Annotated in this window: 100 protein-coding genes, 1 tRNA gene, 2 rRNA genes, 1 riboswitch and 1 other annotated feature (2 of these 105 running past the window's edge); of the genes, 18 read left to right on the forward strand and 85 right to left on the reverse strand. The window is 37.7% G+C overall.

The window, feature by feature from the left end:
* The 15 genes from IGJ32_RS12370 to pth all read right to left on the reverse strand — a co-directional run.
* Positions 1–962 (reverse strand): 23S ribosomal RNA (locus IGJ32_RS12370); it reaches 1,952 nt to the left of the window's first position.
* A gap of 179 nt (positions 963–1,141) precedes the next feature.
* Positions 1,142–1,214: transfer RNA gene (locus IGJ32_RS12375), tRNA-Ala, on the reverse strand.
* Positions 1,215–1,292: 78 nt separating this feature from the next.
* Positions 1,293–2,852: ribosomal RNA gene (locus IGJ32_RS12380) — 16S ribosomal RNA — on the reverse strand.
* The 16S and 23S rRNA genes sit together here with 1 tRNA gene alongside, the layout of an rRNA operon.
* 884 nt (positions 2,853–3,736) lie before the next feature.
* Entirely contained in the window at positions 3,737–5,233 is a 1,497-nt protein-coding gene (gene lysS, locus IGJ32_RS12385) for a lysine--tRNA ligase (RefSeq protein ID WP_010720573.1), read from the reverse strand.
* Positions 5,234–5,351: 118 nt separating this feature from the next.
* Positions 5,352–6,347, reverse strand: a complete 996-nt coding sequence (gene dusB, locus IGJ32_RS12390; protein WP_034700012.1) for a tRNA dihydrouridine synthase DusB — start codon at positions 6,345–6,347, stop codon at positions 5,352–5,354.
* Positions 6,348–7,235 carry an Hsp33 family molecular chaperone HslO gene (gene hslO, locus IGJ32_RS12395; RefSeq protein WP_010720575.1) on the reverse strand — a complete coding sequence of 296 codons (888 nt, stop codon included), beginning with the start codon at positions 7,233–7,235 and terminating at the stop codon, positions 6,348–6,350. It lies immediately after the preceding gene.
* A gap of 175 nt (positions 7,236–7,410) precedes the next feature.
* Complete coding sequence (ftsH, locus tag IGJ32_RS12400; protein WP_010720576.1) at positions 7,411–9,522, reverse strand: ATP-dependent zinc metalloprotease FtsH; 2,112 nt, start codon at positions 9,520–9,522, stop codon at positions 7,411–7,413.
* Positions 9,523–9,612: 90 nt separating this feature from the next.
* Positions 9,613–10,158, reverse strand: a complete 546-nt coding sequence (gene hpt / locus IGJ32_RS12405) for a hypoxanthine phosphoribosyltransferase (RefSeq protein WP_010737292.1) — start codon at positions 10,156–10,158, stop codon at positions 9,613–9,615.
* Positions 10,158–11,600: a tRNA lysidine(34) synthetase TilS gene (gene tilS, locus IGJ32_RS12410; protein WP_342081956.1), complete on the reverse strand. Its 1,443-nt coding sequence runs from the start codon at positions 11,598–11,600 to the stop codon at positions 10,158–10,160. Before tilS ends, hpt begins: the two co-directional genes overlap by 1 nt.
* Before the next feature lie 110 nt (positions 11,601–11,710).
* Positions 11,711–12,193 carry a S1 domain-containing RNA-binding protein gene (locus IGJ32_RS12415; RefSeq protein WP_342081957.1) on the reverse strand — a complete coding sequence of 161 codons (483 nt, stop codon included), beginning with the start codon at positions 12,191–12,193 and terminating at the stop codon, positions 11,711–11,713.
* A gap of 44 nt (positions 12,194–12,237) precedes the next feature.
* A complete protein-coding gene (locus IGJ32_RS12420) occupies positions 12,238–12,651 on the reverse strand; it encodes an FtsB family cell division protein (RefSeq protein ID WP_010737290.1) in 414 nt (137 codons plus the stop codon).
* Positions 12,652–12,713: 62 nt separating this feature from the next.
* The gene (locus IGJ32_RS12425; RefSeq protein WP_010720581.1) at positions 12,714–12,989 is read right to left on the reverse strand and encodes an RNA-binding S4 domain-containing protein; all 276 of its coding nucleotides are present in this window, start codon (positions 12,987–12,989) and stop codon (positions 12,714–12,716) included.
* Positions 12,989–14,599 (reverse strand): putative polysaccharide biosynthesis protein, encoded by a 1,611-nt coding sequence (locus IGJ32_RS12430; RefSeq protein WP_010720582.1) that lies wholly within the window; start codon positions 14,597–14,599, stop codon positions 12,989–12,991. Before IGJ32_RS12430 ends, IGJ32_RS12425 begins: the two co-directional genes overlap by 1 nt.
* A 15-nt stretch (positions 14,600–14,614) precedes the next feature.
* Positions 14,615–18,136: a transcription-repair coupling factor gene (mfd, locus tag IGJ32_RS12435; RefSeq protein ID WP_010720583.1), complete on the reverse strand. Its 3,522-nt coding sequence runs from the start codon at positions 18,134–18,136 to the stop codon at positions 14,615–14,617.
* Positions 18,137–18,151: 15 nt separating this feature from the next.
* Complete coding sequence (gene pth, locus IGJ32_RS12440) at positions 18,152–18,712, reverse strand: aminoacyl-tRNA hydrolase (RefSeq protein ID WP_010720584.1); 561 nt, start codon at positions 18,710–18,712, stop codon at positions 18,152–18,154.
* Between the two features lie 353 nt (positions 18,713–19,065).
* Between pth and IGJ32_RS12445 the strand changes: the two genes are divergently transcribed.
* The 3 genes from IGJ32_RS12445 to IGJ32_RS12455 all read left to right on the forward strand — a co-directional run bounded on the left by IGJ32_RS12445 (position 19,066) and on the right by IGJ32_RS12455 (position 22,174).
* Positions 19,066–20,040: an L-lactate dehydrogenase gene (locus tag IGJ32_RS12445; RefSeq protein WP_005875171.1), complete on the forward strand. Its 975-nt coding sequence runs from the start codon at positions 19,066–19,068 to the stop codon at positions 20,038–20,040.
* 170 nt (positions 20,041–20,210) lie between these two features.
* Complete coding sequence (locus IGJ32_RS12450; RefSeq protein ID WP_126342916.1) at positions 20,211–21,617, forward strand: L,D-transpeptidase family protein; 1,407 nt, start codon at positions 20,211–20,213, stop codon at positions 21,615–21,617.
* A 113-nt stretch (positions 21,618–21,730) separates the two neighbouring features.
* Positions 21,731–22,174, forward strand: a complete 444-nt coding sequence (locus IGJ32_RS12455) for a hypothetical protein (RefSeq protein WP_342081958.1) — start codon at positions 21,731–21,733, stop codon at positions 22,172–22,174.
* A 238-nt stretch (positions 22,175–22,412) separates the two neighbouring features.
* On the opposite strand, the gene IGJ32_RS12460 is transcribed toward IGJ32_RS12455, so the two are convergent.
* Complete coding sequence (locus IGJ32_RS12460) at positions 22,413–22,919, reverse strand: VanZ family protein (protein ID WP_010720587.1); 507 nt, start codon at positions 22,917–22,919, stop codon at positions 22,413–22,415.
* Positions 22,920–23,037: 118 nt separating this feature from the next.
* On the opposite strand from IGJ32_RS12460, the gene IGJ32_RS12465 reads away from it, so the two are divergent.
* Positions 23,038–24,840 (forward strand): M3 family oligoendopeptidase, encoded by a 1,803-nt coding sequence (locus IGJ32_RS12465; RefSeq protein ID WP_063627633.1) that lies wholly within the window; start codon positions 23,038–23,040, stop codon positions 24,838–24,840.
* A gap of 465 nt (positions 24,841–25,305) precedes the next feature.
* On the opposite strand, the gene IGJ32_RS12470 is transcribed toward IGJ32_RS12465, so the two are convergent.
* The 18 genes from IGJ32_RS12470 to IGJ32_RS12555 all read right to left on the reverse strand — a co-directional run bounded on the left by IGJ32_RS12470 (position 25,306) and on the right by IGJ32_RS12555 (position 43,511).
* Positions 25,306–26,868, reverse strand: a complete 1,563-nt coding sequence (locus IGJ32_RS12470; protein WP_034700024.1) for an NlpC/P60 family protein — start codon at positions 26,866–26,868, stop codon at positions 25,306–25,308.
* 217 nt (positions 26,869–27,085) lie between these two features.
* Positions 27,086–27,595 (reverse strand): rod shape-determining protein MreD, encoded by a 510-nt coding sequence (gene mreD, locus IGJ32_RS12475; protein ID WP_010737284.1) that lies wholly within the window; start codon positions 27,593–27,595, stop codon positions 27,086–27,088.
* Positions 27,596–27,598: 3 nt separating this feature from the next.
* Positions 27,599–28,453, reverse strand: a complete 855-nt coding sequence (gene mreC, locus IGJ32_RS12480; protein ID WP_010720591.1) for a rod shape-determining protein MreC — start codon at positions 28,451–28,453, stop codon at positions 27,599–27,601.
* Positions 28,454–28,608: 155 nt separating this feature from the next.
* Positions 28,609–29,244 carry a thiamine diphosphokinase gene (locus IGJ32_RS12485; protein ID WP_010720592.1) on the reverse strand — a complete coding sequence of 212 codons (636 nt, stop codon included), beginning with the start codon at positions 29,242–29,244 and terminating at the stop codon, positions 28,609–28,611.
* Positions 29,245–29,895: a ribulose-phosphate 3-epimerase gene (gene rpe / locus IGJ32_RS12490; RefSeq protein ID WP_010720593.1), complete on the reverse strand. Its 651-nt coding sequence runs from the start codon at positions 29,893–29,895 to the stop codon at positions 29,245–29,247. It abuts the gene before it with no gap.
* A 12-nt stretch (positions 29,896–29,907) separates the two neighbouring features.
* Positions 29,908–30,807, reverse strand: coding sequence for a ribosome small subunit-dependent GTPase A (rsgA, locus tag IGJ32_RS12495; protein ID WP_010720594.1), 900 nt, complete (start codon positions 30,805–30,807; stop codon positions 29,908–29,910).
* 128 nt (positions 30,808–30,935) lie between these two features.
* A complete protein-coding gene (gene pknB, locus IGJ32_RS12500) occupies positions 30,936–32,969 on the reverse strand; it encodes a Stk1 family PASTA domain-containing Ser/Thr kinase (protein ID WP_096708658.1) in 2,034 nt (677 codons plus the stop codon).
* Complete coding sequence (locus IGJ32_RS12505) at positions 32,966–33,706, reverse strand: Stp1/IreP family PP2C-type Ser/Thr phosphatase (RefSeq protein ID WP_010720596.1); 741 nt, start codon at positions 33,704–33,706, stop codon at positions 32,966–32,968. The genes pknB and IGJ32_RS12505 overlap by 4 nt, the downstream gene beginning before the upstream one ends.
* A gap of 12 nt (positions 33,707–33,718) precedes the next feature.
* Entirely contained in the window at positions 33,719–35,077 is a 1,359-nt protein-coding gene (gene rsmB, locus IGJ32_RS12510; RefSeq protein ID WP_010720597.1) for a 16S rRNA (cytosine(967)-C(5))-methyltransferase RsmB, read from the reverse strand.
* Positions 35,077–36,018 carry a methionyl-tRNA formyltransferase gene (gene fmt, locus IGJ32_RS12515; protein ID WP_034700030.1) on the reverse strand — a complete coding sequence of 314 codons (942 nt, stop codon included), beginning with the start codon at positions 36,016–36,018 and terminating at the stop codon, positions 35,077–35,079. Before fmt ends, rsmB begins: the two co-directional genes overlap by 1 nt.
* On the reverse strand, positions 36,011–36,502 hold the full coding sequence (def, locus tag IGJ32_RS12520) for a peptide deformylase (RefSeq protein ID WP_010720599.1): 492 nt from the start codon (positions 36,500–36,502) through the stop codon (positions 36,011–36,013). The genes fmt and def overlap by 8 nt, the downstream gene beginning before the upstream one ends.
* 13 nt (positions 36,503–36,515) lie before the next feature.
* Positions 36,516–38,924, reverse strand: coding sequence for a primosomal protein N' (gene priA, locus IGJ32_RS12525; RefSeq protein ID WP_342081959.1), 2,409 nt, complete (start codon positions 38,922–38,924; stop codon positions 36,516–36,518).
* 245 nt (positions 38,925–39,169) lie between these two features.
* Entirely contained in the window at positions 39,170–39,475 is a 306-nt protein-coding gene (gene rpoZ, locus IGJ32_RS12530) for a DNA-directed RNA polymerase subunit omega (RefSeq protein WP_010720601.1), read from the reverse strand.
* 4 nt (positions 39,476–39,479) lie between these two features.
* Complete coding sequence (gene gmk, locus IGJ32_RS12535) at positions 39,480–40,094, reverse strand: guanylate kinase (protein ID WP_010720602.1); 615 nt, start codon at positions 40,092–40,094, stop codon at positions 39,480–39,482.
* Between the two features lie 303 nt (positions 40,095–40,397).
* Positions 40,398–40,682, reverse strand: coding sequence for a hypothetical protein (locus tag IGJ32_RS12540; RefSeq protein ID WP_010720603.1), 285 nt, complete (start codon positions 40,680–40,682; stop codon positions 40,398–40,400).
* A gap of 16 nt (positions 40,683–40,698) precedes the next feature.
* Positions 40,699–41,589 (reverse strand): YicC/YloC family endoribonuclease, encoded by an 891-nt coding sequence (locus IGJ32_RS12545; protein WP_063627638.1) that lies wholly within the window; start codon positions 41,587–41,589, stop codon positions 40,699–40,701.
* A gap of 18 nt (positions 41,590–41,607) precedes the next feature.
* A complete protein-coding gene (locus IGJ32_RS12550) occupies positions 41,608–41,826 on the reverse strand; it encodes a YdbC family protein (RefSeq protein ID WP_010720605.1) in 219 nt (72 codons plus the stop codon).
* Positions 41,796–43,511 carry a patatin-like phospholipase family protein gene (locus tag IGJ32_RS12555; protein ID WP_096708657.1) on the reverse strand — a complete coding sequence of 572 codons (1,716 nt, stop codon included), beginning with the start codon at positions 43,509–43,511 and terminating at the stop codon, positions 41,796–41,798. Before IGJ32_RS12555 ends, IGJ32_RS12550 begins: the two co-directional genes overlap by 31 nt.
* A gap of 261 nt (positions 43,512–43,772) precedes the next feature.
* On the opposite strand from IGJ32_RS12555, the gene IGJ32_RS12560 reads away from it, so the two are divergent.
* Positions 43,773–44,549 carry a hypothetical protein gene (locus tag IGJ32_RS12560; RefSeq protein WP_010720607.1) on the forward strand — a complete coding sequence of 259 codons (777 nt, stop codon included), beginning with the start codon at positions 43,773–43,775 and terminating at the stop codon, positions 44,547–44,549.
* A 76-nt stretch (positions 44,550–44,625) separates the two neighbouring features.
* Here IGJ32_RS12560 and thiT read toward each other — a convergent pair whose 3' ends face one another.
* The 9 genes from thiT to mprF all read right to left on the reverse strand — a co-directional run bounded on the left by thiT (position 44,626) and on the right by mprF (position 55,549).
* Positions 44,626–45,186 (reverse strand): energy-coupled thiamine transporter ThiT, encoded by a 561-nt coding sequence (thiT, locus tag IGJ32_RS12565; RefSeq protein WP_010720608.1) that lies wholly within the window; start codon positions 45,184–45,186, stop codon positions 44,626–44,628.
* Between the two features lie 84 nt (positions 45,187–45,270).
* Positions 45,271–45,372: riboswitch (TPP riboswitch) on the reverse strand.
* A gap of 17 nt (positions 45,373–45,389) precedes the next feature.
* A complete protein-coding gene (locus IGJ32_RS12570; protein WP_010737274.1) occupies positions 45,390–46,358 on the reverse strand; it encodes a ribose-phosphate diphosphokinase in 969 nt (322 codons plus the stop codon).
* A 93-nt stretch (positions 46,359–46,451) separates the two neighbouring features.
* The gene (glmU, locus tag IGJ32_RS12575) at positions 46,452–47,825 is read right to left on the reverse strand and encodes a bifunctional UDP-N-acetylglucosamine diphosphorylase/glucosamine-1-phosphate N-acetyltransferase GlmU (protein ID WP_010737273.1); all 1,374 of its coding nucleotides are present in this window, start codon (positions 47,823–47,825) and stop codon (positions 46,452–46,454) included.
* A 366-nt stretch (positions 47,826–48,191) separates the two neighbouring features.
* Positions 48,192–49,010, reverse strand: coding sequence for a pur operon repressor (gene purR / locus IGJ32_RS12580; protein WP_010720611.1), 819 nt, complete (start codon positions 49,008–49,010; stop codon positions 48,192–48,194).
* 165 nt (positions 49,011–49,175) lie between these two features.
* Positions 49,176–50,000 (reverse strand): metal ABC transporter permease, encoded by an 825-nt coding sequence (locus IGJ32_RS12585; RefSeq protein WP_010720612.1) that lies wholly within the window; start codon positions 49,998–50,000, stop codon positions 49,176–49,178.
* Positions 49,973–50,653: a metal ABC transporter ATP-binding protein gene (locus IGJ32_RS12590; protein WP_010737272.1), complete on the reverse strand. Its 681-nt coding sequence runs from the start codon at positions 50,651–50,653 to the stop codon at positions 49,973–49,975. The genes IGJ32_RS12585 and IGJ32_RS12590 overlap by 28 nt, the downstream gene beginning before the upstream one ends.
* Before the next feature lie 17 nt (positions 50,654–50,670).
* Positions 50,671–51,621, reverse strand: a complete 951-nt coding sequence (locus IGJ32_RS12595) for a metal ABC transporter substrate-binding protein (RefSeq protein WP_010720614.1) — start codon at positions 51,619–51,621, stop codon at positions 50,671–50,673.
* A gap of 324 nt (positions 51,622–51,945) precedes the next feature.
* Positions 51,946–52,794, reverse strand: coding sequence for a 4-(cytidine 5'-diphospho)-2-C-methyl-D-erythritol kinase (gene ispE / locus IGJ32_RS12600; protein WP_014834412.1), 849 nt, complete (start codon positions 52,792–52,794; stop codon positions 51,946–51,948).
* Between the two features lie 241 nt (positions 52,795–53,035).
* Complete coding sequence (mprF, locus tag IGJ32_RS12605; RefSeq protein WP_373169219.1) at positions 53,036–55,549, reverse strand: bifunctional lysylphosphatidylglycerol flippase/synthetase MprF; 2,514 nt, start codon at positions 55,547–55,549, stop codon at positions 53,036–53,038.
* Positions 55,550–55,783: 234 nt separating this feature from the next.
* Between mprF and proC the strand changes: the two genes are divergently transcribed.
* Complete coding sequence (gene proC / locus IGJ32_RS12610) at positions 55,784–56,590, forward strand: pyrroline-5-carboxylate reductase (protein ID WP_010720617.1); 807 nt, start codon at positions 55,784–55,786, stop codon at positions 56,588–56,590.
* A gap of 153 nt (positions 56,591–56,743) precedes the next feature.
* On the opposite strand, the gene IGJ32_RS12615 is transcribed toward proC, so the two are convergent.
* The 9 genes from IGJ32_RS12615 to yfmF all read right to left on the reverse strand — a co-directional run bounded on the left by IGJ32_RS12615 (position 56,744) and on the right by yfmF (position 69,671).
* On the reverse strand, positions 56,744–56,905 hold the full coding sequence (locus IGJ32_RS12615) for a hypothetical protein (protein WP_010720618.1): 162 nt from the start codon (positions 56,903–56,905) through the stop codon (positions 56,744–56,746).
* Between the two features lie 124 nt (positions 56,906–57,029).
* Entirely contained in the window at positions 57,030–59,933 is a 2,904-nt protein-coding gene (gene lanM / locus IGJ32_RS12620; RefSeq protein WP_161298821.1) for a type 2 lanthipeptide synthetase LanM, read from the reverse strand.
* 474 nt (positions 59,934–60,407) lie between these two features.
* Positions 60,408–61,964 carry a ribonuclease Y gene (gene rny / locus IGJ32_RS12625; RefSeq protein ID WP_010720620.1) on the reverse strand — a complete coding sequence of 519 codons (1,557 nt, stop codon included), beginning with the start codon at positions 61,962–61,964 and terminating at the stop codon, positions 60,408–60,410.
* 569 nt (positions 61,965–62,533) lie between these two features.
* Positions 62,534–63,574 carry a recombinase RecA gene (recA, locus tag IGJ32_RS12630; protein WP_010720621.1) on the reverse strand — a complete coding sequence of 347 codons (1,041 nt, stop codon included), beginning with the start codon at positions 63,572–63,574 and terminating at the stop codon, positions 62,534–62,536.
* Between the two features lie 105 nt (positions 63,575–63,679).
* Positions 63,680–64,927: a competence/damage-inducible protein A gene (locus IGJ32_RS12635; protein ID WP_161652228.1), complete on the reverse strand. Its 1,248-nt coding sequence runs from the start codon at positions 64,925–64,927 to the stop codon at positions 63,680–63,682.
* Positions 64,928–65,242: 315 nt separating this feature from the next.
* Positions 65,243–65,821, reverse strand: a complete 579-nt coding sequence (gene pgsA, locus IGJ32_RS12640; protein ID WP_010720623.1) for a CDP-diacylglycerol--glycerol-3-phosphate 3-phosphatidyltransferase — start codon at positions 65,819–65,821, stop codon at positions 65,243–65,245.
* A gap of 178 nt (positions 65,822–65,999) precedes the next feature.
* Positions 66,000–66,890, reverse strand: coding sequence for a RodZ domain-containing protein (locus tag IGJ32_RS12645; RefSeq protein ID WP_010720624.1), 891 nt, complete (start codon positions 66,888–66,890; stop codon positions 66,000–66,002).
* Between the two features lie 230 nt (positions 66,891–67,120).
* Positions 67,121–68,410, reverse strand: a complete 1,290-nt coding sequence (gene yfmH, locus IGJ32_RS12650) for an EF-P 5-aminopentanol modification-associated protein YfmH (protein WP_034867280.1) — start codon at positions 68,408–68,410, stop codon at positions 67,121–67,123.
* A complete protein-coding gene (gene yfmF / locus IGJ32_RS12655; protein WP_342081964.1) occupies positions 68,403–69,671 on the reverse strand; it encodes an EF-P 5-aminopentanol modification-associated protein YfmF in 1,269 nt (422 codons plus the stop codon). The genes yfmH and yfmF overlap by 8 nt, the downstream gene beginning before the upstream one ends.
* Positions 69,672–69,906: 235 nt before the next feature.
* Between yfmF and mscL the strand changes: the two genes are divergently transcribed.
* Positions 69,907–70,371: a large conductance mechanosensitive channel protein MscL gene (gene mscL / locus IGJ32_RS12660; RefSeq protein WP_010720627.1), complete on the forward strand. Its 465-nt coding sequence runs from the start codon at positions 69,907–69,909 to the stop codon at positions 70,369–70,371.
* A gap of 90 nt (positions 70,372–70,461) precedes the next feature.
* Here the strand turns inward: mscL and IGJ32_RS12665 are convergent, their stop codons facing one another.
* The 12 genes from IGJ32_RS12665 to IGJ32_RS12720 form a co-directional block, all read right to left on the reverse strand.
* Positions 70,462–70,899 carry a GNAT family N-acetyltransferase gene (locus IGJ32_RS12665; protein ID WP_010720628.1) on the reverse strand — a complete coding sequence of 146 codons (438 nt, stop codon included), beginning with the start codon at positions 70,897–70,899 and terminating at the stop codon, positions 70,462–70,464.
* 92 nt (positions 70,900–70,991) lie between these two features.
* Complete coding sequence (locus IGJ32_RS12670; protein ID WP_005875105.1) at positions 70,992–71,237, reverse strand: Veg family protein; 246 nt, start codon at positions 71,235–71,237, stop codon at positions 70,992–70,994.
* Positions 71,238–71,350: 113 nt separating this feature from the next.
* Positions 71,351–71,929: a sigma-70 family RNA polymerase sigma factor gene (locus tag IGJ32_RS12675; RefSeq protein ID WP_207426777.1), complete on the reverse strand. Its 579-nt coding sequence runs from the start codon at positions 71,927–71,929 to the stop codon at positions 71,351–71,353.
* Positions 71,930–72,006: 77 nt separating this feature from the next.
* Positions 72,007–72,537 (reverse strand): NYN domain-containing protein, encoded by a 531-nt coding sequence (locus tag IGJ32_RS12680; RefSeq protein WP_034700055.1) that lies wholly within the window; start codon positions 72,535–72,537, stop codon positions 72,007–72,009.
* Between the two features lie 4 nt (positions 72,538–72,541).
* The gene (gene rlmB, locus IGJ32_RS12685; protein WP_010720632.1) at positions 72,542–73,429 is read right to left on the reverse strand and encodes a 23S rRNA (guanosine(2251)-2'-O)-methyltransferase RlmB; all 888 of its coding nucleotides are present in this window, start codon (positions 73,427–73,429) and stop codon (positions 72,542–72,544) included.
* Positions 73,422–73,817, reverse strand: a complete 396-nt coding sequence (locus tag IGJ32_RS12690) for a Mini-ribonuclease 3 (protein ID WP_010720633.1) — start codon at positions 73,815–73,817, stop codon at positions 73,422–73,424. Before IGJ32_RS12690 ends, rlmB begins: the two co-directional genes overlap by 8 nt.
* Complete coding sequence (cysS, locus tag IGJ32_RS12695) at positions 73,814–75,226, reverse strand: cysteine--tRNA ligase (protein ID WP_053765951.1); 1,413 nt, start codon at positions 75,224–75,226, stop codon at positions 73,814–73,816. The genes IGJ32_RS12690 and cysS overlap by 4 nt, the downstream gene beginning before the upstream one ends.
* Positions 75,223–75,759 carry a serine O-acetyltransferase EpsC gene (gene epsC / locus IGJ32_RS12700; RefSeq protein ID WP_010720635.1) on the reverse strand — a complete coding sequence of 179 codons (537 nt, stop codon included), beginning with the start codon at positions 75,757–75,759 and terminating at the stop codon, positions 75,223–75,225. Before epsC ends, cysS begins: the two co-directional genes overlap by 4 nt.
* Positions 75,760–75,834: 75 nt before the next feature.
* Positions 75,835–76,075: a binding site (T-box leader), on the reverse strand.
* Positions 76,072–77,532, reverse strand: a complete 1,461-nt coding sequence (gene gltX, locus IGJ32_RS12705; protein WP_010720636.1) for a glutamate--tRNA ligase — start codon at positions 77,530–77,532, stop codon at positions 76,072–76,074. It overlaps the preceding feature by 4 nt.
* 216 nt (positions 77,533–77,748) lie before the next feature.
* On the reverse strand, positions 77,749–78,909 hold the full coding sequence (locus IGJ32_RS12710; RefSeq protein ID WP_010720637.1) for a PIN/TRAM domain-containing protein: 1,161 nt from the start codon (positions 78,907–78,909) through the stop codon (positions 77,749–77,751).
* Positions 78,910–78,942: 33 nt separating this feature from the next.
* Entirely contained in the window at positions 78,943–80,313 is a 1,371-nt protein-coding gene (gene radA / locus IGJ32_RS12715) for a DNA repair protein RadA (protein ID WP_010720638.1), read from the reverse strand.
* A 51-nt stretch (positions 80,314–80,364) separates the two neighbouring features.
* Positions 80,365–80,895, reverse strand: coding sequence for a dUTP diphosphatase (locus IGJ32_RS12720; RefSeq protein ID WP_010720639.1), 531 nt, complete (start codon positions 80,893–80,895; stop codon positions 80,365–80,367).
* A 201-nt stretch (positions 80,896–81,096) separates the two neighbouring features.
* Between IGJ32_RS12720 and proB the strand changes: the two genes are divergently transcribed.
* The 3 genes from proB to IGJ32_RS12735 all read left to right on the forward strand — a co-directional run bounded on the left by proB (position 81,097) and on the right by IGJ32_RS12735 (position 83,592).
* The gene (gene proB, locus IGJ32_RS12725; protein ID WP_342081965.1) at positions 81,097–81,903 is read left to right on the forward strand and encodes a glutamate 5-kinase; all 807 of its coding nucleotides are present in this window, start codon (positions 81,097–81,099) and stop codon (positions 81,901–81,903) included.
* The gene (locus IGJ32_RS12730) at positions 81,900–83,144 is read left to right on the forward strand and encodes a glutamate-5-semialdehyde dehydrogenase (RefSeq protein WP_430610569.1); all 1,245 of its coding nucleotides are present in this window, start codon (positions 81,900–81,902) and stop codon (positions 83,142–83,144) included. The genes proB and IGJ32_RS12730 overlap by 4 nt, the downstream gene beginning before the upstream one ends.
* Positions 83,145–83,247: 103 nt before the next feature.
* Entirely contained in the window at positions 83,248–83,592 is a 345-nt protein-coding gene (locus IGJ32_RS12735; RefSeq protein ID WP_010720642.1) for a hypothetical protein, read from the forward strand.
* An 88-nt stretch (positions 83,593–83,680) separates the two neighbouring features.
* Here the strand turns inward: IGJ32_RS12735 and IGJ32_RS12740 are convergent, their stop codons facing one another.
* Positions 83,681–83,998 (reverse strand): hypothetical protein, encoded by a 318-nt coding sequence (locus IGJ32_RS12740; RefSeq protein WP_010720643.1) that lies wholly within the window; start codon positions 83,996–83,998, stop codon positions 83,681–83,683.
* 262 nt (positions 83,999–84,260) lie between these two features.
* Positions 84,261–85,475, reverse strand: coding sequence for an MFS transporter (locus tag IGJ32_RS12745; protein WP_342081967.1), 1,215 nt, complete (start codon positions 85,473–85,475; stop codon positions 84,261–84,263).
* Positions 85,476–85,587: 112 nt separating this feature from the next.
* Between IGJ32_RS12745 and IGJ32_RS12750 the strand changes: the two genes are divergently transcribed.
* Positions 85,588–86,103, forward strand: a complete 516-nt coding sequence (locus IGJ32_RS12750; RefSeq protein ID WP_081128956.1) for a PadR family transcriptional regulator — start codon at positions 85,588–85,590, stop codon at positions 86,101–86,103.
* Positions 86,104–86,256: 153 nt separating this feature from the next.
* On the opposite strand, the gene IGJ32_RS12755 is transcribed toward IGJ32_RS12750, so the two are convergent.
* Both IGJ32_RS12755 and IGJ32_RS12760 read right to left on the reverse strand, forming a co-directional pair.
* Positions 86,257–86,697, reverse strand: coding sequence for a DUF2798 domain-containing protein (locus tag IGJ32_RS12755; protein WP_010720646.1), 441 nt, complete (start codon positions 86,695–86,697; stop codon positions 86,257–86,259).
* A gap of 442 nt (positions 86,698–87,139) precedes the next feature.
* Positions 87,140–87,988: an SDR family oxidoreductase gene (locus IGJ32_RS12760; protein ID WP_010737256.1), complete on the reverse strand. Its 849-nt coding sequence runs from the start codon at positions 87,986–87,988 to the stop codon at positions 87,140–87,142.
* A gap of 127 nt (positions 87,989–88,115) precedes the next feature.
* Here IGJ32_RS12760 and IGJ32_RS12765 point away from each other — a divergent pair, with 127 nt between their 5' ends.
* Together IGJ32_RS12765 and IGJ32_RS12770 are read left to right on the forward strand one after the other, a co-directional pair.
* Entirely contained in the window at positions 88,116–88,583 is a 468-nt protein-coding gene (locus IGJ32_RS12765; RefSeq protein WP_010737255.1) for an Rrf2 family transcriptional regulator, read from the forward strand.
* Positions 88,584–88,739: 156 nt separating this feature from the next.
* Positions 88,740–89,972 carry an SWIM zinc finger family protein gene (locus IGJ32_RS12770; RefSeq protein ID WP_010720649.1) on the forward strand — a complete coding sequence of 411 codons (1,233 nt, stop codon included), beginning with the start codon at positions 88,740–88,742 and terminating at the stop codon, positions 89,970–89,972.
* A gap of 347 nt (positions 89,973–90,319) precedes the next feature.
* On the opposite strand, the gene essC is transcribed toward IGJ32_RS12770, so the two are convergent.
* From essC to IGJ32_RS12825, 11 genes are all read right to left on the reverse strand, one after another.
* Entirely contained in the window at positions 90,320–94,681 is a 4,362-nt protein-coding gene (gene essC / locus IGJ32_RS12775; RefSeq protein ID WP_342081968.1) for a type VII secretion protein EssC, read from the reverse strand.
* A 22-nt stretch (positions 94,682–94,703) separates the two neighbouring features.
* Positions 94,704–95,876 (reverse strand): type VII secretion protein EssB, encoded by a 1,173-nt coding sequence (gene essB / locus IGJ32_RS12780; protein WP_342081969.1) that lies wholly within the window; start codon positions 95,874–95,876, stop codon positions 94,704–94,706.
* Positions 95,877–96,152: an EsaB/YukD family protein gene (locus tag IGJ32_RS12785; protein WP_010720653.1), complete on the reverse strand. Its 276-nt coding sequence runs from the start codon at positions 96,150–96,152 to the stop codon at positions 95,877–95,879.
* 150 nt (positions 96,153–96,302) lie between these two features.
* Complete coding sequence (locus IGJ32_RS12790; RefSeq protein ID WP_010720654.1) at positions 96,303–96,596, reverse strand: WXG100 family type VII secretion target; 294 nt, start codon at positions 96,594–96,596, stop codon at positions 96,303–96,305.
* Positions 96,597–96,856: 260 nt separating this feature from the next.
* The gene (locus IGJ32_RS12795; RefSeq protein WP_342081970.1) at positions 96,857–97,726 is read right to left on the reverse strand and encodes a phytoene/squalene synthase family protein; all 870 of its coding nucleotides are present in this window, start codon (positions 97,724–97,726) and stop codon (positions 96,857–96,859) included.
* On the reverse strand, positions 97,713–99,203 hold the full coding sequence (locus IGJ32_RS12800; RefSeq protein WP_063627654.1) for a phytoene desaturase family protein: 1,491 nt from the start codon (positions 99,201–99,203) through the stop codon (positions 97,713–97,715). The genes IGJ32_RS12795 and IGJ32_RS12800 overlap by 14 nt, the downstream gene beginning before the upstream one ends.
* An 863-nt stretch (positions 99,204–100,066) precedes the next feature.
* A complete protein-coding gene (locus tag IGJ32_RS12805) occupies positions 100,067–101,029 on the reverse strand; it encodes a tRNA dihydrouridine synthase (protein WP_010720657.1) in 963 nt (320 codons plus the stop codon).
* 116 nt (positions 101,030–101,145) lie between these two features.
* A complete protein-coding gene (locus tag IGJ32_RS12810; protein WP_081128962.1) occupies positions 101,146–101,664 on the reverse strand; it encodes a GNAT family N-acetyltransferase in 519 nt (172 codons plus the stop codon).
* A 260-nt stretch (positions 101,665–101,924) separates the two neighbouring features.
* Entirely contained in the window at positions 101,925–102,695 is a 771-nt protein-coding gene (locus tag IGJ32_RS12815; RefSeq protein ID WP_010720659.1) for an ABC transporter permease, read from the reverse strand.
* Positions 102,688–103,623, reverse strand: a complete 936-nt coding sequence (locus IGJ32_RS12820) for an ABC transporter ATP-binding protein (protein WP_010720660.1) — start codon at positions 103,621–103,623, stop codon at positions 102,688–102,690. Before IGJ32_RS12820 ends, IGJ32_RS12815 begins: the two co-directional genes overlap by 8 nt.
* A 302-nt stretch (positions 103,624–103,925) precedes the next feature.
* Positions 103,926–105,575, reverse strand: coding sequence for a MutS-related protein (locus IGJ32_RS12825; protein ID WP_096709812.1), 1,650 nt, complete (start codon positions 105,573–105,575; stop codon positions 103,926–103,928).
* Between the two features lie 251 nt (positions 105,576–105,826).
* Between IGJ32_RS12825 and IGJ32_RS12830 the strand changes: the two genes are divergently transcribed.
* The gene (locus tag IGJ32_RS12830; protein ID WP_010737245.1) at positions 105,827–106,195 is read left to right on the forward strand and encodes a hypothetical protein; all 369 of its coding nucleotides are present in this window, start codon (positions 105,827–105,829) and stop codon (positions 106,193–106,195) included.
* Between the two features lie 122 nt (positions 106,196–106,317).
* Here the strand turns inward: IGJ32_RS12830 and IGJ32_RS12835 are convergent, their stop codons facing one another.
* Positions 106,318–107,751: a 6-phospho-beta-glucosidase gene (locus tag IGJ32_RS12835; RefSeq protein ID WP_342081971.1), complete on the reverse strand. Its 1,434-nt coding sequence runs from the start codon at positions 107,749–107,751 to the stop codon at positions 106,318–106,320.
* Between the two features lie 585 nt (positions 107,752–108,336).
* Between IGJ32_RS12835 and IGJ32_RS12840 the strand changes: the two genes are divergently transcribed.
* Genes IGJ32_RS12840 through IGJ32_RS12855 form a run of 4 tightly spaced genes read left to right on the forward strand, consistent with a single transcriptional unit; the run spans position 108,337 to position 111,680 of the window.
* Positions 108,337–109,221, forward strand: coding sequence for an ABC transporter ATP-binding protein (locus IGJ32_RS12840; protein ID WP_373169216.1), 885 nt, complete (start codon positions 108,337–108,339; stop codon positions 109,219–109,221).
* On the forward strand, positions 109,218–109,970 hold the full coding sequence (locus IGJ32_RS12845) for an ABC transporter permease (RefSeq protein ID WP_063627659.1): 753 nt from the start codon (positions 109,218–109,220) through the stop codon (positions 109,968–109,970). Before IGJ32_RS12840 ends, IGJ32_RS12845 begins: the two co-directional genes overlap by 4 nt.
* Positions 109,967–111,082 (forward strand): sensor histidine kinase, encoded by a 1,116-nt coding sequence (locus IGJ32_RS12850; RefSeq protein ID WP_094940713.1) that lies wholly within the window; start codon positions 109,967–109,969, stop codon positions 111,080–111,082. The genes IGJ32_RS12845 and IGJ32_RS12850 overlap by 4 nt, the downstream gene beginning before the upstream one ends.
* A complete protein-coding gene (locus tag IGJ32_RS12855) occupies positions 111,075–111,680 on the forward strand; it encodes a response regulator transcription factor (protein WP_010737241.1) in 606 nt (201 codons plus the stop codon). The genes IGJ32_RS12850 and IGJ32_RS12855 overlap by 8 nt, the downstream gene beginning before the upstream one ends.
* Before the next feature lie 250 nt (positions 111,681–111,930).
* Here IGJ32_RS12855 and IGJ32_RS12860 read toward each other — a convergent pair whose 3' ends face one another.
* The 5 genes in view from IGJ32_RS12860 to IGJ32_RS12880 are tightly spaced (at most 26 nt apart) and all read right to left on the reverse strand, a layout consistent with a single transcriptional unit that may run on beyond the window.
* Complete coding sequence (locus IGJ32_RS12860) at positions 111,931–112,446, reverse strand: YjbQ family protein (protein ID WP_034700170.1); 516 nt, start codon at positions 112,444–112,446, stop codon at positions 111,931–111,933.
* Positions 112,443–113,138: a triose-phosphate isomerase gene (locus tag IGJ32_RS12865; protein ID WP_342081973.1), complete on the reverse strand. Its 696-nt coding sequence runs from the start codon at positions 113,136–113,138 to the stop codon at positions 112,443–112,445. The genes IGJ32_RS12860 and IGJ32_RS12865 overlap by 4 nt, the downstream gene beginning before the upstream one ends.
* A gap of 12 nt (positions 113,139–113,150) precedes the next feature.
* Positions 113,151–113,978 (reverse strand): class II fructose-bisphosphate aldolase, encoded by an 828-nt coding sequence (locus tag IGJ32_RS12870; RefSeq protein ID WP_081128970.1) that lies wholly within the window; start codon positions 113,976–113,978, stop codon positions 113,151–113,153.
* Positions 113,979–114,004: 26 nt separating this feature from the next.
* Positions 114,005–114,289 (reverse strand): PTS sugar transporter subunit IIB, encoded by a 285-nt coding sequence (locus tag IGJ32_RS12875; protein ID WP_010720673.1) that lies wholly within the window; start codon positions 114,287–114,289, stop codon positions 114,005–114,007.
* Between the two features lie 22 nt (positions 114,290–114,311).
* Positions 114,312–115,343: the 3' portion of a PTS galactitol transporter subunit IIC gene (locus IGJ32_RS12880; RefSeq protein WP_342081975.1), read on the reverse strand. Its footprint extends 315 nt past the window's final position; only the last 1,032 of its 1,347 coding nucleotides appear in the window; its start codon lies beyond the right edge, outside the window — the gene reads right to left on this strand; the stop codon is at positions 114,312–114,314.

Here is a 115,343-nt window from a genome sequence, read left to right on the forward strand (position 1 = left end):
GGCATTCGGAGTTTATCTGAATTCGGTAACCCGAGATGGGCCCCTAGTCCAAACAGTGCTCTACCTCCATCATTCTCAATTCCGAGGCTAGCCCTAAAGCTATTTCGGAGAGAACCAGCTATCTCCAAGTTCGTTTGGAATTTCTCCGCTACCCACACCTCATCCCCGCACTTTTCAACGTACGTGGGTTCGGTCCTCCAGTGCGTTTTACCGCACCTTCAACCTGGACATGGGTAGATCACATGGTTTCGGGTCTACGACTACATACTCAAACGCCCTATTCAGACTCGCTTTCGCTGCGGCTCCGTCTCTTCAACTTAACCTCGCATGCAATCGTAACTCGCCGGTTCATTCTACAAAAGGCACGCCATCACCCATTAACGGGCTTTGACTTGTTGTAGGCACACGGTTTCAGGTTCTATTTCACTCCCCTTCCGGGGTGCTTTTCACCTTTCCCTCACGGTACTGGTTCACTATCGGTCACTAGGGAGTATTTAGCCTTGGGAGATGGTCCTCCCGGATTCCGACGGAATTCCTCGTGTTCCGCCGTACTCAGGATCCTCCTAGGTGCCTTCCAAATTTCATCTACGGGGTTTTTACCCTCTTTGACTGACTTTTCCAAGTCATTCGACTATCTGAAAGAACTACCATATTGGAGTCCTACAACCCCAATGAGCAAGCTCATTGGTTTGGGCTTTTCCCGTTTCGCTCGCCGCTACTCAGGGAATCGAATTTTCTTTCTCTTCCTGCAGGTACTTAGATGTTTCAGTTCTCTGCGTCTACCTCGAATGCGCTATGTATTCACGCAAACGTAACATCCTATAAAAGATGCTGGGTTCCCCCATTCGGAAATCTCTGGATCATAGCTTACGTACAGCTCCCCAAAGCATATCGGTGTTAGTCCCGTCCTTCATCGGCTCCTAGTGCCAAGGCATCCACCGTGCGCCCTTATTCACTTAACCTTATCAACCTTGCGGTTGGGTTTTGATCTTTCTTCTAGCGATAGAAGTCCGATCAAGAAAATAAGCAATTGAACTTATTAAAAAACTCATTCAACGCGGTGTTCTCGGTTTGTATTACTAATTTACTTCAAATATCCAGTTTTCAATGAACAAAATGTTTTAACAACTAATGTTGTTAATGGAGCCTAGCGGGATCGAACCGCTGACCTCCTGCGTGCAAAGCAGGCGCTCTCCCAGCTGAGCTAAGGCCCCGATTTATTTTTGAGAGTAGACCTCTCAAAACTGAACAAAGTATAAAACAAACAGTGTAGTCTCCGTAATATTCCTTAGAAAGGAGGTGATCCAGCCGCACCTTCCGATACGGCTACCTTGTTACGACTTCACCCCAATCATCTATCCCACCTTAGGCGGCTGGCTCCAAAAGGTTACCTCACCGACTTCGGGTGTTACAAACTCTCGTGGTGTGACGGGCGGTGTGTACAAGGCCCGGGAACGTATTCACCGCGGCGTGCTGATCCGCGATTACTAGCGATTCCGGCTTCATGTAGGCGAGTTGCAGCCTACAATCCGAACTGAGAGAAGCTTTAAGAGATTAGCTTAGCCTCGCGACTTTGCGACTCGTTGTACTTCCCATTGTAGCACGTGTGTAGCCCAGGTCATAAGGGGCATGATGATTTGACGTCATCCCCACCTTCCTCCGGTTTGTCACCGGCAGTCTTGCTAGAGTGCCCAACTAAATGATGGCAACTAACAATAAGGGTTGCGCTCGTTGCGGGACTTAACCCAACATCTCACGACACGAGCTGACGACAACCATGCACCACCTGTCACTTTGCCCCCGAAGGGGAAGCTCTATCTCTAGAGTGGTCAAAGGATGTCAAGACCTGGTAAGGTTCTTCGCGTTGCTTCGAATTAAACCACATGCTCCACCGCTTGTGCGGGCCCCCGTCAATTCCTTTGAGTTTCAACCTTGCGGTCGTACTCCCCAGGCGGAGTGCTTAATGCGTTAGCTGCAGCACTGAAGGGCGGAAACCCTCCAACACTTAGCACTCATCGTTTACGGCGTGGACTACCAGGGTATCTAATCCTGTTTGCTCCCCACGCTTTCGAGCCTCAGCGTCAGTTACAGACCAGAGAGCCGCCTTCGCCACTGGTGTTCCTCCATATATCTACGCATTTCACCGCTACACATGGAATTCCACTCTCCTCTTCTGCACTCAAGTCTCCCAGTTTCCAATGACCCTCCCCGGTTGAGCCGGGGGCTTTCACATCAGACTTAAGAAACCGCCTGCGCTCGCTTTACGCCCAATAAATCCGGACAACGCTTGCCACCTACGTATTACCGCGGCTGCTGGCACGTAGTTAGCCGTGGCTTTCTGGTTAGATACCGTCAAGGGATGAACAGTTACTCTCATCCTTGTTCTTCTCTAACAACAGAGTTTTACGATCCGAAAACCTTCTTCACTCACGCGGCGTTGCTCGGTCAGACTTTCGTCCATTGCCGAAGATTCCCTACTGCTGCCTCCCGTAGGAGTTTGGGCCGTGTCTCAGTCCCAATGTGGCCGATCACCCTCTCAGGTCGGCTATGCATCGTCGCCTTGGTGAGCCGTTACCTCACCAACTAGCTAATGCACCGCGGGTCCATCCATCAGCGACACCCGAAAGCGCCTTTCAAATCAAAACCATGCGGTTTCGATTGTTATACGGTATTAGCACCTGTTTCCAAGTGTTATCCCCTTCTGATGGGCAGGTTACCCACGTGTTACTCACCCGTTCGCCACTCCTCTTTTTCCGGTGGAGCAAGCTCCGGTGGAAAAAGAAGCGTTCGACTTGCATGTATTAGGCACGCCGCCAGCGTTCGTCCTGAGCCAGGATCAAACTCTCATAAAAAGTTCGAACAATCTTACGATTGTTAAGCTCAATTGTTTGCTAGCATATTGCTTGCTTGTTAAAAATGTTTGTTGTCTTGAATCAATCAAGACGCCCTACACATTTGGTTTGTCTTTGCTTTGTTCAGTTTTCAAAGGTCTACTTGATTAAAAGCTAATCATTTGAGATTGCCGTAGCAACTTTTATATCATATCAGAGTGTCGTTTGTTTGTCAACTCTTTTTTAAAAGTTTTTTAACTTCATTTTTCAGAAGTGTTTCAGCAACTCATTTATCATAACTCATCGTTTGTTATTTGTCAACAACTTTTTTGAAGTTTTTTTCGATAGAATCAAGCTTCGTAAGCTGTTGTTTTTTAAACGACTCAGTTATCTTATCATGTGATCTCTCACACGTCAAGAACTTTTTGAAGTTATTTTTCATTTTTGTCAGAAGTTATTTAGTGATAACTTTTGAACAAATAATAATATACCAACTAAACCTTTAACGGTCAACGAATTTTTTGTATTTTTTCAAGTTTTTTTCATTGGACGATCATTTCTGTAATTTTAAAAATAATCATTCGTATTTTAATAGTTTTCCTGCGATATTACTCCTCCCTTATTCTTTAATATTCGTTATAAATAAGAAGATCGTTTAATCAATCCACTCAAATACAAGCAAGCAATTCCTTTATCTATGCCTCCACATAATAAATTTCTCGATTATCCTCGCCTTGCATTTTTTTACCGTACCTCATTATTTCAAAAAAGAAACTGACAAAAAGTGGTGTAAGTTTTACGCTATCTATTAAAAATAGAGTGATCCTTTAACTTCTCTCTTTTACTAGATTATAAAAAAAGAAGCCAACAGTTCTTGGCTTCTTTTTTATTCATATTCACCATATCTAACGCATCGTTGGGAATAGTAAAACATCACGGATCGACTGTGCATCCGTCAATAACATAACTAAACGGTCAATTCCGATACCTAGACCGCCAGTTGGTGGCATACCATATTCTAAAGCTTCCAAGAAGTCTTCATCGACACCGTGTGCTTCATCGTTTCCTAGCTCACGTTCTTTTTCTTGGGCTTCAAAACGTTCTCTTTGATCAATTGGATCATTTAATTCGGTAAAGGCATTCGCAAATTCCCGACCAACGATAAACAATTCAAAACGATCGGTAAAGCGTGGATCTTCTGGATTCTTTTTCGCCAATGGAGATACTTCTACTGGATGTCCGTAAACAAAAGTTGGTTGTGTCAATGTTTCTTCCACAAAAGTTTCAAAGAACTCATTGATGACATGACCTACGCCCATTGCTTCGGTCACTTCTACGTGATGCTCTTCAGCAAGTGCTAATGCTTCTTCTAATGTCATTTCTTTCCAGAAATCGACACCTGTTTGCTCTTTGATCGCATCTACCATATGGATACGTTTAAAGTCACTTTCCAAATCAACTGCTTGGCCATCATAAGTGATTTCTGCTGTACCAAGAACTTTTTGGGCTGCATTACGAATGATTCCTTCAGTCAAGTTCATGACATCCTGGAAATCTGTATAAGCGGTGTAAGCTTCTAACATCGTAAATTCTGGATTATGAGTTGTATCGATCCCTTCATTACGGAAAACGCGACCGATTTCGTAAACTTTTTCCATTCCACCCACAATTAGGCGTTTTAAATGAAGTTCTAACGCAATACGTAAGTATAAATCAATATCTAGTGCGTTATGGTGTGTAATAAATGGACGAGCTGCAGCACCACCGGCTTCATTGTGTAAGACTGGTGTTTCTACTTCAATATAGCCATTACCATCTAAGTAACGACGGATTTCGCTAATAATTTGGCTACGTTTCATGAAGCGATCAAAACTTTCACGGTTACTGATCAAATCAAGATAACGTTGACGATAACGTTGTTCGATATTAGTCAATCCATGGTATTTATCTGGTAGCGGACGTAAAGCTTTTGATAAAATAGTGATTTCTGATGCCTTGATTGAAACTTCGCCCGTATCAGTCTTCATGATTTCACCTGTTACGCCAAAGAAGTCTCCTAAATCAGCATGTTTGAATACATCATAGGCTTCATCACCTACTTGATCTTTACGTACATAAATTTGGATTTGGCCTTCACGATCTTGTAAGTGAGCAAATCCAGCTTTTCCTTTACCACGACGAGTGATCATTCGACCGGCTACACTTGCAGTTAGCCCCATCTCTGCTAATTCTTCTTTTGTTCTTGGATCAAACAATTCATGTAATTCTTCTGAATTGTGCGTACGTTCAAATCGTTTACCAAAAGGATCAATCCCATTTTCTCTTAATTGCTCCATTTTTTGACGGCGAACAAGCATTTGATCGTTTAAATCTTCTACTTGATGTTGTTGTTCCTGTGTCACAAAAGTTCCTCCATTCTCATGTTATTCTCTTTCCTATAATGCCAATGAAACACAAAAAAAGCAAGCCGAACTTAAAGTTCGACTTGAAAATTCACGAAAAACTTAGAAAATCACTAGATTATTTCACAGATACTTTTTCTGTTTTCTCTAAAAAGCGGTCAAGCAATTCATTGATTTCTACTTGTTTTTCTGCTTGATTGATTGCAACTTTTACTTTTGCTGCTCGAGAGATTCCTTTTAAATAATAGGAAGCATGTGTCCGAAATTCTCGGCACGCAACAACCTCCCCTTTTAAATCGACTAAACGTTTCAAATGTAATTTAGCGGTCTCGATTTTTTCTCTTGGTGTTGGTTCAGGGATTAACTCGCCGGTTTCTAAGTAATGCTGGGTGCGATGGATCATCCAAGGATTGCCTAACGCTGCACGCCCAATCATCACACCATCCGCTCCTACGTATTCTAACATTCTTTTAGCATCTTCCGGAGTTTTGACATCTCCATTGCCCATAAATGGGATCTTGAGCTGACTTTTAACTTCTTTCAATACTTCCCAGTTTGCTTTACCTTCATACATTTGTACTCTCGTACGTCCGTGCATGGCGATTGCACTGGCGCCAGCTGCTTCAGCCGCTAAAGCATTTTGCACAGCAAAAACATGTTGTTCATCCCAACCGATTCTCATTTTCACAGTAACTGGTACATCAACAGCAGAAGAGACAGCTTGTACCATCTCATAAACTTTATCTGGATCCAATAACCATTTAGCACCTGCTTCTGCTTTGATGATTTTGTTCACTGGGCAACCCATATTGATATCAATGATGTCAGCCGCTGTATTTTCTTGAACGAATTGGGCAGCCTCGACCAAAGTATCTTTGTTTCCACCAAAAATTTGCAAGCTTAGTGGATGTTCTGTTTCTTCGATATGCAGCATCTCTAATGTTTTCTTGTTTCTAAAATGGATTCCTTGGTCACTGATCATCTCACAGACGACTAATCCAGCACCGAACTCTTTGACGGTCACACGAAAAGCTGAATTAGTGATTCCAGCCATCGGTGCGACAACTACTCGATTGGGAATTTCAACATGTCCGATTTTCCATGTATGTTCCACTTATTTTCCTCCCAGCGCTTCTGCTTTTAGCTCGGATAATTCTGCTTCACTGTATTCATACTTGTTGTTGCAGAATGAACAAACGGCTTCTGCTCCGTGATCTTCATCAATCATCGCTTGGATTTCTTCTGCCCCTAAAGCAATAATTGCTTCCCCAAATTTTTCTTTTGAGCAATCACATTTGAATTGTACCGGCATTTTCTCTAAAATATTCAACTCACTAGTTCCTAGTAAACCTTCAAGAATTTTTTCAGGTGTTAATCCTTCGTCTAATAAAGTAGAAATACGTGGTGTCGTTTTTAATTGTTCTTCGATTTTACTGATAGTTTCTTCATCTGCACCAGGCATGATTTGGATCATAAATCCACCAGCTGTTTTGATACTGTCATCCGTGTTAACTAAAACGCTCAATCCAACTGCTGAAGGAATCTGTTCTGAGATTGCAAGATAATAGGTAAAGTCTTCCGCAATTTCTCCAGAAACAATAGGTGTTTGTCCCGAAAATGGTTCTTTCAAACCGAGGTCTTTAGTAACACTGAACATCCCTTGCGTTCCCACAGCACCACGCACATCAATTTTTCCTGCTTCATTCAAAGGTAGGCTCAAATGAGGGTTTTGGATATAGCCTTTGACTTCTCCTTTGCCATTCGCATCTACCACAATCCCATTAGCCGGACCATTCCCTTGAATCCGCACAGTTAACTTGTCTTCGCCTTTTAGCGTCGAACCTAGTAAAAGTCCGCCAACAAGCGTACGACCTAATGCAGCCGATGATGTATGCCAAGTGTCGTGTCGCTTTTGGGCTTCTGCAACAGTGTTTGTTGCTTGAACTGCATAAGCACGTACATAGCCATCATAGGCCAGTGCCTTGATCAAATAATCTTCCATTTATTTATGTACCTCTTTTCCGATTTTTAAATTCATAGTGAATCATACTAGTTACGCTGATAATTTTCAACTTATGAATGTTATCTTTTCTTTTATTTGCCTATTCTATAATAAAAAATAAAACAACTACTAAAAAAGAGCCACGACTTTTGTCGTAGCTCTCATTTTTTAGCGATTATTTCGGTTGATCATCCGAATCATCTGTTGAAGAAGTTTGATGTTCTTCTTCATTTAATTCTTTTTTCTCTTCTTCAAATTCTTTCTTATCGTGCTCAAAATCTTGTTTTTCTTCCGCTTGTTTTTCTGCGTCTTTTTCTTCCAAAGCACGTTTTGCTTCTTCAAAAGTTTGCGCTTCTTTTTCACTAGGATAGTTAGCAGATTCTGAACCTTCAGGCATAACACCTTTTTCAAATAAAGATTTGATTGCTTTCGCATCGAGTGTTTCAAATTCTAACAGTTTTTCAGCGATCAATTTATGTTGTGCTCGATGTGCTTCGATGATCTCATGCGCTTTTTGATGAGCTTCCATCAAAATCTTACGCACTTCTTGGTCAATTTCAAAGGCCACTTGTTCAGAGTAAGCTTTCGTTTGACCATAGTCACGACCAACGAATACTTGATGATTTCCTTCATATTGAACTGGACCTAAACGATCACTCATTCCATATTCAGTTACCATGCTTCGTGCTAAAGCTGTTGCTTGTTCAAAGTCATTAGAAGCCCCAGTTGATTGAACGTTGAAGATGATTTCTTCTGCTGTTCGACCACCAAGCAAACCAACGATTTGTTCAAACATATCTTCTTTTGTCATTAAGAATTGATCTTCTTTTGGTAAGGCGATCATATAACCACCTGCACGTCCACGTGGAATAATGGTTACTTTATGAACCACACGTGCCCGACTCAAGACTAAACCAACGATCGTATGACCTGCTTCGTGATAAGCCACCATTTCTCGTTCTTTTTTGCTGATTACGCGATCTTTCTTAGCTGGACCTGCAATCACGCGATCTTCTGCTTCATCAATATCTGAAGCATCGATTTTCTTCTTGTTACGACGAGCCGCAACTAAAGCTGCTTCGTTTAAGACATTTTCTAAATCTGCACCAGCAAAACCTGGTGTTTGTTGTGCCACGACTTTCAAATCAACGTCATCTGCCATCGGTTTGTTTCGTGCGTGAACACGTAAGATTGCTTCACGGCCTTTTACATCTGGACGACCAACTAAAATTTGACGGTCAAAACGTCCTGGACGTAAAAGTGCAGGGTCAAGTACATCTGAACGGTTTGTTGCAGCAATGACGATAACACCTTCATTCCCATCAAATCCGTCCATTTCAACTAGCAATTGGTTCAGTGTTTGTTCACGTTCATCATGTCCACCGCCCATGCCTGCGCCACGTTGACGACCAACAGCATCAATTTCATCGATGAAGATGATTGCTGGAGCATTTTTCTTCGCTGTTTCAAATAAGTCACGAACACGACTTGCCCCAACACCCACAAACATTTCTACAAAGTCAGAACCTGAAATAGAGTAAAACGGTACACCCGCTTCTCCAGCTACAGCTTTTGCTAACAATGTTTTACCAGTTCCTGGAGGTCCTTCTAAAAGAACACCAGCTGGGATACGTGCGCCTAACTCAACAAAACGTCGCGGATCTCTTAAGAATTCAACAACTTCAACCAACTCTTGTTTCTCTTCTTCTGCACCAGCGACATCTGAGAAGCGTACACGGTTCGCTTTTTTGTCGGCTTCTTTGGCTTTTGATTTACCAAAGTTCATGACACGGCCACCGCCGCCTCCGCCACCACCTTGTTGCCCCATCATCATATAGAAGAAGAACACAAGGATGATAATTGGTAAGAAGCTTAGCAATAAGGATACCCATACGCCACTGCTTGATTCTTCTTTGACTGTTGTAGCTACGTTATGTTCTTTCGCTAAATCAGTCACTTGGCTAAGTGTGGTATCGTTTGGCAAAATAATCGTTGTAAAGTGTGTCGTTTTTGTATCTGTCGATCCTAAGATAGCAAGTCCACCACTGTTAGAGACGGTTTGCTGTTCTTTATACTCTCCAGAAATTTTATATACACCATTTGCAGGTTGCACTTCAAATTCTTTGATTTTACCTGCTTGTAATTGTTCTGTAAATTTTGTGTACTCGATATCTGACGATCGTTGGCCGTTATTACCAAAGATAAAATATACGACCATAACCATCGCTAAGATTACGAGGACATAATACAAGGCATTTTTCATCATGCCATTGTTTTTTTTGTTCATAGTTGCCCTCCCTATGCGTTATTTTAATTTAGCATTTTTTTTATCAATCCTGACCATTCTATTGTAACACAATTTATAGTAGATACAGCACTAATTTGATTGATAAACGCTAGGCTTCAATACACCGATGTATGGTAAATTACGGTAAGCTTCTGCATAATCTAATCCGTAACCCACTACAAATTCATTAGGAACATTGAATCCAACATAGTCTGCTTCAATATCAACTACTCTACCTTCTGGTTTATCAAGCAATGTGACAATTTTCACTGATTTTGCTTTACGGTATTTAAATAGATCAACCAAATAAGCGAGTGTTCTTCCACTATCGATGATATCTTCAACGATCAGTAAGTCACGGCCTTCAACATTGGTATCTAAATCTTTGACGATTTTGACTTCTCCTGATGAAACCGTTGCATTTCCATAACTTGAAACATCCATAAAGTCTATTTCCAAGTGAGCATCAATCGAACGTATGATATCTGCCATGAATGGAACAGCGCCTTTTAGAACACCAACAACGAGTGGATTATTATGCTTATAAGTTTCTGCCAATTCTTTGCCTAGTTCTTCACAACGAACTTGTATTTCTTCTCTTGTAATCAAAACTTTTTCAATATCCTTTTCTAACATCAGGTTCTCCTTCCAATTGCTTCTTTGTGATATTTGTAAAGAAGTATGTAGTGTATTTTATCAGTTTCTACACCAATACTCAAATAGGAATAGGTAAATGGGACCAAACTATAAATATTTTCATTTTGATCCCTCACGACCCATGCCTCTTTTCTTTGTGAATCAGGTACTTTGTTATCAATCAAATATCTGGATATTTTCTTTTTTAGTTTGCTATTTAGCTGGATACGCTCTCCTGCTTGTCTCTTTCCTACAAACAGTTCTTGATGTGAAGATAGCCAAAGATCATGAGAAAACTCGTCCCAATCATCTGCTTTTTTAGCTTCTTCGGCTGCTTCAGGTGTAAACAAGCCGATCCAGCAGCTTTCATCCAACCTGATGCGTTGATTCAACTCCAACTTATACGCCTCTGTTCGTTCTTGTATTGTTTTTGAGGGATCAGCTTTCTCTTGGATAAGATAGATTTTTTCATAGCTACGTTGCAGAACCCACCCTCGTTCAAGAGTAATTTTCCATTGGCCTTTTTTCTGTTGACACTGTTGTAAAATCAGTTGGATTTGTTTTTCTTTGATCACGATCGCTGTTTTTTCAAAAAAATGATCAAAGAATGCGTATAAGAAATAATAGCTTTCTTCTTCTGGCATCTCCGCTAATAGTTTCCAAGGAAAATGCACCCGTTCGTTTTCTTCTACGACATTTTCCATCAAGACTTTCTTCATGTGTGTTTGAATCAATCGATCTGCCCATTGGATCTGCTGCGAAAAACGTTGAAAATGAACCATTGCTTGTGGATTTTCTTGTTTTAGTTGAGGCAGAACCAAATGACGAAGGCGATTACGTTGAACATCCAACTCTTGATTCGTATGGTCTTCAAAATAAACCAGCTCTCGCTCTGAAGCATATTGATATAATTGCGCCTTACTAAATCCTAGTAACGGACGAATCAATCGACCATTGGAGAAGGGTTGGGCTTCTTTGATCCCAGCATAGGTACTAAGTTGCCCCCCACGCAACAACTTCATTAAAACCGTTTCCATTTGGTCATCCCCATGATGTGCCGTCATTAGGCAGTCATAGCTGCCGCTTTGCATCTGCTTCGCAAACACTTGATAACGAAACTCTCGAGCCGCTGTTTCAATGCCCTTTTTTGTTGGCTTTTCCCAAACTTCCACTTGTAACGGGAGTTGATGTTGTTGACAATACTTCTTTAAATACGCAACTTCATGAACAGATTCTTCTCTTAATTGATGATTGATATGGGTCACTGCCAAAAAGAAACCCCATTTTTTTTGCGCTTCCATCATTAAATCCAGAAGAACCATAGAATCTACTCCCCCAGAAACCGCCAGTAGCGCTCTTGTTTTTTCATTCAAATAACCATTGATTTCACAATTTGTCAAAAAACGTTGTCTGATCTTCCTTGCGTCTTGTTCTTCTTCCATCGAATCACTTCCTTGTTCCTTCTCGGCTTCGATCAACCTACCATCAAAGATTCCAATGAAAAAAAGAGCGGACAAAAGTCTGCGACAATTGCCTGCTCTTAAGTTTTTGGTTAGCTGCGACGTCCGCCGCGTCCGCCACGTTTACCTTCTGTATTGCGCTTCAAGGAAGTCAATCGATCATCACTATCCTTTAAAAATGAACTCATTAATGAATCGAAGTCTTCTTTATGGTTATTAGAAGATTGACTGCGAGAAAAAGGTTTTTTCTGTGTTGAACGACCTCGATTATCGCGAGGATCTCTTTGTTGGTATTTTTTTGGACGCTTATCATCATCTGATTCTGTTGATTCCGTTGGTTTTGGTTGTGTTTGACGGATTGATAATCCAATTTTACCATCATCATTAACTGAGATAACTTTAACAGTTACTTCATCACTGACACTTAAAACATCATGAATATCTTTGATATAGCCATTTGAGACTTCACTGATATGAACTAGACCAGTTTTTCCAGCTCCTAAATCAATAAACGCGCCAAAATTTGTAATTCCTGATACTTTCCCTTGCAGTTTTGCTCCTACCTCGATTGACATAAAAAAAATGTTCCTCCTAATTATTAACCTATTTATAATACTGCTTATTTTGCAGTTGTTGAACTAGTTGTTTGGTCTGTGTCATCCGTATTTGATTCTAATACTGGATAAACCTGCTCGCCTTCTTTTGAATAAAAGTATTTGCTTCTCGCAAGTTTCGCCACATAGTCATCATCTTTCAATAATGAGACATCCTGTGTTAGCTGATCCACATCAGCATTGACTTGGCTTAATTCCGTATTTGCTTCAACTTTCAATTCGTTTAATTGATTCATTCTTTGCATATCACGAAAAATTTGAAAACCTAAAATTGCGAAAATGACCAAAGCACCTATAAAAATAACTGCTAATCGACGTCTACGAAAAATCAACTGGCGTTGTTGTTCTTGAAATTCGACATATTTTTTCTTTGCATACTCTGTATCTAAAGCAGCAATTTTGTTGCTTTTTTTTGTCACTTCTCTTCGCTCCAATCTTTTTTGATTGTCGTTTTCATTATACCAATATCATTGAGGGTTGTCTAATCTATTTCGTCAGTGTTTTGCTTGCGAATCTCCGAAATGATCTCATACATTTTTTGAGCATCTTCTTTTTTCGTTGACTCATGTAATTCATTGACTTTTACTTCCATTGTTTTGTTTCCAAATTGGATCTTCAATTGATCGCCTACCTTGACATCACTAGAAGATTTAGCCAATTTTCCGTTGATTTGAATTCTTCCTTTATCTGCCACTTCTTTTGCTACAGAGCGGCGTTTGATAATTCGAGAAATTTTAAGAAATTTATCTAATCGCATTAGGATTCCTCACTTTTATTTTTTATAAGTTTATTAAATCGTAAAATCTTTTTTCCAAACGGTAACATCAACCATTCTCTAACCGTAAATAATTTTGTCCAGATCACAGCATTCACAAAGACGAACGCTCCGATTCCTACACCTGCTAAACTGGCAAAGAATGCAGAAGACCGATGAGCAACCGGGCCAAAAATCATCGTCAGTCCGCCATAATAAATCAGTAAGGCTAAGATCATCCATCCCAAACATTGAAGCAATTTACTTCCAAAGCGACGTTCTTTCCAGAACTGATTGATTTCACTAGTCTCCGTGTGGACAAAATACCATAGAGTGACAGCCAATCCTAGCAAGGTCGACAAACTAGCTCCTACTGTCCCTAGATAACCAGTTAGAAACGGGGTTGCCAAAGCTTTGGCTAACAGCCCCCAGCCTGCACCTTTCAAAGAGGGACGAAAAGAATTTTTACTTTGGGCAATACTTTGATAGGTTTGGATGATTGCTGTTAAAGCAATTGCAAAGACGAATAGCACCAACGCTGCATTCCCAGCGTAATCTTTAAATAGCGCATAGTTGATATACGGTAAAAGCATAGCTAGACCTACAGAAGCAGCTAATGCTAAAGTCGTTGTTAACCGTAAATAGATTTTGGCAGTCTTTAGAAATTGACTATGCACAGCCGTCATCAAGTACTTCGTCAATGCAGGTAAGAAAGTCGCACTTAATGCAGTTGCAATCACTAGTCCTAATTGAACTAACGGTTGCCCACGATCATAGACCCCTTTTGCAATTTTTGCACTTTGTTCAGATAGTCCATAAACTTGAAGCGCATTTTTTACAAAAAATGAGTCGATCAGCTGAAAGAAAATCAGCAGACCACTATAGATTGACACTAAGCCCCCTTCAACTAAAAAACGCCGGATCAATCGTTTGTCAGGTCGTTTCGTGACCGAAAAATGTCGAAAACTTAACGCTCCACCATGGATTTTTTGTTCATAATAGCGCAACACACCATAGGCACAAAGTCCCCCGATGACTGCACCACTCATAGCAGCAGTTCCTGTTTGGTAAACTGACCAGCCAAATAGTCGAAAAGCAAAGGCACTGAAAACGATGATCGCCACTCTCACAAATTGTTCAACGACTTGTGAAACAGCTGTCGGTTCCATCAAAAATCTGCCTTGGAAATTTCCTCGATAAAAAGATAGTCCTGGCATCAGTAAGAAAGTAAATGAAACGATTTGGATCAGCGGTCGTAATTGCTGATCCCCCATCATCCAAGCAATCCAACGGCTAAAGAGAAAAGTAAACAGCCACAGAACAATCCCTGTCCAAAAAACTAATGGATAAAGCCGTTGCAGTGCTTCTTTTCGCTGAATTGGATCTTTTCGTTCAGCGACATATTTTGAAATGAATTGCGGTAAACCAGACAACGCTAAAGTCATGGCAATCCCATAGATTGGGTATACTTGTTGGTATACATAAAATCCTTCATCACCAACTAAGTTTTGGAGCGGAATGCGGTACAGCGCACTTAGGACTTTTGCTATGAAAGAAGCAATCGTCAATATAAATGCGCCATGCATCACGCGACGCATCTCTTTATGGTCCAAAGTATTCGCTCCTTCCTAAGCAGACAGATATTTTTGTTCACGTAAAGCTTTGACAAAACGTTGGATTTCTTGCAACCAAACTGCTTCATCGGTCTTGTTAGGAACCGTTAGTCGAATCACCATTTTTTCTTTTTCTACACCTAAACTTGCTTTTAGTTTTGTTGCAGTCAAAGCTTCAAATAACTGTTCTACAGTATAGCGTTTTGTTCCTGCTTTACTTAGATTAAAGACGATAGTCTGCTGTTGCTTGCGAATTGTTTCAATCAAGGCGCGATCGCCATCCATTTTGATTTGGCCAATCGTTAAGAGATGTGCCACCTCTTCAGGGTATTCCCCAAAACGGTCTAAAAGATCATCTTCTAATTCATCAAGCATTTCTTGTGAATCAAGTTCCCTGATCCGTTTATAAATTTCAATTTTCTGTCTTTGGTCCGAAACATATTCTTCTGGCAAGTAAGCATCGACCCCAAGATCGATTTCAACTGCTGTTTTTTCCACTTGGTTGTTCTTTCCTTGTTTACGTAAAACAGCATCACTTAACATTTGCGAATACATGTCAAATCCGACAGCATCAATAAAGCCGTGCTGCTGCGCACCTAGCAGATTTCCTGCTCCTCGGATCGATAAATCCCGCATAGCGATTTTAAAACCAGAGCCTAGTTCGGTGAAATCTTTAATGGCTTGAAGACGTTTTTCGCTGACTTCATTCAAGATTTTTTGTTGTTCATACATGAAGTAGGCGTACGCCACTCGGTTGCTTCGTCCCACACGACCTCGTAATTGATAAAGAGTCGATAGCCCCATGTAATCAGCATTTTCAACGAAGAGCGTATTCGCATTTGGAATATCGACACCCGTTTCAATGATCGTCGTTGTGACTAACACATCATATTGTCCTTCAATAAAATCAAACAATGTATTTTCTAATTGTGCTTCAGTCATTTGACCATGCGCATAACCGATCCGTGCTTCTGGTACAAGTTCTTGGATTTCTTCCACTTTTTGTTCGATCGTCTCTACTCGATTATAGAGATAGAACACTTGACCGCCACGCCCCATTTCTCGATGGATAGCTTCACGAATCGCTCCAGGATTTTTTTCCATCACGTAAGTTTGAATCGGATAACGATTGGCAGGCGGTGTTTCGATCACTGATAAATCACGAACCCCGAGCATTGACATGTGGAGTGTCCGTGGGATCGGTGTCGCTGTCAACGTCAAGACATCCACTTGGGCACGTAGTTGTTTCAAACGTTCTTTATGTTTTACACCAAAACGCTGTTCTTCGTCAACGATCAATAACCCTAAGTCACTAAATTCAATGTCTTTAGATAAGATACGATGCGTTCCGACTACGATATCGATTTGTCCAGTACGTAATTGTTCAATCGTTTCTTTTTGTTGTTTTTTCGTTCGGAAACGACTCAATAGACCTACATTTACTGGAAATCCTTCAAAACGTTCCAACATCGTTTCATAGTGTTGTTGGGCGAGAATGGTCGTAGGAACTAAAAAGGCAACTTGTTTACTTTCCTTGACGGCTTTAAAAGCAGCTCGTAAAGCCACTTCCGTTTTACCGTAGCCAACATCACCAACGAGCAAACGATCCATCGGTTTTTCTTTTTCCATATCTCGTTTGATCTCTGCGGCACTCCGTAATTGGTCATCCGTTTCAGAGTATGGGAAGGCATTTTCAAATTCTTTTTGATACCCATCATCCGGTCCAAACGCATACCCTTTTTCTGATTCTCTGGCAGCATATAGTTTGATCAGATCATCTGCGATATCTTCAATTTTAGACGAAACCTTTCTTTTGGTTTTCGTCCATTCACTACTGCCTAATTTATTGATACGAGGTGCTTTTGATTCAGAAGCAACATATTTTTGGATCAAATTCAGCTGGGTAACCGGAATAAATAATTTATCGTCATTTTGATAAAGGATCGTCATGTAGTCTTGATGGACACCATCCACTTCTAACGTTTCCATCCCAATATATTTACCGATCCCGTGATTTGCGTGAACGACATAGTCGCCTGCTTTTAGTTCATTATAGCTTTTTAAACGTTCCGCATTAGTTACGGTTTGTCGCCGTGTTTGTTTCTTCGTCGTTTTTTGGAAAATTTCTTTTTCCGTAATTGCGACTATTTTCTCTTGAGGAAGTTCGAAACCTGTTTGCAGCGCCCCTTCCACTAGTTGCACTTGTCCTCTGATCAGTTTTTCTTTTTCGGTTTCCACGACTAGGATCTCTTCATCACGTAACATCTGCTCCGCTTTTCTAATCCGTTCTTTCGTAGGAATAAAGATGACTACTGTTTGTTCTTGCTTACGCCATCGGTCCATTTCTGTTTTCAATAATGGCATTTGACCGAAAAATTGTTGCATCGTACGATATTGAAAATTGTGAATCGCTTGAAAACGTAAATTCCCCATACCCTTTTGAAAAAGCGCAAAAAAAGTCGTCACAAATTTTTCTTTTTGAACTAATTTATGCACATCATTGACAAAGACTTGCTCTGAGAAGACACGTAATTCACTAATTTTTTGTGTTTGCCATTCAGCTGCTTCTCTTTCGATCTCCCGATTTGTTTCCATGATTCGTTGATAATCATCCACAATGAATAAACTACTTGTTGGAAAATAATCAAGGATCGTCGTTTCTTCTTGATAAAGAAGATCAGCATAAAGTTTCGCGTCTTCTGTCGGATTTCCTGCTTGCCATTGCGCGATCACTTGTCCAAAATAATCCTGCACGAATTGGCGGTCTGTTTCTTCTGAAATCGTCGCTAGTTTCTTTTCTAACAACTTTTCCAGTCGGTCGATCCCATGAAGTAAATCAGCTTGGTCGTAGACCTGTTCACTTGTCGGTGCGATCCAAATTTCTGTTACTTTTTCGATCGAGCGTTGAGTTTCTACTTCAAAATATCGCATGGAGTCAATCTCTACATCAAATAATTCGATACGTACGGGATGTTCGAGATTGATCGGATAGATATCAATGATGCTGCCACGAATACTATACTCTCCCGTTTTTGCCACCATCTCAACTCGTTCGTAGCCTAATAAAGTCAATAGACGAGGCAGATCGTCAACGGCTATTTCCTCTCCCGTTCGCCAAGTCAATTGGGCTTGTTTCCAAACTTTTGGACTGGGTAATCGTTTATGCAATGCTGCTACTGGTAATAAATAGACCCCTGGTTGTTTTTGTTGCAGGGCATTTAGTGTAGCAACTCTTTCTCTTCTTGCTTCTGGGGAAGAAAAAGCCATTTCCGCAGAAAGAACTTCATCTACTGGAAAAGAATGTATTTGTTCTGCTGGCAAAACATGTTGCAAATCTTCTGCTAGTTGATTCGCATAATACAGATTAGGCATTAATACGACTAAGTTTTTCTTTGTTTTTTTGAACGCTCGAGCAAAGAGAAGAGTTTTGGCTGAACCAGCTAAACCAGTGATCAATTGTCTTGGTGATTTTTCTTCTATCTGGTTGAGCCATTCCTTTACCTGTGGATCTTTACCAATTAATTGAACGATATCCATTTTTTTCCTCCTTCGCTAATTGAATTTGTTCATCGTATCGATAAACGAATGACCATCCAGCATAAACTCGAGTGCTGCCACTGACTGATCGATACTTGCTTCAATCAATGGTTGAACTTCTTTACTAAATGGGCTTAGCACGTGTTGAACAACAGTTTTGTTTCCTTCTGGTCGACCAATGCCTACTTTGATACGGTCAAATACATTCGTATTCAAGTGAGAAATGATACTTTTTATTCCATTATGCCCTCCAGCACTCCCTTTTTGGCGCAAGCGGATCTTGCCAGTTACAAGATCTAAATCATCATAAACAACAACTAATTCTTCCGGATAAATACCGAAATAAGTCATTAATGGTCCTACAGCACGACCAGATTCGTTCATAAAAGTTTGCGGCTTCACTAATAAGATTTTTTCTCCTTGATAGAAAAACTCTGCAACTTCCGCTTCAAATGTATTTTTTTTAAACACAGCTTGTTGCTTTTCAGCCATGCGATCAACGACCATAAAGCCGATATTATGTTTGGTTTGTGCATATTTGGTTCCTGGGTTTCCAAGCCCTACGATCATTTTCATTTGTTCTACCACCTAATTGAAAAAAGCAGCACAAAAGGCTGGAGCGCCCTAAAGCAATCCAGTCTTTGACTCATTTTTTCATTTTTTTACTTTCTACTATTAAGTATAACACACAAGTACCTGTTTCAACAAAAAGAGAATGTTTAACAAATGATAAAGAAATTAAAATTTTCTTCAAAGTCTAATAAATTAATAACCTTTTAAAAATAGTGAAATCACGCACATGTAAGCTTTTACATATAATACAACCTTGTTATCTGTTATATTTTATAGCCAAATAGCGTGACAGCGGGCTTGATAAATGTTAGCATAGGCATGGGAAAAAACAAAATCAATGGAAGGATTGATATATAATGACTGCAGCTGCAGAAAAAAAAGATCATCAAAAAGTAATTCTTGTTGGAGATGGCGCCGTAGGTTCTAGCTATGCCTTTGCTCTAGTTACTCAAAACATTGCACAAGAAGTAGGTATCGTAGATATCAACACAGCAAAAACTGAAGGAGATGCTATTGATTTATCACATGCTCTAGCATTTACTTCACCTAAAAAAATCTACTCTGCTACTTATGCAGATGCACATGATGCTGACTTAGTAGTTATCACTGCTGGTGCACCACAAAAACCAGGTGAAACTCGTTTAGACTTAGTAAATAAAAACTTAAAAATCAACCGCGATGTAGTAACACAAATTGTTGAATCAGGATTCAATGGTATTTTCTTAGTTGCTGCTAACCCAGTAGATATTTTAACTTACTCAACTTGGAAATTCTCAGGCTTCCCTAAAGAACGCGTAATCGGTTCAGGTACTTCACTTGACTCAGCTCGCTTCCGTCAAGCACTTGCAGAATTAGTTGATGTTGATGCACGTAACGTCCATGCTTATATCTTAGGTGAACACGGTGACTCAGAATTTCCTGTTTGGTCACATGCTAACGTTGCTGGTTTACAAATTTATGAATGGGTTAAAAACAATCCAGACGTTGATGAAGAAGCAATGGTTAACTTATTCTTTGGTGTACGTGATGCTGCTTACACAATCATTGAAAAGAAAGGCGCTACTTTCTATGGTATCGCTGTAGCCTTAGCACGTATCACTCGTGCCATCTTAGATGATGAAAATGCTGTACTTCCACTATCTGTATTTATGAATGGTGAATACGGCTTGAACGATATCTACATTGGTGCCCCTGCAGTAATCAACCGTCAAGGTATCCAAAAAGTTATCGAAATCCCTCTAAGTGACAGCGAACAAGATCGTATGGCTGCTTCAGCTAAACAATTAAAAGAAATCTTAGATGAAGCTTTTTCTAAATTAGACGCTGAATAATTAGAATAAATTTAACCACTTAATCAAGCAGAATGTCAGCATTCTGCTTGATTTTTTTACTTAACGATCGTTAAATTTTTGCTAAATCATTTGTCCCCTTCGTCTTTTTTCTCAAAATATGCTATGATTAGTTCGTTATACGCTAAACTATCAAATAAGGAGCTGCCCGCATGACAAGATCTTCTCATCATAAAAAATCGAAATCGCTACACATTGGTCTATTAACTACGCTAGGCGTATTCCTTGCATTAATCGGCTTTTACGCTTACCGCAGTACATATTACACCAATCATTTTTTACCTAACACGGAAATTAATTCCATCAATGTAAGTAACCTGACCGTGCAACAGGCAAATGACAAACTAAAAGACACCTTTTCCAATAAAAAGCTGACGATTGAAGAAAATGGGAAAGTTTGGGAAGAGATCGCAAAATCTGAGCTTGGTTATAAAGATGACTTTTCAGCAGATTTATCTCGATTGTTAAACCAACAAAATGCTTGGTCATGGGGCATGAACTATGTTTCCGCTAGTGAAAAACAAGAAATTGATCCACAAGATACTGATCATCAAAAACTAGATGAAACGCTGGCTTCCACGACGAATAAGCTAACCGAATTAAATAAAGACCGGACACAGACACAAGATGCGACGATTGAAAAATCTGGTGACTCTTTCAAAATAAAACCAGAAATAACTGGCGATACGATTGATGTGACAGCAGCTATCAACGCGCTGAAAACCAGTGTGAAGGATGGCAAAAACAAAATTGATTTAACTAAATTTCAAACAAAACCAAAAGTGACAGCGACCGATAAAAATTTAACAAAACAAGTCGATGAAATGAATGCCATTGCTAATATCAAAGGAACCTATAGTATCAACGGCAATACTTTCCAGATACCTCGTTCTGAAATTGCTAACTGGCTAACTTACACAGATGGTAAAGTTGATTTAGATACAACACAAGTTAAAAACTATGTAACAGGTTTAGGAGAAAAATATAACACAAGTACGAATGACACAAAATTTAAAAGTACAAAACGTGGTGAAGTAACGGTTCCTGTGGGTACCTATAGTTGGTCAATCAAAACTGATGCAGAAACAGAAGCTTTAAAGTCAGCCATTTTGGCAGGTAAAGACTTTACCCGATCACCAATTGTTCAAGGTGCCACAACAGCTGATCATCCTTTAATAGAAGATACCTATATCGAAGTTGATTTAAAAAACCAGCATATGTGGTATTACAAAGATGGTAAAGTTGCGCTAGAAACTGACATCGTGTCTGGAAAACCTAAGACCCCTACTCCAGCTGGTGTTTTCTATGTTTGGAACAAAGAGGAAAATGCTACATTAAAAGGAACGAATGATGATGGAACCCCTTATGCAAGTCCTGTAAACTACTGGATGCCAGTTGACTGGACAGGCGTTGGTATCCATGATTCCGACTGGCAACCTGAATATGGTGGCGATCTTTGGAAAACTCGTGGATCTCATGGATGTGTCAATACGCCGCCAAGTGTCATGAAAGAATTGTTTGGTATGGTAGAAAAAGGTACACCAGTAATCATTTTCTGATAGCTTCAATAAAAAATGAATTCATAAAAAAACTGGTTTCTCAACAAAGTTTATCTTAAACTTTAGAGAGACCAGTTTTTTTTTACGTCTATCACTATCAAAGGGGGAATAAAATGGACGATAAGTTACAAGCTAAAAAAATTTATTATCAAAAGTTTCTTGGTTACACTGAGCAACAGATCTTAGAATTATCCACCAGTATCGCAGACCAGCAAAAACTACTCGTCAAACCAGAGAATAATGAATTTGAACAAAAGATTTTAGTCAAAAAACTAGCTAGTGACAAGAGAAAAATGCAATCATTTTTAAATGGTGAGGGCCTCCTCCGTTCAATCCTTCAGCAACTGGATAATATTCATACTACGATCGCGAATCAAGATCAAAATAATTCGCTATGGAATAGGTTTTTTCGCTCATCATCCAATGAGTTGGCTAATCACCAGAAATTATTACATACATATGAACTTCTGTTTGAAGAAATAATGAAAGGATTATACAGCGATACACAAAAGGCGTCACCGTATAAAAAACTAGTGCCCAAAGAGAGGTACAGATAATGATTCAAGGATAAAATCAACCACTCTTAAAATAAATTCCAATCCAATCTATCCATAAATAAACAACAGTTGGCTTTGATCCACAAGTTCTATTCTATAAAAATGAATCACAAGTATACTACGAAATGAAGCCAAAAAATCCTAAAATAGAAAACTATTTTAGGATTTTTCGGCTTCATACTCAATTTTAATTACTTCTATAATTCATTTTTTCATGTACACTAATTGATACTTCTACCTAAAATTTTTTTCTCACAAAACCAACGATCAAGCATAAGACAATCGCTGTCAATGCCCCCATTGAATCGAGCATGACATCTTGGAAAGACGGTGTTCGATCCCCTGTAAGCATCTGATGAAATTCATCTAACCCAGCATAACCGGTCGCCGATAACCAAGCTAAGACACTTGTTAACCACCAGATTTTCATTTTAGGAAAGACCCCTAAAAACAAACTACCACCTAAAATAAAATAAGACCCAAAATGAGCACCTTTTCGTAAGAAAAATTCAACGAATTTACCATAACCTAAATGATCTACACTCACTACACCATCGCCATAAGTAAAACGAATATTATCAAATACTTGTTTAAACGGATGATTGGGAAACCACTCTTCGATCCTGGAGACTTGGGATTGTTGTCCGTAAGTTTGCGATGAACTGTAAAATAAGAGAGCCATGATGAGTACTGCAATAACTAAATAAAAGTTGCCATTTTTCATTTGTTTTTTTATTGAATTCATAAGTCACCTCTGCCATTTATAATAGCTCTTTTTTTACGAAACAACAAACTTTTCTTAGAGACTTAAATAAGAAAATAATGCTATACTAATTGTATTATAAATTGAAGGGAGCTTTTTCATGACATATTCACTAAATTGGGATCTTGATTCAATTTTTTCAGGTGGAAGTGATTCCCCAGCCTTAAATGAACGCTTAGAACAATTAGAAAAACAAATCAATACCTATTATCAATCCGTTAATCAATGGGATCATTCAGTCAGTACAAATGATGAACTTACGACACTGATCAAACAACAAGAAACAATTACAGAAGGTTTTTCTCAATGTAATAGTTATATTACGGCTTTGTTATCTGCGAATGTCAAAGATACCCAAGCAAAGCTTTTATCAGGAAAATTATATGCACTATTACCACGTTGGCAATCAGCCGATACGATTTTATCGAAAAAATTTGCAGAAATATCTGACAATAATTGGCAAACATTGCTCCAAACAGATGAATTTTCTTTGATTGCTTTTCGTATGAATGAGATTCGCAGAGACGGTCATCGTTTATTGTCCGAAGCAGAAGAAAACATCATCAATACACTCTCATTAGACGGGCTGAATGCGTGGAGCAGTCATTACGACACAATTGTGGGAACAATCGTGATTCCATTTGAAGAAAATGGCAAGGTAACTGACTTGTCAGCAGGTCAAGCCTTCAATAAAATGATGGGTGATCCAGATCCACTCGTACGTGAAAAGTTATTTATTGCCTGGGAAAAAGCTTGGCAAGAAAAAACGTCTTTACTATCGGACACATTAAATCACTTAGATGGTTTCCGTTTATCAACCTATAAACTACATGGTATGAACGACTATTTACAAAAACCATTAGAATACAATCGTTTGAAAAAAGAAACACTTGATGTGATGTGGGCAACTATCCAAAAAAATAAACAACCGTTAGTTGATTACTTAACAAGAAAAGCCAATCTTTTCGGTAAAGAAAAAATGGAGTGGCAAGATCAAGATGCACCAATTATTTTAGGAGATCTAAAGGAAAAGACGTTTACCTTTGACGAAGCTGCCTCTTTTATCATTGAGAATTTCCAAAAATTCAGTCCCAAAATGGCAACCTTTGCACAATCTGCATTTGAAAAAAGTTGGATTGAAGCAGAGGATCGTCCGGGAAAACGACCTGGCGGGTATTGTACTGAGCTGCCAGAAACCCAAGAATCCAGAATTTTTATGACCTATAGTAACTCAGTCAATGAAGTAGCTACGCTAGCCCACGAATTAGGTCATGCCTTTCATAGTAGTGTCATGTGGGATCTGCCAGCATTGAACCGTGATTACGCAATGAATGTTGCAGAAACTGCTAGCACGTTTGCTGAATTGATTGTCGCTGATGCTACCTTAAAAGCAGCCAAAACGAAAGAAGAAAAAATCAATTTATTAGATACTAAATTACAAAATGCTTTGGCCATGTTTATGAATATCCATTCTCGTTTCATTTTCGAAAATCGTTTCTATTCTGCGCGACAAGAAGGACTTGTTTCAGAAGAAGAAATCACTCAAATGATGGTTGAAGCTCAAAAAGAAGGTTATCATGATGCCTTAGCTACTTACCACCCACACTTCTGGGCAGCTAAATTGCATTTCTTTATTGATGATGTTCCTTTTTATAACTTCCCTTACACGTTTGGCTATTTATTTAGTTTAGGTATTTATGCTTATGCAAACAAAAAAGGAACAAGTTTTGAGCAAGAATACATTGAGTTATTAAGAGATACAGCTTCAATGACAACCGAAGAACTTGCTCAAAAACATTTAGGTGTTGACTTAACGAAACCAGATTTCTGGCAAGCTGGCATCGATATGGTTTTAGAGGATATCAATAGTTTCATGACACTTTCTGAAGAATATGTACATTAATTGATCAAGCTAAATCATTACTAGATAAAATGATCGATTCATAAACAGTAAAAATAGCAGTTTTTTCATTCATTGGAAATCCTATTTTGACTAATAAGTCCAAATGAGCTAGAGAGAATAGTGATTGGTTTACACCAACCTTCTTCACTCTAGCTCATTTATTTTGGTTGCTTCGTCTCTCATTCCAAACATCCATGATCATTTTTTGTGAAAATCACCAATGTCCCCTACTATTTTATAGCTACATATAAACTTCATTCTTTACTCACTGATTGCATTACAGACTAAAAAAAACACGTTGTCAAAGGATATTGGTAAAAAGAAACCTTAGAATCATAGGGTATCATTTTTATACTTTTTAAACCATAAAAAAGATGTTGGTGAATTTCACCAACATCAAAAAGAATAGAGCCACAAAAAAAAAATGAACAGGAAGATTTCTCCTCCTGTTCATTCTATTTATTATTACATACTTACTGCAAAATCAGGTGTGTACCATTGAACTGAACCAACTTTAACATTTTCACCTGGTTGTGGTGCATGGATATATTGTCCGCCACCTAATGAAATAGCTACGTGATAAGTTCCGCCAGCAGAACCCCAGAATAATAAGTCTCCAGCTTTTGCTTGAGAAACTGAAATTTTTGTTCCAGCTGATTCTTGAGGTACTGTCCAACCACCGATGTCACGGCCAGTTACTTGTAAATATACATAGCGTGTAAATCCAGAACAGTCAAAGCCACTTGGATCTTTACCACCCCATACATATGGAGTACCAATATATTTGTAAGCTTCTGCTACAATCGCAGCGCCGTTCACACTACCAGAAGGATTTGGTGCTGGTGCTGGAGCAGGCGTTGGTGTAGGTGTTGGAGCTGGTGTTACAGTATTATTGTTATTGTTGTTATTTGTTGTACTGTTATTAGTGCTATTATTAGTGCTGTTATTAGTACTATTGTTTGTATTATTATTTACATTTGTATTAGAGCTGCTTGAACTGCTTTCTGTATTCGCAGGTGTTGACTCTTGTGTAGAAGATTCAGGAACTGTTGATTCTTCTGTTGAAGATGATTCAGTAGAAGAAGAGCCAGTTGATGAATTTTCTGTTGTTGTAGAAGATTCAGTAGATGTTGATTCTTCTGTTGTTGAAGACTCAGGAGCTTTTGATTCTTCACTTGAAGATTGTGCAGCTGATGAGCTTTCTGTTGTAGTTGATGCTGATGATGAAGCTTGTGTTTGTGCAGCTTGTGCAGCAGCTTGTTCACGTGCTTCTTTTTCAGCTTTTTCTTGAGCTGCTTGTTGACGAGCTTGTTCTGCTAAGCGAGCTTGTTCACGGATACGTGCTTGCTCTGCTTCAGCTTCAGCTTTCTTACGGTTCAAGTCAGCTTTCTTATCTTCTGCTGTTGCTTGTTCAGCAGCCAATGAAGTTTTCAAGACATTTAAGTCAGCTTGTTTTGCTAATAAATCGCCTTTTTGTGACTCTAAAGCAGCTTGGTTGTCAGCAAGTTCTTTTTGTTTTGCTTCATTTTCAGCTTTTTTCGCTTCTACTGCTTGTTTGTCTTCTTTTTGTTGTTGTACTAAGTCTTGGTTTGCTTTAACGATTGTAGACATTGCTTGGATACGACCAACAGCATCTGCTAATGAATCTGCATTTAACACAGCGTCAATATAGTTTGAACTAGTATTTTTTACTTGTGTTTCACGTGCTTGTTTTTGGATTGTTGCTTCACGTTTTTCAATACGTTCTTGTAAATCTTTGATTTCTTGTTTTAATTGAGCAGATTCTTTACGCAATGTATCTTGTTTAGTTAATAAATCTTGCGCTTTTGTGTTAATAGCAGAAACTTGACCTTCTAATGCTTCAATTTGTGATTGTGCACTTGCTTGTTGGTTTTGTAAGTCTGCAATTTTTTTGTCTTGTTGTTGTATCTGAGAATCAAAATCGTCCGCCGCGGCAGCGATCGGTGATCCTACGGCAGTTAAAGCGATTGAACTTAGCATTACCGCTGATAATAAACTCTTTTTCACTCTTCATTCCTCCGACTGGCTTAATTTAATAAATATCTAAATATATTTAAGTCTTTCTTAACGATATAAAAATTGTACCATAGCAGTATGTCAACGATATAATAGTTATGTTACAAAAACATTTCAAAATAAAATCTTAAAATGACAAACATGTAAGTTTCAATGATTATTCACAAAATATGACATTTATTTCAGAAATCAGTACAAAAAAAAGAAATTATTCATCACTGAATAATTTCTTGAATGGAAAAACAAAAACTGCGAATAGAATCATCGTTAATAATAAAGTTGGCCCAAGATATCTAGTAATAAAGTAAGTGTTATTTACAGATACTAATTTGAAAATCAATTGTACAGCTAAAGTGAACAACTCATACCCCGTAACAAAAATAATCATACTAAAAAATTCTGTAAAGATATTAAAGTGGATATAAGAACTCATCGAATACATAATAAAGACCATCAGTGGTAATGCCACCGCATAGATCCCGATTACACCGATATAGTAGGTATCAAAGATTGCTCCAAGGACGACCGTTGTAATCAATAAATACCTTTTAGGAAATTTCATACTGCAAAACAGCAAAGCCAAAATGAGAAAATGGGCACTAGCCATGTATTGCCCATTTGACCACTCGACAAACATTCTAGTCAAATGCCCATCGATCAACATCAATAAGAACAATACAACTGGCAAGTAATATTTCATTGTATCTTTTTTCAGCATAGGTTAATCCTCCACCAGTCGTTGCACGATCGTCACAACTGGCAGATCATACATTCCAGCGTAAGGCTTAACATATACTTCACGATCCAAGCCATAACTATCTGGTTTGGTCTTGATGACTGTTCCGATCGGCAGATCTGCTGGTGAGTTCCCACCTAAGCCAGAAGTTTGAACGACGTCGCCTTCTTTGATATTCGTATCTCCAGTTAATTGTGTCACGACTAACGCTTGCAGTTTTTCGTCATAGTTTTTCAATAATCCAAACGCTTCTCCACTAGAAGAAGATACCCGAACTGGGAAATGATTCGAACTTTCATTTGACGAAGTCAGCAGCTCGATCTTAGAAGAAGTACGATTGACTTCAACTACTCGACCAATTAATCCTTTTTGTGCCATTACCGCCATGTTCACTTCAATGCCATCTTTTGATCCTTTATCAACGATCAACATATCTTGCCAAGTATCTGGTGAGCGTGTAATCACATTCGCCGTTACTTTTTCATAGTTAGTCAATGTTTGATTTAAGTTAAGTTCTTTTTTTAATGCTTCGATTTCTTTTTGGTCATTTTTATTTTTTAATGCTAATTCATCATAACTATCGATTTTCTCTTTTAATCGCTCATTTTCAGAATAAGTCGTGAAAAGATTATGGACTGAATCCACTCCATTTTCGACCCATCTTACGGGCGCAGAGATTGCACGGTCAACAAATGAAACACTGTCATTGACAAAAGACTGGAAGAAATTAGGTTTTCCTTCATTCGCTCGTTGCGCGGCAGTCACACTTAAGATTGTCACCACAATGATAACAATGATTAAGGTAATAATAATATTTTTATTAGGATTGAACTTCTTCACAAAGACACCTCGAATTAATTAGACTCTTATGGTCAATTTTATCACTAATTGAGGCGAAACAAAAGGTATGACACCTCTCTTAAGCTTTTTTTTAGTAAATAATTTGACTTGTCATTTTTAACTATTTCTGTTGTATTTACTCGGTTAGAGCAAACTTAATCTTTACTTTGAATCACTGCGACCATCCCAGTTGAAAAAGAAAAATCAGCCGTATCTGAAACAAATTCATTGCTTGCATAAGAAGTTGCTTGGCTCACATCAGTTGTTTCCAGTTCATACTTGCTCTTTTGGATGGACAGCTCTGTTACAGGCGTCAAACAACAATAGGCCAAATAACGCATCTTATCCATTTTGGTAATCACATGTTTGCCAGGTAAATAGTAGGTGACATGATTTTGACGATCCCAAATAATGATCTTTTGAGCATGTGGTTTAAATCTTGGTTCTAACGGCAGCCAAAGGTTAGCAAGCAGGTGATCCAATCGACCACCAGTTGCGCCAATGATCGTGATTGTTGCTTCTGGATATCGTTCAATGGCTTGACACAACCCCAACTGCGTATCTGTATCATCTTTTTCTGCTGGTGCTTGGATCAGTTCATTCGTTGCTTGTTCAACTTGTTTTTTTTCATCTACCGATAACGAATCAAAGTCACCGATTGCTAAATCCAAGGGGAAATTGTTTTGAAGAAGATACCATGCACCACGATCAATGCCTACATAACAGTCATAACTGTTTTGTAGTTCTGGCCAATTTTCAGGAGAACCTCCTGCCACTAATAAAACCTGCATTTATTTCAATGCCTCTTTTAACTGGTTGATTTGTCCCACTGGATCTTCTGAGTTATAGATATAAGAACCGGCAACGAAAACATCTGCTCCAGCTTTTTGACAAATTTGTGCGGTTTCAGGAACGATACCGCCATCTACTTCAATGGAATAATGCCAATTATTTTGCTCGCGTAATTCTGATAATTCAGCAATTTTCTCTACCGTTTCTTCAATGAAACTTTGTCCACCAAATCCTGGGTTAACAGTCATCACTAAGACCTGATCTGCTATCGGCAAAACATGTTTGATCATCGTTATAGGTGTGCCTGGATTAATCACGACTCCTGATTTCACGCCTAGATCTTTCATCATTTGCAATGCTCGATGAATGTGTGGAGTGGCTTCCACATGCACCGTGATGATATCTGCTCCAGCCTTCGCAAACGCCGGAATATATTTTTCCGGGTCAACAATCATCAAATGCACGTCTAGTGGTAACTTAGTAATTGGTCGAATAGCTTGTACGATATTGGGACCAAATGTAATATTTGGAACAAATTGTCCATCCATTACATCTACATGGATGTAATCTGCCCCTCCTTTTTCTACTAGTTCGATGTCTCTTTGTAAATTAGAAAAATCTGCGCTTAAGATAGATGGTGCTATTTTCATTAATGCTTCCTCCTATTTTCGTTTACCTTCTTTTTTAGAATAGATTGGTTTTCGATTTTCGACTTCCTGTAAAAATTGCAAATAGTTCTCATAACGTGTTTGGGCAATCTCACCTGTTTCGACCTGGCGTTTCACCTCGCACCCAGGCTCTTTAGCATGCATGCATTCTCTAAAACGGCAATGGTTCGATGCACTGACAAATTCAGGAAATTGTTTTGGTAATTCAGTCGTTTCGATCGTCAAAAAATCGATCGAGCTGAATCCTGGTGTATCTGCTACTAAACCATCATACAATGGGAGTAATTCCACATGTCTCGTTGTATGTCTCCCACGTCCTAAAGAATCAGAGATTTCCCCCGTTTCTAAGTTTAGATCTGGCGAAATTTGGTTTAAGAGTGTAGATTTTCCAGCACCAGATTGGCCCATAAAAACGGTCAATCGTTCTGGGAAGTAACGAATTAATTCTGCAGTATCTCCAGGATATTTCGGAACAATCACTGGATAACCGATCGTTTCATACGTTTGCTTGATCTCATCGATTTGCTGTTCGTTTGAAGCAAGATCTGTTTTTGTCAAAAATATGACAGGTTCAATGGATTCATATTCTAAAGTCACTAGAAAGCGATCCAATAAATTATAAGAAAAATTTGGTTCTACCAAGCTTGTAACTACGACACCTAAATCGACATTTGCTACCGGTGGACGCACCAGTTGATTTTTACGAGGCATCACTTCTAACAAATAACCGTCCGTCTTGTTTTCGCTTTCAAATAGTACTTGGTCACCCACTAACGGAGTGATTTTTCGATTACGAAAGTTTCCTCGTCCTCTCGTTTGATAGGTCTCACCGTCTGAGTGTACATAATAAAACCCACTAATTGCTTTTCTGATTTGTCCTTTGATGTATGCCACCTCCAGTTTTCCTTATTTTACCACAGGAAAGAAAAATCATGTGGCGTTCCTGACAAGAAACTTAGCGAAACTCAATAAAAAATAGCAGAGCACGTTTAGAAACGCTCTGCTATTTTTTATTGTTATTACTATTTGGATGAAGACGACGTGCTTTCTTCTTTAGACGTAGTAGTACTTGAACTTTCTTTGCTGCTTGACGATTCTTTGGTTGAACTTGATGATTCTTTTGATTCTTTGGTTGGTTCTGGTCCTTTTGAATAAATGACATTGACGATCGTTCCTGGAGTGATCGATGCCCCCACGCCAGGAGCTGTTCGGATTACTTTATCTTTTTCTACGGTATCAGAATATTCATAAGACTCATGTCCGATGTATTCTGCGCCAATACTTGATAAATAACTTTGTGCATCACTTTTCGTATAGCCTGAAATATCATTTAATGTTTTCGCATTTGGTCCTTGACTAACGACAAAACTGATATAGCTATTTTCAGTCAATGGTTCACCGTAACTAGGTAATTGGCTAATGATTGAACCAGCTGGAACCGTATCGCTGTAATCATATGTCTCACTGATCCTTTTATAACCATTTGAGCTCAATATCCCACGAACGGTGTCATAATTTTGACCAGTATAATCCCCCATCGTTGGTTGCGCGCCTTGGCTCACAACAAATGTGATCTTATCTGTCGTTGGATCGACTTCCGTTCCTTCTTCATCCGACTGGGAAATGATTCGTCCATTTTCTACTTCATCACTGAACTCGTCTTTTTTCTCGATACTATCAGCTGGAAAACCAAGCTTCTTCAATCGGCTACTTACTTCGTCAAAATTCATCCCAGTATAATCATCTAACTTGACTTTTTTCTTACCTGTGCTGACGTAAAGGGTAACTTCACGGTTTTGTTTCACTGTAGTTCCCGCTGCTGGGTCCGTTTTGACAACGTCTCCTTCTTCGATTTGTTCATCAGGGATCTCTTCGGTTTTTGTTGCTACTTCTAATTTAGCTTTTGCTAAAGTATCTCTGGCAGACGCTTCTGATAATCCCGAAACGTCAGGAATTTCGACTTCTCCACGACCTCCAGAAGCAAAAAAGACGGCTGTTCCGATTCCTAATAAGGCTAAGATCACCAATAAAATAATCCACCATTTTTTATGCTTTTTACTCTTTGGATCAGGAAGTGTCTCTTCTGCCATCACAGGAGTTTCTTCTGATTTTTCTTTAGGTAATGGCATGGATTTAAATGACTCTGGCATTGGTGTATCTTCTTCTAATGGTGTGATCACTTGAGTTTCTTTGGTCATTGCTTGCGGCACCCATTTGGCTTCATTTGCCCGAGCAGGAGACAGCGCTGTTGCTAAGTCTTCTGACATTTCTTCTGCTGTTTTATATCGATCTGCCGGTTCTTTTGCAGTAGCTTTCAATACCACATTTTCTAAAGCTTGCGGCGTTGTTGGGTCTAGATCCTTGATTGAAGGTAACTCATCTTGGAAATGCTTCAAGGCAATCGTCACTGCAGACTCACCATCAAAAGGAACACTGCCAGTTAATAATTCGTAAAGAATGATCCCTAAGGCATAGATATCTGATTGTTTCGTAGCCATACTTCCTCTAGCTTGTTCAGGAGATAAATAATGGACAGAGCCTAACATCGTATTCGTTTGTGTGATCGATGTTTCAGATAATGCGATTGCTATACCAAAATCAGTGATTTTGACCACGCCCTCATTATCGATCAAGACATTTTGTGGTTTCAAATCACGATGAATGATTTGGTGCGTATGTGCTAAAGAAATAGCTGATAAAATTTGTTGCATAATATTGACTGCTGTATCGTAAGGAACAGGATAATGGGTTTGAATATAGCGTTTCAGGTCCATTCCTTTTACATATTCCATCACGAGATACTGCATGTTGTCTTCTTCTCCAACATCATACACACTAACAATATTAGGATGAACTAGTTCAGTCGCAGCTAGTGCTTCTCGTTGGAATCGTCTAATTGCCGTTTGATCATTTTGGAAATCGAATCGTAACACTTTGACTGCGACATCACGATCTAAAATAAGGTCATGGGCTAGAAAAACATTTGCCATGCCCCCACTACCAATATTTCCAGTGATTTGATAACGACCATTCAACTTTTTGCCTAACTCAATCATGCTACGTCCTCCTTGTATTCGATCAGAAGAACGGTAATATTATCTGCTCCGCCTGCTTCATTTGCACGTTCGATTAATTCTGTTACCTTGTCGAACAAAGCCCCTTCTTGATTGATAATCGTTCCAATCGTTTCTTCAGATAACATGTTCGTTAACCCATCCGAACACAACAACAAACGATCTTTTAATTGCCAAATATAAGTCGATACATCGACTTCTACAGATCCTGGCATTCCTACAGAACGAGTTAAAATATTTTTTCGTGGGTGGTTCGCTGCCATTTCTTCACTGATTTCTCCAGATTTTACTAGTTCATTCACTAAAGAATGATCTTCTGTCAGTTGAATGATTTTATCTTCACGGATCAAGTAGGCACGGCTATCCCCCACATGAGCAATAGTAAACTGATCTTCTGATAAAGCTGCTGCTACGATCGTCGTTCCCATCCCATTGTATTCTGGTTGCTCTTGGCCACGTTGATAAATACGAGTATTTTCTTCTTGGATCGTTTGGATGAACCATTGCGCTACTTTTTCGTCATCACTTAAACTTAGATTTTCCCAAGCAGTTCCTAAGTTTGTCACTGCCATCTGGCTCGCGATATCACCTGCACGATGACCGCCCATTCCATCTGCCAATACTGCTAGTTTAATTCCAGCTTGATTCGTAAAAACACTCGCATAGTCTTGATTTGTATTACGTCGTCTTCCTACATCTGATTGATATTCAATCTGCATTCTTTCACCTCATTACTTTTTACGCAAACAACAAATGAAAAACCCATCTGTATAGAACTGATGTGGGTATAAAGTCAACATTTTATCTTCGATTGATGATTGTAGCACAGGATCAACTAAAACATCAATCCTTTCAAAATCAGTATGTCGCTGTAAAAATGTTTCAATGACTTCTTGGTTTTCCTCTTTAAGAATCGTACAAGTACTATAAGTTAATATTCCAGAAGATTTTAACACAGATGCACAACTTTCCAAAATCGCCAATTGGATCGCTGGTAAATTAGCTAACTCGCTGGCATTTTTCTTATAACGAATATCCGGTTTTCTTCTCAATAGTCCTAATCCTGAGCATGGGGCATCAACTAAGATGCGATCAAATGTTTCAGCTGAAAATTCCTCTTTCACTTCACGTGCATCCATTTTTTGTGCATAAACAGTTGTAAAAACACCTAAGCGTTCCGCATTTTCTTCGATGAGTTTTACTTTATGTTCATGAACATCCAGTGCTGTAACTTCGCCACCACATGTTGGATCTAAAAACGTGGCAATATGCGTTGTTTTTCCTCCTGGTGCCGCACAAGCATCTAAAACATGATGTTCTGGCTCGATTTGCATAGCGGGTGCGACCAGCATCGAACTTTCATCTTGGATCGTCATGACCCCGTCATGGAATAAGGAACTAGATGCTAAATGTCCTTTTTCAGCAATTACCCCATAAGGACTAAGTTTACTTGCTGTCGCTGAAATTTCTTCTGCTTGGAGTGTCTCGATTGCTTGTTCTCTAGGGTATTTTCTGATATCTACTCGACCACTGACGTGACTTGGCTGGTAGAGGGAAAGTCCTAATTTTTCCGTTTCTTCATAACCGATTTGATCAGTCAATCGCTTGGTTAACCAGATCGGTAAACTGATTTTTACGGATAAGCGTTCAATCGGATCACTGATTTGTTCAACATCCGGTTTACCTTGTCGTTGATAATTTCTTAAAACACCATTTACAAATTTCCCAGTACCAGGATTTCCCTTGATCTTAGCAATTTCGACCGCTTCATTTAAAATCGCATGAGCTGGAACTTTATCTAGAAATTCCAACTGATAAACTGACAAATAAAGTAATGTTTTAACCCAATCATCCACTTTTTTTGCTTTTGCTATCAATGGAGCGACATAAAATTCCAGTAAAAGTTGACGACTGATCGTTCCATAGACCAATTCAGTAAACAAGCCAACATCTTTTTGATTTAAATCCCCTTGATTGATCATTTCGTTCAATAATAAATTAGAATAAGCACCGCCCTTGTTTACTCTTTCAAGGGTGATCAGTGCCATATAACGAACAGATTTTTTCATTTTTTTTGGTATTTTTGCCATTATTTCACCTGCTGCCCAATCATTACCTGTTGTCCACTACCATTCAAAAACTCATTGACTGCTTGTTTTCCTTTACCTGCTGGCTGTAGTTCTTTGATTGCCAACACCGTTTGTTTACCACAAGCAATCCACAGATTTTTCTTATCTTTTTTGATGATGGTTCCTGGCTCCGCCGTAGTTTTCTCAGCTAACGCTTCTACATTTAAAAGTTTCCAACGGGTTTGTTCGTATGTCGTAAATGCAATCGGCCATGGTCGCATCCCACGGACTTGGTTGTCGATCTCTTCTGCTGTCTTGTTCCAATCAATTGCTTCTTGCTCCCGTGTGATATTTGGCGAAAAAGTTACCTTTGATTCATCTTGTGGACGTGGACTCAAATTTCCATTCAAAATATCAGGTAATGTTTTAAGTAATAGTTGTTTCCCTAATGCACTTAACTTTTCAAACATGGTTCCCACATCGTCTTGTTTAGTGATTGGTAAACTTTCTTGAGCATAAATGCCCCCTGCATCCATCTTTTTGATCATTTCCATGATCGTTACACCGGTTTCTTTTTCCCCGTTGATAATCGAGTAATGAACTGGCGCCCCTCCTCGATATTTTGGCAATAAAGATGCATGTACATTTATAGCTCCGTGAACAGGTGCCTGTAATAATTTTTCTGGTAAAAATTGACCAAATGCAGCTGTGATAATCACATCTGGTTGTAGGGCAATGATTTTTTCCATTTCTTCTGAACCAGAGATTTTTTCAGGTTGTAAAACCAATAAACCGTGTTTCACGGCTGCTTCTTTTACTGGGGTAGGGGTGATGATTTTTTTACGTCCCACAGGGCGATCAGGTTGTGTCACGACTGCGACTACTTCATACCCTTCTTCTAATAAGCCTTCAAGGATCGGTACTGAAAAAGCTGGCGTTCCCATAAATACTAATTTAGTCATCAAGATGTTCCTCCATATACTCTTCTAATTCGGCTTCTGGAATTTGCTCGATCATTTTTTCAACGAATAATATACCATCTAAATGGTCGATCTCATGCTGAAAGGCACGAGCTAAGTAACCAAAGGCTACTACTTCGATTTCTTCGCCTTCACGATCATAATAGCGAACCGTTACTTCGTCAAACCGTTTGACGGTCCCATAAACATGAGGGATGCTTAAGCAACCTTCTACATCAATGCTTTCTCCCTTTGCATCAATAATTTCTGGATTGATTAATTCAAACTTTTCACCTTCATCTACTTCTACGATTGCAACTCGCTTGTTTTGACCAACTTGTGGAGCGGCAATGCCAATACCATCGTTAGCAACCATCGTTTCATATAGGTTATCTAGTAAAGTAATTGTTTCATCTGTGATCACATCGATTGGTTGTGCGACACGTTTCAATTTATCATTGGGGTGGATCAATATAGGATAGCGCATGTAAATTCCCTTCTTAAATAAAGTGTAATGGTTCATTATCAATCGCGACAAATAATCCTTGTCGTTGTTCTTTTTGGCTCTGGTCTAAAATATTTTTTAAGATATTCGCTAAATTAGGCTCATGTTTATATTTAATGATCAACTGGTAATAGTACCGATTTTTTACCCGATTCACTGTACTAGGGGTCGGTCCTAATAACAAGCTTTGATTTCCTAACACTTGCCGTAACTGATTCGCAACCTCAAAAATCTTCTTAGCAGCAACTTGTTCTTCCTCATGGCTGGTCGTGATTTTGACAGTAAAATAATAAGGTGGGTATCCACTACGATGTCGGACGGCCATTTCTTGTTGATAGAATCGCTCATAATTTTGTTCTTTTGCTAATTCAATTGCATAATGTTGCGGATTAAAGGTTTGGATAATCACTTCGCCTGCTTTTTCGGCTCGGCCTGCCCTTCCCGAAACTTGCGTAAGCAATTGGAACGTATGCTCGCTTGAACGAAAATCAGGCAAGTTAAGGGAAGTATCAGCATTCAAAACGCCGACCAACGTCACATCAGGAAAATCCAACCCTTTGGCAATCATTTGGGTCCCCAGTAAGATATTCGCCTTTTTTTGACCGAATTGTTGCAAGATACGTTCATGCGCACCTTTCTTTCTGGTCGTATCAACATCCATACGTAAAACACCAGCTTCTGGGAAAAGGGTCTTTAATTCTTCTTCGACTTTTTGGGTCCCTGTTCCATAGTAACGAATTTTATTCCCTCCACAGTTAGGACAACGGTGTGGGATTGGTTCTTCATGTCCACAGTAATGACAACGCATGGAGTGGGTGTCCATATGAAGGGTCAGAGAAATATCACAATTGGGACAAGGTAAAACAAAACCACAATCCCGACACATCACAAAGGAAGAATATCCTCGCCGATTTAGTAACAGCACAATCTGTTCTTTTTTCGCCAAACGGTCTTGGATTTTTGCTTGTAACTGTTTGGAAAATGTGGACGTATTATGTTGTTGCAATTCTTGTCGCATGTCAACAACTTCAATTGTTGGAAGTTGAGCAGACAAGTTGGCTCTTTGACTCAAATGGAGTAATTCATACAGCCCTTTTTGTGCTCGAGCACGTGATTCAAGAGATGGTGTCGCACTTCCTAGTACTACTGGACAATGATGATAATTTCCACGCCAAATCGCTAGATCTCTGGCATGATAACGTGGCGTTTCATCTTGTTTATAGCTTGATTCATGTTCTTCATCAATGATGATCAATCCGATATTTTCTAAAGGGGCAAAAATTGCCGAGCGGGCGCCAACAACAACCTGGGCTTCATTTCTTTCGATTTTACGCCACTCATCGTATTTTTCTCCCTGAGATAGCCCGCTATGTAAGACAGCTACCGCCTCTCCAAAACGCCCTTTAAAACGCTCTACCATTTGTGGTGTCAAAGCAATTTCAGGAACAAGCATAATCGCTGTTCTATTTTGAGCTAATACCTCAGCAATGGCCTGTAGATAAACTTCTGTTTTTCCACTTCCAGTAATTCCTTCTAATAAAAAAGTGTGACTCTTCTCTTGTTGCCCTGCTTCAACGATACGTTCTACTGCATGTTGTTGTTCTTTATTTAGCTGGAATGCTTGTGTTTGTTCAAACGTGCGATTTTTATAAGGATCACGATAACTTTCTACTTCTTCAAAAGTTAACCAGCCTTTGTCTTTTCCTTGATTCAAAGTTGCCGTGCTGATACCTTTTTCTTTGTAATAACTAATTGGTTCAGCCTTTTTTTGCTCAGATAAGCAAAGCAGAAGTTCTTTTTGTTTCTTCGCATTCGCTCTTAACTTTCCCCACTCTTCCTCAAGCTGGACACTATTCAAATTTGAGCGGATCAAACGAATCGTTTTGACTTTGTTCTTAGTGTGTACTTCATATCTGATATCTACTAACTTGTCCTGACGCCAACGGATCAATTGGGATAAAATGCCCTCTTCTTGCGCTTCTTTCCAGGAGATTTCTGTTCGTCCTTTAAAGAATGCCTGGACGTCCGCCGCTTCACTTACAGGATAGATTTGTTTGTCATAGGATGCTTTCATGACAGCAGGAAGCATCGTTTGTAAGCAAGTGATCTTAAACGCATAAGTGATCGTCTTCATATAATCAGCCAATTGAAGTAGTTCTTGATTAACCACAGGTGCTAAATCTAATACTTGGACAATCGCTTTTAAATTTTTTTGTTCGATGCTATCTTGTACTCGCAAACCTACAACGAACCCTTGAACATGACGGTTGCCGTTACCAAAAGGAACTTCTACCCGCATCCCGACTTGAATCGCCGTTTCTACTTCAGAAGGAACCAGATAGGTGAAAGGCTGATCGGTTTGCATAGTGGGTACATCGACGATAACATCAGCTGTGATTGGCATGGTTTCCTTCCTCCTTTAGTTACTCTATCAAATAGACAAAATCGTTCTTGCCTATTTTACTAGAGATTGCTTGGTTTGTCTTATTTTCTGATGAATCCTTACAAAAAATTAACGGCGCAGCAGCATTCCGCAGAAAAGTCATTCTTATATGCTAAAACGTGATCCTAAAAAGAAGCCGAAATTCCACAAAAATTTGAGAATACAAATTTCGGAAATTTCGGCTTATCCAAAGAATCTAGCACTTTTTATTGGTTTTGCTCTTCACGGATACGTGACTCTAACTCTTGTTGTTCACGATCTTTTTTGGCTTTACGCTCTTCATCTTCCATTCTCAAGCGTTCCCGTTTTAATTCAGGATGAGGATCATTGATCACATTTCCTGCTTCGATTTCTTCTAATGCCTGTCCAACACTTTTTACTGATTCAAATGAATCCATCGTAGGTTGTGCTTTTGCATCTAGCTCGTGTGCACGTTTGCTTGCTAAGATAACTAGAGAATATTTTGAATTTACGCGATCTAACAATGAGTCGATTGAAGGTTTTAACATCATAAGACTACATCTCCTTTAACATTTTGATATATTTGCCGATCACACGGTCGACACGAAAGTGTTCACTGGCAATGATATTTTTGATTCGTTCTACCGCCAGGGGTACCTGGTCATTGACTACGGCATAATCATATAGTGCCATCATTTCAATTTCTTCTTTGGCAACTTTCATTCGTTCTTCGATTACTTCATCTGCATCTGTCCCACGGCCAACGATTCTTGATTTTAATTCGGCTAAATCGGGAGGAGTTAGGAAGATAAATACGCCATCTGGTACTTTTTCTTTGACTTGTTGAGCACCTTGGACTTCGATTTCTAAAAATACATCTTTTCCTTCGTCCAATGTTTTATTGACATAAGACAAAGGTGTTCCATAATAATTCCCTACATATTCAGCATATTCCAGCATTTCTCCGGCTTCGATCATTGCTTCGAATTCTTCTTTGCTTCTAAAGTAGTAATCGACTCCTTCGACTTCTCCTTCACGCATCTTACGAGTAGTCATTGAAATCGAATATTGGAAATCATTATCCTCACTCTCAAAAATTGCTTTTCGCACTGTGCCTTTTCCTACACCTGATGGTCCAGACAACACGATTAATAATCCACGCTCTGACATGACGACGTCCTTTCAACTAGTCTTTTTATACTAACGTTTATTTTGCACTTTTTTTCGACAACTTTCAAGGGCATCTTTGATTATAGCAAAAAAAAGCGTCTTTGACTGGCAAAACCTTTGCTTTTCACTCGGGCTTTTGATGATAGTGATTAACTATCAAGTTCATCCTTCATTCAAAAGTTCAAAAAAAGGTCCCTCTCACCTTACAGGTTCTAACTGAGCAGCATTCTTTTTCAAAAAAATAGTGAGAAGCGCAACATATGGTTGCAGCTCTTCTCACTAACATGCCGATTACCGTCGTTTTTAAAAACCCATGTTTGACAAGGTATTGACAACACCCATGATCTCATCTTTTCGAGAGAGTGCTTTTTCAGTTGGGTCTTTCACTTCTTCTGCATCGATTCTCACAATAAATTGACGATTCATCGTCACATAAGTCCCATCGTTAACTAACAATTGGATTTCTTTCTCCGTCACTTGCGCACAGGCATCCTGCCAAGCTTCAAATCCTGCTTTTTCAGAAGGAACATTTCTTTTGATGACCGTTTTCCCACTTAATTCATGAAACGTGATATCATAATAGTTCATTTTTTTCGTCTCCTTGCTATTCAATATTTTGGATCTGTTCTCGGATTTTTTCTAAAATCGTTTTTAACTGGATCACTTGGTTTTTGATTTCAATCGCACTTGATTTTGAACCAATCGTATTGATTTCTCGATTCATTTCTTGGATCAAAAAGTCAAGTTCTCTGCCAACTGGCTGTTTTACTTGAAGTAATTCATCCAATTTGCCGATATGGATCACTAAGCGATCCAATTCTTCATGAATATCTCCTCGCTCTAATAAAATAGCGAGTTCAGTCAGCAACCTTTGTTGATCGACCGTTGCTCCCAAGTAATCTTCTAGTTTCTTTTGATATTTTTCCTGATACTCTTGTTCGTATAACTCAACAAATTGTTGTAAGTCATTTAATACTTGTTTCAGTTCATCACTGTTTTTCTGAATGATCGCCTCTAAGGCTGTCCCTTCTTTTTGGCGACTTTTTTCAATTTCAGCTAGTGCTTCATGGACCGTTTCTAAAACCAAGGCTGTCAGTTCATCCATATTGTTTTCATTTTTTTCTTCAATCACGACAAAAGATTCATTCGTTGTCAAAGTTTCTAATAGACGTCCAATCTGTAATTGCTGTTTCTCTCCATAACGTTGGGTTATTCCTTCAGTTAAGTTCGTCATCAGCTCGTCAATCAAATTCCAATCGACAAAAACTTGTTTTTGATTTTGTCCCAAATATGTCAGATTGATAAAAACTTCGACTCGACCTCGACTTAAATGTTGTTTCATCAATTGGCGAATATCATTTTCGAGATAATTTAACAATTTAGGACTACGTATTTGCATATCTAAAAAGCGTTGATTGACACTTTTGATCTCAACTTCTATTTGATACTCTGCGGTTTCACGGGTGGCTTTACCAAAACCAGTCATACTTTTCATTCAACAGGGTCCTTTCTGTTACATATTTTCGATAGCTTTTTGTAATGCCTCAAATTCTTCATTGGTTAGAGTAAGCCCTTTACCCATTTTCTCATGTTCGGGCGCCCAGTCACGAAGATCGAATTTAGGTGGGCGGCCATTCCAGCTGACTAGGTTCAGCTCTTTTCGCCATCCTTTATTATTTTCGGATAAAACAGCGATCTCTTCTATGATTTCATAGGAAAATTCTTGTGCCATGGTTGTTCCTCCTTTAGATAAAGTAAATATAAATTCAATAGGGTGTCAAATAACTGCGTATGAAGCTTAGATTGAAGTTGCTCGTTCTTTTTTTGTTTAACTAAATGAGCAATTTCATTGATTTGTTCCTGTTCATTCTTTTGCTTTTTTTGGTATTTTTGGACTCTGCGCCACTCATTACTATTTAATTGTCCGACCTCTCGAATCATTTGATCGAAAAATGAACTTGATTCTTTTTGAATGATCTGTTCGATCAATTCATCTACATCATAAACTTTATTCGGTAAAACGAGCTTTTTTTTGGCTAATAGTTCAAGCATCGCCACCCCGCATGTTTCAATTACTACCCTGTCTTTATATATATTACGCAGAGTTTGCCAAAATTTTGGTTGTTGAACAAAAGTTGTTTCTAGCTGAAGATCATTCACTAGATAGCTTAAAAATTTACGCCAATATTGTTCTGCAAGTTTCGTTGAATAGAACGTATACCAATTCCCCTCAAAATCACCTAACTTTTTTTTCATTTCCAGATAGCCTAATTGGAGATTGAATTGGTTTCTCTGCCGATCAAAAATCAAGAAGGTTCCCAATGACCAATTAGAGCGGCAGAGCCATGGAACAGTCTCTTCTGGTATCGTAATCTTCTTAGTCACTCCGGGACCGTCCACATCTACTATTAAGCACTCCGTTGCCCCTTCTTTAATTGCTACATCCACAGGCAAATTATTTCGATAACCACCATCAATATATTTTTGTCCAGCAATGTTTCGATAACTCATAGCGGGATAAAACGAGGCCGAAGCTAGGATCCAATCAGCAATTTCATTGCTTGCCAATTGCTGGATCGGTGTCACCACTTCTTTAAAATCAGGAAGTCGAGTCGAAACGGTAAATAAACGAGGACTTTTCATTTTTAAAATCTTCTCAGCATCTAATTTACTTTTGAGTAACTTTTCCAAAGGGGTGATTGAGGCTCCCCCCTTGATAATTGCTGCTCTCGTCATTTGCCGTGTTTCTTGGATAAACCTTTTCCGTAGATCTTCTGATAATGCAGTTTCTGGTAGCTGTAATACTTGATTCGTTGCGAGGGATTGCCATAAAGAAAGAGCTTGCGATAAATCATCTTGCAAGATCAATACACCGTTTAACGCACCAACTGAAGTTCCCGTAATTACTTCAAAATGAATCTGATGTTCTTTTAACGTTTGCCAAACACCGATTTGATAGGCACCATGAGCGCCACCGCCACCTAATACTAAACCAATATGATAGGTCAGTTTTTTTTGCCAGATTGTCTGAGCCAACTGATTGTCTTGCGTATAACCATGATGAGATAGGAGTGTCTGCCAATATGTCGACAGTGGTTCAATCCATTGAAAAGAACAATATTTTTTGAAATAAAAACGGGAACACCACTCTATCTCTTTAAAAAAAAGCGTCCAACCAGGCATGTCACCAACCACTAGCACATTTTTAATCAGCCATTGTTCACTGGTTCGTTCGGCAATAAAATAAAGGGTATGTTTGTTACCGATCATCCGCCAAGCTTGCCTTTTCTTTGTTGCCAACCAAAAGGCATCACGGCTTTCCTGATGGGTAGCATAAAAGGGTAGCAATTGTTTGGCTCGTTGAAGTGTAGAGTAGAGGACTGTTTTTTCTGAACCGTACACTTGTTGAATCAGCATAATCTTCTCCTTTTTTATTATAACAAGACAAATATATTCTTTTAAAGTATACTATTTTTTTGAGAAATACTAAAATGAATACATTGTTCTTGTAAAAGCTATAACAAAATCCATTCCATCCATTTATACAAAAACAATGAAAATGTCCATGTTTATCACAAAAAAAGTGATTTTGTAATGGAATTTTAAAATAAAAGAAACAAGCTTTTTTTTAATAAATGTTGTAAAATGAAAGTGATAATGAGTGAGAGGAGGAGCATGATGTCTGAGTCAGTTTATGTACATATTGATACTACTAGCAATGCGGTTGTGACTAAGGGGCTGACTATTAGTGATTTTTCAAACAACATCGTGCATTTCCCACAAAATTTATTGTTATTAGATCCTTCAGAAAATGCTGGTGAATACGAATCCCATACTGGGTTGAAAGTGATTCGTGGAACAGAAAATATCCAACGCTTTTTCTCTTCTGCACGTAATCGTAATCATTCGAGTGATTTAAAATGGATCGATTTTAACGACTTAACGATGCTGAAAGAATTAACGCCATTAGAAATTTCAGAATTGTTATATTTTGGACACATGAAGACCCATCTTCACTCCCCATTTTTTTATAAATTACAAAATAATTTCGTCTACTTCGATCTTAACGATCAATTAGAACGAATCTATTACCGCTATTTAGATGAATTTTATCGGATCTTTGCCAATAAACTAAGTATCATCTTGTCAAAAAAAATCAATGAGAAAAAATCGTTTTTCAAACGAGATATTCCGGTCGAAAAAATTAGTGTGGAATTACTGAAGAATATGCGTAATTTGATGCAAGAAGGAATCATTTTTTCTTTTGAACAAGGTGGATTGATCGATAACGATTATCATATCCCGATCTATGTCATTGAAGATTATATTTGGAAGCTAAAAGGAACAAGATACCTTGATGAAGAAGCAATTGGCACCTTAGTTTATCATGCAGAAGAAAAACGCTGGGAGCTTGTAGGAGAAGCTGCGGAACTCAACTATACTCCTTTAAGCTGATGCTTGGATGTTCCATTATTTTATACTTATCAAAAAAGAGCCTAGACACTTTTATAGTGACTGAGGCTCTTTTCGTTTATTTTTTCCCGATGAACAAAGCTGGAACTGTTCGACCGATCCCAAGCAAAACAACCATTGTAACAATTCCTGTAGCCAAGGCACTTGCACCATTCATGACTAAAGAAAAGAGCCATGGATTCATTCCCCACAAAGCATAACTTCCCCAAAAAACGACGCCTGCGACAAAATGCCAGAAATATCTAGCACCAACACCAACTAAAGTTCCTAATATAATAGTGGTTGTCATCCCTTTTTTATTGCCCATCGTTAGACTGTTTTGCAGCCTTTTAGCGAACACTCCTGCAAATCCTGCAAAGGTAAAAGCAATCGGATACTCGATCAATACTTGAATGACACTGAGATAATACACTTGTCCTGTTGGAAAATGTAAAATCCCCCAAATAAATCCTGATAAAATCCCTGCCTTCCAGCCTCTTCTTAACGCAAACAATGTCAGTGGAATCTGTCCTAATGAAATCTCAAAGCTACTACCTATTTGAAGAGGGATAAAGGATAACACCATCGCTAGTGCAGCTACAAGTGTCCCCTCAATCCATACTTTATATTTTTTCTCCATAAAAAAACTTCCTCCGTTCATTTGAAATCACAAAGGAGGAAGTAAATACAACATACTTCTACAACTAACGTTACATGACTAACGTCAATTGATCGTCACAATTCCTACGCTCGCATAACCGATACAGGTACGAAGGGTTTAGAAAAACTTCAATCTCAGCCTCATAAGGCTCCCCTTTGTGATACTATTCAATTTTTTAATTCTTATTTTTTTGTTTCAAACAATGGACTAACAGGTTTGTTTTCGTGGATACGTTTAATTGCATCACCCATCAAACCACCGACACTTACTTCATCGATTTTTTCGATCTTACGGTCATCTGGCAGATAGATCGAATCTGTTACAACTAAGCGTTCAATCGCAGAATCTTCAATACGCTGTAAAGCTGGTCCAGATAATACTGGATGTGTACATGATGCGTAGACACTTACTGCGCCTGCTTCTTTTAGTGCATTAGCCGCTAAGGTAATCGTCCCTGCTGTATCGATCATATCATCAATCAATACACAAGTTTTTCCTTCTACTTGCCCAATAATATTCATTACTTCTGCTACGTTTGCTTTTGGACGGCGTTTATCAATGATCGCAATTGGTGCTTTTAAAAATTCAGCCAATTTACGCGCACGAGTTACACCACCATGGTCAGGTGATACAACTACTACATCGTCCCCTTTAATCCCTTTTTCTAAGAAATAATTTGCAATCAATGGTGCACCCATCAAGTGATCAACAGGAATATCAAAGAATCCTTGGATTTGGACAGCATGCAAATCAAGCGTCAACATTCTAGTTGCTCCAGCTTTTTGAATCATGTTCGCCACAAGTTTTGCAGTGATTGGTTCTCTGGCACGAGCTTTACGATCTTGACGTGCATATCCATAGTAAGGCATTACTACGTTAATCGTTTTTGCACTGGCACGTTTCAAGGCATCAATCATGATCAGCAATTCCATTAAATTATCATTTACAGGACTACTCGTTGACTGAATAACATAAACATGTGATCCGCGAATACTTTCTTCAATATTCACTTGGATTTCTCCATCACTAAATTGAGTAACCGATGATTTACCCAATTCGACACCGACAGCTGCAGCAATTTTTTCTGCTAACGGGCGATTTGAATTTAACGCAAAAATTTTTAATCTTGGGTCAAAGTAATGTTTTGACATGGGGACCTCCACTTTCTTTTTCACAACTCTAGAATTCTACCTATTAAATACTAGTCATATTTTCTGAATAAATCAAGGGGTTTTACAAAAGTCTTAGTTTAAATAAGGGAGTTTTTTAGCATACTCTTCTTTATTGACCTGTCTTGCACGGGCAATTGCCATAGCATATTCAGGGATATCTTCTGTGATTGTTGACCCTGCAGCTACTGATGTATTTTTAGCAATTTCCACTGGGGCAATGATATTTGCATTAGAACCGATAAAACTATGATCCCCAATTGTTGTGCGGTGCTTGTTTTTCCCATCGTAATTCACAAAGACCACGCCACAACCAACATTGATTTCTTCACCTAATGTGGCATCACCGACATAAGTCAAATGACCAACTTTGGTATTTTTACCAATTTCAGCATTTTTGACTTCCACAAAATTACCAATATGGACACCTTCACCAATTTCTGCTTTTGGTCGTAAATGAGCAAATGGTCCCACGTCCGCATGACTTTTCACAAGACTTTTTTCGATCACAGAATGTTCAACTACCACATGATCTTCAATCACACTATCTACGATTCGAGAATGGGCACCGATCACGCAATCTGATCCAATGACGGTTTTACCTTGAAGTTGGACGCCTGCTTCGATCACTGTATCAGAACCAATCTCTACCCCGGCATCAATATAAGTCGTTGCTGGATCAACAAAACTTACACCATTGACCATATGCATTTTGTTGATTCTTTGGCGCATCAATTCATTAGCTTTAGCTAATGCAATACGATCATTGACTCCCATTGATTCATCAAAGTCTTCTGTCTGATAAGCTGCTACTGTTTTTCCAGCATCTTTGAGGATTTCAATGATATCGGTTAAGTAGTACTCCCCTTGTGCATTGTCTGTTCCTACTTTGTTCAATGCTTCAAACAGAGCTTGATTGTCAAAACAATAAGTTCCTGTATTGATTTCTTGGACCAATGCTTCTTCTGGTGTAGTATCTTTTTGCTCAACGATTTTTTCAACGATCCCAATATGGTCACGAATGATACGACCATATCCAGTTGGATCTTCGGCTTGTGCGGTTAGAATCGTGGCACTCGCATTTTTTCCTTGGTGATACTCAAATAAATTGTTCAATGTTTCAGTGGTTAAAAGCGGTGTGTCGCCACTGATCACCAGTGTCGTGCCTTCTTTCCCTTGTAAAAAAGATGCGGCTTGTAATACTGCATGACCTGTACCAAGTTGTTCTGCTTGCAGAGCGTATTCACTACGTTCACCTAACTGTGCCTTTACTTGCTCAGCGCCATGCCCGACGATCGTGATGATTTGATCTGGGTTGGTTTCACTTACTCGATTGATAATATGTTCCACCATCGGCTGTCCTGAAACTGGATGTAAAACTTTATATAATTTTGACTTCATGCGAGTTCCTTTTCCCGCTGCCAAAATGATTGCATAACGTGCGTCCAACTGCGTCACTCCTAATTGTATTTGATGGTTTTAAGTTTAGCCCACTCTACTCAATTTTTCAACCAAGCAGACTATATTTGTAACTAGACCATTTTTATCTTGGGGGTTTTAGTCAATCAACAATAGTGAGAGAAAAATAGGGTTATATGAAAAAGGAGAACGAATTTCTCTCATCTGACAGATAACAGCTGGATATCTGATTTGTTGTTGCTGATTGCTGTAGTGTTTCTATCGAAAATAAGCCAAAGAATTCCCAAAATAGGTGAAACTATTTTCGGATTCTCCGGCTTATTTCTCAGAGCTGGACACTTCTGACACAATCTCTTCCAGCTATTATTGATCGGCAAATAGATAAATTTTCAATCTCTAATCTTTGAAATAATTTCCTGGTACAACTGTAATGTTTTTGGTCTTCGTGTCGACATCTTTCACGTATAGTAATGAAGTATAATCGTCAATTGCACGATGACCATTAAATTTGGATTCTGCAAAAACGGTGATTCCTACAAGTTCAGATTCAAACTCTTCGATCAAGCTCTTCATTCCATTGACTGTGCCGCCGCCTTTCATAAAATCATCAACGACTAGGACACGAGAACCCCGTTTAAGACTTCTTTTTGACAATTCCATCTTTTCGATTCGTTCAGAAGAACCAGAAACATAATTCACACTAACTGTCGATCCTTCTGTGATCTTTGAATCACGGCGTACGATAACAAACGGTGCATTTAAATAATAGGACACAGCTTGCGCGATCGGCACGCCTTTCGTAGCAACTGTCATCACTGCATCGATTTTTTCACCTAAATACTTAGAAGCAATGATTTTTCCAACTTGGCGTAATAATTCGGGCTCACCTAGTAAATCGGATAGATAAACATAACCTCCAGGCAACAAACGATCTTGTTCAGACAATCGTTCAGCTAACGACTCAATGTATTTTTTGGCTTCTTCGTAAGAAATCTCTGGTATAAATAAAACCCCACCAGCGGCACCTGGAATTGTTTCTAGGGTACCATACCCTCGTTCCTTAAATGTTTTTTTGATAATTGCCAAGTCTTCACTGATCGAAGATTTAGCAGATTCATAACGTTCGGCAAAACTTGTCAATGAAATTAATTCGTGAGGATGATCTAATAAATACTGAGTCATATCAACAAGACGTTCACTGCGACGTACTTTCACATATTTCAGCTCCTTTTAAGAAATTATATCGTTTTACATTATATAAGTTTTCATTTAAAAATTCGAGCATTTTGTAAGAAAATAAGTTAAATAGTTCGGTATTTATCTAAATATAAGAAAAAGCAATGAAAATTTTTCGTTTTCATCGCTTTTCTTTTTGATTTTTTATTTATTTTTTCGCTTAATGGAAACAAGCACCCGCTTGAACAAATTGACCACAAGAAACAACACGATAAAGACTAGTGTGATCGTCGCACCCGGTGGCGTATCTAGATAAAAGGAACTTGTTAGTCCCGATAACATGCCGATAAAGCCAACACCGATACTAATGGCAATCACCACATTGAAACTTTTGCCTAAGCGCATACCGATCGCTGCAGGCAGGACCATAATTGCTGAAATCAATAATGCCCCGGCAATTGGGATCATGACAGCAATCGCAACACCCGTGATCACGTTGAACAGCATTGACATACGGTGAACAGGCAGACCATCAACATGGGCGGTATCTTCATCAAAAGTCAGCACGTACATTGGTCGCTTGAACAAAAAGAATAAGAAACCAATAATAACAAATAATACACCCAAAAAGATAACTTGATCCCAAGTAATCGTCACAATCGAGCCAAAGAGGTACGATTGGATACTTGTGGCTGAGTTTCCACCACTAAGATTCATCAAAACTAATGCTAGCGCCAGTCCGCCAGCCATTAAGATCGCAATTGAAATTTCTGAGTAAGTACGATAAATCGTACGTAAATATTCTAAAATCACCGCAGCTAATATTACTACGAACATCGTAGTCAACGTTGGATTGATATTCAAAAAGAAACCCAATGCCACCCCTGCCAGCGAAACGTGTGACAGTGTATCTGCCATCAATGATTGTCTTCGGATCACTAAAAAGACACCTAACATTGGAGCAATCCCCGCAATAAAAATGGCTGCTAAAAAAGCTCGTCTCATGAATTCATATGAAAGCAACGCCATGGAGAATCCTCCTTTCTTACCAAACGAATTTGTCGATCTGCATATTGCTTGATATCCTCATGATCATGAGTAATCATCAAAATTGCCTTGCCATGTTCATGGGCACTATGACGCAATAGTCGATAAAATTCATTACGAGATTCTTCATCCATTCCCGTTGTCGGTTCATCCAATATAAATAAATCTGGGTCAGTCGCAAAAATACGGGCTAAGCTAATCCGTTGTTTCTGTCCACCGGATAATTCTCCGATCCGTCGATGACGCATCTCCCACATTCCAACAGATTCTAAAGCTCGTTTAACATGCTGATGATCTTTTTCAGAAAGTCGTTTGAACCAACGTCCTCTCGGATAGCGACCGGAACGAACCAATTCTAAGACTGTACTTGGAAAGCCAGCATTAAAAGATGCCACTTGTTGGGGAATGTAACCAATACTTAATTTTTGTCCTTCTTGATTTTTGGGGGCGATTTTCACTGTTCCCTTAGAAGGTTTTAACAAGCCTAAGGAAGCTTTGATCAATGTTGATTTTGCTGCACCGTTTTCTCCTGTTAGAATAACGAACTCTCCTGCATCAACGTGATAAGACACATCTTCTAATACAGGTTCTTCATCATAATAAAAAGTCAAATCGGATATTTCGATATAATGCACGCGAAATACCTCCGTTCTTAATTAATACTTTCTTTTAACGCTTTTAAGTTCTCTTCCATTACCGAAATATAATTTTCGCCGGCTTTGATTTGTTCACTTGTCAAACTCTCTAATGGATTCAATACTTCTAATTTAACACCCGTTTCTTTCGACAATGTTTCCGCCACTTTGGATGATGCATTTTCTTCAAAGTAAATCACTTTAATCTTATTTTTGTTCACAAAATCTTTTAGTTCAGCTAAGCGGCTTGGTGTGGGTTCTTGATCAGGCGTTACCCCTGCAATCGCTTGTTGGTGTAAATCATACTGATTCGCTAAATACGCAAATGCGGCATGTTGCGTCACAAACGTGCGGTTTTTGGCATCTTTGAGTGCATCCGTATATTTTTGGTTCAGGTTTTCTAATTTTTTGATATAAGCATCCGCATTTTTATCAAAAGTTGCCTTTTTATCAGGATACTTTTTCCCAAGCTCTGAAGCAATTGTTTTGACCTCTTTGATTGCTAACACAGGATCTAACCAAATATGTGGATCATACTCATGCGAATGACTTTCAGAAGAAGCTTCTTCATGTTCATGATCATGGTCATGGTCTTCTTCTGCTGATTTCAGACGATCAATTCCTTTAGCTGCTTCAATCATCAATGTTTTATTCGTATCGACAGAATCTTTCAATGAGTCAACAAAAAATTCCATATCTGGACTATTATAAACAAACACATCCGCATCAGCGATTTCTGCTTGTTGTTTTGCACTAGGTTCAAAATCATGCGGTTCAGTCCCAGACGGGATCAACAACTTGACGTTTCCTTCATTTCCAACTACTTCTTTCGTAAATTCATACATCGGATAAAAGGTCGTAACAATCGTTAACTCATTTTTCTTTGAATCCTTTTGGTTCGTACCACCACAAGCCGCTAATAAAAACATCCCTACAGCTAGTGTTAAACCAATCATATATTTTTTCATAAGACTCTCCTTTCGAACAAATCGTAAAATTACGATTTATCAACGGAACTTAATGTATCAGAATAAAAAAATAGAGTCAATAGAAATCCTTCAATTTCTGATTTATACGAACAAATTCAATGTAAACCGTAAAATGAATGATAGTTTGTTCATGTTACTGAGAGCCCAACAAGCTATCTAGTCCATTTTTTCCAATTTCTAAATAGAATAAATAACGTTTAGAGTAGCTAAGCTGCAACCAACTCAAAAAAATCTCAAAACAGCTTCTTCTGTTTTGAGATTTTTTATTCTTCATCTCTTAGCAACAACTAGTTCTGGCCTATTTTACAACGTGCGTACTAAATATACTTCATCACAGAAACCTTTCAGCCCGTTATAGACTCTTTGTGCTCTTGAATAATGTTGACATAAGGCAAAGACTGTCGGTCCGCTTCCGCTCATCAAGGCGGCATCTGCCCCATACTTTAACATGCGTTCTTTGATTTGATGGATAATTGGATGACGTTTACCGGTAACATCTTCTAAACTATTTCCCATGTATTGAATCATCGTATGGTAATCTTGTTGCTGGATTGCCTCCACTAGTCTAGGAATGTTCTGATGCTGGATTTTTTGCGCATCTACTTCTTTGAAGACGGTCCTAGTCGAAACACTCATTTTAGGTTTAACCAAGATTACCCAACACTGAGGCATTGAAGGGAGAACTTGGACCACTTCTCCTTTGCCGCCAACAAACGCAGTATTACCATAAACACAATAAGGCACATCCGTACCAACTTCCAAACCAATCTCAGCTAATTCTTCCAGAGAACAACCGAGATTCCATAGTTGATTGATCCCTCTCAGTGCAGCTGCACAATCTGTGCTGCCCCCACCCAGTCCAGCTGCAACTGGAATATTTTTTTTCACAAATATTTTTACGCCTTTTTTGATATGATACTTATTCTTAAGCAATGTTGCTGCTTGATAAACGTTATTTCGTTGATCTACTGGCAAAAATGCCTTATTCGTTTCTACGATGATTCGATCCTCAGGTATCTCTTCAAAGAATAAGTGATCTGCTAAATCTACACTCGACATTACCATTTCCAGCTCGTGATACTCATCGGGACGCTTGTACAAGACATCTAATCCCAAATTGATCTTAGCTGGTGCTTTTTCTATCAGTTCCATCCTCTCACCCATTCAAAAAGTCTAAGTCGCAAGTATTCTATCACAGAGAAAAATAAAAGTATAGCTCATACGAGTGACGTGTTTACGATCTTAGCGGTTTTCTCAGACCTTTTCTGTCTACAGATAAAACAAACCATCCTTCGACCACATTCATTTTCTCTAGCTACCGTCAATCGCTTTTTCACGTTTTAAACTATGGGCAGCTAAAACACGTCACCAGTTATTCCTCTATTTACGCAATTTACAATTCCGTTAATACTTCTTCTGCAAAACTGATACTTTTTTCTTTTCCCTTCCCAATTAGTATAAACAACTGTAATGTGGCAAATGTAAAACTGCTTCCCTTCATGTAAGCAAAATAGCGACCTTCCCAGCGAGTGACATAGCGCAGTTTTTCTTCATAGGTCGATTGAAATGAGTAAAAGAAACTACCATAATTATAAACAATATGCATGATGCGCTCTTGAAAGAATGCAAAGTCTGTTTCCCCTACATTTGCTAACGGAGCTAAACCAAGATTTGTCTCAAGATAGCCCTTTTCTTGGTAGACAACAAATAGATTGACTAATAAATAATCGGATAGTTCAGCAGGTTCATCTGGCAATACACGTAATAGATCATAGCCTGCTTGGCTTTCAGATATTGGTTGCTCTGTAATAAATCCGACCACTTTTTGTTCTTTGCGTACCACTCCAACACCGCTGGCTAACAGATAAGATTCGTCAAAACGCCCAACAGAAAAATGCTTTTCTCTCGCACCATGTAACCACTGATCCGAAACCTCACTCACCGCAGCTAATAATTCCTCAGGTAATTGTTCGTACCAAGTGAAATGATAGCCTTCATTAGTTAGACGCTGGTACTCTAGCTGTTGATTGACCCAAGGCATTTCTTCTGTAGTCAAATCTGCCATTCCCACCTCGCCGACTTTTGTAAAATGAAAACCTAATTCATGCAACATTACCACATATTTTTCTGAGATCTTGTAAAAAGCAATTTGATACCCTAAGCAATCAGCTTTTTGCATAAATTCTGTAATAGCAGGACGAATCATTTTAGGATTGCCAATCGGGTCTCCCAAAACAAAGCATTTATTTCCTTTGATCTGGTAACCAAAGACGACTTGATCCTCTCCATTTTGTTGATAGTAATAATATTTATATCCTGGTAAACGAAGATAATGACTAGCAGATGTCCCCTGATAGACGGTCAACATCTGTTTGAATCTTTCGATTTGTAAATCTGACCCTAACTCATTCGTTTCAGAAGCAAGGTACTGATACAATGCTACTAATGCCAACAGCGAGATCCCTAGACCAATCAAGCCTGAAAACCAAACTTCATCGGATGGGAACAGGAGAAAGCGATCAGCTGTCAATCGATTTACCCAAAAACGTCCACTATGATACCCTGCAATTGCATAGACGATAAATAGAAACCCAAACAAACATAGATCAAAAAGAATGGCACCCCATGAATAAACAAATTTCTTACGGTAAAATTCTTTCCGAGCTAGCCAGACAGCCAGAAGAATCAAGATATACACTAAAATCAATTGCCAAGATAATGTTCGAGTAACTGTGTTAATGATTCCAAAAGCTAATAAAGCAATAGTTGGTAAAAAAGCCTTCTTCACTTTCATTGCTAACGCTCTTCCCAATCCAAGCAATAAGAATCCAATCAATAGATTCAACGTTTGGTCTAAAAAATTAAACGAGAAAGGTAATAAAATCTGAAACAATCGACTGATCGCAGAAAGATTCGTAATCGTAGATAGTAACACCATCATGATCCCTGCAAAATAAACGGCTGTGACCAAAATAAAATGCGCGATTTTTTGAAAGAGCAGTCGTGGTATATTGTCTAAAAAACGATTCACTTTTACTCCAGTATGTGACAGAAATAAAAATAAGCCAACCGCAAAAGGAACCACATAATAAAACAAACGGTAATAAAGTAACCAAACCACTGCAATATCTTGTCGAACAGCTAACTGACTCATACCTAAGATCATCAACACATCAAATGTCCCGACACCCCCAGGAACCATTGTCAACATACCGATTAACGTAGCGATAATAAACATTGGATAAATCGAAAATAAGGAAATATCTACATCCATCAAATAACCAATCGCTAAAAAAACGACCAATGCTCCAGTCCATTGCCCCACAGAAGCTAACAGTAACCCGACTAGACCCTTAGGATAGAATTCCGCAAATAATGTTCTTCTTTTTAAATAAGCAAAGAAAAAAATAGCCGGTGCTATCACACTACCGCCAAGTAACCAAATCCAATAACTTCTAAAAATACTAGTAGTTTGTAGAAAAAAAACATCAATGAATGTTAGAAATGACCATAATGATAAACCAGTCAACATAAATAATGCAACTTTAGAAACGGTAGCAAGTACCATTTTCCGATTTGTTTCTTTTCCATAAAAATTTGCTCTAAGACTAGCTCCAACAATTCCTCCAAAGCCCGCTAAGTTATTAATTGTATTCGTAATAAAAGCAGCTAAGAAAAAATCGTGACGCTTCATTTTAGGTTTCCCTTGATTTTCCAACACGCGAATCGTCACCCAGTCATACAACAACATTGGCAAAACACCGATCAACCCCACTAAAACCATCAAAAACAGCGTAACATAACTTTGTTGTCGCATAGTTTGCCAAATATCTTGCCAACTCATTCCATTTGCAATATTTACGACTTGATTGGCAACGAAAACTATAATAGATCCAAAAAAAATCATTTTTAAAATCAAGCTATGATTTTTCAACCACTGAAATGCCGTATGACTTTTATTTTTCACACTTTACCATCCTTACTTGAAAACTTTCAATTTATAAATCAATGTTAGCTTATTTACCTTATTTTTACCACTTATGCACTAGTTTCACCTGTTTATGTATCTATCCACACGCTTTATTCTTTGCTTGCCCTTCATTGAAAAGAAAGCTATGCTAAAACAAAAGGAGAGGATAACATGAAAATTGGATTCATTGGAACAGGTAATATGGCGCAAGCAATCATTAACGGCTTGATTGAACACGAAACAGTGGCTAAAGAAGATATTTTTGTCTCAAGTGGTCATTTCGAAAATGCACAACGTTTTGCAGAAGCAACTGGTGTAACCGCCTGTCAAACAAATCAAGAAGTCGCAAAACAAGTAGATGTCATTTTACTGGCAGTCAAACCTAAAATCATTGACCAAGTACTGAAGGATTTAAGAAAATATAGTCAGAAATGTCTCTTTATTTCAATTGCTTCAGGAAAATCATTACATGATCTGGAAAAAGCCCTAAATGACCCCGAAGCGAAAATCATTCGTGTCATGCCAAACGTAAACGTTAGTGTGGGTGCAGGTGTCTCTGCTATCTGTAAAAATCATCATGTCACATATGAGGAATTCAAAGAAGCAACACAGATCTTTGAAGCGATCGGCAGTGTCTATCCACTGGCAGAAGGCGATTTCAGTACGTTTATTGGGTTAGCCGGTAGTTCACCAGCATTTATTTATATGTTGATCGATGCCATGGGTCGTGCGGGTGTCTTTAATGGCTTACCTAAAAAAATGGCAACCGAGATCGCTGCCAAAGCTATTATGGGATCTTGTCAAAAATTCCTAGCAAGTGATGAAAACCCTTGGGAGCTAGTTGACCAGGTTTCTTCCCCTGGCGGAACAACGGTTGCGGGTGTTGTGGCTTTAGAAGAAGCTGGCTTCATTCCTGCTATTATCAAAGGGATCAATACAACGATCGAAAAAGATCGAGAAATGCTGGATAAGAAATAAAACGAATGAGTCTGAAGGAATCTTTTTACTAAAAAAAGTAGGACATTAATCAGATTTTTTCTGATTAATGTCCCAGATTCAGACTCTTCATTCTGAATTATTATTTTTCAATATTCACAATAAAACCTCTGAAACCTTTCATCCGTATATATTTTAGCAACAGCTAGATAAAGAGCCACAACCAAAACTACCACAACCAAGGCTACCCATTGTTCCGCAGATGGTATCTAGCGAAGCATTCAAACTATGTTCGTTGTTTAATACTGCTAATTCTTCAGAAACATTGCCTGCTTTCATTAATAGTCCTACTGCCATTTTCTTCACCTCCTTTCAAGTTGATCAATCATTTTTTATTGTCATCAACTGTTTGTTACACTTATCAATCTATTATTCAATCAGATCCTATCTCTTCATTCGTATTTTCGATTGAAGGATTTATCTATAAATCGAATAAAAGTATGTTTGGTATGTTAGGGTTCTCCAACGCTAACAATCCCAAAATCACTCCGGAAAGACCGGTCATCAAACCAACATCTAGAAACTCGTCTTCTAAACAACTTTCATTAATTGTTCGTTTGTCTAAGTATGCATTCCAATCATCGAGTAAGAACGCATATGACTTTATATTATGATGAATGAAGAAATGACGGTAAAGCCACATATTTCCTAAAAAGCCATGACATAAGCAACTATCTACACGTTCTTTGTTTAATTCTTCTTTTAATCGAGCAAAATATAATAGCTCCTCTGGGCTTTCTCCTTCCATAAGATATCGATGAGTAAGCATTCCTACAAGACCATTACAATAAAAAGTATTTTGCTCAATCCATTTTTCTCCTCTTGTATCAAACCACACACCGTTTTTACGATGTTGGTTTTCAAATAAGGTAACTGCGCCAATCGTTTCTTTTATTTTGGTTACCGAAAATAACTCTTCATAAATCGCTAAAGCATAAAGAATACCTGATGTTCCGTGAGAAAAACCTAAAATAAGTTTCTTTTCTACAGAGGATTCCCAATAACTTCCTTTTCCCTCTGATTCTATTAAATTATTTAATAAATTCTCCACACAAAGTCCAATTAATTTTTTTAATTCTTTATTAGGGCTCTTTTTATAAATATTACAAAAAAGTAGTAATAACCCCGCCGTACCACTCATAATATCCAGAATTTTGTCTTTTTTTATTTTTTGTCCCAGATATTGAAGGATATCTTGCTCAATTGCGATCAGTTTTGATGTTCGCAAGGATGGAGCAATCAAATTAAATAAATAGATATAACCACCTAATCCAGAAAAAACCCCTATATCATAATTTTTTTGATTAGATAAATCAAAATGATCAAGTAAATCATTCAATATTAATAGAAATCTGTTTTTGTAATCAAAATCATTTTTTGTTTTCCATAAATAATAGTAAGTGATTGCTACACCAATTTTCCCATTATACAAACTGTTATTCATTGGCTGCAGTTTTAAACGAATTTTAAAATCTTTGTCTTTTGTTAAATCTTCATAACCGGTATGAAGCCACGTCACCTGCTTATTGTGTACTATCCTTTTACTATGGATGTAAGATTCTAAAGTCTTGATCTCATCATTTTTTTCTCCAATTATAAAAAGATCTTCTAACGTAATATTTTTATCTCCAAAGCTTTTTTGCAAAATATTTAATTGGTAGTTTAAATCTTTCTCACTAAGAGAATGGATCTTTTTTTTCCATAGTGTTAAGAAATCTATACGACTGTTATTCGTAAATGTCATTTTTTTTGAAATGTTAAGTGTATTTGAGTTAAGTTTTGAAAAAACATAAGGGATATCCCCCTCTAGTATGTCCTCAATTTCATAGGTAAGAAATGGTGTAGAACCAAATCTTGCCATTTGAGAATAGACAAATAACAAGCGATCAAACGGTGCTGTCAAGAACCTAGGATGATAACTTAAAGTCGCTATTTTACTGTAAGTTGCTGTTGGTTTTATTAAATGTCGGATAGTAATATCATTTTTATAGCGCTCAACAATATCAATCAGCTCTGATTTTTTATCCAAAAATAGGTGAAATGTTTCTGTAAATCCTTGATAGATCTGTTGCTTATAGTCTAAAAAACGATAATTTTGTCCATGATACATCGGAACATTAGAATATGAATATTTAAATTCATCAGAATTTTCAGTGAATTTAATTTCTAAATCATCTTCTGAAACAATCAATTGTGGTACTGAAAAACGTTGGAATAAGTTTTCATGGCTTCCTAAAGCCGAAATATCATCTTTAAAAAATTCGTTGTACATAGGTACAATTCCAGAATTAAGAACAGAATTAGTCAAAATTTCATGTATCTTATCATTTACAGATAATGCTTCCATACGATCTAAATTGTTAAACAAGCATTCTAAATCAATGAGCATGGGTGAACCACCACTTGCAATTAGATTTTCAAGATGAATATCCGAAGCATTTAAATAGAAAAGAATTGCAATAATTGCCCCCATTTTATAATAGAAATCTTGAACTTCTTCTTCTGATTGACAAGGATCACTTACAATAAATTCTGACCAAGAATACGTTTTACGATTCAATAATTTTATTTGTGCTAGTTGTTTGTTAAAATTATTTTTATTAAATAAAGCAACGCATTCTCCAAATAATAAATCATTGTAATTACTTCGTGGTTTATAAATAATTTTATTCTTTTTACCTGTTATCACGAGTGGAAATTTTCCTGACAGATGCGGATCACCCAAAGAAAATTCAACTCCTATTTCTTGATCAAGTTGAATACTAAACAATTCGTTAATTTCCTTTGAATCATACTCTACATGTTGGATAACTTCAGAAATGTAACAGATTGTTTCTTTGATTTTTTTATCTATTAAATTGAATAAAACAGGAAATCTTTGAAACAAACCTGTGACGTATTTCTCATTAGATAAATAATTTCTAATATAACTTTTCACAGAGAGTTTTTGTAACTGTGACTTTAATAGATTAAAGTCATAAACAATCGTTCGCAAAAGAATCTCATGAATATCTTTGCAAAGGTTTTCATTAATGTTATTGCTAACATTTTTGTATTTTATTAGATTTGGGTACTTCATAAAATATTGCTCAGTTAGCTTTATTGTTACTTGTTGCGAGAATTTTTCAATTGAATCAACTTGTCTCCATTCTTTTAGTTCATTCAACATCTCTTCGTTCTGATCTTTTAGCAGTTTTTTTGAATGAACATACTGTTCCTTAAATTCATTAATATTCTGAAAATGAAAAAATTGTAAAAATTCCTCTTGCATATCTGAAGTCATAAATTCTGCTAAATTGTATTCCAACAACTCATAATTATCCATCTGCTTACCCCACCTCATCTATATTTAGATCATATAGAATCAATTACTTGTGTTTTCAAGAACAAAAACTATATCTTTCTACCCAATAAATCCTAGTAAAAAATTGTACATAAAATTGATTTCAAACTCATAGATCAATATATTACTAGTTTATACAACTTTTATCTCTCGTTAACAAAATGTACAATAATGCAACAAATTTTATTTCCTAACTATTCTTCATCCTAGTTTGATTTTCTAGTAGTCATTAAGAATAATTTTGATCTACTTTAATGATAGAATAATCGTCTCTAGTTAGATTATGCCTACTTCTTATTAAGAAGTTAATTTAGAACTCAAAGTTAACACACCATGTTTATAGCTGCTCAACCTCTTATCAAAATAATGTTAAAACGATCAAGCTTGATTAAATAGTGGTTTAAAACAAAAAAGACGCTACGATTATCCTAACTAATCGTAACGTTCTTTTATTTTTTACTTAGCGTAGTCTGTCGCACGCGTTTCACGAATAACGATGACTTTGATATGCCCTGGATAATCTAATTCTTCTTCAATTCGTTTACGAATATCTCGTACTAAACGAACTGCATCTAAATCAGAGATCTCTTCTGGTTTTACCATAACCCGAACTTCTCGTCCAGCTTGAACAGCAAAACTAGATTCTACTCCGGCAAAGCTATTTGAAATGTTTTCTAAGCTTCTTAAGCGACGGATATAATTTTCCAAGGATTCACTTCTAGCTCCTGGTCGTGCAGCGGATAAGGCATCTGCAGCAGCTACCAAGACAGAAATAACTGACGTTGCTTCAACATCTCCATGATGAGATGCAATCGCATTGATCACTACAGGATTTTCTTTGTATTTAGCAGCTAACTCTGCGCCGATCTCTACGTGAGAACCTTCGATTTCATGATCTAATGCTTTCCCGATATCATGAAGCAAACCAGCTCGTTTAGCTAATTGGATATCTTCGCCTAACTCAGCGGCTAGTATACCTGACAATTTAGCAACCTCTACTGAATGTTTCAAAACATTTTGTCCATAGCTAGTTCTAAAATGAAGACGACCCATGATTTTGATCAAATCTGGATGAAGGGTATGCGCACCAACTTCAAACGCCGCTTCTTCCCCGTACTCACGGATTCGTTCATCCATTTCTTTACGCGATTTTTCGACCATTTCTTCGATTCGTGCAGGATGGATCCGTCCATCTTGGATCAGTTTTTCTAAAGTCATCCGAGCGATTTCTCTACGAATTGGATCAAAACCTGAAAGGACCACTGCTTCTGGTGTATCATCAATGATCAAGTCAATTCCAGTCAATGTTTCTAGTGTACGGATATTTCGTCCTTCTCGACCAATGATGCGTCCTTTCATTTCATCATTTGGTAAAGTTACTACGGATACAGTTGTTTCAGATACTTGGTCTGCCGCACAGCGCTGAATCGCTAACGATAAAAGATTTTTGGCTTTACGATCTGCTTCTTCTTTTGCACGTTGTTCCGATTCTTTGACCATTAACGTCAATTCATGATTCAATTCTTCTTCAGTTGATTTCATGATGACATCTTTTGCATCTTCTTTAGATAAACCAGCAATTTTTTCTAATTCTCTTTGTTGTTCTTCAATCAACTTTTCAACGTCTTTTTCTCGCTCTTCAATCAATTGCTGTTTTGAACTAAGTGCTTCTTCTTTGCTTTCAAGTGAGGTCTCACGTTTTTCCAATGAGTCATCCTTACGATTCAACGTTTGTTCACGCTGAATTAAACGATTTTCTTGAGATTTTAATTCTAACTTGCTTTCTCTCAACTCACTCTCCACTTCAGAACGATATTTCTGGTTTTCCTCCTTAGCTTCTAACAATGCTTCTTTTTTTAGAGTTTCTGCTTCTTTCTTTGCACTATCAATAATTCCAGCTGCTGATGATTGAGCACCTGCAATTTCTTTTTCATGACGTGACTTTGCAACCATAAACCCTAAACCAAGACCGACAATTAAACCGATGATAGCGAGGAGAATATTGAATACCATAAAATCCACCTCCATACTATCTTTTTCATTTTTATCATCTATATAACTTTTATGATAAAGTACTCTAAACTTGTTAATATGCTTTATGCATAGGTGTACAAAAACATGCACAAGTTTATTCTAATGTTTGTACCCCGTAGTGTCAACTTTAAATACATAAGAAACGGCTTTCTCGATTTTCAATTAAAGGTCATTTTATGAATAAAAGATAATATTAAATAATAACCAAAACATATTAAGAACAAATAATTTTGCATTAATGAAAATTAAGAACAAAAAATGACTTTTAAGTAACATGTTATCCTTTCATTTAAGTAGAATAGTCCCTTTCTGTCGATGTAGTCAATCACTGCTTAAACATCCACCATTTTTCATTATGTTTTAGGAGAAAGTATAGTCAAATGACTACTTAAAAGACAAAAAATAAGCCGAAATTTTAAAAAATTTCGGCTTATTAGATTCAATCGACAACATATCAAAGGAAAACACTTTCTCTGAACGACGCGAGTTCTCTCGATGCTCAAACATCCTTTGAATAGTTATTCGATTATTTCTATTCTTACTTCGTCTTATTCCTCTAAAGGAAGTTCTGCTTGCGTTTCTTCGGGTATTTCTACATCTTCACCGATCCCATAAGCCGCCCGGACTAAAGCAGAAACTTCTGCCATCATTTCGGGATGAGTGGACATGTAATTTTTTGCATTCTCACGACCTTGTCCAATACGATCTTCTTTGTAAGAATACCAAGCACCACTTTTATCAACGATATCTTTTTCAACCGCCATATCAAGCAATTCTCCTTCTTGAGAAATTCCTTGCCCATACATCACATCGACTTCAGCAATTTTGAATGGTGGCGCTACTTTATTTTTAACTACTTTGATCTTCGTACGGTTACCAACAATGTCTGTTCCTTGTTTCAATTGTTCCGCACGGCGCACTTCTAAACGAATCGTTGCATAGAATTTTAATGCACGTCCACCAGGTGTGATTTCAGGATTACCGAACATCACTCCAACTTTTTCACGAATTTGGTTAATGAAAATAGCGATCGTTTTTGTTTTATTGATCGACCCAGATAGTTTACGCAATGCTTGTGACATTAATCGAGCTTGTAACCCTACGTGAGAGTCACCCATTTCTCCATCGATTTCAGCACGTGGAACTAAAGCGGCAACCGAATCGACTACTACGATATCTACTGCACCACTTGATACAAGCGCATCAGCGATTTCTAGTCCTTGTTCCCCAGTATCTGGTTGTGAAAGAAGTAATTCGTCAATGTTTACCCCTAATTTTTGAGCATATTGTGGGTCTAAAGCGTGCTCAGCATCGATAAAAGCGGCTGTTCCGCCATTTTTTTGTACTTCAGCGATTGCATGCAAGGCAACGGTTGTCTTACCTGAACTTTCAGGACCATATACTTCAATGATACGTCCTCGTGGGTAACCACCAACACCTAAAGCAACATCTAATGCAAGAGAACCACTTGGGATAGTCGAAACTTGTTGGTCGATTTTTTCGCCAAGTTTCATGATCGAGCCTTTCCCATAGTTCTTTTCAATTTTTTTCAACGCAGCATCTAAGGCTGCTTTACGATCATCTGCCAATACGATAATCCTCCTTATATTCACAAATCAGTGCGACATTTCATTGTACTAATCATATCGTTTTTAATGACAAAAAGCAAGAAAAAACCGAACAAATATTCGCATTTATTTTTTTCTTAATAGTTGTCTTCTAATGAGATCAAATCCTTGCATTACTGCGCTATTCCTTATATGAGAACGGTCTCTGGTAAATTGGTATTTCTGTGAAAAGACCTCCCCTTCGCTTGTTGCAACCGCGATCCAAACTGTTCCAGCTGGCTGTCCTTCTAAGGTATCTGGTCCAGCCACTCCAGTAAACGAAATCGCATAATCTGTTTTTGCTAAATTACGTGCTTGGATAGCCATTTGTTCTGCACATTCTTGGCTGACGGTTCCATGCTGCTTCAATAGTGCATCATCGATGTGTAAAAATTCTGATTTAGTTTCTAAAGAATAGGTAATGTAGCCTCCTGGGAAGACTTGAGAAACACCAGAGATCTCTCCCAAAGCTGATTGAAAGGCTCCAGCAGTCAAACTTTCTGCTGCAGTTATTGTTTGGTTTCTTTCCTTTAATAATTCTACGACCACTTTAGGCAATGAATTATCATCACCATATCCATAGAAGTACTCTCCTACTCTCGCCAATACTTTTTCTTCCAAAGCAAGTAAGGCTTGGTTTCCTGCATGTTTGTCTTTGGTCTTCACAGTTAATCGTAAAGTGACTTCGTTAGGTTTTGCGTAAGGGGCAATCGTTGGGTTGATCTGTGTTTCAATCAAGTCTTTTAATTCTGTGACTAGTTGGGATTCCCCGATACCGTAAAAACGTAAAACTTTTGAGATCAGCATTTCTTCAGATGGAAAGTTTTGCTCCAATAATGGGCGAGCTTGTTCAATGAACATTGGCTTTAATTCACTCGGTGGTCCAGGTAACAAGAGATAGACATGGTCTGCTGTTTGATAGAACGTACCTAATGCTAAGCCTGTGCGATTAGGTAAAGCAATCCCCCCATCGATGATTTGTGATTGTTGTAAATTATTTTCAGTCATTTTACGCTTGGTCGTTTCAAAAAATGCTAACAATTTTTTATAGCCTTCGGTGTTTTGGATCAATTCTTTCCCTAGATGTTTCGCAGTAACTTCTTTCGTCAGGTCGTCTTCTGTCGGTCCCAACCCTCCACATAAAATGATCAAGTCACTTCTGGTTTCTGCTAATTGGAGTAATGATTCTAAGCGGTCGGGATTATCACCAACCACCGTTTGATAATACACATCAATCCCGAGGTCTGCTAACTGTTCGGATAAAAACGTGGCATTCGTGTTGACTACTTGTCCTAGTAAAAGTTCTGTCCCTACTGCTATGATTTCTGATTTCATTTTTTCGCTTCCTTCATTACAACAGACGAATTCTCGTTGGCCTGTTTTGGTCTCTTCTCAATCTCTTTTTATCTACTAATAGTATACGCCATTTGCTAAACGTTTCATTTATCATTTGCTCATTTTCTGATAAAGAGTTTCATTATTTTCATCTTCATCATAAGATAGCTAGGCATCTAGCTAGTTTAGAAAAATGGCGATCAAATAAATGATTGAAACGTGAATCAGCATAAATAAATTCGTCTTACCCCAAAATATAAAATGTTATTTTGGGGTAAGACGAATTATCGAAATGGTACATCTTTGTAAGGAATCTTACATCGAACCTTTGAACACACCACTATTTTTCATAAAATAATCAACACCTGAATAAATCGTGAAGATCAAACAAGCATACAGCATGATTTGATCCATCGGTAAATTGATCAGATTAAATGGAATATTATTGATGAATAACAAAATAATAGCCACCATTTGCGTAGCCGTTTTTACTTTTCCTGGCCACGCTGCTGCCATGACCTCCCCATCTTCGACTAACAATAGTCGCAGACCGGTAACAGCTAGTTCTCGACAAACGATAATCGCAACTACCCATCCTGGTGCCTTACCTTGCCCCACCAACATGATAAAAGCGGTCATCACTAACATTTTATCTGCTAATGGATCAGCAAACTTTCCAAAATTGGTGACTAATCCTCTGGCACGAGCAATTTTTCCATCGAGCCAATCGGTAATACTTGCTAAAGCAAAAATAATCGCTCCTACTAATTGCGTCACAGCAAGTGATGTTGTTCCTACGGTTACTTGTCCCCAATCTAAGGGTAATCCGACAACTAAAATAAAAATCGGGATCATACAAATTCTAAGTACAGTTAATTTATTTGGTAAATTCACACTATCGACTCCTTTCTTCCCTATTCTACGTGACTCGTTCTAAACTTTCCACCGATAATGATCAGTTTTTATCAGCAGTCGTGAAAAAAGATAAGCACCTAAGATGAATCTGCCTTCCCAGGTACTTATCTTGTTTTCTTTTTTCACATCATTCTACTTATAAGTGATTTTAAGCGATTTACTCTGCATACTGTAGTGTCAATGTGACATTTTTAGGATTTTGATTATTCGCTCCTGGATTAACAGGGATTTCTTCCCCGTTTATCTTAACCGTTGCATTACTTGCAGCTCCTAATCGAATCGTTGCATTGGTTGCCGTTTCCGGTAATTGCGTGCTTTGTGTTTCATTTGCTGCTAATGTCCCTTGATAAACATAGGCATTATCCACTAATACACCGATCCAAATTCGGTTAGTCGCTGCAAATTCAAGTGTAACAGGTTTTTTCGCATCCGTAACATTCACTGCGATCGTACTACCTGTGTCTTCACCAGCCGTAATCGCCATCTTTTTCTCTTCTTGTGTTGTTGAAGTGGTTGTCGTACTTGTTGAAGAAGAGGATTCACGCTCTTTCTTAGTGCTAGATGTCGTTTGTGTAATTGCACCGTCAACCGAAACTGAAGTTGCCGTTGTATCAATAATCGGGTCAGATTTTCGATCCTGCCAAGTCATATAACCCACAACAGTAATAATTGCTAAAGCGACTAAACCAAGTAAAATAACCGGTAGACTTGTCCAAAACTTACTTGGATTGGCTTCTTCCTGATGCATCGCTTTTCTCGAACCACTCACTGTTTCTGGTTCAGGACGTGCGACAACTTCTCCAGCTGATAATTTGCTTTTCCCATCAAATACATCAACTAAATGATCGCCATCTTCACCGACAGCTTCTGCATATTGACGAATAAATGCCCGAACATAAAATTTTCCAGGTAGTTGATCAAAATCATCATTATCGATTGCTTCTAGATAACGTTTTTGAATTTTCGTAATCTGCTGTAATTCATCTAAAGATATTTTCTTATTTAGGCGAGCTTGCCTTAATGTTTCTCCGATGGTTTCAAAAGCCACTCGTTCATCTTCTCCAGTCTTTTTATTCTAACCAGCAATTGTATAAACGCTAGTCGTCTAATTGTTCCTTTTCGTTAAGAATGTAATACGCCATACACCAACGCCCATTTTTTATTCTTTATCTTCTTAAGAATACCATAAACGAAGTTATCTTAGGGTAACATTAAATGCACTCTATAACGAAATTTAAGAGTTTAACTACTTTCCCATTCGTCATCTCTACTTCTATATCAGACATTTGGCTGCATATAAAACTCACTGAACGCTTCTTCTTTGATAAAAGAACGACCTACTTTTAATACATCTGCTAATTGAATGGATTCAATAATTTCTGGTAAATCAAATAATGTTTGATCCCCAAATAGGCTTTGCGTGAATTGGTTTGCAATGTATTCCAGTGAATTTAATGTTTGGAAATATTGTCCTAACATCTTTTTCTTCAACAATGTTAGATTTTCTTCAGACAGTTCTTGATCCTCTTCAAAATGCAGAAGAATTTCTTTCACTTTTTCAGCTGCTTTTTCTGGCTGATCCGTGTCTCCGCTAAAGTCAGCAAAATGAAATTCTCGATCTAAACTAAATTCAAAACCGAAGCTGTCATCAATTAAACCATCATTGTACATTTTCAAATAATTTTGAGAAGTATTCCCTAATAACAATTGGAATAAAAGATTGAGAGCAGTCTTGTATCTCAATAATTCCTTCCCTTCTGCTGGTAAAACATCTAGCCCTTTGATTCCCAAGACAAACTTATCTCTAGTGATTGCTGAGCGCATTGAGCTTTTCGCAATAATATCACCATTATTGTCAGGAAAATAACGTTCGATTTTTTGAGCTGGTGGAAAATCCTTAGCATTTTGATTGGTTCGAATCAATTCCATCAACTTTTCCGGCTCTAATTTTCCTACTACGAACAAGACCATATTACTTGGCTGATAAAATGTCCGATAGCACGTGTATAAATCATCAGCAGTGATTGCTTCAATACTTTCAACTGTGCCAGCTATATCGATATGCAAAGGATGTTCAGGGTATAAATTATTCAAAATGCCAAAAAACATCCGCCAATTTGGATCATCTTCATACATTTGTATTTCTTGTCCAATGATCCCTTTTTCTTTATTAACAGTTTCTTCCGTAAAATAAGGTGCTTGGACAAAATCAAGTAAAGTCGTCAAATTTTTTTCAACTTGATCTGTCGTTGAAAATAAATAACTTGTTTTGGTAAAACTGGTAAACGCGTTAGCTGAGGCCCCTTGTTGTCCAAATAATTGAAAGACATCGCCATCCTCTTTTTCAAACAATTTATGTTCCAAGAAATGGGCAATACCATCTGGAACTTTTATCTTTTTATCTGAACCATATGGAATAAATTCATTATCGATCGAACCGTAATTTGTACTAAATAAACCATATGTCTTATGGTAATCATTTTTAGGTAATAAATAAACAGTCAAACCATTTGGTAATACTTCATGGTACAGTGTTTCGTTGATTTGATCATATTCTGTTTTATTCATTTGTTGTACCTCCGTCTAAAAAGAAAATTGCCTGCAACTCGATTTGTCGAGCTATTTTTTGGATGTCTTCGACCGTTACTTTTTCCATCCGTTTTAACCATTCGTCATCTGTTAATTTCGTTTCTGGCAACCAATTCTCTAAATAGGCAGTCTCGACAGCTACTTGCGGGGCATCTAATGATAATAGATATTGGTTTCGTAACATGGCCTTAGTTTGTGTCAATTCAAGTTCTGTGACTTCCCCATTTCGTAGACTTTCTAATTGTTCATGGATCAGATGCAATACTTGGTTACGTTTACGTCCATCAATTCCTGTTTGTACACTTAGGAATCCACGAAAAGTATCAATGCTGCTGGAAGCATAGTAAGCTAGGCTCTCTTTTTCACGAACATTCATAAATAATTTAGAGTGTGGGAAACCGCCAAATAATCCATTGAAGACCATCAATGAAAAACGATCCGGTTGGTCATAATAGACATTGGTTTGATAAGCCAAATTTAATTTCGCCTGAGTCACTGGTTCTTCGATCTGTCGTTCTTTGATGATATTTTCTTGCGGTTGGCTATAAAAAATTTCCGGGTGTAATCTTTCTCGCTCTGGAAATGCCCATTCACTAAAAGCTGCTTGGACTTCTGCAGGAGAGACATCTCCCACTACGAAGATATCGATCTGATCTTCTGTGATCATCTGATGATAATAGTCAGCTAACACTTCAGCTGTGAGTTCATCTAGATCTTCGATTGTTCCAAAACTTGGTATTTTCTGCGCCTCCGACTGATCAAAATACAACTCTTGAAGCGCCAGTGAAGCCATCGTTTGCTTGTCTTCATTTAAGCTCTCTAAATAAAGTTTCAAATTGTTTTTTTCTAAAGCAAAAGTGGCTGGATCAAATTTTTCTCCCGTAATGTTTGGATAAAAGAGAACTTCTTTCAAAAAAGCAACAGCTTGGTTTAAAATGCTGGTATCGTTGATATACTTGCCATTGACAAAGTTGATGCTAGCATCCAACCAGTGAAGATTGCCTTTTTTTCTCACGGACGTTCCAAAACTAGCACCATAAAGATCCGCCAATTTTGCACTTAACTGAGTCTGGTCAGGATAATTTAAACTGTTCGTTTCTAACAAGCTACTTAAAAGGGAACGTTTCGTGATGACTTCTTTTTTTAAACGCGTAGTAAAGCGAACAAAGATACGAACCGTTTTATATTGTTTTGTTTGCAAGACGTGGAGGTTTACACCCTCTGCCAGTTGATATGTCATAGTACATGCTCCTTTATTAGCAGTTCGTTCTCCGACATGGTTGATTTTATCTTGGAGGATAAAAGAATATGTGGCTACTATTTTTTACTGCTTTGATTCTCTCTTGCATCACTTAAGAGTCACCTTCTAGTATAGCATATAAGTACTTGAACGACAGACCTTAGCCATAAATGCATGTCGTTTTTATATTTTTTTATTCTTCGTTATACTAAGGATAAATGAGAGGAGGAGAAAAATGATTAAAGAATTTAAAGAGTTTATTATGCGTGGCGACGTATTAGATTTAGCCGTTGGGGTTGTTATCGGGAGTGCATTTACTAGCATTGTCAATCAGATCGTTCAAGGTTTGATCACACCTCTTGTAGGCTGGGTTGTAGCGATGATTACTGGCACGTCTGATTTGGAAGGCGCCCTTTCTATCTTGGACTGGTCACCTACTAAAGGAGTTACGTTTGCTTTCGGCAATGTTATTAGTGCAATCATAACATTTATTATTACAGGGTTTGTCTTATTCTTAGTGGTGAAAGCAGCCAACCACGCTAAAAGATTACGTCCTGAAAAAGAAACAGAAGAAGCACCTGCCAAACCAACTGCTGAAGATTATTTGAGCGACATTCGTGATCTACTTGCACAACAAACAGCAGAAAACAACGGACGACCAACTACACAAGCAACCGTTGATCAGACAACTGAAAAATAAAGAAAACTAAATGATACAAAAAAGAACAGCTATCAGTTTTCACTGTAACTGTTCTTTTTTGTATTGCGCTACTTAATCTTCATGATCACTTTAGCTCGATTTTTTCATATCGATATGGGGAATGTCATCTTCTAAATAAACATCTGAAATGGCCTCGAATCCAAATGACTCATAAAAAGATTGAAGATAGACTTGCGCCCCAATGACGATCGGTCGTTGCGGGTAATTGGCTTCAATCACTTCCATCGTACGTTGCACGATCTTACGTCCCAACCCTTCTTTACGATGCTCACTATTGACCAACACTCGACCAAAATGAATGGTTCCATCTTCTTCAAAAATACGTGTATAAGCAGAAATTTTCCCTGCTTCATCTTTGAAATACGTATGCCAAGCTTGGCTATCAATTTCATCCACTTCTTGGTAGGGACAATTTTGTTCTACGACAAAAACAGCAATGCGTTCTTTGACAATCTCATAAAATTCTTGAGTGGTCAAATCTGCAAATTTTTTTACATAATGTTCCATTTGAAAGTGCCTCCAATTCTCTTTTTTTCAGCATACCTATTTCCAAACAAAAAAGCAAACGAACCTTATAAAAAACTAGGCTCGCTTGCTTTTTAAACTGCTTCAGTTAAAAATTCAATCTCGACTGTTCGAGTAAGTACATCTGAATAGCTATACGATACTCGTTCAAAAGAATTTTCTTCAGGATCCAAATCAACAACGAATACTGAAGGATAGGTTTCTGTTAAAACGCCTCGGCGTTCTGTTTGACGCTTTCTTCCTGTCTGAGCAACCAGCATGATTGGGCTGCCGATACGACCTTCTAAATCTTTTTTGATTGTAGCTAAAGTTGTTGGCATACAGTTCACCTCATTACCCAATATACCACACTTTCTAAAAATTTCCAAGTTTACCATATAAAAAAAAGAAATGCAATAAAAACAAATAAGAAAAACATTAATAATTTTATAAATTATTCCTCATGATAATTTTTGAGATGTTGTTTTATTTTAAATTTCACACGGCTATACGCACTCTTGACTTGTTTGACATCCATTGAAAGTTCCTCTGCCATCCTCTTGAAATCGGTTCCTTGCATATAATAATAAAATATTTTTGCTTCCTTTTTTGAAAATTTGATTTCACAATCTTCAATGGCTTCATTTAACAGTAATCGTTGCATCGCAAGTGGTTCTTGAGTAGTGATTTCTGCTAAAAAGTCCGGACCTTCTGTTTCAATCTTCTGATCAATCGATAATTCATCTTTTTGGTCTCTACGTTTCAGGGCATTTTGTTTTCTTAATAATGAATAAATTTGATTACTGATAATGCTTTTATAATAGCTGCCAAAGCTAACGCCTTTGTTATTTTCATAAGTCTTTAAAGCTTGGTATAAGGCGATCCTTGCTTCTTGTTCCCAATCTTCATACACATAATTTCTTAGGTAGTACATATTTTTTAAACGTAACAAAAGTGGAAAATATTTTTGATATAGGATAGCGAATGCTTCTTCATCACCGTCACGTGCGGCGCGCAATAACTCCTCAGACATAAAATAATTCCTCCATCTCTTTCGATTATGGAGGAATCTTACCATCAATCATCCGATTGACTAATCATATAACTGTGTTATCTATCTTTTCGCATTAAATCGTCTAACTTTTGGGACAATTTTTCTAATTGTTCTTTACTCCAAGGCGAATTACGACGAAAATTATCAAATTGCATATTTATATTATCTTGTGCAATGTTTTTCTCTGTTTTCTGGATCGTTTTATATAATTCATAGGCAGAAGTCCGCAAAGCCCCTTGTGAAAAGATCATCCATTGCTCGGCTAAGTCACTCGTGGCAACAGTTACTTGCGTTAAACGATCATTCAATTGGCCAGCAATACGTTCAATATAACTATCTGCCGTTTCATCTTCTTTTGTGAAGACGACTTCTAATTGGTATTTCTTGTAGTTTTGCTGAATGCCTGGAACCAATTGTGCATCAAAAACAACTATCACTTCAATTCCTTCGTATTTGGCATAATTTGACAAACGATGCAACAAAGCTTCTCTAGCATCCGCCATCTTTTCTTGTTTTTTCAACAAAACGAGTTCTGGCCAAGAACCGATCATGTTATAACCATCAACAATTAGGAGCTGCTTTTTCATCTGATCACTCTCCTTGACGTTGAGAAAAAGCTTGATACATCAACAATCCAGCAGCAACACTCGCATTCAAACTTTGAACGTGACCGACCATTGGAATGGTCAAAAGTTCGTCCATTTCTTTTTTCAATCCAGGACTCATTCCTCGTCCTTCGTTACCAATCACTAAAGCAATAGCGCCTTTTGCATTCCATTTTTGGAAATTTGTACCATCCATATCTGTCCCAAAAACCCAAAAACCGGCTTCTTTTAGTTGTTGGACCGCTTGAACAAGATTGGTCACTCGTGCTACAGGTACATGTTCGACTGCTCCAGTAGAGGTTTTTGTGACGATTGGCGTAATGCCTACCGCCCGATGCTTAGGAATGATTACGCCGTCTACCCCACTTGCATCCGCTGTTCGTAGGATCGAACCAAAATTGTGAGGATCTTCAATACTATCTAAAATGACAAAGAAAGGTGTTTCTGTTTTTTCTTTGGTTTGCTGAAGAAGCTGGTCTAAGGATAAATATTCATACGGGGTAATCGCTAAGACTACTCCTTGGTGTACACCATGATCACTTAATGTATCTAATTTTTGTTTTGGTACCCATTTAACTGGTACAGCTTGATCTCTAGCAATGTTCTTTAACTCTTCGGTTTTTTCTCCCCGTGAGTCCTCTTGTAAAAATAACTTATTCCCTCTACCTTGTTGTAAGGCTTCTACTGCTGCATGATGACCAAAGACAAAATTATCTTCGATTGCTTCCTCTTTTTTCTCCCCAACTACAGGTTCATAGGAAGTGTCATAATGGTTTCGCTTTTTTTGCGATTTTTTCTGTGATGAAGCGTTCATTGGCTGTTTCGTTGCTTTTTTACGTTTGTTATAATGACGTTCTTTTTGTTCTCTACCCATTTTTTTCACCGACTTTCTGGATACACCATTCAATTAATTCTTCTAACCGTTCTGTTTGTTTCGTCAAATGCAGATACCCCATCAAAGCTTCAAAACCTGTGGCAATTCGATAAGTTGTGACATCTGCATTTTTTGCACTTGTATGACTTTTGGCATTTCTACCACGACGATAAAAAGTTTCTTCTTCTGGTGTCATCAATTTTTCTTCTAGCATCTCTTTAATCAGATAAGCTTGTGCTTTTGCTGAAACATAATTCGTGGCTGCTTTATGAAGTTTATTCGGTTTAGTCGCCCCTTGTTCGATCAAATAGTCACGAATATAGATCTCATAGATGGCATCCCCTACATAAGCTAAAGCTAGTCCGTTTAATTGTGTATAGTCTTTCATGCTTCTCTTCTCCAACGAGTTCCTTGCGGTGTGTCATCAAGCAAGATCCCTTTTTCTTTTAATTGGTCACGGATTTCGTCACTACGGGCAAAATCACGATTTTTTCTTGCTTGCGTACGTTCTTCGATCAACTGCTCGATCTCTTCATCAAGTAATTCCTCAGATGTAAATAAAATACCAAAAATAGCCAACCATTGGGTAAATAATGCTTCCCCTTTTGCTAGAACATCCGCTGAAACAGTTGTTTTCTCCAAATACGTGTTTAACCATTTTGCCAATTCATAAACGACGGTAATTCCATTCGCAGCATTAAAATCGTCGTCCATTTCTTCAATAAAGCGTTGTTCGATTTGTTCAAGCTCAGCTAAATACTTTGTGTCATCCGCCAGAGATTTTTCTGCTGTTGCTAGGCGGAATTTAAGATTATCAAATGTATTTCTTAAGCGTTGCAAGTTTGTCGCTGCTTCCTTCATCGTTGCCTCACTATAACGAATCGGTCGGCGATATTGAGTTGTTGCCATGAAGAAGCGTAACACTTGTGGATCTACCGTTTGGATCATTTCATGGACAGTAATAAAGTTACCTAATGATTTACTCATTTTCTGATCATCATCGCCAATCGTGACGTAACCATTGTGCATCCAATAATTGGCAAATTTCTTTCCCGTTTTTGCTTCGCTTTGGGCAATCTCATTTTCATGATGTGGAAACTCTAAATCTTGCCCACCACCATGGATATCAATTGTTTCCCCTAAATGTTTCGTTGCCATAACGGAACATTCGATATGCCATCCTGGACGTCCGGGTCCCCATGGAGAATCCCAAGAGATCTCATTAGGTTTTGCTTTTTTCCATAGTGCAAAATCAAGCGGATCTTCTTTCTGACTTTGTTCTGCTCCCGTCCGTTGACTCGCGCCCACTTCTAACTCATCAATCGATTGATCACTAAGTTGTCCATAGGTTGGAAATTTTCTTGTACGGTAGTAGACATCGCCATTTGATTCATATCCATAACCTTTTTCGATCAATACTTGGATGAAAGAAATAATATCTGACATATGTTCCATCACACGAGGATGCGCAGTAGCTGGCTCCACATTCAACGCCTTGGTATCTTCTTCAAATGCTTGGATAAAACGGTTGGCTACTTCTGGCGCCGTGATCCCTAATTCATTAGCAGCACGAATGATTTTATCATCTACATCAGTGAAATTGGAAACATAATCGACTTGATATCCCCGATATTCAAAGTAGCGTCGAATCGTGTCAAAAGCAATCGTGCTGCGGGCATTTCCAATATGAATATAGTTATAAACAGTCGGACCACACACGTACATACCGACTTTTCCTGCTTGAATCGGTACAAATTCCTCTTTTTGTCTAGTCAATGTATTGTAAATTTTTATCATTCTGATCTCCTCACTTTTTCTCCATTAATCCGTACTACTTTTGCAGGAACCCCCACGGCTGTAGCATAATCTGGAATGTCTTTTAAAACGACTGCACCGGCACCAATCTTCGTATGTTTCCCAATCGTGACCGGTCCTAATATTTGAGCATTGGCAGAAAGCATTGCCCCTTGTTTCACTGTGGGATGCCTTTTGCCCGTTTCTTTACCTGTACCACCTAACGTAACTCCATGAAAAAGAACTACATCATCAGCGACCTCTGCGGTTTCTCCAATCACGATCCCCATCCCATGATCGATAAAAACACCTTGTCCGATCTGGGCTCCAGGATGTATCTCGATTCCTGTTATAAATCGCCAAAATTGTGCATTGATTTTTGCCAGCAAGTAAAGTTTATGCTGATATAAGTAATGTGACACCCGATGCCAAAATAAGGCATGAAACCCTGGATATGTCAAAACGATTTCTAATGTTGAACGAGCAGCCGGGTCATTTTTTTTAGCTGCCTCTACCGCTCGGGCAAACCACCCCATCGTCATCGCTCCTTCCTCTCAATAATTTATGTAGTTCTCTGACAAATAAAGAAGCGCCTTTAACAAGTTTCCTTATTAAAAGACGCTAATTGGCGTGGTTCCACTTTTATTTATAATCAGATATGATTACCTCTAGCTGTTAACGTAAGCTTATACGTTCTCGACTACCTGAAATTCGTCACAAAGAGATGTGTCTATTTCACTCGCCGAAACCACTCCCAGAGGCATTTCAGTAAACATCGATCAGTGACTTCCACCACCCGTCACCTCTCTTGAGATCAATGATTACTTACTTCTTTCTGTTCATCGTGTTTAGTTGATGACTTGATTTAAATGTGCTAATGATTTTTCACGACCAAGCAATTCGATCGTATCTGGTAATTCTGGTCCGTGCATTTGTCCTGAAACAGCTACTCGGATTGGCATGAAAAGATTTTTACCTTTAACGCCAGTTTCTTTTTGGACAGCTTTGATTGCTGCTTTTACGGTTGGGGCATCCACGACTTCCATTTGTTCTAGTTGTGCTTTAAACGCATTAAGAACAAGTGGAACAGTTTCGCCTGCTAATACTTCTTTAGCCGCATCGTTCAATACAGGATGTTCATTGAAGAATAAGGAAGAAGCTTCTACGATTTCAGCTGCGTAACTCATTTGTGGTTGATACAGACTAACGATTCTTTTGACCCATTCGATCGTTTTTTCATCAGGATTTTCTTGTACTCGACCGTCAGCGATCAAGTAAGGCAAACACATGTCTGTTAACTTATCTAAATCCATTTCTTTCATGTAATGGTTATTCACCCATTGTAATTTCTTCGCATCGAAGGCTGCAGGTGATTTACTCAAACGATTTGGATCAAACATGTTGATCAATTCTTCTTGGTTGAAAATTTCGTCTTCGCCTACTGGTGACCAACCTAATAATGCAATAAAGTTGAACATTGCTTCTGGTAAGTAACCTAATTCACGATACTGTTCGATAAATTGTAAAATCGATTCATCACGTTTACTTAGTTTTTTCCCAGTTTCTGTATTGATGATCAATGTCATGTGACCGAATGTTGGTGGTGTCCAACCAAAAGCTTCATAGATCATCAATTGTTTAGGTGTATTTGCAATATGGTCATCCCCACGTAAGACATGAGTAATCTTCATCATATGATCATCTACAGCTACAGCAAAGTTATATGTTGGCATACCATCACGTTTTTGAATGACATAGTCGCCACCGATATTATCTGATTCAAAGGTGATATCCCCTTTGACCATATCTTTGAACGCATATTCCGTATTACGTGGTACACGGAATCGGATCACTGGTTCAATCCCTTGCGCTTCTTTTTCTGCTTGTTCTTCTGGTGTTAGATTTGCACAAGTACCCGCATAATGAGGCATTTCTCCACGTGCACGTTGTTCTTCACGAGTTGCTTCTAACTCTTCTTCTGTACAGTAACATTTGTATGCCCGATTACTTGCAAGAAGTTGATCAATCAAAGGCTGATAAATTTCTTTTCTTTCAGATTGACGATAAGGACCATATTCTCCAGGATTTTCAGGAGATTCATCCCAATCGATACCTAACCAAGCCAAATTTTCCAATTGGCTCTTTTCACCATCTTCAATGTTTCGTTTTTGGTCTGTGTCCTCAATACGAATAATAAAGTCTCCATCGTTGTGGCGAGCAAATAGATAATTGAACAATGCTGTTCGAGCATTCCCAATATGTAAGTGCCCAGTTGGACTTGGTGCATAGCGTACGCGTACTTTCGTCATTTTCTTCCTCTTCTTTCAAACTAGACTTTAAAATATGAGACAAAACACGAAAAACATGTTCTGTTTTACATCCTCATATTTCTTAAAGGCTTTTTCATTAAAATGAAAGCCACTCAGCACAAATTTTACCTTTAATATGGGAAATAGTAAAGCCAACTGGTTGAATTTCCTTACCAGTTGGCTACTTTTTATACTCATATTCCGATTTTTCTTTCGTTAAGCATGTTTACTTTTTTCAGTTTCTTTTTTATTGTCTTTATTATCGATCCCACGACCTGCATGGGCTGGTTTTGCAAAAATCATCCGCCCGGCAGCTGTTTGTAAGGCACTTGTAACAACCACTTCGATATGTTCGTTCATATAATGCTGTCCATCTTCCACGACCACCATGGTGCCATCATCGAGATAAGCAACCCCTTGTTGACGTTCTGTTCCTGCTTTTACGACTAAAACATTCATGTTTTCACCTGGAATAACTACCGGTTTTACTGCATTCGCTAAAGCATTGATATTCAACACTGGTACATTTTGAAACTCTGAGACTTTATTTAAGTTATAATCATTTGTCACGATGACACCATCTAAAAGTTTCGCTAATTTGATCAATTTGCTGTCCACTTCAGTGATATCTTCAAAATCACCGTCATACATTTCAACAGAGATTCCTTCTTCTTTTTGCAAAGCATTGAGGATATCCAGCCCGCGGCGTCCGCGAACACGTTTTAGGCTATCGCCAGAATCAGCAATATACTGTAATTCATAAAGCACAAAATTCGGAATCATCAGTGTGCCTTCTAAAAAACCAGTTTTGGTGATGTCATAGATTCGTCCATCAATAATCACGCTAGTATCTAAGATCTTGTATTTATGAAAGTTCTCGCCTAATTTCCGTTCCAGTATTTGGCTCTCCACTTGACTAGGTGTTTCTTGTTCCACTTTCTTGTTTCTTGAACCAAAGATTTTTTTCCATTCATCGATTCGAGTGGTTCCCATCCTGAATCCTAAATAGCCTAAAATAACCATTAATAAGATGGGAAGAACACTATTTACAAACGGAATTTTCAAATTATATAGTGGCGTTGAAATAATTACACCTAAAGTTAGCCCGATAATCCCACCAATTGCACCAAACAATAGGTAAGTTAAACTAACCTCACTTAATTTTTCCTCAATTTGCTTGATAACAGCTGAGATATGTTTTGCCAATAGCAAAGACAATAAAAAGAAAATAAGTGCACCTAACAGGCTATTGGTAAATGTATTATTCAGCCATCCATTTGTTTGCTGACCAATTGTCTGCCAAGCCATTGGTAAAAAAGAAATACCTAAGCTGGCACCGACAATAATCATCAGCAAGGTGATGACACGTTTTTGCATACTCTTTCCTCCATTTCTTTAATTTTACTATTTTTAACGAAAGACACGTTTTAACGTTTCCGCCAAGGTAGCGACACCTACGACTTCAATGCCAGTCGGAGGATTCCACCCTCCTAGATTGTTCTTTGGCAAATAAACTTTTGTGAAACCCAGCTTTTGTACTTCTTTGACACGCTGTTCAATATGACTGACACGACGAATTTCGCCCGTCAACCCGATTTCGCCAATAAAACATTCTGTCGGTTGTGTCCCTTTTTCTTTGTAACTGGAAGCAATACTCACAGCAATCGCTAAATCAATGGCTGGTTCATTTAATTTTACCCCACCTGCTGCTTTTAAGTAAGCATCTTGATTCTGCAACAGTAAGCCTGCTCGTTTTTCGAGAACTGCCATGATCAATGATACTCGGTTAAAATCTAAGCCAGTAGTGGTTCGTTTAGCATTTCCATACATTGTTGGTGTTACCAGTGCTTGGATTTCCACTAAAATTGGGCGGGTACCTTCCATCGCCACAACAATCGCTGAGCCTGTTGCTCCTTCTAATCGTTCTTCCAAAAAGATTTGGGAAGGATTCGCAACTTCTTCTAATCCATGTTCATGCATTTCAAATATACCAATTTCATTTGTTGAACCAAATCGATTCTTTACTGCTCTCAAAATACGAAAACTATGATGCTGTTCTCCTTCAAAATACAAAACAGTATCAACCATATGTTCAAGCATACGTGGACCCGCAATCGATCCTTCTTTCGTTACATGTCCTACGATAAAAATCGCAATCCCATTTGTTTTCGCTATTTTCAACAACTCAGCAGTCGTTTCTCTCACTTGACTGACACTCCCTGCTACACTCGTAATATCAGGTTGTGTCATCGTTTGAATCGAATCAATGATCACATAATCTGGTGAAATCTGTTCGATGGCACGGCTAATTTCATTCATATCAGTTTCAGCATACAAGTAAAATTCTGTATTGATTGAGCCCAAACGCTCGGCACGTAATTTAATTTGTTCTGCACTTTCTTCTCCAGAAACATATAATACTTTCCCGCCGATATCAGCTAATTGTTGGGATACTTGTAAAAGTAATGTGGATTTACCAATGCCTGGATCGCCACCAATCAAAATCATTGACCCCGGAACTACGCCCCCACCCAAAACTCGATTCAATTCATCTAATTTTGTTTTGACTCGTGGTTCCTTTTTAGGAATCACTTCTGCAATTTTCGTTGGTTTGGCTTTTTCTCCAGTCAAACTTGTTCGTGTTCTACGGTCAGTCGTATCTTGCTCGATTTCCTCGACCATCGTGTTCCATTTCCCGCAATTTGGGCAACGCCCTAAGAATTTAGGCGAAACATAGCCACAATTTTGGCAAACAAACTGGACTTTCGCTTTTTTTGCCATTGTCCCGCCTCCTTTAAATAATTATTTTTGAATTAAATAAACCTTGAATGGTTATACATCTGATGAACCAAAGCCACCTTTACGGGCCTGTTCTGTTTGGTCTTGATCTGCTTTTAAGAATGGCAAGAAAATTCCTTGTCCAATTCGCTCACCTTTTTTGATGACAACATCCTTCAAACCAAAATTAGTAAATTGGAACATGATATGCCCTTCATTTGCATCATTATTATAGTAATCACTATCAATGACACCTACTCCGTTACTTAAAACTAAAAAACGCTTCAACGGATTACTTGAACGATTGGCTAACTGTAAAAATTCATCTTCTCCCATATAGGCTTTGATCCCAGTAGGAACAAGAACTGGTTTTAATTTTTTCTCGTCGACTGTTGTTTCTTCATTTTTCAATACCTCTGAAAGAGCTGTTATCCCTTGTTTTAATCCAGCTTTCCAAATACTTGGAATAACAATATCTTCTGCCGCTTCAAAATCATATCCAGCAGCATGATGAGTTGCTCGTTGAGGTAATTGTATCTTTTGTTGTGCATATGTTGAAATAACTTCAAATCCTCTTTTTCTCACCGAATTTCCTCCCAAAATAGACTATATTTATTTTACCATATTCATGATACCAAAAGGACGACTTAAAAAATTCTTCATTAATTTATGTTAAGATGAATAAAATACTGCTGTCATAAAAAAATAAATTTTATACATGACTTTATGGTGTAAAACAAGTAGAATAGAACGAAATCAAAACGTGTATTTAGTTAGAGGTGTCACATGCGAAAAGAAGTTACAAAAGCCAAACGAATTGTTATTAAAGTGGGAACGAGTACTTTAATCTATCCCAATGGAAACATCAACCTCGCTGCGATTGATCAGCTTGCCTTTGTCTTGTCTGATCTTCGGAATCAAGGGAAAGAAGTCGTATTAGTTTCATCCGGCGCTGTTGGTGTCGGGATGCACAAAATGAATCAAGCTACACGCCCCACAACGATCCCGGAACAACAAGCAATTGCTGCGATCGGACAGGCAGAATTGATGAACATTTATAATCAACGTTTCAGTGTTTACAATCAGCAAACAGCTCAAATCCTCGTTACTCGGGATGTGATTGACTTTCCTCAAAGTCGAGTCAATGTGATCAACACACTTGAACAGTTATTAGCAATGGGAACCATCCCGATCGTTAATGAAAATGATACTGTAGCAGTCGATGAACTTGAACATACAACGAAATTTGGTGATAATGATCAACTATCTGCGATCGTTACAAAATTGATCACAGCAGATTTATTAATTGTTTTATCTGATATTGACGGATTTTATTCCGCCGATCCTTCAAAAAATCCAGATGCAAAGATGTATCAAACTGTTTCGGTCATTGACGAGTGTTTAATGGCACAAGCGGGTGGTGCTGGCAGCACCTTTGGAACAGGAGGAATGGCTAGTAAGTTACAAGCAGCATTACGTATTTTTGAAGCCAACAGTACAATGATCCTGGCAAACGGAAAAAATCCTACCATTATCTTCGATCTTTTAGCCGGTAAAGAACTTGGAACCTTATTTAAGGAGGAACACGTATGACTGATTTAAATCAACTTGGAAAAAATGCAAAACAAAGCGCCCAAACCCTTGCTTTGATGAGTACAGAACAGAAAAATGACCTTCTCAAACAGATGGCATTGATGCTCAAAAAAAATCAGGGAGCGATACTTGAAGCCAATCAGAAAGATTTAGAGCAAGCAACCGAAAATCAGATGAGCGAAACGATGCTTGACCGCTTACGCTTAACGCCTGAGCGTATCCATGATATGGCTGAAGAAATCAGTAAAATTGCTTCATTAGAGGATCCAATTGGAAAAGTAGAACAAATGTGGAAGAATGCTGATGGGTTACTGATTGGAAAAAAACGTGTCCCACTTGGTGTCATCGGAATCATTTATGAATCTAGACCGAATGTGACGACTGATGCAGCCAGTTTGGCTTTTAAATCAGGAAATGCCGTTATTCTTAGAGGCGGAAAGGAAGCTTTCTTTTCCAATCAATTATTAGTGAAGCTTCTGCAACAAACGTTAACTGATGCTGGCCTGTCTCCTTACGCTGTTCAATTTGTGGACGATACATCTCATGAAACGGCTGCTGAATTAATGAAATTAACAGAGTACTTAGATGTGTTGATTCCTCGAGGCGGCGCAAATTTGATCAGAAGAGTGAAGGAACAAGCCACAGTCCCAATCATTGAGACTGGCACTGGTAACAACCATATTTATATCGATAAAGATGCTCAGTTGACCATGGCAACGAATATCATCGTCAATGCAAAAGCTTCTCGTCCATCTGTTTGTAATGCTGCAGAAACATTGTTGATCCATTCAGAGATCGCCCCTTTCTTTTTATCTGTTATTGAAAAAGCATTAGTAGAACATGGGGTTTCTCTACGTGCAGATACGCGTGCCATGGAATATTTAGAAACCGCAACCCTTGCAGAAAAAGCTGATTGGGATACGGAATATCTAGACTATATTCTGGCTGTGAAAGTCGTTGATTCTTTAGATGAAGCGATCGACCATATCAATCGCCATAATACAAAACATTCTGAAGCCATCGTTACGGATAGTTACCAAGCAAGCCAACGTTTCTTGAACGAAGTGGACGCCGCTGCGGTTTATGTGAATGCCTCAACTCGTTTTACTGACGGAGCTGTTTTTGGTTTTGGTGCTGAAATCGGTATTTCTACTCAGAAATTACATGCTCGAGGTCCGATGGGATTGAATGAACTGACCTCTACGAAATATATCATTTACGGCGAAGGTCAAATCCGCTAAAATGTTTCACACGAAACATTTTAGTCTTCACAATAAAAATATGACAAAATTTTTCTTTATTTTTTGATTCTTGAAAAGTTTTTTAGTTAGAAAGGTTACTTTTATGTTCGAAATTTTCACGATATTTTTAGTATACTTGATTTCTTTAAACATCGCTGCCTTTATAGGAGTGATGATTTTAGCCACTTTTTTCCAAATAAAAAAAAGAAATTTTAATCCCACTCAGGAAAAATGGCAAGTTTATCTTCAAAAAATTGGTCCTAAAGGCATTGTTCAAAGGCTACATGTTAGTTATATGCTCGCTTTAGGCATTTTAGCTGTGATCAATTACAATCTAGCGTTCCACCATTCGATTGCTTATACGATCACTTTATTGATTGCCGGGATTTTCCATTTGTCTTTCAAATATCAATTAAACAAAAATAATTTACCCAAGCGCTTTAACTAGAATGCCTCATAACTGCAATGATTGAAATAAGCTATTATCGACTAAAAGAAACGCATTAAGCGTAACTTCAAGTCGATAATAGCTTATTTTAGCCAAGATGATCTTCATTATCGTTAGCAAAAATGGCAAACCCATCGAATGTCTCACCATCATAATATCTTAACAATTCTTCTGTCGACAGATTCATTGTTTTTTCTTTTTCTATTTCCATATCTGTAAGTAGTTGTTCACGATAGGCTTGATACATACTCGCTAGTTTCTGGTGCATGATTTTTCGAGATTCTCCTGTCGCATTGATTACAGGCAGCTCTTTTAGATAACCACCATAAACGGGTCGATCATCCACCAACTCGATGGGAAGTTCAACCAACGTGATACCTACTTCTTTGAAATATTCTTCAATCATCGCTTTTCCTCACTTTTTACTGGCTGTGTCTTATTCTCATCATAACATGATTTATGGCAAAAACAGTGTATTCATTGACCTTTTTCGTTGAAACACATGTTAAAAATAAACCCTCTCACGATATCAGTTACCAGAACTGTAGATCGAACGTCACAAATAACAGAAAAAAAACCTTGAAACACAGTATGTGAAATTCAAGGTTTTATTGATTCGTCATTAACTATTTTTTTCGTTTTTTATTCTTTCTTTCAAAACCTCATTTTTATTGATCTTCATCTGTTACAAAATAATTTTGATGATGGATAATACAAAAGACACTAATTACGACAATGATCGCAGCAAAATAAAAAGCATAACTTTCACCTAGTTTTTCGCCAATGTTCCCTGCAATAAATGGCGCTAATGCCCCACCAAAGAAACGAACAAAGCTATAACTTGAAGAAGCCACATTTCTTGGTAAACCTGGTATCTCCATAGCAATCGTTGTCAATAATGTATTGATGATCCCTTGGAAAAAACCTGAAAGTACAATGCTGATTGGCACTAAAATTTGGATAGTTGAACCGGCACCTAGTAACGCCAAACAAATAATAAAGAAAACAAACGCTGCTAAAATCGTTCGGTAAGTAGTGAATTTTTGTTCTAGTACAGGTGCGACAAAAATCGAAGCAATTGCTAATAAAACGCCCCAACCAAAGAAAACAAAACCGACCTCTAACTCACTATACCCCACTAATAAGAATGGTGCATAGGCAAGTAACGTAAAGAAACCAAAATTATATAATAAGGCAATCAGACCAACGGAACGCAATTTGTGATTACTTAACGCCTTGACCCCTTCCCAAAAACCAACCTTCCTTTGTGGTTTTCCTGCCTCTGGAAGAAGGATCGCCAATGCTAAAAAGCCAATAAACATCAACGTAGCTACTCCATAAAAAGGATACCGCCACGAGCCACTTCCTAGTATACCACCAACTAATGGTCCAACAGCCATCCCACAGCCTAGTGCTGCTTCATACATCATAATAGCTTTTTCAGTGTTCCCCACTAAAATACTTACAATAGTCGCAAGTGCTGTTGAAACAAATAAAGCATTCCCTACACCCCAACCAGCACGCAATCCGATCAATGTACCAATATCATTGGATAATCCACCTAAGCCAGCAAATACAACAATAATGACCAAACCTGCCATCAATGTTTTTTTCAAACCAATTCGACTCGATAAAAAACCTGTAAACAACATCACTACTCCCGTTACCAACATGTAGCTCGTAAATAATAATGTCGTTTGGGCAGGTGTTGCATCTAATTGAGCAGCAATCGTTTTTAAAATGGGATCTACTAAGCCGACTCCCATAAATGCAAACATACAAGTCGCAGCGACTACTAACGCTGAATTCTTTCCTTTACTTTGTTCCTGTCCTTTCTCTGTTAGTTCTTCTTTGATTTCTATTTGATTCTCCAAATTCCCCATTCCTTTCTCTATCTAGCATCATACATGATTTATTTTACATGTCAATATGCACATGTAAAAACAAAAATAAAAAATATGCTATAATAAGAGAAAATCAGTCAGGAGGTATCGTATGAATACTTTAGCCTATATCTTATTATGCGTTCTTTTGTCTAAACCTCGTTCCGGTTATGAACTAAAACAATTAATCACCATTTTCTGGGAAGCTCACCACAGTCAGATTTACACGACACTGGCTAAATTAGACCAGAAAGGTTATATTTCTGTCATGGAAATCGAAGAACATTCGCAGAAAAAAATTTATACCCTCACCAATGAAGGAAAAGCAATCGTAGAAGAATGGATCAAAGAAGAGACCCCTGCTCCTACTCAAAAAGATGAATTTTTAGCCAAACTGTACGCTTTTTCTACCTTAGATAAAACAACAGCGACGGGTCTTTTATTTACAAGAGAACAACAATTAAACAAAATCATGCAAAAAAACCAAGCAAAACTAGCAGATCTTTCAGTAAATAAAAAAGAGGAATTTGGACGTTATGTCGTTATTCAACGAAGAATTTTACTTTGCCAGCAAGAACTACAATGGTGTACACAGGTTCGTGAAATGATGCAAACATTTTTTGATTAATCGTTCTTAAAAAAAAGAGCATGTGACTGAAGTAGCTCATTCAAAAAATAAACGAAACTTCCTAATAAGCGTATACGCAATTTTAGGCAAGTTCTTTTATCTCTTGATGCTATACAAGTCGCATCCTCTTTTTTTATAATCTAAAAGATCTTTTTAGTTTTGGATCGTGCTTAATACCAATCGAGAGATGGGACCTACGATTAGTAATTGCAAAGGCAATGCAACAATCACATTCATTTTCCATGCAGTAAGGTACGCTGAAAGTAATTGGTCAGGTATTCCCTGCTCAATCACAACACCAAACAACGACATACAGGTAACCATTCCTAGGACCATCAGACAAGAAATCGTTACGATCATTTGAAATTTACTTTCTGAATTTACTGGCAACTTGAAAGCTATTTTTTTCGCAATCACACCAACAATAAAAACATCTAGAATAAACGCCACGATGAATCCTGGAACTAAACCAATCAATAGATTTGAAAAATATAAATCCCCATGAAGCCAGAGATTATACACACTCATTCCTAAGACCATGAGAAAACACATTAGTGATGTAAAAATAATTCCTTCTTTTTTGTTTGTAGGCAACTATACCACTCCTTTAAATTTGTCACGAAAAGTATCGTAGCATATTTATCATTTTCTCGTAAGTGTTTTTTTTATTACATTCAAAAAAGTCAATCTTCTACTTATCACTTAAATGCAAAAAAAGAGCCTGATCCCAGACTCTTTAAATAGGTGTGAAAACGAATAAACAGTGTTCAACCAGCTACTCTTTGAAATAAGTCCGAATTTTTCAAACCAAAAAACTGGTTCCAAAAAATCTTTCTTATGGTTATCAGAGCTAAACGATGCTTCACGACCTTTTGTTCACGGTTTTCACTGACTAAATTTTCAGCAATAAACGCAATAAGAAACAGTAAGCAGGTAAGTTTCAACCGTAAAAACCTTATTTTATACTTCTTGTCACTTGCGAGAATTTACCCTTGTTTTATAAAATTAAAAACGTTCTCTCAACCGCTTTTTACAACTATTGGTTCAACAATTCTTCTAGTCCATCTTTTAAAGAGACAAGTGGATGTCCCAAAGCTTGTTCAAAATCTTTTGAGGAAACATCGAGTTGATTATTCTTGATATCTTTTTGAATAGCTGCAAACATTTGTGCAGCAGATTCAGGATAACCAGCCTCCTCTAAATTTTTGATGAACTCATGGTCATTGGTAGCCACGATATCAATAGGTTTGCCTGTCACTTCTTTTAATTCTTTAGCTAGTTCTTCATACGTAATCGGTTGACCCGATAATTCAAGAACTTCTGGAAAGTTCAAGTTCGCTAGTGCTTTTGCTGCAACTTCGGCATATTCTCGTTTTAATGCCCAGCCAGTTTTACCTTCACCTGCTGAATAAATAAAGCGCCCATTCTTTAAGGCAAGTTCAATGAGTGGCCATTCATTTTCTAAGTACCAATTATTACGTAAAAAAGTATGTGCGATTCCAGAATCAGCAATTACTTTCTCTGTAAACTGATGATCTGGCGCTAGAATACTGGTCGAGTGATCGGCATCAGCAAAACTAGTATAAGCAATGTAAGAAACACCAGTTGCTTTTGCGGCCTTCACAACATTTTCATGCTCAGCTTGCCGATTACCAGGTGCACCAGACACAAACAACAAGCGATCAATTCCCTGTAAGGCATTTTTCATAGAAGAATAATCAGCATAATCTCCGAAACGGACATTCCAACCCTTTTCTTCAAGTGTTTTCCCCTTTTCTTCATTCCGCGCCAACACATAGATATTTTCCTGAGGAACGAGCTGTTTTAAGTACTCCATAGCATAGTTACCAAAACCACCAGTTGCTCCAGTAATGAGATAATTCATTCTAACCACTCCTTTTTTCACATTGATAAATTTTTTAAATAAAACCTGTACATTTTTAAGTTACACCATTATCTTAAAGAGTATGTTAAAATAAGTCAAGAATAAACGTCGAAAGGAATGGGATAGTATGAAATATTCTTTACAATTGAGCGATGCGATCCACATCTTAGCCTACATAGCAATTTTTCAAGATAGCGATATGTTATCTAGTGAGATGATTGCGAAAAGTATTGAAACCAGTGCAGCTAATGTCCGTAAAATCATGAGCCGACTAAAAAAAGCGAATTTGATTATTACGCAAGTCGGAAAAGCTGCACCTTCTTTAGCTCGTTCTCCTGAAAAAATTTCACTTTTAGATATTTATAAAAGTATTGAAGGAAATACTAATCTCATTCAAGTGGATCCGAAAACAAACCCAAATTGTATCGTTGGTGCGAATATTCAAGAAACATTGACGGCAAGCTATACCCAACTCCAAGCAAAAGTAGAGGAAGAAATGTCACATATCACGTTAGACTCTTTGCTACACAAAATTGCTGTATTAGAAATTGAAAAGCGCCCTCACAATCACGAAAGAATAAAAAAATTTCTTTAAACAACAATTGGTAATTATTTCACTATAAAAAATATACCTAAAAATAGTCATTTATATTAAAATTAAATAACTTACGTATCAACAAAAAAATACTGTTTTTCATTCATTTATCCGTTAAACTTATTAAGTAAGAATTAATATAAAGGAGGAGATTAGGTGAACAACTGGAAAGAATATTTTTTAGAAACTACAATAGATTTAGGATACTCCTATTTTATTGGGGAACAGGTAAAAAACTTTAAGGTTAAGCAAAAACAGATTACTGCCAACATTACTAGTAATGAAAACTATCATGCAATCATTGACCTCGTTGACCACTTTTATTTAGAAAAAATGGTTTGTAGCTGCCCCTGCTTATCGAACGATCATTGTCCCCATTTAGTAGCCGTTTTATTCGAATACAATAAATACTTACAAAAGAAAGATGCAAATAACAGCGCATATTTGGTTTCCTACGCGGAAGATTCACAAATCCGTCCTTTTTTAAAGATGATTTTAAAGGAAAATGACCACTTAGCAAAACGTTTTCAACAATATATTTATTCAGATGATTCTTTTGATATCAATAAATATCAAGCATACTATGAGAAACAATCTGCTTCCTCGTTGAAGAAAGAACCCGCAGACAAAAAAAGAGGATTGAAAAAAAAGAAACAAATTTTATCTGTTAAACAAATGGAGTACTTAAACTATTCCAAGCAAAAAATTCAACATACTATCCAAGAAAACTGGCACTCCCCTACTATCAGGACACAATATGTTAATTACTTACTTAAAAACAGAATATACAAAGAAGCAGAAAAAGTATTACAGGAGAGTCTGCTTTTGGATCGTCAATCTCCTGATCTCGTTCAACTTCATCGTTATTCTCTAAAAAAACTCTATTATAAATTAGGAAAAAAAGAAGCATACATAAATCAAGTTTTTAAGTTATTGATTGAGAATGATGCATTAGATATGAATCTAGTTCACCAATTGAAAAAAACTTGTTCAAAAGACGAATGGATATCGTTGCGAAACCGTTTGTTCCAAGAATTACATAATCATCAAGACATTGGCTTACTTTATTCACAGGAAAAATGCTATGATCTATTATTGAATCGTGTGTTAGAGACCTCTGGAATCAAAGAAGCTAATCGTTATTTCAATATTTTAAAAAAACAGACTCCCGAAGCACTATTACAGAAATATGAATATGAATTGCGGAAAATAGCCCACACTATGACTACTCGGAATCATTATCATAAACTGGTGAGATATATTGAAGAAATGGCTACTTTACCAAACAGCATGATCTCGGTTCAATTGTTGATCAAAGAATTAAAAGAAAAATACCCGCGAAAAAAAGCAATGATCCAAGAATTAAAATTACTCGAAAAAAAAATGTAACTATTTATTATGCCAACGTTATTTACGAGTGATCCTGAGTTTTTTGCCAAAGACAGAAAAAAATGCTTTAAACTTCAATAATAAGAAGAAGTTTTCAAAAAAATTACCGTTAAGAGTCTGGGACAAAAAAGGACTTCCCAGACTCTTTTAGGTGTAAAAATGAATAAATGGTGAGCATACCTTCTTGCCAAATAGACATTCCAGAATTAATTCCTCGAAATCGCATGAATTTTCGAACACTTGAGAAGCTATTACAAAAAATTCTTCCTTCTGTTGTTGGAGCTAACCCATGCACCCGTGCCCTCTTGTTCGGGTACATTATTTTTAGTGCGGTATCATTTTTACCCTCACTCTTCTTCGACAGGAACTACTATGATTTCCAACTTTCCATCCTTTAAACTGTAAAAACTATTTTTATTATTTGGGTTATTTTCTCTTGTAAATGTAAAATCATCAACAAATCCTTGAGTTTGGAGACTCCCACCAAAAAGGATCTGAGAAACATTTTCTTTTACTATTTGAGTCATTCCACCATAAAAATTGCCAGTTTTCGCTAACAGATCAATAAAAATGAATTGAAAACACGAATTTCCTCTATTTAATAACTTGCCCACTTCTCCCGAGAGTAACCCCATTTCTTCCACGAAATCAGCCAGTCCATTAAGAACCACGATTTTTCTCGTTTTTGGCGTGAACCACAGTTCATCCCAGAAATGAGTAAATTTCTCACTTCGTTTTGCGACATCATGCAAGCTAAAATACGAAGACACTTCGTTTTTTATTTGCTCCAATGTTCCAGAAACATCGATTAAAATAACATTTTCTTCCACATCTATCATTTGTGACAGCCACCATGAAAACATCCTCTGCAATTGTACATTGGAAGTAAAAAATAAACCTAGCTGCTTTCCAAGAAAAAATGCAAATGATTCCACCTCAACTGTTTGCTTATTCAAACCTAGATACACCAAGTCTTTTTCTTTATTGCGCACAAACTGACTGAAAATTTTTGGCGTTAACCGTTCGGGCACCATCAGGATTTTTTCAGGACGTTTTCCTACCCAGTCTTGATCTATATTTGTTATTTCTTCTGCCATTTTTTCGAATATTTCTGATTCATTTTGACCATTAGTGGGTAAATAAAATTGTAATATCGTTGGTCGGTCAAGCATCACTTGCCCTCTTCCTTTAATAGGCAACGCAACAATCGCTTCTCTTCCCAGCACTTGTTTGATTTCACTTTCATCATGTAAATACATAAACAGCTTTGTTGCAAATTGACTCATCATATTTAGGCGAATACTCCCGACACGATTTGCAGATAGAATAAGATAAATCCCTAAACTTGCACCATCTCTTAGTAAATGCACGATTGTTTCATCGATGGAATCTTTTCGTTTATCCTCTATCCCCAAACTCTCGTAGCTATCTAATATAATAAAAATGATCGGTAATTGGATACTCGTTTTTTCTTGGTATTGGTAGAGATTTGTGGCACCCTTTTCTTTAAACAGTTGTTTTCTCTCCGCCAATGATCGATTGATTCTCACAAACATTTTTTGTCTTTTTTCTTCTTCTTCTAAAGTGACGATGTCAACGACATGTGGCAACTTCTTCAACGGTAAAAGGCCATTAGTACCAAAATCAACTAGATGAAACCATACTTGATTTGGAGTATTTTGTCTTGCAAGACTTAAAACAATTGTTTGTAATAACGTAGATTTTCCATATCCAGAACTAGCGAATACAACGGTATGACTACTTTTCTCGCAATCATAGTAATAATGACTTTGCTTTTGCTCATGAGGTACATCTAACAAGCCTATGGGAACCTTTAATGTATTCCGTTCATTTCCTTTAAAGACAGGCATTACTAACCACGTTGGTAATTCTGGTAACCAAGGTTGTGATGGTTGGCTGAATGTTGATTGTTGAAAAGTTTGTACAATCAACATTCTGACTGCCTCATATTGCGTAACTATACTGCCCGCTGCTTTCCTCGAATCTTTTTCTGTAGGAGAAAAGAGGACTTCCTTTTGACCAAATTCATTCACAGCAACGATCCGTTCATCTTCAAGAGATTGGTTTGGTGCGTAGGGTGCTTTTGTATAACCACTTTGGAACAATTCATAGACGTCATTTTCTCCTACCTTAAGATAACCCCTCCCTGGTCTTGACACATAAGCTGCATCTGTTGTTTGTAAAAGTTCCTTTGAGTCTTGAACACTTGCCATTTTCAATGCCACTTTACTTTTACTATTCGCCTCGATTTGGTCGTTGACTACTCCGGCTGGTTTTTGGGTAGCTAAAATTAAATGGACGCCAAGTGAACGACCAATCCGCGCTACTGAAGTCAGCTCCTCCAAAAATTCTGGCACATTGACTTTTAATTCGGCAAACTCATCGGATACTAGAAAAAGATGAGGCAGCGGCTGATCAGGGTACGCAGAAACGTTCCTTTGTTTTCGTTGTTTGTATAACTGCATATACTCATTGATGTTGTTTACTTCATAGGTCGCAAGTAACCTTTGTCGCTTTTCCAGCTCCGCTTTGATACTGATCAATGCACGGGACGTACCAACTCGGTCTAAATTAGTGATCGCACCCATAAAATGTGGCAACTTACTTACTGTTTGTGCGAGGCCGCCACCTTTCCAATCAATCACTAGAATCCCTACATCTTCAGGAGAAAAATTGATGGCTAATCCCATTAAATAAGTAATCAGAAATTCTGACTTTCCTGAACCAGTCGTGCCACCAATTAAAGCATGAGGTCCATGTGCCTGTTCATGGAGATCCCAGTAGATTCCCTGATTTTTTCTCTGCCAGCCGATCAATGAACGCAATGTCTTACTTGGCTCTGCGTTCAACCAGCGCTTAGAAATCATTAACTCCTCAACAGTCTGGACTTGATATTGCTCTAATAAATTGATTTTTTCTGGCAGATTTTGATTTTCAATTTCTTCATGGAATAAGTTAGCTAAGCGAAAAATTGCTTGTTCAAGTGGATAATTGGTTGGTAAACGATTTGGTGTAAATGGTTGATTAATGTGTTGTTCTTTATGATTGATCAACATAGCAATATCTTGACTTTGATACGCTATTAACGTCGTTACAGTTTCAGGCAAGTGATCGATAGATTCCTTCGCCCAAATAACTACGACACCATACCGATTTAATTCTTCCATTAAAAACTCACTGATTTCATGCTCCCACAAGCCTTCTTCTGTGATAATTGAAAAAACATAAGTTGGTTTAAAAGCTATCTTCTGATAATCAGCATGTTGTAGTTGTTGCTTCCTTTTAGAAAGGATCTTATAAAAAGCACTCAAAACCAACTCTCGATTTTTTAAATTGAATAGGAGCCCTCTTTGTTTAAGTGGAAAGGATCGCAACGTATGATGTGGTAACCAACGCCAATTTTTCCATGTTTTTTCATATTCTTTTTCTTGAAGAAGAGTGATAAACTCAACCTCTTGGTAAGAGTGCAAGACAGAAATTTGAAATAGTAAAGATTGAAGAGCTTCCTGCAAAACATTCGATGGACCGACAAGCCCCACTGACTGAGTTGCTAACGAAATCGCAATAGGTGCGTTCTTTAATTTTTGATAAGGACGAATAAAATCGGATAGAATTTCATCGTTCCATTGATCCTCATCCAAATAAGAACTAACAATTTTAAAACTGGATGGACGTTCGCCTATTCCTAAGCGAACGGTTAAAAAATCTTTATCCTTTGGTCGACGTTCATAGATTCTTGGATGACATTCCTTTGTCATTCGTGCTAATTGATTATTAGAAGGATACATGTACTGTAAAACTTCTTTTTGTCTTTGCTGTAACCTGTTTAATTCAAAAGCTTTTTTGATTCTATATTGTTGGATAGTTATTTTTTGTTCACTTTTTTTTCGTTTTATTTTCTTTTTATTTAATAAATAATTGATAGTAGAGATACTGGACGTCAATAAATTAAGTCCATACATACCTAGTATCAGAAGCAGGTTTCGATTGCTAAAAAATAGAAACATTCCGCTTAAGATAAATATACCTAAAGACGGGAGAACCAATTTAAAAAAGGATTGTTTCTCCTGAGCTGCTTCGTGTCTCGGTAATCGAACCTCCACTTGTACTTTTGGCTCTTCCAGATAGATTCTAGGGCTTCTTCTAAAAAAGGGGAAGTGCTTAGGATATTCAGGTATATAAGGGACTTCAGAAAGTACCCATGGATTTAATTGGATCGCTTGACCTAAACCGATGATCTGCCACTGCTTTTCCCACCTTTCGATAATCCACTGATCCACTACGATCTGATCACCTACTTGGAAAGTAAATACACCTTTTGTTACAAGTAGCTGGTTATAATAAACGGGTGCTTTACTAGGATATATACTCAATTGATAGTTATTATCCTGATAATCTATCGCAATCATTGCATCTGATTCAATCATCAAGGCAGAGGTTGTTGCACATGAAATATCAATCAATTGCTTCGGTGGATCGATCCACTTTCTCTGCAATGTTTCATGCTTTAATATCAGAAACCTCGGATCATCTTTGATCGAAGAGTCTGAAAAATTTATATGCTGTTTGATATAACAGATTTTTTTGCCGGCGATCACCAGCTCTTTATCATTTTGAGTAAATACTTCATGAATAAACATCTCCCCAAAATAAAAGAGATCAAAAAGGATGGAAAGACTGATATTCATCTGATTCTCGGTACATAGTGTCTTATTTTGTGGGATTTTCAGATTTATTCTCTCCTGGCTTTTTGCTATATTGACTAATTTTTTCTTGATAGTTTTTTAGTAATTTTTGCTTTTTTTCACCACTCATTTGATCGTTCATTTTTACTGTCAGATATAACTTAGTATAGACATGCAAAAGATACTGCTCATCTCCAATGTTTTGAGCGATATCCAATGCCTGTTGGAGATTATTTCTGTCAATGTAAATCCAATAAAGCAAACGATTCTCACTTGACTCTTGAGATAATTGATTTAAAATAGCTGTTTTTTCTAATGAAGTTAAATGATCTAATTGAATGACACTAACAGCCACTATATATTTGATACTTTGAGAAAACAAACTGGGGGATACATCTGCTAAAGCCGTTAAAACACCTGCATAATCCTTGGCTATATATTTTGCTTGTGCATCCACGCTCCGTTCTATCTGTGGTAATTGATAAAACGCATAATTTCCTGTTAATAAAGCAAAAAGGATGGTTGACAAGCTGAATAAAAGGCTACCCCATTTAAAAATAAAGTAATTTTTCCTACTGACCACACGTAATTCTGTCGTTCGAATCTCCTTTTGTGTTTCGATTTGGTCGCTAATAATCTGATTGATTTCTGTTACATTTTTTGCTCCATGGAGCAATTTCGACAAGTCATCTGTTAATCCTTCACTTCCTCCATTTAAACTCTCATAACTCAAATTAGGATATAAGATAGCCAACACCAGTGCCCGATATTGCTTCAGAAAATCATTTTCAGTGACCGTATATGGAGCGATAACTTGCATAAACCCTCGATGTGCAAGAAAAATCTCTTCTCCAAACAGAAACAAATTATCGGGATGAAACAATGGTTGGATCGGTCCATTCATAAAATCACACAATTGATTGACTTTTTGGGCAAGCAATAATCGTTGGTAAAAATCTATTTTAATCAAAACCTGTGAGAAACACTTCATTTGATTTGTTTTTTTGTATTGAATGATTAATTTTTCTGTAGATAAATGGCTAACGTCACCTGCCAGTAAATTTCTTTTAGGTTTTAAAAAAAATGTATATTGTTCGATCTGATCCAGCGCATATTGATTCGCTTGTAGCTGAATTTCCACTCGTTCATCGGTTATTTTAATACCTTCTTTTTTAAATACATCCTTTTCTCTCTTCAATTACTTGTTGTCACCACCATTAAGGATACGTGGCTTGATTAACAGTTGGTCACCATGACTAATTGGATAATCTGATAAAAGAAATTCTTCATTCAATCGTATTGATTTATTTGTCACTTCTAAATCGAACGCAGCCGGTAGCACGATCGAAGAAACCTGAAGTGCGTTCACAAATAATTCCTTTAAGCGCCTAATGGTTATTTCCCTAGGTATTTGCAAGTCGATCGTTTGCTGTTCGATTTGCAAACAAATATCAATGACTATTCCCTGTTTCATTGAGTTACCCCTTTTTCATGTATGGCTTATTTTTTACATTAAAAGTCAAGGAATCAAAACAAAAACCAAATGAAAATAGCTAAAAAACAACTGACATTTGCTGCTTTAATGGGTACAAGTCAAACGAAGATTGGTTTTTACTGATAAACGCTATAGCAACCCAAAATTCCGAGCATCTTGACGATCCCGTTCTGAAACGGTATTCGCATAGTTGTTGAGTTGCTCATAAATACTTTCAAATAATTGTGTCATTTGTTTAACGCTACCTTCTAACTGGTGATACTGATCAAGATATGCTTGAAAAGCTTGTCCTTTCCAATTATGAGCAATTTGCTGGTTCATCGTATTTACTTTTCGGATAGCCTCTTGTATTTGGAGCGCTGATTGCTGATAGATCTTCGCTTGTGATTTTAATTGATCAGGCGTAACTGCAATTGGTCCCATTCTTCCATCCTCCTAGCATTTAGTTGGTAAAACTATTACCTTGGTCATGAATAATATACGACAAGTTCTAAAATATTCCGCTAAATCTTTATTTTTATCTGAAAATTTTTCTCGCATAGAAAGACCTATGTAATAAAACAGTGATAAAAAGCCCGACAACCTTTTTGGTCTCGGGCTCATTGCTTTCAATTTTTTCAACTAATGATCGTTTGAAAACAACAATATTGAATTTATATTCGGTTCTTTAATAATCAGACGGTTCAATAGCTTTTGAGATAACTTTTGACCTCTTTTAAAAGCTGTACTTTTCGATAATGACTAACTTTATTCTTATTATCAAATAAAGAATAATGCTGTTTTCTCACGATATTTAATTGCTCACGATAAATAAACGCAGCACTGGCAAGTGCTTGACGACAATCTTCTGTAATAAGAGGAAACATTTCAAAAGATTCTTCATATAAGTTTTCAGCCTGCTGAGCCAGTGACTCCCATAAAGCGACTAATTGTGTTTGGGCTTGCTTTTCTTTTAACATGGTAGTTTCTACCCCAAATCTAGTCATGTCTTCTTTTGTCAGGTAGATTCGCCCCATTTGATAATCTTCTCCAACATCTCGTAAAATATTCGTTAACTGCATCGCTTCTCCTAATTTTTTAGCTGGTACAACGATGTCAGCTGGGCGCTCAGTTAAAAGCGGAAGCAACATCAAACCTACACTACCTGCAACGTAATAACAATATTCTTCAAGATCTTTTCTTGTTTCTGGTTGCTTAAAATCAGCATCTTTTCGTTGACCAGTCAGCATATCAAAAAAAGGAGCGGTTACCATGGGGAAATTGTCAAAGACCACTGATAGCGCACGCCAGACTGGATCGTTGGGAACCTTTCCCTCATTAAAATCTAGCAATTGCCGTTCTAACTGTCTCAATCCCGCTTGATTGTTGTCGCGATCAATCAAATCATCTGCACGTCGGCAAAACGCATACACGGCATAGACACTTTGAGCTTTTCGTTTAGGCAACTGTGAGAAAGCCAGGTAAAACGATTTTGAATTTTTCTTGATGATTGATTCACAATAGGCAAAATCTTTTTGGTATTCTTGAAAAGGATCATTGTTAATGGTTATCATCTCTCAACAGCTCCTCTACCGCTAATTTTGCGCTTTGCATAACAATTGGTACCCCTGCGCCAGGATGGGTACTACTCCCACAAAAATATAAATTTTCTGCTGCAGAAAATTTGTTATGCGGGCGGTAATAATTACTTTGTTTCAATGTCGGTTTTAAGCCAAAAGTCGCTCCATTATAAGCATTGAAACGTTCAGAAAAATCTTTGGGCGTGATCAATGTTTCGGATACGATATGCTCATCGATATCCTTAAAAATCGTCTTTTCTTTGAGCAATCGGATGATTTTTTGGCGATAGGCTTGCATCGTTTGTTCCGTCCACTTCTCATATTTTGACAATTCTGGCACTGGTACTAAGACATATAAGCCTTCCTGACCCTCAGGTGCAAGCGAATCATCCATCAATGACGGTCGGTACAAATAAAAAGATGGATCATCTGGTAACTTTCCTCGTTCAAAGAGATCATCAACATTTTGTTTAAAGTCTTCTGCAAAATAAATACTATGCAAGTGTTCCTCTGGGTATTTCTTGTCTAAGCCAAGATACATCAAAAAACAAGAACATGAATATTCAAATTTAGCGATTTTTTTATTTGTATACTTTCCCCGTTTTCTTTCATCAGGAATTAATTCCTTCATCGCATAAGGAAAATCAGCGCCACATACAATAGCATCAGCCATCACTTGTTCTTTCCCGATTCGGATCCCTTTAGCAATCTTATTGTCAATTAGGATTTCATCTACTGATGTTTCGTAAACGATCTTTCCACCTAATTCTTCAAACAATCGAGCCAATGAAGTCGCTAACGTATACATTCCACCTTCAATAAAATAAACACCATAAAATAATTCGATCATTGGAATAATCGTATATAAAGAGGGTCCTTGATAAGGCGATACCCCAATATAAAGTGTTTGAAAAGCCAATGATTTACGCAAACGGTCATCCTTCACAAATTTAGAAATAGACGTATACGCATCGCTGAATGTCCGCAAGCGGATCCCTGCCCATAATGATTTAGGATTATAAAAATCCCAAAAACCACGAAATGATTTCGTGATAAAGGCTTCTTTTGCAATCGTATATCGCTGATAGATATCTGCTAAAAATGCGAAATAACCTTGTGTATCTTCTGGCGAAATGTTTTCCAACGTCTTTGTCAATTCAATTAAATCATTGGAAAACTCGATTGGTTCCTCTTTGTTGAAATACAGTTTTAACATTGGATCAACTTTTTTCATTGGAATGTAGTCATCGGGGTCTTTCCCACAAAATTCAAATACTTCCCGATAAATTTCTGGCATCATCACAATCGTTGGTCCTAAATCAAAGGTAAATCCTGCCGTTTTGATTTGATTCATTTTCCCGCCAACTTGACGATCTTTTTCGTACAGTGTGACTTCATATCCTAGCTTTTGCAACCGAACTGCGGCACTTAATCCAGCTACTCCCGCCCCAATGACAATAATTTTTTTCATGGGATCACCTACTTACCTTTTTTATCACTTGATAAATTTAATGATAACGCAAAATTTATCAAGTGATAAACTAATATGCTCAAAGAGGTTGAGACAAAAGTGTTTAGCATCAAGAAATAAGAAGGAATTTCCGAAAATTGACAAGAAACACAAAAACTAGTTTTTGATGTTGATTGTTACCTACTTGGTGCTTCTCAAATTTTTGGTAAATTTCAGCAAATTTTCCGAAGATGCTGCTTTTGTCTCACCGTGAACGAGAGGTCGTGAAAAGAGTGTTTTGACCTGAGCGCTCACCAAGTAAAAACTGCGACGAGTAATCGCAGGAGCATTAAGGATGAAAATCTCGAAACAGCTCCCCATGTTTTGAGATTTTTTGACTTATCGCCGAAGGTCAGCTCTTTGAACACCGTGAATCAGAGGTTGTGAAAGCAACGTGAAGCTCCGATGACAATAAGAAAGGATTTTTTAAAACAGCTTCTCATGTTTTGAAAAATTCAGGCTTATTTCAAGGAGCTGTTGCTTGAACACCGTTTAAAACAAGAGGCTGTGAAAGAAGCGTTTAGCCCCGAGCGAATAAGAGAGGATTTTTTTAAATAGCTCCTCATATTTTAGAAAATCATCGCTTATTCTTGAGGAGTTGCTTCTTGAACGCCGTTTATCCGTTTTTAGAGATACTAGAAGAGACTGTGACAAGTTTTGTCTCATTTGCCATTCAATTTTCTCATTAAATAACTACTTTTACAAAAAAAAGCCCAATGATCACGAAAATTCATTCGGATCATTCGGCGTTTTATCTACCTCTGATTTCTTTTATAAGATTCAAAAATACAAACAGAATACAGTATTCTTGAAATTTTCATCGGTTACTCTTGATTAGAAAAAGCATTTAAAAGCGCTCTGACTTCGTCGGTCGATTTAGTATTCATTAATTGAACACGTAAGTCACTTGCGCCCGGAAATCCTTTGACATAGATTTTAAAGAAACGATGTAGCCCAGTCATTGAACGGGGGATTTCTTTGGCATATTGGTCTTGGAGATCTAATTGCAGACGTAAAAGATCAATCAATTCAGTTGCTGAATGTTCCCTTGGTTCTTTTTCAAAAGCAAAAGGATTTTTAAAGATCCCACGACCGATCATAATCCCGTCTACACCATATTTTTCAACTAATTCCAAGCCCGTTTGCCGATCAGGAATGTCGCCATTGATCGTAAGCAACGTTTGTGGCGCAAGTTGATCTCTTAATGCTACGATTTGAGGGATCAACTCCCAATGAGCATCTACTTTACTCATTTCTTTTCTCGTACGTAAATGAACAGAAAGATTGGCGATATCTTGTTTCAATAAATGACTCAACCAACCTTCCAACTCTTCTTGTTCTGTATAGCCGATTCTTGTCTTGACGCTTACAGGTAATCCTCCTGCTTTCGCTGCTTCGATCAGTTCCGCTGCAACTTCCGGACGAAGAATCAAGCCACTCCCTTTCCCACGTTCAGCAACGTTAGGAACCGGACATCCCATATTCAAATCGATCCCTTTAAAACCCATTTCTGCTAGTTCGATACTCATTTGTCTAAAAAATTCTGGTTTATCACCCCAGATATGAGCAACCATCGGCTGTTCATCTTCGGTAAATGTCAAGCGACCTCTGACACTTTCTTTACCATCAGGATGGCAGAAACTATCGGAATTTGTAAATTCTGTAAAAAACACATCGGGCGCTCCTGCCGCCTGCACAACATGTCGAAACACCACATCTGTGACATCTTCCATTGGTGCTAATATAAAAAAGGGCTTCGGTAATTCTGCCCAAAAATTTTCTTTCACTGATAACTCTCCATTTCATTGTAGTTTCGCCATGTAATACTCTTCGTTCACTATTCTAAAAAACAGAGTCATTATACTAGGAATCAACAAAAGAAGCAAAACCACTGCTTCCTTTACTAAAGCAATTTTTGATACGCCAATCGTTCATTGTCTATCTCATCGTCAACATAGACGATACCACGTAACTCAAACCCACAATGAGCCATGATACGTTGCATACTAGTATTCTTTTTGTGCGTATCAACTCTTACTTGTGCCATTCCTAAGGCCTTTGTTTCTGCTTCTGCATACTCAACGAGTCGGTAAGCCAGCTTTTGTCCGCGAAATGCATCAGCTAGTGCAATGCGATGGATTGTTGTATAGGGCGCATCAGCTTTTTCCCAACTTCCTTCAAAGATTTCTTGATAATTTTTATCAGGTGTTTTTTGTAAGGCTAATGTTCCAGCAATGATTCCATCGACTACCAAAACATAAGACCATGTTTTTTCGATATCTTGCCTGATCGTTTCTTCATTTGGATAACCATTTTGCCATTGCGGACTATCCGCGGAAGCTAACAACCGTTTTGCTTCATTAATGATTTTCATGACGGCTGGCACATCAGCTAACGTCGTTTCGCGAAATTCAATTGTCATTCCATATCCCCTTTTTATTTTTCTATACTAGATAAAACACTAAAAACTAAAGTTTAGTTATCATTTTAACACATTATATTTAGCCAGTTTAAGTGGAGATCGTCTAAATTTGTATCAGGAAGTCCTTTAATCGAACGAAAAAAGTCTAGGATAAGCATCTATCCTAGACTCAACTATTCCTTGTCCATTACCAAAAATTTGATCAAATCAATCCGTTTCTGTAAAAAACCGAATAAGTTTTTTTGATCATTCCACAAACTCTAGCTTCTTAACCCTCTACCTTTATTGATCAAATACCAGCATAGTGAATAAAGCACTAAACTAAATAATACAAGGATCGTGATCGAAACCATGATGGGTACATCTGTCGTTCCAAGGAACCCATAACGAAATCCTGAAATCATGTAAACGATCGGATTAACTTTAGAAATTGCCTGCCAGATTGGTGGCAACATAGAGATCGAATAAAAGACACCACCGAGGTATGTCAATGGCTGAAGGACAAAGGTCGGCACGATCGACACATCATCATACGACTGTGCGAAAATCCCATTGATCAAACCCGCTAGTGAAAATAAAATCGATGTCATCAGCAAAGTAACAATCACGATGCCCCAAGAGAAGACATTTAGCGGAACGAAGAAGAGCGAAATCATCGTTACCAACGCCCCGACCAAGATACTACGTCCCAGTCCACCAATCACAAATCCCCAAATAATCACATGTGTGGGAACGGGGGCAACTAAAATTTCTTCAATATTTTTCTGGAATTTTTGAGAAAAAAATGAGGACGAAACATTGGAATAAGAACTAGTGATAACGGACATCATGATCAACCCTGGAACAATAAATTCCATGTAGGAAAATCCACCCATATCACCAATACGTCCGCCAATCATTTTCCCAAAGATTACAAAATAAAGTGAGGTGGTAATCACTGGTGGAACCAGTGTTTGGACCCAAATCCGCAAGTAGCGATTGGTTTCCTTGATGGCTAAACTTTTTAAAGCTGTAAAATAAAGACTAAACATTTTTTTCCTCCACATGACCATTTTCTTCCGTGATTTTCAAGAATAATTCTTCTAAGCGATTCGATTTATTTCTCATCGAAAGCACTTTTATCCCTTGTTCACTTAATTGATCAAAGATTCCGTTGACCCCTTGATCCCGTTCTACTTCAACAGCAAGGGTCCGCTCATCTTCAAACGTACTAGTGTACCCTTGTAGAACTGGCGCTTGTTCATACGGTGCTAAGTCAAAAATAAACGTTTCAAATTGTAATTTAGAAAGTAATGATTTCATACTTGTATTTTCAATCAATTCACCTGATTGGATAATCCCGATATTCCGACACAACATTTCGGCTTCTTCCAAATAATGAGTCGTTAGAATAATCGTGGTACCTTGTTCATTTAATTCTCGCAAGAACTCCCACATTTCACGTCTTAGTTCAATATCTACACCTGCAGTAGGTTCATCTAAAATCAATAGTTTCGGTTCATGCATCAATGCTCTAGCAATCATCAGTCGCCGTTTCATCCCACCAGAAAGCATGCGTGCACGAACATTTCTTTTTTCCCATAGATTGGATTGCTTAAGGTATTTTTCACTACGCTTGATTGCTTCTTGTCGTGAAACACCATAATATCCTGCTTGATTCACTACGATCTGTTGAACTGTTTCAAAAGGATTAAAATTGAATTCTTGCGGTACTAATCCGATTTGTTGTTTGGCACGAACCAAATCAGTATCCAAGTCATAACCAAACACTTTTACTTCACCAGAAGTTTTATTCACAAGTGAAGTGATGATCCCAATTGTCGTAGATTTCCCCGCACCATTAGGACCAAGCAAGGCATAAAAATCGCCCTCTTCCACCGTTAAATCAATCCCTCGCAACGCTTCAACTCCCGTTGCGTATACTTTTTTTAAATTCTTTATTTCAAGAGCCTGTGTCATTTTTTTAACGATCTCCTTTTTTCCATCTGATTCTCTATTGTAACATGGAATGATTGAAAGAAAATGAATAAAGTTTTCAAAATAAAAATAGAATTTTATGTATTCGAGCATCCAATATAAAATCAATCATTTCATCTTCTTTCGATCAGTTGTTCTACTAAAATAAATGAATCCTTTTATCCATGTCCAAAAAGGAAGAAAGCATGATTTCTCCATCAGGAAAAGGCACGCTTTCTTACTTTTTTGCTTTAAAATGAGTTTGCGACAGACCATTCAAGCCTGACATATTAAGTCCGTACGTTTTAGTCAAAAATCTCCCATTTTCGATGTTGATCAAAAAATGTTGCTGCTTCTTTTGCATCCGCAACTAGTTTTTCCGGATAATTTAAGACTTTCAATAATGCAATCGCATTTCTGGTTTTTGCTGGACCTTGCTTTAATTTAAAATCAAAACTGATTCCTTTTTCTGCTGTGACCTGTTCCTCAAAATGGACATTCTCACATTCATTTTTCAAGATCTCAGTCAATTCAATATCGTGAGTTGCCACAAAAGCTAGTGAAGGGTAATCTGCCAACCATCTTACTACTGCTGCAGAAGAAGCAATCCGTTCGATCGTATTGGTTCCCTTTAAAATCTCATCCACAAAACAATAACATCTTTCCCCTTTTTCCACTTGATCTAGTAGACGTTTAATCGATTTGATTTCTGAAACAAAATAACTATCTCCTGCAAACAAGTCATCTTCGATCGCCATAGAAGTCAGTACGTGACCGTGCTGCAAGGTGAATTTTTCTGCGAGGGCTGTTTGGATCGTCTGTGCTAAGATACAATTGATCGCAATACTTTTCACATAAGTAGATTTACCTGAAGCATTCGAGCCCGTCACTAAGATGTTTTGATGCCAATCTACCGGGTTCACTACCGCTTCTTTCAAGAGAGGATGATAGAGGTCTTCTGCCTCTACGCCATTATCCGTAAATTCTGGCTGACAGGTAATGGGCATGTAAGTACGATAGTTGAGAACCGCAGCCGCTACTTCCATTTCTCCCAATAATTCCCAAACCTTCATTGCTTCTTTCGTTTTTTTCTCTAACCTGCTAATAACAAAGTGATAAGAAATAAACGGCAACATGAACATCATATTGACATAATCAAATAAAATTTCTGCTTCCGACCCGCTCTTAACTCGAAAAGAAAAACCAAATTTAGGAATATCTTTTAACGGTTTAACATTTTGCCGTAATTCATCTTGAACCGGTGTAGCAATCTTTGCTACTTGATTCGCTGTTGATATCGTTGAGACTAGGTAACCCATACTATTAATCTCAGTTTCTAATGTCTGTTTCTTGACTTGATAATAAAGTGTGTTAAAAATCAAACTACCAATCGCTAGATAGATACCTAAGACTTGTCCAAATAATAATAAAATTAAACCAATGATCGGTAAGAGACCTAAAAAAGTATAAAAGCCGACATGTCCGATCTGTTTACTTTGGCCATCCGCTAAATATTGCTTCGTAAAATTACCATCTTTTTTCCCTAGTCGTGCAAATTGATATTGGATTTTTTCTCTTGTTTGAGGGTTTTCTTGGTAAAAAGCAATTAACTTTTCTAATCGCTGATCTTTTCCAAAGTTAAAGCTCCTCAGCCGTTGATATAAAGCTTCTGAACCAATACTAGAGTATGTCAGATTGATGCCTTCAAAAACTTCAAACATATCCAAATCGTACCACGTCAAGTCATCCACTTCACTTGACCATGAACGAAATTCTTTTTCTGTGAGCCATGCTTCCTTTAAACTTTTTTCTTTATCAAATCGAGGTTGATAAGGCACTCTTCCCCACTTCTGATGGACACTTTCTTTTAATTTTCGACGCGCATTGAAATCTAGAGCAATGAGCAAAACGATCACGCCACAAATCAATAGCACAATAAATGTTTTTTGATCCATACATTTTTCTCCTATTCTGTTTTCCATTGGATAAAGTATAGCATTGTTTGACCCCTTTTATGAGCTGAATAATGAAAGTTCAACATAAAATAGCTGTTTATTCATATTTATTCAATTTATTCACTTTGTAGCTATATGAAATGAAATTAAAAGAAAAAGCACACTTATTTCCACCAACTTAAAATAGCGCTTACAAAATAATTGTCGTATACTAGAGATAACGAATAGGTGAAACGAAAGGAAGAAAACAAATGGCTACTACTTCGATGAACAATCCTCAAAAACATGCGGAACAAAAAATGAAAACTATTGTCATTTTTGATCTGTCTTTTAATTTTATTTCTACCAATGGTAGTTTGCAAACCCAGTTCTTAGAAATGAAATTAGCGAAGTTTTTAAGAGAAAAAAATCAATCTTGGGCTCTTAAAATATATGAAGCAAGTCAGATAGACGAACACGCCTCGGAAGCAGATATTATTTTACTAACCCCAACGTTTGCCTATGCCAAAGAAGAAATTGAAAAGAAATTCCCTCAGATACCAGTGATAGCTATTTCTAAAGCAGAGTACGGAACAATGGATCTGGATCACTTATGGGAAAAAATAAAAACGGTTCTATAAATAAGGTTGGTCAACTTGCATAAACTTTTTACTCTCTTTCAATTTAATACAAATAAATAGTAAATCAGCTGATTTGAAAACAACCAGCTGATTTTTTGTGGTCTATTTACATGTTTGCTCGTCTAAAGCTCTGTTCCATTAGAGGTTGTTACCCGCTTATACCAATCATAGGAGTCTTTTTTATACCTTTCTAGCGTACCAGAACCATCATTGTTCCGATCAACATAGATAAAACCGTAACGCTTTTTCATCTCCCCTGTTGTAAATGACACGCAATCAATACAACCCCACGGCGTGTAACCCAAAAGCACGACACCATCTTCATTGATCGCCTTTTCCATCTCTTGGATATGACTACGTAAATATTCGATACGGTAAGGATCATGAATCGTGTGATCCGCCTCCAGAACATCAATGGCACCAAACCCATTTTCAACAATAAATAATGGGAGTTCATAACGCTCATAAAAAGCATTCAATGAATAACGGAGACCTTCTGGATCGATCGCCCACCCCCAGTCAGATTCCTTAATAAATGGATTCGTTACGGAGTACGTACTTCCACCACTAACATTCGTTGAAACATCTTGATGGACTTGCGAATCGACCGTATTACTCATGTAGTATGAAAAACCGATATAATCCACTGTACCTTCAGCGAGTGCTTGTCGATCTGCTTCTGTTATATCGATCTGGTACCCTTTACGCTCAAACATTTTAAGGGCATAATTTGGATAGTGTCCACGAACTTGTACATCACAGAAAAACCAACGATCATGCATCATCTGTTGCGCTAAGATTTGATCCGCTGGTCGAGAAGAAAACGGATAAATAGGCACCATCGCAATCATATTCCCAATCTCGAAATCTGGATTAATTGATTTCCCTAGTTTAACCGCCTTAGCAGAAGCAACTAACGTATGATGGCCACAAATGTACATCGCCTCCTCTGGATTTTCATAATCGCCAAAATGAACACCTGAGTTGGTCCAACCAAAAATATCATTTGAATAGTTCATTTGGTTGTTGATCTCGTTGAATGTCATCCAGTATTTCACCTTATTTTGATAGCGCTCAAATACCACTTCTGCAAACTTAAGAAAGAAATCGATCGTTTGACGATTCATAAATCCACCATATTCTTTGGCAATATGATAGGGCATTTCAAAATGGGACAATGTAATAACCGGTTCGATCCCATATTTCAACAGCTCGTCAAAGACATCGTCATAAAATTGAAGACCTTCTTCATTAGGTTCCAGCTCATCTCCATTTGGAAAAATACGTGACCAAGCAATCGATGTACGAAAACATTTGAACCCAAGATCAGCAAACAGTGCAATATCTTCTTTATAGCGATGGTAAAAATCAATCCCTACATGATTGGGATAATAATTAACTTCCACAACTCCATCCGTGATCACTCGAGGTACACCATGTGAGCCAGCTGTCATCACGTCAGCCACCGAAAGCCCTTTTGACGTTCCAATTACACCACCTTCAAATTGATGGGCTGCTAATGCACCGCCCCATAAAAAATTCTCTGGAAAAGCCATCCTATCCGCTCCTTTTTCATCTCAAATTTATGTTCAATTGCTTTAGTAAACGAAGTTAGAACACTACCAAATGCACACTTGTCAGGAAAAACTTTAGTGATAAGCGCACCAGGCATCATTTTCCAATCAATGATATCAACGAAAGTATACTCCAATCACCTAAGTATCTTTCTTGAATCAAAAATATAAACGCTTTCAATTGGTTATAAGAGGAAAATGAATGAAACATGTTCGTCATTTATTATACCGTAGAACGTCTGATAAAAGTAATTTACGTGCCCCCTGAATCACAAATTTCCAAAAAAAATCAGTTGATTTCCAAGTAACAAAAGGTCTCCCTCACATCAAAATTAGCGAAATTTAATAGTAGATATAAGTGAAAAGAGTTTCCATAATGAAAAATCAACAAGGTAGTTTAGCTTTTCTCCACTTCTTAATTAATAATAACAACTTTTTGACTATTCAATCAGCAGTCTACATTTCTGTGTTCTTTAGACATGACAATTGTCATGTCCAACTGATGACATCCATGACTGTTTTACAACTCAAAAAATAGTTAAGATAACATCAGCAGGAGGAAAGAATATGAATCCAATAATCGATGTACAAAACTTATCGAAGGTGTATAACAGGACAACCGTTTTAGATAATATCTCATTTCAGATTGCACCCGGAGAGACTGTCGCACTATTAGGAGAAAATGGTGCAGGAAAATCCACTCTGATCAATCTACTTAACCAATTGATTCAACCAAATTCAGGGACTACTTATGTGATGGGAACCCAAGATATCAGGAAAGTCCGTGACAAAGTCGGTGTAATGTTGCAACAAAACTTATCACTCGAACGAGTCACCGTCAAAGAGTGTTTAAATCTTGCTCGTAGTTACTATCACAACCCATTATCTTATGAAGCCTTGATTCGCTTAGCCAACTTAAAAGAAAAAGAGAAGTGTTACTTAGATCAATTGTCTGGCGGACAAAAACGTCGGTTGACTTTTGCAACAACTATGGCAGGAAACCCTCAACTAATTTTTTTAGATGAGCCGACTGCTGGAATGGATAGTAATAGTCGACAATCATTCTGGGAAAGTATTGACCGTTTGAAGCAAAATGGAAAGACTTTTTTTATCACTAACCATTATCTGGAGGAACTAGATCAGATTGCAGATCGAATCCTTATTTTAAAAGATACTAGGTTAGTATACGATGGTACCTTGAAATCATTGCGGAAAAAAAGTGGTCATATAACCATCCAATTTACCACTCCATTACCAAAAGAAACATTCACATCTATTTCAGCTGTTAAAGAATGTTTAAAAACTAATCAGCATATTCAATTAATAACTGATGAGCCAAACGTAGTGATGGAAGCTTTAATTCCTTATCTTAATCAATTAGACGAATTAGCCATTCAGCAAAATTCGTTGGCTTCTTTATTTCAAAAAGTAATTGGAGGTAGCAGTAAATGAAAAAATTCTTGTTTCAAGTTCAAATCAACTATAAACGCATCGTATTCCGTAACTTGCGCTTCCTCTTATTCAGTATCGCCATGCCAACAGGCTTTTACCTTATATTTACTCAGGTAATAACACAACCAGTAGCTTCGAAAACATGGAATATCGCTTATATGATTAGTATGATTGTGTATAGCTCATTGATTAGTTCTGTTATGACAGTCGCACATACTCTGTTAGAAGATCATACTAGAAAGTTCGATTTATTTGTAGCACTACGTCCAGGTTCAAAATCACAATATTATCTATCGATGTTAATCGTCTTTCTATCGTTAAATATACTTTCGGTTTTGGCACTAATAATGACTGGAATTTTAGTAAATCAGCTAACAATTAATTGGTTTCATTTAATAGGTCTTTTATTCCTCGTTCCATTGTTATCATTCCCACTTATATTGATTGGAATGATCATCTCTCTATTAGGTTCAGATAATGTAGTAAATTTGCTTAGTAATCTCATCGTTTTTCCCATGGCAATTTTAAGCGGACTATGGTGGCCACTTAGCATAATGCCCCCATGGGTACAAAAGGTTGGACACTGGCTACCAACTTATCAAACAGCTGTAATTTTAAGAAGATTTATCAATTATCAACGTTTTAATTTTGTTAGTTTTGGGGTACTCTTAGTTTGGACGATCATTTTATTCGTACTGTTCAAAGTAGTCGTCTTTTTTCAAAGTAAAAGTGAGGTTTCTACCATATGAGTTTTTTCGAAAAGCACATATTTTTCCCAAAACGATTCGGCATTGCACCTTATTTCTGGTTAGTATTTTTAATACCGACGATCTATTCATTGTTCCCCCTTACTTCTTGGTTTGACTGGTTATTTATATTACTTTTAGTTATTTTTTTAAAAGCTTACCGAGATGGCTATGAAGTTCATAAATTTTTAACATGGGACGTTTTCCTTCAATTATTGATTGCCTGCTTATTTGGTATCTTTCAAAAAAATGGATATCTCTTTATTTTCGTTGCCTGGGAGATTGGCTCCCTGCCAGTAACCAAACGTTTATTCTATCATTATTTGACTGGTTATTATGTAAGCGTCATGATTAGTCTTGGCGCTATGTTGTGGACCACTCGTTTCACCCATTCATCCAGTTACATTAATGTAGGTATCACTATCATAGCTGCTATTATTACACCACTAGCAGCTAAGTCGGTAGGGGAATCTTATCGGCGGATCTATCGCCTCAACCAACAAAATAAACGTTTAGAAGCAGTTGTGCGCCAAAATGAACGAGATCGTATTGCTCGTGATCTCCATGATCATTTAGGCCAAGCGTTTTCCATCATTTCATTAAAGGCTGAATTAGCGGAGAAATTAATAGCAATTGATTCACGCCAAGCAACCAATGAATTACATGATATTGCTGAGACTTCCCGAAAAAACTTATCATTAGTTCGTGGGATCGTTTCAAATTTACAAGAGCGAACAATTGCCCAAACGATGCTAGAAGAAGAAAAAAATTTAGTCCTTACCAATATTCAGCTTCATTCTGTAGGAGAGGAACTAGCCGAAAAATGGCCGACGAACATTCAACATACAGTATCCGCAGTTATTAAAGAAGCCATCACAAATATGATTCGTCACAGCAAAGCTAGTATTGCGATGATTGATTTTACCGAGAATATAGACACCTATTTTATTACCATTCAAGATAATGGACAAGGATTCACTCAACTAAAATCAACCGGCTATGGAATCAGCGGAATGAAAGAACGGATTCAAACTGAAAAAGGACAGTTGACGATCACTGGAACACAAGGAGTAAAGATTGTCATTTCGTTGCCTAAGGAGAATGAGCATGATTAAATTGTATTTGGCAGAGGATCAACAATTATTGAACACTGCATTAACGATGATTTTGAATCTTGAAACAGATTTTGAAGTTATTGGTTCTGCAACAGATGGTGATACGGCATTATCTGACATCATCAAATTGAAACCAAATATCGTTTTATTAGACATTGAAATGCCTAAATTGACTGGCTTGGAAATTGCTAAGCAACTTCGTTTATTGAAACAGGATGTGAAAATTATGGTTCTGACTACCTTTGCGCAAGAACACTATTTTCAGCAAGCTTTACAGAACAATGTCAACGGTTATATGCTAAAAGATAGTCCCAGTGAAGAACTTATTCGTTCGATCCGCTCAATCATGGCGGGTGATACGATTTTTTCACCTGAATTGGTTATTCAATCATTCATAACTCAAAAAAATCCTTTAACCCCAAGAGAGCTTGAAATTTTAACGTTGCTGAAAACCGGCATCAGCACCCAACAAATTGCCCAAACTCTATTTTTGAGTGAGGGAACTGTACGTAATTACATCTCTGCTATTCTAAGCAAAACAGCATCACGTTCACGAATTGAAGCGATAAATTTTGCAATAAAGCAAGGATGGATTTAAATAACAATAAATTAAGATCACTGAGAAGAACGCCTTAAGCAAGGTCTTCCCAATGATCTTATTTACCGATCAGATAACTGGCTATACTTTTTCTAAACTAAATAGTTTTTGTTTCCCTATAGTATTCTCTATGATGAATTTTAGTAGTTTAACCAAAAAAATGGAATGAACTAACTATTATCTTTCGTATTAATTTTTATAGGTGTGATCATTCAATTAGTTTCCCAAATGTTTGTTTCTTATTACTTTTCTATTCACCCATTACTAAAATATGGCATTTTCGATTTCTAACACGGTTTTGATCAAAATCAATGAAATAAATCGAGCCGACAGCTCCTGTCATTAATGTTTCCTCTTTGACAATGAAATTTTCACTTGCTCCGAAGAATGATGCTCGGATATGTGCATCTCCATTTAAAATCGTTCCAGCATCACCAGCATAGTCTGGATCATCTAAGGACAGCAAGAAATCAAGATGCTTCGGACCAGGATAACGATAATCGGTATTTTCCGTTAATTCTCGAGGAATGATCCGATCAAGAATCCGATTTAAATCAACCTGTAAAAATTCATCCCCATTAAAATCCAAATCGTGCATGAATTCCTCAAAAATAACTGAACAAGTAGTATGTGGCGACTGAACAAGACAAATGCCATTTTTTATCCCACTTTTTGCCACAATTTCTTTTACTTGTTCGGTAATATTATGATACGTCACTCGCTGTCCATTTGAAGTCAAAACAAGTTGCTCAGTATAAGTTATCATTTTGTCGATTGCTCCTTTTTCCATTTACTTACTTCTTCAATCATCGCTTTCAATGTGTCCACAGGATCTTTGGCACAAACAATCCCGCTGGTTCCACCCGTTGCATCAGCCCCCGAATCAAGTGCTTTGCGAACATCTGCTACCGTTGAAATCCCTGCTGCCTGCAGAACAAAAATTTCAGGATCCATCTTGCGTACAGCTTCATTGGTTTGAATCATATAAGAAATGTCACTTGCTTGACCTGTGCCTATTAATTCCGTAGGCTCACAAACCATTACATCCGGCTTCAATGAAGCTACGAGCTTCGCCTCTTCTAAAGAATTCGCACAGACAATAGTCAATAGACCAAGTTCCTTTGCTCGCTTGACGGCATCACACAGCTCACTAACCGATAAAGGACGTTCTGCATGATTCAGGAAGGTCGCTTCTGCTCCAGCCGCTGCAACGCCTTCGGGTAAAACGTGTCCCATCCCTCTACCAGGGACTATCCCATCGATATGTTGAACACTCACAATCAACTGCGTTGTCTCTTCCTTAATTAGCCGAACATCAACATGTTGACAAGTAAAAATGATATCAATGTCGTATGCAGCAGCTAATTGATCCGCTGTTTTTGCTAGTTCCAATGCCTGTTCACCATACAAATAAGATTTAGGATTAACCACAAAAAATGGTTTTCTTACTGTTCTCATGAGAACCCTCCTCTATTTTGTTGCAAATACTTCGTAATAATGCGATAACGTATCCGCAATCGCTTGGTTCGCTAATCGTTTAAGTGTAAAATAATCCTCAGGTTTTTCTTCGTTAATTACATCCATTGCTGCTGTGATAAAATCAGTAAAGATATTAATTTTATTGATCCCTGAAACAGCACATTTGTGGAGATTTTCATCACCAGATGATGAGCCCCCATGCAACACTAATGGAATTGAAACTTCATTTTTAATTTCTTCCAACCGCTCAAAGCTGATTTTCGGTGTTCCTTTGTATTGCCCATGAGCCGTACCTATCGAAACTGCCAATGAATCGACGCCGGTTTCTTTCGCAAAACGTGCTGCTTCTTCCACTTCGGTATAAATGGTGTCCGTGGTTTCCTTAAATTCATAACTATTTCCCGTTCCCACGTGTCCAATCTCAGCCTCTACCACAACGCCTCTTTCATGAGCATATTCCGCAACTGCTTTTGAACGACGAATATTTGTTTCAATCTCATCCTGCGAAGCATCTATCATCACAGAAGTGAACCCAAGCTCGATTGCTTGCTTGATGATTTCCTCATCTTGTCCATGATCCAAATGAAGTGCTACTGGAACACTTGCTTTTTTGGCTAAATATGTTGCAATTAACGCTGCCTCTTCAAGAGGACATTCTTCGATATGCGCTTGTGCAAAGGCTAAAATTAATGGCTTTTGCATTTTTTCTGCAACCTCTACAAAGGTTCTTGCAGAATCTAAATCAAAAAAGTTCGCTGCCGGAATCGCATAGTTTTCTTTTTGTGCTTTTTCAAACATCTCTTTCGTTGTAACTAACATTTGATTACCTTCTTTTCAAGTATTTTTTAGGCTTTAATCTTCGCTTCAATTTCGTCAAACAACCCATCAATGCCAATTCCGGTTAATAAAGGAAGCCCCATAATTACTTTATCTTTAATGTTGTCAGGAACCACGGTCGTACTGACCACAATATCGTAGTCATCAATTTTACCAATCTCATCAGCAACTTTTGATTGATATAGTTTCACTTCATTTTCGAGTCCTTTTGATTTCAACCATTCTTTTACTTTTCCTGTTACCACTGTTGAAGTAGCCACACCTGTTCCGCACATAATTAATAATTTTTTCATCTGTCATCTCTCCTATTTTGTATTAAGTTTCAGTTTGTTTAGCTGCTCTTTTAGGTAAAATGCGATTCACGTAGAATAGTAAACCTGTAATAATCAGACCAATTCCGACTAGGGCAAAGTAACCAAATAGTTTTGCACCACCCACGTATAGAAGTGTTGTCCACAGTCCACCTTCTGCCATCGCAGTTACTGATGAATGTCCTTGTAAATCAAAGTTTGCCGCTTGTGCTGCTTTTGTTAAAAATGGTGCCACCCATGAAGTGATGTATAAAATGGTGACCATGTAGATCGTCCCACCTAAGATTGTTCGAATAATGTTTCCACCAAAGACAGCCGCCATCAAACAAACTAAGAATGGAATAGTTGCCAAATCACCGAAAGGCAAGGTTGTGTTCCCTGGTAAAATCACTGCTAATAAAATCGTGATTGGGACTAAGATTAACGAAGAAGACAACACAGCTGGGTGCCCTACTGACAATGCGGCATCCATCCCGATATATAATTCTCTTCCTGGGAAACGTTTTTGAACAAATGAATTTGCTGATTCTGAAATAGGTGTTAAGCCTTCCATTAAAAGTGCCACCATTTTAGGCATTAAGACCATTACAGCACCAGTTTTCACCGCTAATTGTCCAATTCCCGCAACATCATAGCCAGCTAAAATCCCCATAACCAAACCAATTAAAAAGCCCATGACTGTTGAATCACCAAAGATGCCAAACCGTTTTTGAATCGTTTCTGGATCTGCATGCCAATCTTTCAATCCTGGAATCCTATCGAATAACCAATTTAAAGGTAAGGCAAAAACAAACCCGGGTGCTGCTGTTCCGTGTGGGAAGGTAATATTTGGAAATCCATAGAATTTATTGATGATTGGTCCTAAAATATCGCCAAACAATAAAATCATCATTGTATAAATAACCGTTGCCAACATGCCCATTGCAAAGTCATTCGTTACTGCGTAGACAAGTGAAGCAACAAATGCTGCATGCCAGATATTCCAAATATCAACATTCAGTGTTTTTGTTAAGCCAACAATAATTAATAACACATT

Origin of the sequence: Enterococcus sp. DIV1639a, from assembly GCF_050530445.1 — a bacterium.
GTDB classification, from domain to species: Bacteria; Bacillota; Bacilli; order Lactobacillales; family Enterococcaceae; genus Enterococcus_B; species Enterococcus_B hirae.

Coding starts and splice junctions, on each gene's coding strand:
- rsmB (WP_010720597.1), bottom strand. CDS start 35,077: ATGGCAAAAATACCAAAAAAAATGAAAAAATCTGTTCGTTATATGGCA.
- IGJ32_RS12875 (WP_010720673.1), bottom strand. CDS start 114,289: ATGAAAAAATTATTAATTATGTGCGGAACAGGTGTGGCTACTTCAACA.
- hslO (WP_010720575.1), bottom strand. CDS start 7,235: ATGGAAGATTATTTGATCAAGGCACTGGCCTATGATGGCTATGTACGT.
- IGJ32_RS12850 (WP_094940713.1), top strand. CDS start 109,967: ATGAGTTTTTTCGAAAAGCACATATTTTTCCCAAAACGATTCGGCATT.
- IGJ32_RS12595 (WP_010720614.1), bottom strand. CDS start 51,621: ATGAAAAAATATATGATTGGTTTAACACTAGCTGTAGGGATGTTTTTA.
- IGJ32_RS12450 (WP_126342916.1), top strand. CDS start 20,211: ATGACAAGATCTTCTCATCATAAAAAATCGAAATCGCTACACATTGGT.
- yfmH (WP_034867280.1), bottom strand. CDS start 68,410: ATGAATAAAACAGAATATGATCAAATCAACGAAACACTGTACCATGAA.
- rlmB (WP_010720632.1), bottom strand. CDS start 73,429: ATGGGTAGAGAACAAAAAGAACGTCATTATAACAAACGTAAAAAAGCA.
- ftsH (WP_010720576.1), bottom strand. CDS start 9,522: ATGAACAAAAAAAACAATGGCATGATGAAAAATGCCTTGTATTATGTC.
- radA (WP_010720638.1), bottom strand. CDS start 80,313: ATGGCAAAAAAAGCGAAAGTCCAGTTTGTTTGCCAAAATTGTGGCTAT.
- priA (WP_342081959.1), bottom strand. CDS start 38,924: ATGCCAATCACAGCTGATGTTATCGTCGATGTACCCACTATGCAAACC.
- lanM (WP_161298821.1), bottom strand. CDS start 59,933: ATGGATAATTATGAGTTGTTGGAATACAATTTAGCAGAATTTATGACT.
- IGJ32_RS12865 (WP_342081973.1), bottom strand. CDS start 113,138: ATGAGAACAGTAAGAAAACCATTTTTTGTGGTTAATCCTAAATCTTAT.
- IGJ32_RS12710 (WP_010720637.1), bottom strand. CDS start 78,909: ATGCAAAAACGTGTCATCACCTTGCTGATGATTATTGTCGGTGCCAGC.
- mreD (WP_010737284.1), bottom strand. CDS start 27,595: ATGCTGAAAAAAGATACAATGAAATATTACTTGCCAGTTGTATTGTTC.
- IGJ32_RS12545 (WP_063627638.1), bottom strand. CDS start 41,589: ATGAAAAGTATGACTGGTTTTGGTAAAGCCACCCGTGAAACCGCAGAG.
- proC (WP_010720617.1), top strand. CDS start 55,784: ATGAAAATTGGATTCATTGGAACAGGTAATATGGCGCAAGCAATCATT.
- IGJ32_RS12465 (WP_063627633.1), top strand. CDS start 23,038: ATGACATATTCACTAAATTGGGATCTTGATTCAATTTTTTCAGGTGGA.
- IGJ32_RS12445 (WP_005875171.1), top strand. CDS start 19,066: ATGACTGCAGCTGCAGAAAAAAAAGATCATCAAAAAGTAATTCTTGTT.
- IGJ32_RS12560 (WP_010720607.1), top strand. CDS start 43,773: ATGTCTGAGTCAGTTTATGTACATATTGATACTACTAGCAATGCGGTT.
- epsC (WP_010720635.1), bottom strand. CDS start 75,759: ATGGGGTGGTTTGCCCGAGCGGTAGAGGCAGCTAAAAAAAATGACCCG.
- pknB (WP_096708658.1), bottom strand. CDS start 32,969: ATGATTGAGTTAGGCAAAAAGTTGAATGGTCGTTATCAAATCACTGGA.
- IGJ32_RS12760 (WP_010737256.1), bottom strand. CDS start 87,988: ATGAATTATCTCATTACTGGAGCAACTGGTGGTTTTGGTAACTATGCT.
- mfd (WP_010720583.1), bottom strand. CDS start 18,136: ATGGATATCGTTCAATTAATTGGTAAAGATCCACAGGTAAAGGAATGG.
- IGJ32_RS12820 (WP_010720660.1), bottom strand. CDS start 103,623: ATGACACAGGCTCTTGAAATAAAGAATTTAAAAAAAGTATACGCAACG.
- IGJ32_RS12840 (WP_373169216.1), top strand. CDS start 108,337: ATGAATCCAATAATCGATGTACAAAACTTATCGAAGGTGTATAACAGG.
- IGJ32_RS12810 (WP_081128962.1), bottom strand. CDS start 101,664: ATGACAATTGAATTTCGCGAAACGACGTTAGCTGATGTGCCAGCCGTC.
- IGJ32_RS12815 (WP_010720659.1), bottom strand. CDS start 102,695: ATGTTTAGTCTTTATTTTACAGCTTTAAAAAGTTTAGCCATCAAGGAA.
- IGJ32_RS12870 (WP_081128970.1), bottom strand. CDS start 113,978: ATGTTAGTTACAACGAAAGAGATGTTTGAAAAAGCACAAAAAGAAAAC.
- IGJ32_RS12750 (WP_081128956.1), top strand. CDS start 85,588: ATGAATACTTTAGCCTATATCTTATTATGCGTTCTTTTGTCTAAACCT.
- pth (WP_010720584.1), bottom strand. CDS start 18,712: ATGAAAATGATCGTAGGGCTTGGAAACCCAGGAACCAAATATGCACAA.
- rny (WP_010720620.1), bottom strand. CDS start 61,964: ATGGTATTCAATATTCTCCTCGCTATCATCGGTTTAATTGTCGGTCTT.
- def (WP_010720599.1), bottom strand. CDS start 36,502: ATGCGCTATCCTATATTGATCCACCCCAATGATAAATTGAAACGTGTC.
- IGJ32_RS12730 (WP_430610569.1), top strand. CDS start 81,900: ATGACTGATTTAAATCAACTTGGAAAAAATGCAAAACAAAGCGCCCAA.
- IGJ32_RS12735 (WP_010720642.1), top strand. CDS start 83,248: ATGTTCGAAATTTTCACGATATTTTTAGTATACTTGATTTCTTTAAAC.
- essC (WP_342081968.1), bottom strand. CDS start 94,681: ATGAATATCAGTCTTTCCATCCTTTTTGATCTCTTTTATTTTGGGGAG.
- IGJ32_RS12585 (WP_010720612.1), bottom strand. CDS start 50,000: ATGGCGTTGCTTTCATATGAATTCATGAGACGAGCTTTTTTAGCAGCC.
- IGJ32_RS12860 (WP_034700170.1), bottom strand. CDS start 112,446: ATGATAACTTATACTGAGCAACTTGTTTTGACTTCAAATGGACAGCGA.
- IGJ32_RS12455 (WP_342081958.1), top strand. CDS start 21,731: ATGGACGATAAGTTACAAGCTAAAAAAATTTATTATCAAAAGTTTCTT.
- fmt (WP_034700030.1), bottom strand. CDS start 36,018: ATGACTAAATTAGTATTTATGGGAACGCCAGCTTTTTCAGTACCGATC.
- IGJ32_RS12690 (WP_010720633.1), bottom strand. CDS start 73,817: ATGAAAGACTATACACAATTAAACGGACTAGCTTTAGCTTATGTAGGG.
- IGJ32_RS12505 (WP_010720596.1), bottom strand. CDS start 33,706: ATGCAGATTGAATATCAATCAGATGTAGGAAGACGACGTAATACAAAT.
- rpe (WP_010720593.1), bottom strand. CDS start 29,895: ATGAAAATAGCACCATCTATCTTAAGCGCAGATTTTTCTAATTTACAA.
- IGJ32_RS12790 (WP_010720654.1), bottom strand. CDS start 96,596: ATGGGACCAATTGCAGTTACGCCTGATCAATTAAAATCACAAGCGAAG.
- IGJ32_RS12765 (WP_010737255.1), top strand. CDS start 88,116: ATGAAATATTCTTTACAATTGAGCGATGCGATCCACATCTTAGCCTAC.
- IGJ32_RS12635 (WP_161652228.1), bottom strand. CDS start 64,927: ATGAAATCAGAAATCATAGCAGTAGGGACAGAACTTTTACTAGGACAA.
- thiT (WP_010720608.1), bottom strand. CDS start 45,186: ATGGAGAAAAAATATAAAGTATGGATTGAGGGGACACTTGTAGCTGCA.
- IGJ32_RS12670 (WP_005875105.1), bottom strand. CDS start 71,237: ATGCCAACAACTTTAGCTACAATCAAAAAAGATTTAGAAGGTCGTATC.
- IGJ32_RS12665 (WP_010720628.1), bottom strand. CDS start 70,899: ATGGAACATTATGTAAAAAAATTTGCAGATTTGACCACTCAAGAATTT.
- IGJ32_RS12680 (WP_034700055.1), bottom strand. CDS start 72,537: ATGAAAAAGCAGCTCCTAATTGTTGATGGTTATAACATGATCGGTTCT.
- rpoZ (WP_010720601.1), bottom strand. CDS start 39,475: ATGATGTTAAAACCTTCAATCGACTCATTGTTAGATCGCGTAAATTCA.
- IGJ32_RS12785 (WP_010720653.1), bottom strand. CDS start 96,152: ATGAAACAGGGAATAGTCATTGATATTTGTTTGCAAATCGAACAGCAA.
- IGJ32_RS12745 (WP_342081967.1), bottom strand. CDS start 85,475: ATGGGGAATTTGGAGAATCAAATAGAAATCAAAGAAGAACTAACAGAG.
- IGJ32_RS12835 (WP_342081971.1), bottom strand. CDS start 107,751: ATGGCTTTTCCAGAGAATTTTTTATGGGGCGGTGCATTAGCAGCCCAT.
- IGJ32_RS12540 (WP_010720603.1), bottom strand. CDS start 40,682: ATGAACTATTATGATATCACGTTTCATGAATTAAGTGGGAAAACGGTC.
- IGJ32_RS12550 (WP_010720605.1), bottom strand. CDS start 41,826: ATGGCACAAGAATTTTCCTATGAAATCATAGAAGAGATCGCTGTTTTA.
- IGJ32_RS12425 (WP_010720581.1), bottom strand. CDS start 12,989: ATGCGATTAGATAAATTTCTTAAAATTTCTCGAATTATCAAACGCCGC.
- tilS (WP_342081956.1), bottom strand. CDS start 11,600: ATGGAAGAAGAACAAGACGCAAGGAAGATCAGACAACGTTTTTTGACA.
- IGJ32_RS12675 (WP_207426777.1), bottom strand. CDS start 71,929: ATGTCTGAGGAGTTATTGCGCGCCGCACGTGACGGTGATGAAGAAGCA.
- IGJ32_RS12845 (WP_063627659.1), top strand. CDS start 109,218: ATGAAAAAATTCTTGTTTCAAGTTCAAATCAACTATAAACGCATCGTA.
- mscL (WP_010720627.1), top strand. CDS start 69,907: ATGATTAAAGAATTTAAAGAGTTTATTATGCGTGGCGACGTATTAGAT.
- IGJ32_RS12800 (WP_063627654.1), bottom strand. CDS start 99,203: ATGAAAAAAATTATTGTCATTGGGGCGGGAGTAGCTGGATTAAGTGCC.
- proB (WP_342081965.1), top strand. CDS start 81,097: ATGCGAAAAGAAGTTACAAAAGCCAAACGAATTGTTATTAAAGTGGGA.
- IGJ32_RS12830 (WP_010737245.1), top strand. CDS start 105,827: ATGGCTACTACTTCGATGAACAATCCTCAAAAACATGCGGAACAAAAA.
- IGJ32_RS12825 (WP_096709812.1), bottom strand. CDS start 105,575: ATGGATCAAAAAACATTTATTGTGCTATTGATTTGTGGCGTGATCGTT.
- cysS (WP_053765951.1), bottom strand. CDS start 75,226: ATGATAAAAATTTACAATACATTGACTAGACAAAAAGAGGAATTTGTA.
- IGJ32_RS12855 (WP_010737241.1), top strand. CDS start 111,075: ATGATTAAATTGTATTTGGCAGAGGATCAACAATTATTGAACACTGCA.
- mprF (WP_373169219.1), bottom strand. CDS start 55,549: ATGATTTTTTTTGGATCTATTATAGTTTTCGTTGCCAATCAAGTCGTA.
- hpt (WP_010737292.1), bottom strand. CDS start 10,158: ATGTTAGAAAAGGATATTGAAAAAGTTTTGATTACAAGAGAAGAAATA.
- gmk (WP_010720602.1), bottom strand. CDS start 40,094: ATGTCAGAGCGTGGATTATTAATCGTGTTGTCTGGACCATCAGGTGTA.
- IGJ32_RS12615 (WP_010720618.1), bottom strand. CDS start 56,905: ATGGCAGTAGGACTATTAATGAAAGCAGGCAATGTTTCTGAAGAATTA.
- IGJ32_RS12415 (WP_342081957.1), bottom strand. CDS start 12,193: ATGTCAATCGAGGTAGGAGCAAAACTGCAAGGGAAAGTATCAGGAATT.
- IGJ32_RS12485 (WP_010720592.1), bottom strand. CDS start 29,244: ATGCAGGTTTTATTAGTGGCAGGAGGTTCTCCTGAAAATTGGCCAGAA.
- IGJ32_RS12795 (WP_342081970.1), bottom strand. CDS start 97,726: ATGATAACCATTAACAATGATCCTTTTCAAGAATACCAAAAAGATTTT.
- IGJ32_RS12570 (WP_010737274.1), bottom strand. CDS start 46,358: ATGTCAAAACATTACTTTGACCCAAGATTAAAAATTTTTGCGTTAAAT.
- ispE (WP_014834412.1), bottom strand. CDS start 52,794: ATGGAACTGATAGAAAAAGCACCAGCTAAGATCAATTTGGGATTAGAT.
- IGJ32_RS12740 (WP_010720643.1), bottom strand. CDS start 83,998: ATGATTGAAGAATATTTCAAAGAAGTAGGTATCACGTTGGTTGAACTT.
- IGJ32_RS12555 (WP_096708657.1), bottom strand. CDS start 43,511: ATGCTGATTCAACAAGTGTACGGTTCAGAAAAAACAGTCCTCTACTCT.
- gltX (WP_010720636.1), bottom strand. CDS start 77,532: ATGACGAAAGTACGCGTACGCTATGCACCAAGTCCAACTGGGCACTTA.
- yfmF (WP_342081964.1), bottom strand. CDS start 69,671: ATGACATATCAACTGGCAGAGGGTGTAAACCTCCACGTCTTGCAAACA.
- IGJ32_RS12460 (WP_010720587.1), bottom strand. CDS start 22,919: ATGAATTCAATAAAAAAACAAATGAAAAATGGCAACTTTTATTTAGTT.